This window comes from Veillonella sp. S13053-19, assembly GCF_002959835.1.
Classification (GTDB): Bacteria; Bacillota; Negativicutes; order Veillonellales; family Veillonellaceae; genus Veillonella; species Veillonella rogosae.
The window spans coordinates 1-115,343 of sequence record NZ_PPDA01000012.1 but is presented as its reverse complement, the minus strand read 5'-3'; the positions used below and the strand labels follow the sequence as shown (position 1 = coordinate 115,343).

115 protein-coding genes, 7 tRNA genes and 2 pseudogenes (1 of these 124 running past the window's edge) are annotated in these 115,343 nt (G+C 38.3%); 18 read left to right on the top strand and 106 right to left on the bottom strand.

Going from position 1 to position 115,343, the window contains the following annotated elements; genetic code table 11:
* Positions 1 to 5,854 carry the 5' portion of an ESPR-type extended signal peptide-containing protein gene (locus VEHSUH06_RS07960; RefSeq protein WP_158251720.1) on the bottom strand. Its footprint begins 4,871 nt before the window's first position, so the window shows 5,854 of its 10,725 coding nt (coding positions 1-5,854); the start codon lies at positions 5,852 to 5,854; the stop codon falls past the left edge of the window.
* 849 nt (positions 5,855 to 6,703) lie between these two features.
* Positions 6,704 to 8,857, bottom strand: coding sequence for an ATP-dependent Clp protease ATP-binding subunit (locus VEHSUH06_RS07955; protein ID WP_105098445.1), 2,154 nt, complete (start codon positions 8,855 to 8,857; stop codon positions 6,704 to 6,706).
* A 339-nt stretch (positions 8,858 to 9,196) separates the two neighbouring features.
* Here VEHSUH06_RS07955 and VEHSUH06_RS10800 point away from each other — a divergent pair, with 339 nt between their 5' ends.
* Together VEHSUH06_RS10800 and VEHSUH06_RS07950 are read left to right on the top strand one after the other, a co-directional pair.
* Complete coding sequence (locus tag VEHSUH06_RS10800) at positions 9,197 to 9,358, top strand: hypothetical protein (RefSeq protein WP_199179776.1); 162 nt, start codon at positions 9,197 to 9,199, stop codon at positions 9,356 to 9,358.
* Positions 9,355 to 9,774 (top strand): type II toxin-antitoxin system death-on-curing family toxin, encoded by a 420-nt coding sequence (locus VEHSUH06_RS07950; RefSeq protein WP_105098444.1) that lies wholly within the window; start codon positions 9,355 to 9,357, stop codon positions 9,772 to 9,774. The genes VEHSUH06_RS10800 and VEHSUH06_RS07950 overlap by 4 nt, the downstream gene beginning before the upstream one ends.
* Before the next feature lie 279 nt (positions 9,775 to 10,053).
* On the opposite strand, the gene VEHSUH06_RS07940 is transcribed toward VEHSUH06_RS07950, so the two are convergent.
* From VEHSUH06_RS07940 to VEHSUH06_RS07760, 37 genes and pseudogenes are all read right to left on the bottom strand, one after another.
* Positions 10,054 to 12,522 (bottom strand): DEAD/DEAH box helicase family protein, encoded by a 2,469-nt coding sequence (locus tag VEHSUH06_RS07940; protein ID WP_199179774.1) that lies wholly within the window; start codon positions 12,520 to 12,522, stop codon positions 10,054 to 10,056.
* Between the two features lie 72 nt (positions 12,523 to 12,594).
* Positions 12,595 to 13,131 carry a type I restriction endonuclease gene (locus tag VEHSUH06_RS10795; protein ID WP_199179772.1) on the bottom strand — a complete coding sequence of 179 codons (537 nt, stop codon included), beginning with the start codon at positions 13,129 to 13,131 and terminating at the stop codon, positions 12,595 to 12,597.
* Between the two features lie 14 nt (positions 13,132 to 13,145).
* Positions 13,146 to 13,427 carry a type I restriction-modification system subunit M N-terminal domain-containing protein gene (locus tag VEHSUH06_RS07935; protein WP_105098443.1) on the bottom strand — a complete coding sequence of 94 codons (282 nt, stop codon included), beginning with the start codon at positions 13,425 to 13,427 and terminating at the stop codon, positions 13,146 to 13,148.
* A gap of 325 nt (positions 13,428 to 13,752) precedes the next feature.
* The gene (locus tag VEHSUH06_RS07930; RefSeq protein WP_105098442.1) at positions 13,753 to 14,100 is read right to left on the bottom strand and encodes a hypothetical protein; all 348 of its coding nucleotides are present in this window, start codon (positions 14,098 to 14,100) and stop codon (positions 13,753 to 13,755) included.
* 40 nt (positions 14,101 to 14,140) lie between these two features.
* A complete protein-coding gene (locus VEHSUH06_RS07925; RefSeq protein ID WP_146251411.1) occupies positions 14,141 to 14,887 on the bottom strand; it encodes a hypothetical protein in 747 nt (248 codons plus the stop codon).
* Between the two features lie 341 nt (positions 14,888 to 15,228).
* Entirely contained in the window at positions 15,229 to 16,794 is a 1,566-nt protein-coding gene (locus VEHSUH06_RS07920) for an IS1182 family transposase (RefSeq protein ID WP_233187913.1), read from the bottom strand.
* Between the two features lie 293 nt (positions 16,795 to 17,087).
* Positions 17,088 to 17,548: pseudogene (tnpA, locus tag VEHSUH06_RS07915) on the bottom strand (IS200/IS605 family transposase).
* A 199-nt stretch (positions 17,549 to 17,747) separates the two neighbouring features.
* Positions 17,748 to 18,251 carry a hypothetical protein gene (locus tag VEHSUH06_RS07910; RefSeq protein WP_105098439.1) on the bottom strand — a complete coding sequence of 168 codons (504 nt, stop codon included), beginning with the start codon at positions 18,249 to 18,251 and terminating at the stop codon, positions 17,748 to 17,750.
* On the bottom strand, positions 18,242 to 18,424 hold the full coding sequence (locus VEHSUH06_RS07905) for a hypothetical protein (protein WP_105098438.1): 183 nt from the start codon (positions 18,422 to 18,424) through the stop codon (positions 18,242 to 18,244). Before VEHSUH06_RS07905 ends, VEHSUH06_RS07910 begins: the two co-directional genes overlap by 10 nt.
* A 532-nt stretch (positions 18,425 to 18,956) precedes the next feature.
* Positions 18,957 to 19,691: a hypothetical protein gene (locus VEHSUH06_RS07900; protein WP_105098437.1), complete on the bottom strand. Its 735-nt coding sequence runs from the start codon at positions 19,689 to 19,691 to the stop codon at positions 18,957 to 18,959.
* Between the two features lie 442 nt (positions 19,692 to 20,133).
* A complete protein-coding gene (locus VEHSUH06_RS07890; RefSeq protein ID WP_105098436.1) occupies positions 20,134 to 21,195 on the bottom strand; it encodes an HpaII family restriction endonuclease in 1,062 nt (353 codons plus the stop codon).
* Entirely contained in the window at positions 21,176 to 22,291 is a 1,116-nt protein-coding gene (dcm, locus tag VEHSUH06_RS07885) for a DNA (cytosine-5-)-methyltransferase (RefSeq protein ID WP_105098435.1), read from the bottom strand. The genes VEHSUH06_RS07890 and dcm overlap by 20 nt, the downstream gene beginning before the upstream one ends.
* Positions 22,292 to 22,444: 153 nt before the next feature.
* Positions 22,445 to 22,521, bottom strand: a tRNA-Arg gene (locus VEHSUH06_RS07880).
* Positions 22,522 to 22,618: 97 nt separating this feature from the next.
* Positions 22,619 to 22,692 (bottom strand) — tRNA-Gly (locus VEHSUH06_RS07875).
* A 10-nt stretch (positions 22,693 to 22,702) separates the two neighbouring features.
* Positions 22,703 to 22,779: transfer RNA gene (locus VEHSUH06_RS07870), tRNA-Pro, on the bottom strand.
* 263 nt (positions 22,780 to 23,042) lie between these two features.
* Complete coding sequence (locus tag VEHSUH06_RS07865) at positions 23,043 to 24,248, bottom strand: NADP-dependent malic enzyme (RefSeq protein ID WP_105098434.1); 1,206 nt, start codon at positions 24,246 to 24,248, stop codon at positions 23,043 to 23,045.
* Between the two features lie 268 nt (positions 24,249 to 24,516).
* The gene (gene speD / locus VEHSUH06_RS07860; RefSeq protein WP_105098433.1) at positions 24,517 to 25,299 is read right to left on the bottom strand and encodes an adenosylmethionine decarboxylase; all 783 of its coding nucleotides are present in this window, start codon (positions 25,297 to 25,299) and stop codon (positions 24,517 to 24,519) included.
* Between the two features lie 76 nt (positions 25,300 to 25,375).
* Positions 25,376 to 25,873: a metallophosphoesterase gene (locus VEHSUH06_RS07855; protein WP_105081511.1), complete on the bottom strand. Its 498-nt coding sequence runs from the start codon at positions 25,871 to 25,873 to the stop codon at positions 25,376 to 25,378.
* A 65-nt stretch (positions 25,874 to 25,938) separates the two neighbouring features.
* The gene (locus tag VEHSUH06_RS07850; protein WP_105098432.1) at positions 25,939 to 26,514 is read right to left on the bottom strand and encodes an XTP/dITP diphosphatase; all 576 of its coding nucleotides are present in this window, start codon (positions 26,512 to 26,514) and stop codon (positions 25,939 to 25,941) included.
* Position 26,515: 1 nt separating this feature from the next.
* Entirely contained in the window at positions 26,516 to 27,271 is a 756-nt protein-coding gene (gene rph / locus VEHSUH06_RS07845) for a ribonuclease PH (RefSeq protein WP_105098431.1), read from the bottom strand.
* A gap of 169 nt (positions 27,272 to 27,440) precedes the next feature.
* Positions 27,441 to 28,871 carry a histone deacetylase gene (locus VEHSUH06_RS07840; protein ID WP_105098430.1) on the bottom strand — a complete coding sequence of 477 codons (1,431 nt, stop codon included), beginning with the start codon at positions 28,869 to 28,871 and terminating at the stop codon, positions 27,441 to 27,443.
* Positions 28,861 to 30,591 (bottom strand): hydantoinase/oxoprolinase family protein, encoded by a 1,731-nt coding sequence (locus tag VEHSUH06_RS07835; RefSeq protein WP_105098429.1) that lies wholly within the window; start codon positions 30,589 to 30,591, stop codon positions 28,861 to 28,863. The genes VEHSUH06_RS07840 and VEHSUH06_RS07835 overlap by 11 nt, the downstream gene beginning before the upstream one ends.
* A 64-nt stretch (positions 30,592 to 30,655) precedes the next feature.
* On the bottom strand, positions 30,656 to 31,306 hold the full coding sequence (locus tag VEHSUH06_RS07830) for a coenzyme F420-0:L-glutamate ligase (protein ID WP_009352036.1): 651 nt from the start codon (positions 31,304 to 31,306) through the stop codon (positions 30,656 to 30,658).
* 12 nt (positions 31,307 to 31,318) lie between these two features.
* On the bottom strand, positions 31,319 to 31,858 hold the full coding sequence (locus VEHSUH06_RS07825; RefSeq protein WP_105098428.1) for a hypothetical protein: 540 nt from the start codon (positions 31,856 to 31,858) through the stop codon (positions 31,319 to 31,321).
* A 12-nt stretch (positions 31,859 to 31,870) separates the two neighbouring features.
* Positions 31,871 to 32,674, bottom strand: coding sequence for a glutamate racemase (gene murI / locus VEHSUH06_RS07820; RefSeq protein WP_105081507.1), 804 nt, complete (start codon positions 32,672 to 32,674; stop codon positions 31,871 to 31,873).
* Entirely contained in the window at positions 32,667 to 33,086 is a 420-nt protein-coding gene (locus VEHSUH06_RS07815; RefSeq protein ID WP_009352011.1) for a thioesterase family protein, read from the bottom strand. The genes murI and VEHSUH06_RS07815 overlap by 8 nt, the downstream gene beginning before the upstream one ends.
* 116 nt (positions 33,087 to 33,202) lie before the next feature.
* The gene (locus VEHSUH06_RS07810; protein WP_054748693.1) at positions 33,203 to 33,547 is read right to left on the bottom strand and encodes a YkvA family protein; all 345 of its coding nucleotides are present in this window, start codon (positions 33,545 to 33,547) and stop codon (positions 33,203 to 33,205) included.
* Positions 33,548 to 33,566: 19 nt separating this feature from the next.
* Positions 33,567 to 34,418: a hypothetical protein gene (locus tag VEHSUH06_RS07805; protein ID WP_009352007.1), complete on the bottom strand. Its 852-nt coding sequence runs from the start codon at positions 34,416 to 34,418 to the stop codon at positions 33,567 to 33,569.
* 137 nt (positions 34,419 to 34,555) lie between these two features.
* The gene (locus VEHSUH06_RS07800; protein ID WP_009352137.1) at positions 34,556 to 35,323 is read right to left on the bottom strand and encodes an SDR family NAD(P)-dependent oxidoreductase; all 768 of its coding nucleotides are present in this window, start codon (positions 35,321 to 35,323) and stop codon (positions 34,556 to 34,558) included.
* Between the two features lie 11 nt (positions 35,324 to 35,334).
* The gene (locus VEHSUH06_RS07795) at positions 35,335 to 36,129 is read right to left on the bottom strand and encodes a TSUP family transporter (RefSeq protein ID WP_105081505.1); all 795 of its coding nucleotides are present in this window, start codon (positions 36,127 to 36,129) and stop codon (positions 35,335 to 35,337) included.
* A gap of 65 nt (positions 36,130 to 36,194) precedes the next feature.
* On the bottom strand, positions 36,195 to 36,491 hold the full coding sequence (locus VEHSUH06_RS07790; RefSeq protein WP_004693609.1) for a YerC/YecD family TrpR-related protein: 297 nt from the start codon (positions 36,489 to 36,491) through the stop codon (positions 36,195 to 36,197).
* A gap of 9 nt (positions 36,492 to 36,500) precedes the next feature.
* On the bottom strand, positions 36,501 to 37,154 hold the full coding sequence (locus VEHSUH06_RS07785) for a methionine ABC transporter permease (RefSeq protein ID WP_054748701.1): 654 nt from the start codon (positions 37,152 to 37,154) through the stop codon (positions 36,501 to 36,503).
* A complete protein-coding gene (locus VEHSUH06_RS07780) occupies positions 37,135 to 38,181 on the bottom strand; it encodes a methionine ABC transporter ATP-binding protein (RefSeq protein ID WP_105098452.1) in 1,047 nt (348 codons plus the stop codon). The genes VEHSUH06_RS07785 and VEHSUH06_RS07780 overlap by 20 nt, the downstream gene beginning before the upstream one ends.
* Before the next feature lie 57 nt (positions 38,182 to 38,238).
* A complete protein-coding gene (locus VEHSUH06_RS07775) occupies positions 38,239 to 39,096 on the bottom strand; it encodes an aminotransferase class IV (protein WP_105081504.1) in 858 nt (285 codons plus the stop codon).
* A gap of 181 nt (positions 39,097 to 39,277) precedes the next feature.
* The gene (locus VEHSUH06_RS07770) at positions 39,278 to 40,399 is read right to left on the bottom strand and encodes an acyltransferase (RefSeq protein ID WP_105098427.1); all 1,122 of its coding nucleotides are present in this window, start codon (positions 40,397 to 40,399) and stop codon (positions 39,278 to 39,280) included.
* A gap of 10 nt (positions 40,400 to 40,409) precedes the next feature.
* Entirely contained in the window at positions 40,410 to 42,227 is a 1,818-nt protein-coding gene (locus VEHSUH06_RS07765; protein ID WP_105098426.1) for a DUF4127 family protein, read from the bottom strand.
* Between the two features lie 143 nt (positions 42,228 to 42,370).
* Complete coding sequence (locus VEHSUH06_RS07760; protein ID WP_105098425.1) at positions 42,371 to 42,997, bottom strand: trimeric intracellular cation channel family protein; 627 nt, start codon at positions 42,995 to 42,997, stop codon at positions 42,371 to 42,373.
* 83 nt (positions 42,998 to 43,080) lie between these two features.
* Here VEHSUH06_RS07760 and tadA point away from each other — a divergent pair, with 83 nt between their 5' ends.
* Together tadA and VEHSUH06_RS07750 are read left to right on the top strand one after the other, a co-directional pair.
* A complete protein-coding gene (gene tadA / locus VEHSUH06_RS07755; RefSeq protein ID WP_199179778.1) occupies positions 43,081 to 43,626 on the top strand; it encodes a tRNA adenosine(34) deaminase TadA in 546 nt (181 codons plus the stop codon).
* Positions 43,580 to 43,670 (top strand) — tRNA-Ser (locus VEHSUH06_RS07750). Before tadA ends, VEHSUH06_RS07750 begins: the two co-directional genes overlap by 47 nt.
* 207 nt (positions 43,671 to 43,877) lie before the next feature.
* Here VEHSUH06_RS07750 and VEHSUH06_RS07745 read toward each other — a convergent pair.
* The 5 genes from VEHSUH06_RS07745 to VEHSUH06_RS07725 all read right to left on the bottom strand — a co-directional run bounded on the left by VEHSUH06_RS07745 (position 43,878) and on the right by VEHSUH06_RS07725 (position 46,416).
* The gene (locus VEHSUH06_RS07745; RefSeq protein ID WP_146251409.1) at positions 43,878 to 44,300 is read right to left on the bottom strand and encodes a hypothetical protein; all 423 of its coding nucleotides are present in this window, start codon (positions 44,298 to 44,300) and stop codon (positions 43,878 to 43,880) included.
* Positions 44,301 to 44,329: 29 nt separating this feature from the next.
* Positions 44,330 to 44,560 carry a hypothetical protein gene (locus VEHSUH06_RS07740; RefSeq protein WP_105098423.1) on the bottom strand — a complete coding sequence of 77 codons (231 nt, stop codon included), beginning with the start codon at positions 44,558 to 44,560 and terminating at the stop codon, positions 44,330 to 44,332.
* Positions 44,544 to 44,765, bottom strand: coding sequence for a hypothetical protein (locus VEHSUH06_RS07735; protein ID WP_105098422.1), 222 nt, complete (start codon positions 44,763 to 44,765; stop codon positions 44,544 to 44,546). Before VEHSUH06_RS07735 ends, VEHSUH06_RS07740 begins: the two co-directional genes overlap by 17 nt.
* Positions 44,766 to 45,076: 311 nt before the next feature.
* Positions 45,077 to 45,907, bottom strand: a complete 831-nt coding sequence (locus VEHSUH06_RS07730; RefSeq protein ID WP_105098421.1) for a hypothetical protein — start codon at positions 45,905 to 45,907, stop codon at positions 45,077 to 45,079.
* An 11-nt stretch (positions 45,908 to 45,918) separates the two neighbouring features.
* Entirely contained in the window at positions 45,919 to 46,416 is a 498-nt protein-coding gene (locus tag VEHSUH06_RS07725; protein WP_105098420.1) for a hypothetical protein, read from the bottom strand.
* Between the two features lie 170 nt (positions 46,417 to 46,586).
* On the opposite strand from VEHSUH06_RS07725, the gene VEHSUH06_RS07720 reads away from it, so the two are divergent.
* On the top strand, positions 46,587 to 46,727 hold the full coding sequence (locus tag VEHSUH06_RS07720; RefSeq protein ID WP_105098419.1) for an antA/AntB antirepressor family protein: 141 nt from the start codon (positions 46,587 to 46,589) through the stop codon (positions 46,725 to 46,727).
* 326 nt (positions 46,728 to 47,053) lie between these two features.
* Here VEHSUH06_RS07720 and VEHSUH06_RS07715 read toward each other — a convergent pair whose 3' ends face one another.
* The 7 genes from VEHSUH06_RS07715 to VEHSUH06_RS07695 all read right to left on the bottom strand — a co-directional run bounded on the left by VEHSUH06_RS07715 (position 47,054) and on the right by VEHSUH06_RS07695 (position 49,848).
* Positions 47,054 to 47,293 carry a hypothetical protein gene (locus VEHSUH06_RS07715; protein ID WP_105098418.1) on the bottom strand — a complete coding sequence of 80 codons (240 nt, stop codon included), beginning with the start codon at positions 47,291 to 47,293 and terminating at the stop codon, positions 47,054 to 47,056.
* A gap of 2 nt (positions 47,294 to 47,295) precedes the next feature.
* Positions 47,296 to 47,469: a hypothetical protein gene (locus tag VEHSUH06_RS10720; protein ID WP_158251719.1), complete on the bottom strand. Its 174-nt coding sequence runs from the start codon at positions 47,467 to 47,469 to the stop codon at positions 47,296 to 47,298.
* Positions 47,470 to 47,472: 3 nt separating this feature from the next.
* Entirely contained in the window at positions 47,473 to 47,646 is a 174-nt protein-coding gene (locus VEHSUH06_RS10715) for a hypothetical protein (RefSeq protein WP_158251718.1), read from the bottom strand.
* Positions 47,647 to 47,875: 229 nt separating this feature from the next.
* Complete coding sequence (locus VEHSUH06_RS07710; protein ID WP_105098417.1) at positions 47,876 to 48,472, bottom strand: primase-like DNA-binding domain-containing protein; 597 nt, start codon at positions 48,470 to 48,472, stop codon at positions 47,876 to 47,878.
* Positions 48,459 to 49,238 (bottom strand): DUF5906 domain-containing protein, encoded by a 780-nt coding sequence (locus VEHSUH06_RS07705; protein WP_105098416.1) that lies wholly within the window; start codon positions 49,236 to 49,238, stop codon positions 48,459 to 48,461. Before VEHSUH06_RS07705 ends, VEHSUH06_RS07710 begins: the two co-directional genes overlap by 14 nt.
* Before the next feature lie 61 nt (positions 49,239 to 49,299).
* On the bottom strand, positions 49,300 to 49,539 hold the full coding sequence (locus VEHSUH06_RS07700) for a hypothetical protein (protein ID WP_105098415.1): 240 nt from the start codon (positions 49,537 to 49,539) through the stop codon (positions 49,300 to 49,302).
* 96 nt (positions 49,540 to 49,635) lie between these two features.
* Positions 49,636 to 49,848, bottom strand: coding sequence for a helix-turn-helix transcriptional regulator (locus VEHSUH06_RS07695; RefSeq protein ID WP_105098414.1), 213 nt, complete (start codon positions 49,846 to 49,848; stop codon positions 49,636 to 49,638).
* 131 nt (positions 49,849 to 49,979) lie between these two features.
* Here VEHSUH06_RS07695 and VEHSUH06_RS07690 point away from each other — a divergent pair, with 131 nt between their 5' ends.
* The 3 genes from VEHSUH06_RS07690 (at position 49,980) to VEHSUH06_RS07680 (ending at position 53,051) form a co-directional block, all read left to right on the top strand.
* On the top strand, positions 49,980 to 50,405 hold the full coding sequence (locus tag VEHSUH06_RS07690; RefSeq protein ID WP_105098413.1) for a helix-turn-helix domain-containing protein: 426 nt from the start codon (positions 49,980 to 49,982) through the stop codon (positions 50,403 to 50,405).
* A gap of 14 nt (positions 50,406 to 50,419) precedes the next feature.
* Positions 50,420 to 51,577 carry a site-specific integrase gene (locus VEHSUH06_RS07685; RefSeq protein ID WP_105098412.1) on the top strand — a complete coding sequence of 386 codons (1,158 nt, stop codon included), beginning with the start codon at positions 50,420 to 50,422 and terminating at the stop codon, positions 51,575 to 51,577.
* A 289-nt stretch (positions 51,578 to 51,866) separates the two neighbouring features.
* Positions 51,867 to 53,051 carry an MFS transporter gene (locus VEHSUH06_RS07680; protein WP_105098411.1) on the top strand — a complete coding sequence of 395 codons (1,185 nt, stop codon included), beginning with the start codon at positions 51,867 to 51,869 and terminating at the stop codon, positions 53,049 to 53,051.
* A gap of 1,424 nt (positions 53,052 to 54,475) precedes the next feature.
* Here the strand turns inward: VEHSUH06_RS07680 and VEHSUH06_RS07660 are convergent.
* From VEHSUH06_RS07660 to VEHSUH06_RS07645, 4 genes are all read right to left on the bottom strand, one after another.
* Positions 54,476 to 55,723, bottom strand: coding sequence for a serine dehydratase subunit alpha family protein (locus VEHSUH06_RS07660; RefSeq protein WP_105098407.1), 1,248 nt, complete (start codon positions 55,721 to 55,723; stop codon positions 54,476 to 54,478).
* A 1-nt stretch (position 55,724) separates the two neighbouring features.
* Positions 55,725 to 56,096: a RidA family protein gene (locus VEHSUH06_RS07655; RefSeq protein ID WP_009352096.1), complete on the bottom strand. Its 372-nt coding sequence runs from the start codon at positions 56,094 to 56,096 to the stop codon at positions 55,725 to 55,727.
* Between the two features lie 115 nt (positions 56,097 to 56,211).
* A complete protein-coding gene (locus VEHSUH06_RS07650; RefSeq protein ID WP_009352056.1) occupies positions 56,212 to 57,003 on the bottom strand; it encodes a hypothetical protein in 792 nt (263 codons plus the stop codon).
* 1 nt (position 57,004) lies between these two features.
* On the bottom strand, positions 57,005 to 57,949 hold the full coding sequence (locus VEHSUH06_RS07645) for a hypothetical protein (RefSeq protein WP_105098406.1): 945 nt from the start codon (positions 57,947 to 57,949) through the stop codon (positions 57,005 to 57,007).
* A gap of 210 nt (positions 57,950 to 58,159) precedes the next feature.
* Here VEHSUH06_RS07645 and menA point away from each other — a divergent pair, with 210 nt between their 5' ends.
* Together menA and VEHSUH06_RS07635 are read left to right on the top strand one after the other, a co-directional pair.
* The gene (menA, locus tag VEHSUH06_RS07640; RefSeq protein WP_009352196.1) at positions 58,160 to 59,056 is read left to right on the top strand and encodes a 1,4-dihydroxy-2-naphthoate octaprenyltransferase; all 897 of its coding nucleotides are present in this window, start codon (positions 58,160 to 58,162) and stop codon (positions 59,054 to 59,056) included.
* Positions 59,057 to 59,274: 218 nt separating this feature from the next.
* On the top strand, positions 59,275 to 60,096 hold the full coding sequence (locus tag VEHSUH06_RS07635) for a MetQ/NlpA family ABC transporter substrate-binding protein (protein WP_105098405.1): 822 nt from the start codon (positions 59,275 to 59,277) through the stop codon (positions 60,094 to 60,096).
* Positions 60,097 to 60,205: 109 nt separating this feature from the next.
* Here VEHSUH06_RS07635 and VEHSUH06_RS07630 read toward each other — a convergent pair whose 3' ends face one another.
* From VEHSUH06_RS07630 to VEHSUH06_RS07615, 4 genes are read right to left on the bottom strand one after another with little or no spacing between them, the layout of a single operon-like run.
* Positions 60,206 to 60,601, bottom strand: coding sequence for a cytidine deaminase (locus tag VEHSUH06_RS07630; RefSeq protein ID WP_105098404.1), 396 nt, complete (start codon positions 60,599 to 60,601; stop codon positions 60,206 to 60,208).
* Positions 60,602 to 60,611: 10 nt separating this feature from the next.
* The gene (locus VEHSUH06_RS07625) at positions 60,612 to 61,913 is read right to left on the bottom strand and encodes a pyrimidine-nucleoside phosphorylase (protein ID WP_105098403.1); all 1,302 of its coding nucleotides are present in this window, start codon (positions 61,911 to 61,913) and stop codon (positions 60,612 to 60,614) included.
* Positions 61,914 to 61,966: 53 nt separating this feature from the next.
* Complete coding sequence (gene deoC, locus VEHSUH06_RS07620; RefSeq protein ID WP_105098402.1) at positions 61,967 to 62,629, bottom strand: deoxyribose-phosphate aldolase; 663 nt, start codon at positions 62,627 to 62,629, stop codon at positions 61,967 to 61,969.
* A 14-nt stretch (positions 62,630 to 62,643) separates the two neighbouring features.
* Positions 62,644 to 63,273 carry a 3'-5' exonuclease gene (locus VEHSUH06_RS07615; protein WP_105098401.1) on the bottom strand — a complete coding sequence of 210 codons (630 nt, stop codon included), beginning with the start codon at positions 63,271 to 63,273 and terminating at the stop codon, positions 62,644 to 62,646.
* A 188-nt stretch (positions 63,274 to 63,461) separates the two neighbouring features.
* Between VEHSUH06_RS07615 and pyrF the strand changes: the two genes are divergently transcribed.
* Complete coding sequence (pyrF, locus tag VEHSUH06_RS07610) at positions 63,462 to 64,181, top strand: orotidine-5'-phosphate decarboxylase (RefSeq protein WP_105098400.1); 720 nt, start codon at positions 63,462 to 63,464, stop codon at positions 64,179 to 64,181.
* On the top strand, positions 64,178 to 64,765 hold the full coding sequence (pyrE, locus tag VEHSUH06_RS07605) for an orotate phosphoribosyltransferase (RefSeq protein WP_105098399.1): 588 nt from the start codon (positions 64,178 to 64,180) through the stop codon (positions 64,763 to 64,765). The genes pyrF and pyrE overlap by 4 nt, the downstream gene beginning before the upstream one ends.
* Before the next feature lie 185 nt (positions 64,766 to 64,950).
* Here the strand turns inward: pyrE and VEHSUH06_RS07600 are convergent, their stop codons facing one another.
* The 13 genes from VEHSUH06_RS07600 to VEHSUH06_RS07540 all read right to left on the bottom strand — a co-directional run bounded on the left by VEHSUH06_RS07600 (position 64,951) and on the right by VEHSUH06_RS07540 (position 77,269).
* Positions 64,951 to 65,379: a hypothetical protein gene (locus VEHSUH06_RS07600; protein WP_105098398.1), complete on the bottom strand. Its 429-nt coding sequence runs from the start codon at positions 65,377 to 65,379 to the stop codon at positions 64,951 to 64,953.
* A 180-nt stretch (positions 65,380 to 65,559) separates the two neighbouring features.
* Positions 65,560 to 65,910, bottom strand: a complete 351-nt coding sequence (locus VEHSUH06_RS07595) for a transcriptional regulator (RefSeq protein WP_105098397.1) — start codon at positions 65,908 to 65,910, stop codon at positions 65,560 to 65,562.
* A gap of 9 nt (positions 65,911 to 65,919) precedes the next feature.
* A complete protein-coding gene (locus VEHSUH06_RS07590; protein WP_105098396.1) occupies positions 65,920 to 66,495 on the bottom strand; it encodes a DUF1700 domain-containing protein in 576 nt (191 codons plus the stop codon).
* Positions 66,482 to 66,811 (bottom strand): PadR family transcriptional regulator, encoded by a 330-nt coding sequence (locus tag VEHSUH06_RS07585; RefSeq protein ID WP_105098395.1) that lies wholly within the window; start codon positions 66,809 to 66,811, stop codon positions 66,482 to 66,484. The genes VEHSUH06_RS07590 and VEHSUH06_RS07585 overlap by 14 nt, the downstream gene beginning before the upstream one ends.
* 338 nt (positions 66,812 to 67,149) lie before the next feature.
* Entirely contained in the window at positions 67,150 to 68,247 is a 1,098-nt protein-coding gene (locus VEHSUH06_RS07580) for a S1C family serine protease (protein WP_105098394.1), read from the bottom strand.
* A 434-nt stretch (positions 68,248 to 68,681) separates the two neighbouring features.
* Positions 68,682 to 69,371, bottom strand: a complete 690-nt coding sequence (locus VEHSUH06_RS07575; protein ID WP_105081491.1) for a response regulator transcription factor — start codon at positions 69,369 to 69,371, stop codon at positions 68,682 to 68,684.
* Entirely contained in the window at positions 69,368 to 70,630 is a 1,263-nt protein-coding gene (locus VEHSUH06_RS07570) for a sensor histidine kinase KdpD (protein WP_233187912.1), read from the bottom strand. The genes VEHSUH06_RS07575 and VEHSUH06_RS07570 overlap by 4 nt, the downstream gene beginning before the upstream one ends.
* Before the next feature lie 480 nt (positions 70,631 to 71,110).
* Entirely contained in the window at positions 71,111 to 72,463 is a 1,353-nt protein-coding gene (locus tag VEHSUH06_RS07565) for a pyruvate carboxylase subunit B (protein ID WP_009352176.1), read from the bottom strand.
* Positions 72,464 to 73,005: 542 nt separating this feature from the next.
* A complete protein-coding gene (locus tag VEHSUH06_RS07560; RefSeq protein WP_054748767.1) occupies positions 73,006 to 73,332 on the bottom strand; it encodes a hypothetical protein in 327 nt (108 codons plus the stop codon).
* On the bottom strand, positions 73,319 to 74,491 hold the full coding sequence (locus VEHSUH06_RS07555) for a glycosyltransferase family 9 protein (protein ID WP_105098392.1): 1,173 nt from the start codon (positions 74,489 to 74,491) through the stop codon (positions 73,319 to 73,321). The genes VEHSUH06_RS07560 and VEHSUH06_RS07555 overlap by 14 nt, the downstream gene beginning before the upstream one ends.
* A gap of 68 nt (positions 74,492 to 74,559) precedes the next feature.
* Positions 74,560 to 75,507 carry a hypothetical protein gene (locus VEHSUH06_RS07550; protein ID WP_105081489.1) on the bottom strand — a complete coding sequence of 316 codons (948 nt, stop codon included), beginning with the start codon at positions 75,505 to 75,507 and terminating at the stop codon, positions 74,560 to 74,562.
* 8 nt (positions 75,508 to 75,515) lie between these two features.
* Positions 75,516 to 76,454 carry a phosphodiester glycosidase family protein gene (locus tag VEHSUH06_RS07545; RefSeq protein WP_105098391.1) on the bottom strand — a complete coding sequence of 313 codons (939 nt, stop codon included), beginning with the start codon at positions 76,452 to 76,454 and terminating at the stop codon, positions 75,516 to 75,518.
* An 11-nt stretch (positions 76,455 to 76,465) separates the two neighbouring features.
* Positions 76,466 to 77,269: a polysaccharide deacetylase family protein gene (locus VEHSUH06_RS07540; RefSeq protein WP_105098390.1), complete on the bottom strand. Its 804-nt coding sequence runs from the start codon at positions 77,267 to 77,269 to the stop codon at positions 76,466 to 76,468.
* Positions 77,270 to 77,509: 240 nt separating this feature from the next.
* Between VEHSUH06_RS07540 and VEHSUH06_RS07535 the strand changes: the two genes are divergently transcribed.
* Positions 77,510 to 78,301: a carbon-nitrogen family hydrolase gene (locus VEHSUH06_RS07535; protein WP_105098389.1), complete on the top strand. Its 792-nt coding sequence runs from the start codon at positions 77,510 to 77,512 to the stop codon at positions 78,299 to 78,301.
* A 93-nt stretch (positions 78,302 to 78,394) separates the two neighbouring features.
* Here the strand turns inward: VEHSUH06_RS07535 and VEHSUH06_RS07530 are convergent, their stop codons facing one another.
* From VEHSUH06_RS07530 to VEHSUH06_RS07495, 9 genes are all read right to left on the bottom strand, one after another.
* Complete coding sequence (locus tag VEHSUH06_RS07530; RefSeq protein WP_233187911.1) at positions 78,395 to 79,216, bottom strand: hypothetical protein; 822 nt, start codon at positions 79,214 to 79,216, stop codon at positions 78,395 to 78,397.
* Complete coding sequence (locus VEHSUH06_RS10855) at positions 79,201 to 79,479, bottom strand: hypothetical protein (RefSeq protein ID WP_233187910.1); 279 nt, start codon at positions 79,477 to 79,479, stop codon at positions 79,201 to 79,203. The genes VEHSUH06_RS07530 and VEHSUH06_RS10855 overlap by 16 nt, the downstream gene beginning before the upstream one ends.
* A 68-nt stretch (positions 79,480 to 79,547) precedes the next feature.
* Positions 79,548 to 79,760, bottom strand: a complete 213-nt coding sequence (locus VEHSUH06_RS07525) for a hypothetical protein (protein ID WP_054748772.1) — start codon at positions 79,758 to 79,760, stop codon at positions 79,548 to 79,550.
* 10 nt (positions 79,761 to 79,770) lie between these two features.
* Entirely contained in the window at positions 79,771 to 80,037 is a 267-nt protein-coding gene (locus VEHSUH06_RS07520) for a type II toxin-antitoxin system RelE/ParE family toxin (RefSeq protein WP_054748787.1), read from the bottom strand.
* Complete coding sequence (relB, locus tag VEHSUH06_RS07515; RefSeq protein WP_009352129.1) at positions 80,027 to 80,248, bottom strand: type II toxin-antitoxin system RelB family antitoxin; 222 nt, start codon at positions 80,246 to 80,248, stop codon at positions 80,027 to 80,029. Before relB ends, VEHSUH06_RS07520 begins: the two co-directional genes overlap by 11 nt.
* A gap of 384 nt (positions 80,249 to 80,632) precedes the next feature.
* Positions 80,633 to 81,376 carry a phosphate ABC transporter ATP-binding protein gene (locus VEHSUH06_RS07510; RefSeq protein WP_054748775.1) on the bottom strand — a complete coding sequence of 248 codons (744 nt, stop codon included), beginning with the start codon at positions 81,374 to 81,376 and terminating at the stop codon, positions 80,633 to 80,635.
* Positions 81,376 to 82,194, bottom strand: coding sequence for a PstA family ABC transporter permease (locus tag VEHSUH06_RS07505; protein WP_105098388.1), 819 nt, complete (start codon positions 82,192 to 82,194; stop codon positions 81,376 to 81,378). Before VEHSUH06_RS07505 ends, VEHSUH06_RS07510 begins: the two co-directional genes overlap by 1 nt.
* On the bottom strand, positions 82,181 to 83,062 hold the full coding sequence (pstC, locus tag VEHSUH06_RS07500; protein WP_158251717.1) for a phosphate ABC transporter permease subunit PstC: 882 nt from the start codon (positions 83,060 to 83,062) through the stop codon (positions 82,181 to 82,183). The genes VEHSUH06_RS07505 and pstC overlap by 14 nt, the downstream gene beginning before the upstream one ends.
* 57 nt (positions 83,063 to 83,119) lie before the next feature.
* On the bottom strand, positions 83,120 to 84,010 hold the full coding sequence (locus VEHSUH06_RS07495) for a phosphate ABC transporter substrate-binding protein (RefSeq protein WP_105098386.1): 891 nt from the start codon (positions 84,008 to 84,010) through the stop codon (positions 83,120 to 83,122).
* A gap of 312 nt (positions 84,011 to 84,322) precedes the next feature.
* Here VEHSUH06_RS07495 and VEHSUH06_RS07490 point away from each other — a divergent pair, with 312 nt between their 5' ends.
* On the top strand, positions 84,323 to 85,693 hold the full coding sequence (locus tag VEHSUH06_RS07490) for an MFS transporter (protein WP_105098385.1): 1,371 nt from the start codon (positions 84,323 to 84,325) through the stop codon (positions 85,691 to 85,693).
* Positions 85,694 to 85,769: 76 nt separating this feature from the next.
* Here the strand turns inward: VEHSUH06_RS07490 and VEHSUH06_RS07485 are convergent, their stop codons facing one another.
* The 7 genes from VEHSUH06_RS07485 to VEHSUH06_RS07455 all read right to left on the bottom strand — a co-directional run bounded on the left by VEHSUH06_RS07485 (position 85,770) and on the right by VEHSUH06_RS07455 (position 89,841).
* Positions 85,770 to 86,624 (bottom strand): IS3 family transposase, encoded by an 855-nt coding sequence (locus VEHSUH06_RS07485; RefSeq protein WP_233187914.1) that lies wholly within the window; start codon positions 86,622 to 86,624, stop codon positions 85,770 to 85,772.
* On the bottom strand, positions 86,588 to 87,157 hold the full coding sequence (locus tag VEHSUH06_RS07480) for a transposase (RefSeq protein WP_233187909.1): 570 nt from the start codon (positions 87,155 to 87,157) through the stop codon (positions 86,588 to 86,590). Before VEHSUH06_RS07480 ends, VEHSUH06_RS07485 begins: the two co-directional genes overlap by 37 nt.
* Before the next feature lie 104 nt (positions 87,158 to 87,261).
* Complete coding sequence (locus tag VEHSUH06_RS07475; protein ID WP_105098383.1) at positions 87,262 to 87,891, bottom strand: DUF4178 domain-containing protein; 630 nt, start codon at positions 87,889 to 87,891, stop codon at positions 87,262 to 87,264.
* Positions 87,892 to 88,032: 141 nt separating this feature from the next.
* Positions 88,033 to 89,490: a hypothetical protein gene (locus VEHSUH06_RS07470; RefSeq protein ID WP_105098382.1), complete on the bottom strand. Its 1,458-nt coding sequence runs from the start codon at positions 89,488 to 89,490 to the stop codon at positions 88,033 to 88,035.
* A gap of 80 nt (positions 89,491 to 89,570) precedes the next feature.
* A tRNA-Leu gene (locus VEHSUH06_RS07465) sits at positions 89,571 to 89,656 on the bottom strand.
* Between the two features lie 12 nt (positions 89,657 to 89,668).
* Positions 89,669 to 89,744: transfer RNA gene (locus tag VEHSUH06_RS07460), tRNA-Phe, on the bottom strand.
* A 21-nt stretch (positions 89,745 to 89,765) separates the two neighbouring features.
* A tRNA-Asp gene (locus tag VEHSUH06_RS07455) sits at positions 89,766 to 89,841 on the bottom strand.
* A 286-nt stretch (positions 89,842 to 90,127) separates the two neighbouring features.
* Between VEHSUH06_RS07455 and VEHSUH06_RS07450 the strand changes: the two genes are divergently transcribed.
* Positions 90,128 to 90,769, top strand: coding sequence for a hypothetical protein (locus VEHSUH06_RS07450; protein WP_105098381.1), 642 nt, complete (start codon positions 90,128 to 90,130; stop codon positions 90,767 to 90,769).
* Positions 90,770 to 90,936: 167 nt separating this feature from the next.
* Here VEHSUH06_RS07450 and VEHSUH06_RS07445 read toward each other — a convergent pair whose 3' ends face one another.
* The 18 genes from VEHSUH06_RS07445 to VEHSUH06_RS07360 form a co-directional block, all read right to left on the bottom strand.
* The gene (locus VEHSUH06_RS07445; protein ID WP_105098380.1) at positions 90,937 to 91,314 is read right to left on the bottom strand and encodes a PaaI family thioesterase; all 378 of its coding nucleotides are present in this window, start codon (positions 91,312 to 91,314) and stop codon (positions 90,937 to 90,939) included.
* The gene (menC, locus tag VEHSUH06_RS07440; protein ID WP_105098379.1) at positions 91,311 to 92,462 is read right to left on the bottom strand and encodes an o-succinylbenzoate synthase; all 1,152 of its coding nucleotides are present in this window, start codon (positions 92,460 to 92,462) and stop codon (positions 91,311 to 91,313) included. Before menC ends, VEHSUH06_RS07445 begins: the two co-directional genes overlap by 4 nt.
* A gap of 7 nt (positions 92,463 to 92,469) precedes the next feature.
* Entirely contained in the window at positions 92,470 to 93,858 is a 1,389-nt protein-coding gene (menE, locus tag VEHSUH06_RS07435) for an o-succinylbenzoate--CoA ligase (protein WP_105098378.1), read from the bottom strand.
* 173 nt (positions 93,859 to 94,031) lie between these two features.
* Positions 94,032 to 94,874, bottom strand: a complete 843-nt coding sequence (gene menB, locus VEHSUH06_RS07430) for a 1,4-dihydroxy-2-naphthoyl-CoA synthase (RefSeq protein ID WP_077708117.1) — start codon at positions 94,872 to 94,874, stop codon at positions 94,032 to 94,034.
* 4 nt (positions 94,875 to 94,878) lie between these two features.
* Positions 94,879 to 95,739 (bottom strand): 2-succinyl-6-hydroxy-2,4-cyclohexadiene-1-carboxylate synthase, encoded by an 861-nt coding sequence (gene menH / locus VEHSUH06_RS07425; protein WP_105098377.1) that lies wholly within the window; start codon positions 95,737 to 95,739, stop codon positions 94,879 to 94,881.
* Positions 95,736 to 97,502, bottom strand: a complete 1,767-nt coding sequence (gene menD, locus VEHSUH06_RS07420) for a 2-succinyl-5-enolpyruvyl-6-hydroxy-3-cyclohexene-1-carboxylic-acid synthase (protein ID WP_105098376.1) — start codon at positions 97,500 to 97,502, stop codon at positions 95,736 to 95,738. The genes menH and menD overlap by 4 nt, the downstream gene beginning before the upstream one ends.
* A gap of 40 nt (positions 97,503 to 97,542) precedes the next feature.
* On the bottom strand, positions 97,543 to 98,685 hold the full coding sequence (locus VEHSUH06_RS07415; protein ID WP_105098375.1) for an isochorismate synthase: 1,143 nt from the start codon (positions 98,683 to 98,685) through the stop codon (positions 97,543 to 97,545).
* Positions 98,686 to 99,002: 317 nt separating this feature from the next.
* Entirely contained in the window at positions 99,003 to 100,265 is a 1,263-nt protein-coding gene (gene purD, locus VEHSUH06_RS07410; protein ID WP_105098374.1) for a phosphoribosylamine--glycine ligase, read from the bottom strand.
* A gap of 131 nt (positions 100,266 to 100,396) precedes the next feature.
* On the bottom strand, positions 100,397 to 101,926 hold the full coding sequence (gene purH, locus VEHSUH06_RS07405) for a bifunctional phosphoribosylaminoimidazolecarboxamide formyltransferase/IMP cyclohydrolase (RefSeq protein WP_105098373.1): 1,530 nt from the start codon (positions 101,924 to 101,926) through the stop codon (positions 100,397 to 100,399).
* Positions 101,927 to 101,950: 24 nt separating this feature from the next.
* Positions 101,951 to 102,568, bottom strand: a complete 618-nt coding sequence (gene purN / locus VEHSUH06_RS07400) for a phosphoribosylglycinamide formyltransferase (protein WP_105098372.1) — start codon at positions 102,566 to 102,568, stop codon at positions 101,951 to 101,953.
* A complete protein-coding gene (purM, locus tag VEHSUH06_RS07395; RefSeq protein ID WP_105098371.1) occupies positions 102,561 to 103,622 on the bottom strand; it encodes a phosphoribosylformylglycinamidine cyclo-ligase in 1,062 nt (353 codons plus the stop codon). Before purM ends, purN begins: the two co-directional genes overlap by 8 nt.
* Complete coding sequence (purF, locus tag VEHSUH06_RS07390; RefSeq protein ID WP_105098370.1) at positions 103,609 to 105,027, bottom strand: amidophosphoribosyltransferase; 1,419 nt, start codon at positions 105,025 to 105,027, stop codon at positions 103,609 to 103,611. Before purF ends, purM begins: the two co-directional genes overlap by 14 nt.
* Before the next feature lie 9 nt (positions 105,028 to 105,036).
* The gene (purC, locus tag VEHSUH06_RS07385; protein WP_105090187.1) at positions 105,037 to 105,765 is read right to left on the bottom strand and encodes a phosphoribosylaminoimidazolesuccinocarboxamide synthase; all 729 of its coding nucleotides are present in this window, start codon (positions 105,763 to 105,765) and stop codon (positions 105,037 to 105,039) included.
* Positions 105,766 to 105,822: 57 nt separating this feature from the next.
* Complete coding sequence (gene purE / locus VEHSUH06_RS07380; protein WP_105098369.1) at positions 105,823 to 106,314, bottom strand: 5-(carboxyamino)imidazole ribonucleotide mutase; 492 nt, start codon at positions 106,312 to 106,314, stop codon at positions 105,823 to 105,825.
* Between the two features lie 432 nt (positions 106,315 to 106,746).
* Positions 106,747 to 107,187, bottom strand: coding sequence for a hypothetical protein (locus tag VEHSUH06_RS07375; RefSeq protein WP_105098368.1), 441 nt, complete (start codon positions 107,185 to 107,187; stop codon positions 106,747 to 106,749).
* An 11-nt stretch (positions 107,188 to 107,198) separates the two neighbouring features.
* Positions 107,199 to 107,645 (bottom strand): YbjN domain-containing protein, encoded by a 447-nt coding sequence (locus VEHSUH06_RS07370; protein WP_009351861.1) that lies wholly within the window; start codon positions 107,643 to 107,645, stop codon positions 107,199 to 107,201.
* Between the two features lie 26 nt (positions 107,646 to 107,671).
* Positions 107,672 to 108,247 carry a xanthine phosphoribosyltransferase gene (locus VEHSUH06_RS07365; protein ID WP_009352017.1) on the bottom strand — a complete coding sequence of 192 codons (576 nt, stop codon included), beginning with the start codon at positions 108,245 to 108,247 and terminating at the stop codon, positions 107,672 to 107,674.
* Between the two features lie 242 nt (positions 108,248 to 108,489).
* Positions 108,490 to 109,395 carry a LysR family transcriptional regulator gene (locus VEHSUH06_RS07360; RefSeq protein ID WP_105081467.1) on the bottom strand — a complete coding sequence of 302 codons (906 nt, stop codon included), beginning with the start codon at positions 109,393 to 109,395 and terminating at the stop codon, positions 108,490 to 108,492.
* A gap of 268 nt (positions 109,396 to 109,663) precedes the next feature.
* Between VEHSUH06_RS07360 and VEHSUH06_RS07355 the strand changes: the two genes are divergently transcribed.
* The 3 genes and pseudogenes from VEHSUH06_RS07355 to VEHSUH06_RS07345 form a co-directional block, all read left to right on the top strand.
* Positions 109,664 to 113,404, top strand: a complete 3,741-nt coding sequence (locus VEHSUH06_RS07355) for a phosphoribosylformylglycinamidine synthase (protein WP_105098367.1) — start codon at positions 109,664 to 109,666, stop codon at positions 113,402 to 113,404.
* Between the two features lie 163 nt (positions 113,405 to 113,567).
* Positions 113,568 to 114,803 (top strand): FprA family A-type flavoprotein, encoded by a 1,236-nt coding sequence (locus VEHSUH06_RS07350; protein ID WP_105098366.1) that lies wholly within the window; start codon positions 113,568 to 113,570, stop codon positions 114,801 to 114,803.
* Positions 114,804 to 115,085: 282 nt separating this feature from the next.
* Positions 115,086 to 115,343, top strand: a pseudogene (locus VEHSUH06_RS07345) (IS256 family transposase); the annotation flags it as partial.

Below are 115,343 nucleotides of genomic sequence, written 5' to 3'. Positions count from 1 at the left end.
CAGCAGAATCTGCAGCAGTTGCATCGGCGATACCTTTAAGCTCTTTACCGCCTGCATTAATACCATCTGTTTTATCGATAGTAATACCACCAACTGTTACTTTATCGAAGGATACAGTTTTAGCAGTACCAATAGTAATATTGCGGCCTGTATTTGTAATGGCAATATTATCACCATTAATGAAGTCTACAGTATCGCCACCAGTTACCTCTGTTGTGGCACCTGTATTTGTCGTAATCTTCCAAGTACCACCAGCTTTAACAGCATCTTCCATTTGCTTTTTATTAACAGCAGATGTATTGGTTGTGCCAGCTGCTACATTTTTAATTTCTGTGTTGCCTGCATCAATACCGGAGCCTTCTACCTTAACAGTATTTGTACCATCGGTAGCAGTCAAACCATTTGGTGTTACCATTGTTATATTCGTACCATCAGTTGTAGATAAGCCGCCTTTTGTAAGTGCTGTTGTATTGCCTGCAGCATCCTTAGCAGTCACACCGTCTTTTGTAGTCACAGTGGATACACCAGCGTTATCTTTAATTTCAGATTTCGTTGGTGCCAATGTTTGTGTATTACCCGCTGCATCAGCAATCGTAGTAGTACCACCAGTTACAGTTGTTGTGTTACCGGCTGCATCTGTGTACGTAGCAGATGTTAAACCGGTTAAGGCTTTAGCCAATTTAAGGTTTAATGTACCTGTTGTCGCATCACCTAATACAGCAATGTTGCCGTCTGTAAGATCCGCTGCAGTTGTAGATGCACCACCTTTAATGTTAAGTTGTTCACCATGTTTACGGCTCACAACAGTAGTATCATCACCGCCGAACTCGTGAGTTGCATCACCTGTGGCTTTAGTAATAGCATCATCCATTTGCTTTTTATTAACAGCAGATGTATTGGTTGTGCCAGCTGCTACATTCTTAATTTCTGTGTTACCTGCATCAATACCAGAGCCTTCTACCTTAACAGTATGTGTACCATCCGTAGCAGTAACGCCAGTAGGTGCTACTATTGTAGTATTGGTACCATCTTTAGTAGATAAGCCACCTTTAGTAAGTGCTGTGGTATTACCTGCAGCATCTGTTGTAGTAACACCATCTTTTGTAGTCACAGTGGATACACCAGCGTTATCTTTAATTTCAGATTTTGTTGGTGCCAATGTTTGCGTATTACCCGCTGCATCAGCAATTGTAGTAGAACCACCTGTCACAGTCGTTGTGTTACCTGCAGCATCGGTGTACGTAGCAGATGTTAAACCAGTTAATACTTTGGCCAATCTAACATTCAACGTACCAGCACCATCGGATACAACGCCAATATTACCAGTTGTTAAGTCAGCTGGTGTTGTTACTCCACCTTTAATAGATAATACTTCACCGTGTTTACGAACAGAGGTTGTGCCTGTATCACCATCAAACTTGTGTTCTGCATCAGCTAATGCTTGTGCATTATTAGTATTTGCTTTTGTAACAGCTTCGTTAATCGCTTTCGCTACATTTTGTGTGGTCGCTACGCCATCTTTACCGGCTGTAGTACCTTGTGTAGATCCTGCAGCACCTACGTTACCAGTGGCATCATCAAGAACTAGCTTGCCTTCTTCTACATTGACAGTATATGTTTTTACACCGCCTGCAGTAGCATCAGATACTGTTGCTAAACCAGTTCCAGCAACCTTAACGGCATCTTGGGCAGCATTGACTGCTACCGCTTTCACAGCATTTTCAGATACGGCTACTTCATAGGTTTCATTCTTAGCGGTACCAGTTTGGCCTGTTACCGTTGCTAAGTTGTTATCGCCAGTCAATGTTTTAGCTACTACTTTTTCAGTAGAAGTTGCTGCTGTTTGTGCATTAGCAATAGCTGTATCCATTTGACCTTTGCTTACTGCAGAATCTGCAGCGGTTGCATCGGCAATGCCTTTAATTTCTTTACCACCGGCATTAATACCATCTGTTTTATCGATAGTAATACCACCAACTGTTACTTTATCGAAAGATACGGTTTTAGCAGTACCAATCGTAATATTGCGACCTGTATTGGTAATGGCAATATTATCGCCATTAATGAAGTCTACAGTATCCCCACCAGTTACCTCTGTTGTAGCACCTGTATTAGTTGTAACCTTCCAAGTACCACCAGCTTTAACAGCATCTTCCATTTGCTTTTTATTAACAGCAGATGTGTTTGTTGTGCCAGCTGCTACATTCTTAATTTCTGTGTTACCTGCATCAATACCAGTACCTTCTACCTTAACAGTATTTGTACCATCAGTAGCAGTCATACCATTTGGTGTTACTGTTGTTGTATTCGTACCATCTGTTGTAGATAAACCGCCTTTTGTAAGCGCTGTTGTATTGCCTGCTCCATCAGTAATGGTAGAGGAGGCACCTGTTACAGTTTGTGTATTACCTGCACCGTCAGTGTAAGTAGCAGATGTTAAACCTGTTAAGGCTTTAGCCAATTTAACATTTAATGTACCAGCGCCATCAGATACAACGCCAATATTACCAGTTGTTAAGTCAGCTGGTGTAGTCACACCACCTTTAACAGATAATACTTCACCATGTTTACGAACAGAGGTTGTGCCTGTATCACCATCAAACTTGTGTTCTGCATCAGCTAGTGCTTGTGCATTATTAGCATTTGCTTTTGTGACAGCATCATTAATCGCTTTCGCTACATTTTGTGTTGTGGCTACGCCATCTTTACCTGCTGTAGTACCTTGTGTCGATCCAGCAGCACCGATGTTACCAGTTGTATCATCAAGAACTAGTTTACCTTCTTCTACATTGACAGTGTATGTTTTTACACCCGCTGCAGTAGCATCAGATACTGTTGCTAAGCCAGTTCCAGCCACCTTAACAGCATCTTGTGCAGCATTAACCGCCACGGCTTTCACAGCATTTTCAGATACGGCTACTTCATAAGTTTCATTCTTAGCGGTACCAGTTTGGCCTGTTACAGTGGCTAAGTTGTTATCACCAGTTAATGTTTTTGCCACTACTTTTTCAGTAGAGCTTGCTGCTGTTTGTGCATTCGCAATAGCGGTCTCCATTTGACTTTTGCTTACAGCAGAATCTGCAGCAGTTGCATCGGCAATGCCTTTAATTTCTTTACCGCCAGCATTAATACCGTTTGTTTTATCGATAGTAATACCACCAAGTGTTACTTTATCGAAGGATACATTTTTCGCAGTACTAATAGTAATATTGCGGCCTGTATTTGTAATAGCTACATTATCACCATTAATGAAGTTTACAGTTTCCCCACCTGCTACAGCAGTATTATTACTACCATTAGTAGACACATTCCATGTTGCCGCAGTTTTAGCAAGATCTTTAATATGAGTTTCACCAGCTGTAGATAAATTAGATAGATCTTTATTAGCTGCATTTGCCGCTTGAGTAACAGCATCTTTAAGTTTTTGTGTGGATGCTACAGATACATTTGCGCCACTAGCTGATGTACTAATCAAAGCATCGCTACCACTTTCACCATTAATATTAAACCTAATACCAGTCGCGGAGTTTAAGGCTTGACCAGTAGTAGAACCAGATTGAGCTGCTAATGTAATTGTGTTTTTCCCTAATTCACTAGTAGAATCCGCTACAGTTTTAATCGCTGCATCCATTTGGCTTTTATTAACAGCATCAGTACCGCCTACACCTTGACTCACGCCAGAAATAACTTTATTACCAGCATTAATACCAGTAGATGTTACAGATGGACCACCTGAAATTGTTAATCCACTAGTATCTAAAGTACTATTTCCAGTTTTAATACTTTTACCAGAAACCTCACCAGTAGTACCATTTAAAACAATCTGATTAGTACCAGAACCTACTGTTACAGAATCGGCTGTAAGCTGACTAGTCGTGCCCACAGTAATTGTTGTACCTGTTTGTGTCAATGCAATATTCTTACCATTTTGCAACGTAACATTAGTACCACCAGCAACCTTTTGAGCTGCCCCTGTATTAACTGCTAAATTCCATGCAGAACCTTCTTTAGCCTTATTAATAGCAGTTGCTACATTTTGAGCCGTTGCCAATCCATCAGCACCAGATAGAGATGCCGTTCCTGATGCATCACTTTGGATGGTACCTTTTGTAGTATTAATATTAACCGTATTACCAGCCATAGAAGTAGTAATATAAGATCCACTAGAGCCCTTAACATTAAAATCTACATTGTTATTATTTAATGATTGACTAGAACGAGTACCACTATCCGCACCTAATGAAATAGTACGTTTTACAGCTGCTTCAGAATCATTGATAGATTTTTTAGTCGCTGCATTTAAATCATAAGTAACTTGGCCATTAGTTCCTACTGTAACTACTGTGGATGTGCCATCAGAAAAATTAAGTCCATCGGATAATTTAACACTATTAGCAGTACCACCATTAGCTTTGTAAGTAATTTTTTGATCCGCATTGGCTTGATTGATTGCTTCTGCTACATTTTTAGCATCAGCCATACCAACACTTGCACTTGCAGTACCGTTTGAAACGGTAATATCTTTTTTGACGCCCTTAACAGTTATACCTTGGTTCGCTGCAGTTGTTGTTATATATGTTGTATCACCAGTAACAGCTAGCTTACTATTTGCTAAATTAACATCGCCACTGGAACTGTTATCGCCAGTAAAAGCTAGATTAACACTCTTAAGTTGAGCTACGTTAACAGCATCTGTATCCTTTGTACCAGCTGCAAGACCTGTCATTTGACGTGTATTAGTACCATCGCCAACAGAAACAGCACCCCAAGTACTTGTCAACGTATTTCCTGTTAACCCAGCATATTTATTTGTACGATTTGCATTAGCATTATATCCAGCTACACCCGAAGCCGTATCTGCTTTAGAATATGTACCTAATGCAACACCTCTTTCTACAGTAGCTTCTGAACCGCCACCAATTGCTATTGCATACTCTTGGCTCGCAACGGAGCTCATACCAATAGCAGTAGCAAATGTAGCTGAAGCTGTACTTTGTGGACCTAATGCTGTTGCAGATGCCCCTGTAGCCTTACTTGTTTTACCTAATGCTACAGCATTAAGTAAACTAGCTTCTGCGTCTTGCCCAATGGCAATTGTATCACCATTTTTCGCTTTTGCACTTTTACCTAATGCAATGGAATCTCCACCAGTGGCTTGCGATGATGAACCTATAGACACCGCATCACCACCAGTTGCTTGAGATGATGTACCTATAGATACCGCATCGCCACTACTTGCAACAGTATTTTTACCTATTGCGACAGAAGTATCTCCACTAGATGTAGCGGACTCGCCTAAGGCCACAGAACTAGTCCCACCAGATTCAGAGTTAAATCCTCCCGCAAAGGAGTTAGCCCCTGTAGCTTTAGCATTAGCACCAACAGCTACAGCTATTTGACCTGAGGCAGCTGCTCGTTCGCCTAACGCCATTCCATGAATTGCCGAGACATTAGCTTGATAGCCAATGGCAATCCCATAGTCTTGGCTTGAAGTTGCTTCACGCCCCACGGACACATTATATGAACCCTTAGCCCAAGATCTAGTGCCTAGTGCAAGTGCCGAATTTCCCTCAGCATAAGATCCAGTACCTACTGCAACAGATGGGTTAACCACGCCACCAACGGTAGTACCTTTTGCTTGGCTACCATAGCCTATCGCTACTGACCCTTGTGTACCCGTACCCGTATCATTGATAGCTTGTACATTTGTAATGCTAACTGTTTGCATCGCTAAAGTAGCCAAAATACTCGCTACAATAATTTTCTTTTTCCCTGTTGTATTTTTAGCAATTTCTGATACGACTACATAACATTGTTTACTTTTAGACCAAATAACCTTAAAGATCTTATTCATCATAATCTCCTTTAATATTTAACACTCTCAAATACATGATTTTTCTCAGTATTATATACTTTCATCTTTATGACAATTTCCTCAATATTAAGTATCATATTTTTGAACCTGACTTCATAATTCTATCATGTTATCTCTTTTACTCTCAACTACTTTTTATGATTATAAAAATTTTTATTCATCTTCCAAGAGATTTTGACGCTTTACAAAACCACCATTTTATTAATATTTTATTATTATCAATGTGTTTTTACACAAGTAATTATGTATTTTAATTCACCATTACTCTAATTATCTTTATTCTGTTATTTTATTTTTGCTTTATATTCTCATTTATCGGTTCATCTTATCTTTATAATTTATCATTTTTTAACTTTTACAAACCAATACGATATACTTTTTATATTTAAGAGAACTTAACAGCACTTTACTTAAATCTAGGTGTAAAAAAAAAGACATTTTATATTACATAAAAAGTCTTTTTTGTATATTAAATAAATAATAATACAAACTCATAGGAGTGTATTTCTATATTTATTGAGTATAAAATATGGTTCATCAAGAAAATATAAAAACATCATACAATAAATTTTACAACTTTATTATTACGATTTTTCATATTAATAGATGAAACAAATCTAAGTTAAGATTATGATTGTCATTTCTTTGGTGATTATGCCAGCGACGGCAGATTCCAATTGTGTCATAAACATTTATACATACTCCTATATAAAGTACATATATAGCTAGGTATGCAAAAACGGGTATCGATACTATGATCGATACCCGTTTTAAGTATTAGCGTGCTTATTTGTCAAATGATTAGTCTGACACGTATGGTTCTACGCTTTATTTGTCAGTCTCACCTTGATCTTTACTATCATCAGAATCTACTTTTTCCGTAATGACAATGTGACCATCTTTTACATCAGCAAGTAGGTGCTTTACATCGATGTTATCTAAGTAGAAGTCAGTAACATTATCGCGGATTTCAGTTTCTACAACGCGGCGTAATGGACGAGCGCCCATAGCTTTGTCATAGCCTTGTTCCATCAATAAGTCTTTAGCTGCTTCAGTTACATCTAACGTAATACCTTTCTTAGCCAATGTTTTGTTTACTTGAGCCAACATTAAGTCTACAATTTTTTTCAAATTCTCTTTACTTAAGTGATTGAATTCAATAACAGCGTTAAAGCGGTTCAAGAATTCTGGGCGGAAGTATGGTGCAATACGTTCCATGATGTCAGTTTTACTTTCATCTTGAGCATCCGCACCAAAGCCAAAGCCTGCATTAGATGTAGCAATGATAACAGTGTTTTTGAAGTTTACTGTATTACCTTGACCATCTGTTAAGCGACCGTCATCCAATACTTGTAAAAGCAATGTAATAACTTGAGGATCTGCTTTTTCGATTTCATCGAAAAGAACGATGGAATATGGATTACGACGAACGCGTTCAGTCAATGTGTTGGAGTTATCTTCATAACCAACATAACCTGCTGTAGCACCAATCAATTTGGATACAGCTGTGCGATCGCTATACTCGGACATGTCGAGGCGGATGATAGCATCTTTATTACCGAACATGTCGATAGCCAATTGTTTAGCCAATTCAGTTTTCCCTACACCAGTAGGACCTACGAATAAGAAGCTACCAATTGGACGGTTACCTTCGTCAAAGCCTGCACGGTTACGACGGATTGCTCGAGATACAGCCTCAACAGCTTTATCTTGGCCGATTACATGTGCTTCCAAACGAGATTTCATATCTTTCAAGCGTTCAATATCAGATGCACCCATTTGAGATACAGGGATACCTGTCATTCTTTCAACAGCTTCTGCTACATCGTTCACTTGAGCTACTACTTTTTGATTTTCTGTATGGTTATCAAGCTCTGCTTGTAATTTTTGAATACGCATTTTTTCGTTGATAGCGGATTCATAATCTTCTTTTTGCGCATATTCCTCTTGTTTTGCTTTTGCATCCGCAATGTCTGCTTCTAATGTTTTAATATCTGTTACAGGATGTTGAGATGCCAAGTGCGCTGCAGTTACGTCGATCAAGTCGATTGCTTTATCTGGCAAACTGCGTTGAGGAATGTATTGTACGGAATAATCTACCGCTGCTTTCAACACAGCATCAGGTAATTCAATATTATGATGCGCTTCGTATAATGGACGAATACCTTGCAAGATTTTGAAAGTATCCTCTGCAGATGGTGCGTTTACTTTTACTTCATTGAAACGACGAGCCAATGCAGCATTTTTCATAATTGTATTACGGTATTCATCTTGTGTTGTAGCACCGATTACGGATAATTCACCACGAGAAAGCGCAGGTTTCAAGATATCTGCTAAACCTTTGGATCCTTGACCATCACCAGTGGAACCAGCACCTAAGATTTGGTGGATTTCGTCGAAGAACAAGATGATATTGCCAGCGGCTTTTACCTCTTTAATAAGGTTTTGAATGTTTTCTTCGAAAGAACCACGGTATTGAGTGCCTGCTTCTAAGCCAGAAATATCGATGGAGATGATTTCTTTATTTTTAATAGCAGCTGGTACATCGCCATTTACAATAGCTTGTGCCAAGCCTTCTACTACAGCAGTTTTACCTACACCAGCATCACCTACGAGTACTGGATTATTTTTAGTACGACGTGCTAAGATTTCTGCTGTTTCTTGAATTTCTTTATTACGACCAATTACAGGATCGAGTTTGCCGTCACGAGCTTGTTGAGTTAAGTTTGTACCTAACTTGGCAAGGATACCATCTTGTTTCATTTTACCTTGTTGTGCAGCTTGAGCAGCTTGCATTTCTTCATTAGAAGGTAAACGACCAGTTTGACGATAGAAAGCAAACTCTTCTGGAGTCACTTCACGACCATTAATTTTATAACGACGGTTTTCTGTGGAATAACCACCCATGTTACCCATCAATTGATTAAACAAATCATTCATGCTGCTAAATTCATTACCAAAATTATTAAAGTTGTTGTTCATATATATTACCCCCTCATACATCATTGAGTTTAACTATTTGACTAATACTATTTTTACTGGGTTTCTTAACCCTGTGACATAATAATAACCCGATAAAGTCAAAAAGTCAATAAGTCAAAAAGAAAATTTTTGATTATTTTTTGACTTTTTATTTGAACAATATATTTTGAAGGCAAAAATATAGATAAATACTGGCTTTATAGAAGATCATAAAATTTGAACTTTTGAGTATTTGTTATAAATCGTATTGTTTATATTAATTTATTACCTATATAATAGATATAAAAGTCGAATATATAGTAAATATAAAAATCAAAATACAGTAAAGGAGTTCAATCTATGATGCCAAAAGATCCAAAAATTGCCAATAACCAAACAAACCACGAATCCCCCATCCTAACCAGCAATACTAACAAAGAACTAAATAAGAAGATAAAAGACATCTCACTACAAGTATTAAAGCGTAATTATGAACTATATAAAGCATTGGAGAACAAATGAGTACAGCTGACATTCAGTTTACGGTACAAGATATCTATGAACTCCATATTCAACTAGAGGAAACCTTTATTCTCTCCTCCGGCATACGAGACGAAAATCTTTTAGCGTCAGCTGTAAATACTCCATTTCAAACCTTTATGGGAAACGACTTATATCCATCTATCTATGATAAAGCAGCACAATTATGTTATGGTATCGCCAATAATCATCCCTTTACAGACGGTAATAAACGAACTGCACTCCACAGTATGTATGTGTATTTAATCAGTAATGGATATGATATTACCGCTACACAACAAGAAGTGGAAAAATTAATTATTGATGTAGCTGCAGGAAAAATGCATAATACAGAATTATCAAAATGGCTACAACATAATACAATTGAAATAGAGCAATTATCGCTCTCGCATAAATAAAAAAGCAGATAGCTCATTACGAGCTATCCGCTTTTTTATTTGGTGATCCAGGAGGGATTCGAACCCCCGACCCACGGCTTAGAAGGCCGTACTAAAATCGCTCAACCACGCTGTTAATCGACATTGACACACTAATGATAGCATATATAATTGCGTAATTTAGTTATTTTTTCTATACCATCGCATCAGTATTTGTCCTTATCAAAACACCACCTAAATAACTTTACTGTTGATTTAGGTGGTGTTCTTTATTGATATGATACTAAAACTAATAAGTTTCTAGTTAAAAGATTCTCGTTTCCATTCTTCCAACTGCTCACGTAAACTACCTACTATTTCCATTTTTATTTCTAAAAGGCTACGTCCTTCAGGTACTTTAATAGATGCTAGTAGATCATTATAATCAGGAATCACCTCATCATTAGGATTATAGCGCTTAAATACACTAAGAAGTATATTTATATCTAATCCACGAGGCTCTGCATATTGTTGGATTTTCTTTACAAGTATACTTTCTTTCCACTCAGAAAAAGCTTCTTCAATATCCTTATTTGCAGGAATAAGACCAGGGACTAAAGTTTCATCTACAAATTGGAGCAATAAATTCGCAGCTTTAGCTTCACCTAACGCTTCTAGTTGGGCAATTTGTTCATGAAGTAAACGAAGTGTTTCATCGTCAACACATTGTACACTACCTTCTGTATGTACTCTATTTCCAATTAACTTCATAACTGTGGCTGCGGTTATTAATTCAGTGCCCTCAAGTTTAATATCACCTTGCATTGGATTAATAGAACCGCCATCAGTTTCTTCAGCCGGGAATAAATTCCTGTATGCACCAGCATATCTCTGCCACTCGGCTAGAGTAATACCAAAGGCATCATCATCCCATTCGAAAACATAATACTGTTTGACTCTATTAAGTTGAGCTGCCGCAGCACGATAGGCCTTCCCTATGATAGCTTTATAATCCTCATCATTTTTATATATTTTCCAATCTGCTGGATTTGGAAATACCGACTTCAGCTCAGAAACAGCACTTGCAAATTTAGCTACAGCTACATCATATTCATCAACAATCGCTTTAGAGTTTTCACCGCCACTACTATATAATGCTAATGCTCTATGAACGTTATCCTCTGTAATTCTAGGATATTGGAAATTAATAATAGAACCGAACTCTTTATCTTTCCCATATATACGATTAGTACGAGAGTAAGCCTGAATAAGACCTTGTAACTCAAGACTTCTATCGACATATAATGCATTAAGATATTTAGAGTCATATCCAGTAAGCATTTGGTCTGCAACAATGACTAAATCAATATTATGAGAATTCCGAGCAGAACCATCTTGTGCAGCTCGAGTTATCAAATCTGCAAAATAAGCATTAACTCCATATTTTGGATCATTTACGTCAAAATGTACTTCTGTAAATGCTTCATAATCCTCAAACATTTCAGCATATGCAGCTCTGTCATTGCCAGATGGATCATTCTCATCACCCATACTAAACGTCATAGCAACATTGAAGTTAATCTCACGCTCTGCGATTTGTTTTTTAAATTCGTGATAATAGTCAACAACACGTTTCTTCAATCCTGCTGTTAATATAGCATTAAAGAATCGATTTTTAGAGGTATGGTCCCAGTCATCTAAAATCCTTGTTACTACACGCTTAATGTGTTCCGGATTATTATAGTTTAATACGTCTAACTTCTTAGCTGCTAATTCAATCTGAAGCTCACTTAAATTACTAAACTTCTTCTTAATATCATCTTTAGTTTCTTTTGGATTCTCTTGTTCATAGGCATCCATTACTTGAATTTTCAATGTCGGATAACTAGTAAATTCACCAGTATTTACATAATCTATATTGAATCCTAATACATTACCATCATTAATTGCCTCATTGATAGTATATTGGTGCAATAATGGGCCAAATAGCTTCTCAGTAGTATTTATTAGCTCAGACTGCTCATTTATACGCCCATTAATTTGATTCTCTTCAAACAACGGTGTACCTGTAAAGCCATAAAAAAAAGCATTATCTTTAAAGTAGTCCTTAATTAAATGCATCATATCACCCATCGTAGTTCCATGTGCTTCATCAATAATAAATACATACTTTTTATCTTTAAGAGATGTATCTTTACTATCTACTAATTCTTTAACAAGATTAGCCATCTTATAGGTAGTTGTTACAACTATACCTCTTTGATCATTCTTAAGACTTTTCCCCAAGGCATATGTATAGGCTGTACCATCCACTTCAACAGGTTCATATGCAGCATAAGCCTTAAAAGACTCCGCCGTATGACTATCAAGTTCACGGCGATCCACCATAAATATAACCTTATCAAAGCCTATTCGAGTTGATAAAAATAAGGCTGTCTTAGAGCTGGTAATTGTCTTCCCAGAACCAGTTGTATGCCAAACAAAGCCACCATGCTTAATTCTATCTTTATTATCAGCACCTAAAGTCGCCAATTCTACCGCTTGTAACGCATATACTTGATATGGGCGCATCAACATATGTCTTCTATTTTCAGGATTTACGGACTCATCAATTACCAAATAGTCACCTACCATTTGATGGGCCATAGGAATCATTAAGAAGTTTTGTATGATTTTCTTCCAGTCATTGATAGATACATTATTTTTATCCGCCCAATGGAATACAAAGCTTGGATTAAAATCTTTTAATGATTTTGGTGTGGCAAAATAACGTGTTTCTATTTCTGACATACATACCATCATTTGAGAAAACGCTAGAAAATTATATTGATATTCACCATCCTCATAGTATCGTTTAAACTGTCAAAAAGCATAATCTAAACTTTTATCACTACGTTTTTGCTCGATATTAATTAATGGTAAGCCATTAATTAATAAAATAAGGTCAAATCTATTTTCACCTTTACTACCATTTTTAGGAGATGTAACTTCCCTTGCAATCTTATAAGAAGAGTCTCCACCAGCGACTTCAGCCTTTTTAAAAATAGTAAGTGTTACTTGTTTACGCGTCACATCTGGATGAGGATCACGATATATTCCATCAATCTTTCCCTTAGAATCTTCCATAGCTAAAATCTTAGCTGCTTCATAAGAGTTTGCTATTTGATTAACCTGTTGCATTACTTGAGCAAATTCATTATCTGTTAAAGGTACATTTTCTAATTGGTCTGCATTTAATCGATTTAACTCTTGTCGCCAATTATTAATCAAATCTTGCACCGTAACAAGATGAGTATTACCATTTAATTCCTCAGGAGCTTCCCATTTATATCGTGGTAACTCTTGAACAACCTTTTCCTGGAAAGCTTTCTCTAAATAATCTTTTTTCTTGTTCCCCATAACACACTCTCCTTTTAAACAAACATCTCATTTAGATAAGCTTGTTTAAGATTTTTAAGTTTATCAAGCTTACGCTGATACTCGTTGTAAAGCTTTTCATAATGCTCTAGAAGCTCTGCTTCTGTTAAGTCATGCAGCATTTCTGTAGCACGGACTTGATCTAAAGTCTTATCACGCAAAAACTTATAAAACATAAGCCCCAACATATAATCCATATATTGGCTAGCATTCATAGAGCCACGTAATTCATTGGCTCCGTCCCATAAGCGTTTTTTTATTTCATCCGATGTAATCACGTGTATACCCACTCCTACTTTTGTTTACTCGACTATATAATTTCTTTTGTTTATATTTTACCATTATATTTCAACTAAGCCGATATAAAGCTCCCCCTCTATATTATTACCTATTCCCCTTTTTATAAGGATGATTTTATAGGTCTCCCTCTTTATAGCCTATACCCAAAAAGGTAGTAGCAGACTACTCCTGCTACTACCTAATAAACATGCTAAATTCCTTAAATATAATGATTTACTACACTTACACTTGATAAATGTTAGACAAATCTATAGTCAAGATTAAAAATATTATTTAATTATCAATTCTCGTAAACTAATAATATCAGCGGTGTCTACATATACGATTCATGAATTGACTATATAGCTCAAATCCATTATTTTTATCGATTTCTTCAGTAAGTGGTTGAATAAATTTATTTAAATCATAATTCGCATCAGCCACTCCATCGATAGAATTAAACTGTTCCATAAAAGCACTATAAAATTCTCTAGCAGCTTCCTTATAATCAAATTGAGATTGATTTGTAACTGTATCACTATTATTATCAACACTATCCGCATCTATAGTACTATTCGTATTCTCTGCATTTTTATGATGCTTAGAGTTCATTAAAATATAAATAACAAATAAAATTGCCAATAATAATAAAACAACTAATAATAGTCCCACGATTTTCCCCTATCTATAAATATAACAACTTCTAAATAAGCTAATCTAGAATTAGATGCCTAAACACTAAAGATGAAGCTAATAATCGTGATATGTTGATTTCGATAGATGTATTAGCATCAATCATTCTGCCATCATCAATACCGCACAAATAAGCCATATGTTGGACCCAAGCCTCACTACCAATTTCTTTGTACTCTTCTTGTGTTTCCTGATGATCTATTAGGACCTCTATCGCTTCACGATCACCACTTAAGGCATTCTTATATATAATAGCTGAAAAAATATCACCTTCAAATTTATCTTTTAAAGCATGCCCTAGATGACGTACAATATCTCGACTCTCATCACGCCGACTAGGATAATAATAAATATCAGAAACCGTTCTAAAACTCCTTGGTGGAGGGCACGTTAAATCAAAATTCTCTCTAAAAGCACGATCAGACCTCCAATTTTCCCAGGCAGCATTTTCAAAATCATAATCATCTTTAATATAGGAGTTAATATTCAGCAAATAAGAAGCGACTGCCTTATCATATTCACCAAGCAAATAAAAAGCCTTTCCTAATGCATAATATACATTACCAATACTCCACTCATCGTACTTCTGTGAAATCGCTGGAAACCAATCATTATATACATCATGGCTAGCATATTCTGGAGCTTCACCATATTTCTGATGATTAGAATAAAAAAGCTTCAATTCTTTTTGATATAATTGGACAGCCCCATAAAAATCCTCATTACGTTTCAACTCTAACGCTTGGTAACAATACATAAAACCCATCCTTTATAGAAAATATCTCTCTTAAATATATTCTCCATATTTCTTCATCATTATATCATAAAACTATGATTTTGTTGTAAACTATCAATTGACTAGTTTATGCGCCAATTAAATCCCCATTAGTAATTAAATAGACTTATTATCAACAATATCAAACACATATCTTTATTAACCAAAAGGGGCTATAACAGAATGCGGTTTCATCGAATTCTAGTTGCAGTCCCTTTAAAATATAAGAAACACCAAGAAAATTAGATTTGTAAAATCGTATGTTTTCTTGGTGTTTCTTGTTTTTAGGCACACTTAAATAGGCCTTTAGGCCTATTTAAAAATTTCTTGGTTTAAGAAGTTTGTTTTGTAGTAAATAATGTTGTATTAACTCGACCTGCTTGTATTCTGTTATGTAATTTTGCTAGATTGAATCCCATGGACAATAGATATAACATCTTATGCACGTTTCCACTGCCACGGTGTAAAAATCGTCTAAATCCAAGATTTTGTTTTAACACACCAAATGCACCTTCTACTTGAATGGAACGGTTCATTCGTAATTGAATGCCTGTATCACTGAGTAATCTATCTTGGTTCTCTGCCAGTACGGCATCATACGCAGGTGTAATCTCAATTCTTTTTACTGGATTTTCTGTCGTTGGTTTCACATACCGTTGGCATTCCTTTTTGTATCCACATCGGTTACAAGACTCACAAATATATACCTTTCGCTCAGATACAAATCCTGTTTTGTTTTCCTCCTTACGCGTGAAGGCATATTTTAATTTACGTCCTTTTGCACATGTAAATGCATCTTCTTCAGGTATATACTCCATATTACGAGCTTTGCTAATATCCTTGGTCCAAGTTCTAGTTTTCGCTTTTTCGTAATATTGAGGCTTTATACAAGATAGGTAATGGTTGTTCTTTAACCAAGTTAAATTCTCATGGCTATCATAACCAGCATCAGCTACCACATATGTGAATCGGCGGCGATGAATCTCTTCTAATTGCTGTGCAAATGGAATTAATGTATTAGTATCGTTTAGCTTAGGGAATACACCAACTCCCATAATATATTCAGAATGAACAGCTAATTGTACATTGTAGGCAGGTTTAAGCTGTCCATTACGCATATGGTCTTCCTTCATACGCATAAAGGTAGCATCATGATCTGTTTTAGAATAACTATTGCGTTCACCCATAATATACAACTGCTGTTCGTATTCTTTTCGCTTGTCATATAAAGCTTCTGCTCGCTCGTACAATCGTTGTAATGGTATTTTATGCTTACCTTTTCCTTGTACGAGTTCCATATGTTGTACTTCAATTTCTTTAGCGAGGAAGGTATATATACATTCATCATTCATACAATGGGTATCTAGCCCCAATTCATTCCAGATATCTTGCTTTAATATAGCTAATTTAGATGGTAATGTATCTAGTCTTTTTTGCACTGCTTTTCGCCAGACAAATGTGTACTTGTTGGCATTAGCCTCTAGTTTAGTTCCATCAATAAAGACTTCATTAAATGTTAAGGTATCATGTCTGTTAATAGCTTCCATCAACTGTGAAAACAGATTCATTAAGATATCTAGTGTACAACGGGCAAAAAATCGTTGGAATGTCATATGACTTGGGTTTGAATAGCCTTGAAGAAGCCACATATAATTAATATTTTCTTCGCATTGTTGTTGTATCATACGTGTAGAATACACGCCGTTGGACATAGCATAGACAAAAATTTTGAACAGAATATGCGGTGGAACTTTAGATTTTCTCCCTTTAGGAGAATACAAATGCTGTAACTCTTCTTTATAGTCTAATTCCTCCAATACAGCATCAAGTAACCGCACAGGCGCTGTTTCTTTTATCAAAATGCCATAATCCAATGGTAAAACTAGTTGGCGAGGCATTACTAGTTTGGTATAATTAGATTCATTGGTATGGTTTTTCTTCATAACTTAATTATACCAATGAAGAGGGCCCTTCGGGGCCTTTTTTTCTTAGAAATATAGAAAAAAAGCTGTTAGTTGATCATATAAAATCAACTAACAGCTTTTCTAGTGTTAAGGGGCTGTTTTGTTACAGCCCCTGCTCACGGGCTATAAGCCCGTAGTACTAGGCCAGCCTCTAAAGGCGCTGGCTTTTACTACGTTCAAGCCACATAGCCATTGACTCGTAACGCTCCCCTTAAAAGGGATATGTATTACTTGCTACCCTTAAAAGGGTCCTCATATTCTTTTACACTAAGTTTATCTTTCATTTGGTCATGTAACGCTTGCTCACGTATATATTTTTTACGGTAACTTCATTTAAACCTACCGTGCTTACATCATATCCCTCGGGCAAAAAGTGTCTATTTCCAAATTTTTACTTTAAGTTTACGTGTTTATCAAACATCATTAGTGCACTTTTACCCTTTAGATATCCCATAAAAGATGAAACTGATATTTTAGGTGAGATTAATACTAGCATATGCACATGATTTACCATAAGCTCCCCCTCTATAATCTTGACGCCCTTATATTCGCACAAACGTCTCAGTATTTCACGTAAACTATTTCTGTATTGATTATATATAACTTTACGTCTATACTTAAGTGTAAATACTATGTGGTATTTGCATAACCATTTTGTGTGCGCAAGGCTCTGTGTCTTTGTTGCCATATAAAATCACCTTTCTTTTGCATATAATGCGGCTTGAATACCTACATTATACTTAAGCAAGGTGATTTTTTTGTATAACTTTCGTTGCCGCACCCGCATAGCGGGTAGTTTAATGATTCGCGACTACGTCGCGAACCAGTCTAAAGACAATAAAACAAAATGGATGCCCCCTGTAAAATACAGGGAAGCATCCATGTGTTTAGGCTAGTAAATAATATGTGTCCAGGAAGTTCCATTCTGAAGTATAAACAGGTACACATGCTAAATCCTCGTTAAATAAATCGACTACATTGCCCGGGCCATATTGTACAACTCTGGACCAGATCACGTCTTTTAAAGCATTAGAATGGTTATCGGTATGAAAACCTTCGTTCGCTAAATATCGACATGCCTTATCGTAGTACTCGGATTTAATATAGTCATGTTGCATTTGTAGGAAGCCGTTACAATCGTTGTTAGCTAGACTTTTCCATTGATCGATGAAAGCATCGCTATTATTATCGTATTGATTTAAGCTATATACATAGTCAGCATAAAATCCACCTTGATTGATGCCCCATTCAATGAATGCATCGACACTACCGGCTGCGCTTGCCAACTGATACGCACCGTAACTAATACCGCCTAAATCACCAACCCCAGAGGATACACATCCAGGATTACCGTTAGATTCGTAAGATGCACTTAAATCGCCTAATGCCATTTGTCTTCTCCTTTTCTTAAAATAGCGGCTCCACCAATGAAGCCGACTAGACCGGAAGCTATATTCGTAGAAAGTTCTATTCTGTCGTACAATATCGACATAATTAACGCTATAACGAGCCCGCCGACAGTCAGAATTTGGACGATAGCTTGAAGTTTATCGTTATTAATCATGTAAACCTCGTATTATAAAAGGAGCCCCTAAGAGAGCTCCTTTATTTAAACTATTTAATTCTGTCTCGAAGGGCTTCGAGTTTATCGCTTAATGTATCGATACGAGAGTGACTCAATTTAGCAGATTCTTCTACTATTGAGATTCTACGATCAAGTGCTCGGCGATCTTCTCTCGAAACCTCGATTCGATCGATATTATGGCATAATTAGGCCGGCATTATTGCCAGTCTTTTTTTATTAAGTATCCTTTATTTAACTGCTTTTAGGTCATTTTTAAAAAAGTGTCTCATGGGGAAATCGTGGGGAAACCATCGGGAAATTTTAGTGAAACATATACGATATTTAGCGAACATATACGAACACTAAAAAAGCTAGAAGATTAGGTAGCTACTGCATTTGTTCAGTATTTACGCTTCTTCTAGCTTTAGCTTGAATATTGGTGGAGATGAGGGGACTACGCCTTATTAATATAGCATATATTTATATTAATAGGATGTGTACTCGTCGAGGGGACACTGAAGGGGAAAATAAATTATACTCCTTTTGCCATAGCTTTTTTAGCTTTTTCCATAAACCTCACTTCAATATCCAAAGCTGCTATTAGGTCACATATAAATTGGTAAGCGTCTTTACTATTATTAATATCTTCAAATTTATCAGAGCCACCAACTACACCTTGAATCATTAAAACAGGAGTGTCGTCATCCTCATAAAGTATTTGATAGTTAAATCGTCTATTCTGTAAATTACAATAAGTAACAAGTCCACTATAGTATGGACCAGATGACTTATCTAACCCAATGAATACTAAAGCAACAAGTGCATATTCTTCTTCAAACAAATTTAAAAACTTTTTGTCAAGTCCGTTTCTAGGAGACACGGCAAATACAAAAAGACCAATTTTGCCATTAGGACATTCCCTATGAAAACTTAAAGAATTCTCGCCTAAACGCATAGATTCTTCGCCATCGCTCTGTTTTGCTTGCTCTGAATAAGTATCTCTTAATATTTGCATATACTCATCAAATAATTCTTTTGAGTCAACATTAGAGTCAATATTAGAATTTACATTAGCGTTAACAGCCTCGCCAGAATTTTTTTTACTAGAAGTCGAAGTATTTTTAGTTATATTTTTTTTGCTAGAAGTCGAAGTTGTTTCTATATCATTATTGGGATTATCTGTTTTTTCTCGCTCACTATGCTCAAAAAACTTAAAGATATAATATATTATAGCAACAAAAATAATAAATCCAATAAAAGCACCCATAAAACAAACTCCTTTTTAAACCAAAACACAAATTCATATTTTCTTCATGATAACACAATGAAGACAAAAAGAAAAGCTCCGGCTATGATATGTTCCCCCTTTACTGGACAACCAGTAAAGGGGGGACATATCACAACCTGTGTTTTCTTGGTGTTTCTTATATTTTAAAGGGGCTGCAACTAGAATGCGGTAAAACCGCATTCTGTTACAGCCCCTTTTATTAAGATGATAGATTTTATTTTTTCTTCAAGAGCGCTTATGTTTATACTTTTTACGTATTTCATCTCTAAGAACAGTACAAAGGGATCGGTTTCTTATAAAATTTTGCACATCCGACTGATTCCATTCCAACAATCAAGAAATATCTATAGAGCCAAGATAAACTTCTTCATCTTAAATCAAATCAGGAGCACTATTTTTTACATAATCAATAATAGTAAATTTACTTATATCTAATTTGTAAATTCAATGTAAAGTAAACTTCATCGTTCTCTTCATATAAATTCAACATATTATATCTGCGAGAACTAGGACTATCTAATTTGGTTTGATTAAACAAATACTGTTCCACTTGATTCTTAAAATAAATCAAATCTAAAACATATACTTCTGAATCACTTGCGACAACTATAATTCCACCATCAACAGTATTATATCCATTCCATGGACTACCAGGAAACATCCCAAAACTAATAGCAAATAAAAAATCACTTAATTTTTTACGAGCAAAAACTGTATTTCCATAAACTGATTCAAATAGCATATATAAATTTTTTATTCCAGTAATATATGAAGATAACAATACTTGTCCGAGTATATGGGGCAGGTCACTATCAATTAAACGCAAATTATTATCAAAAATAGAACTTTTTACATTATTAAATTGAATCTCACCACCTAACTCTATAATACGCTGAATTCTATCTACTAATTTTGTAGAGGAATTAATAGAATTAATTTCATTAATTCTATCTTTGGGAAAATTCAAGATTTTATAGCAAAAATCTGTATGACTACTAGCATTTAAAATAGTAGCTGGAGACCCTAATTGAGATTTCACACTATAAGATAATTTAACCCTTTGACCAGTTTGTATATCTATATTTTTAAGAGCTATATCACTCTTCACATCCGATTTAGCCTTAAACTTTGTATCTAATTGATGCTCTTCCAACCAGTTTTGAACAAAGTTAATATTAAAAGCACCAGGCCCCATTTCCGCATTTACAATCTCATGATATAGATATCTCCGTAATTCACAAATTTGATCAATAGAAATACGCGTACATTCATCACCCAATATTATAGGTGTGACAAAACTATCATCAATCAAAAAAATAACTTCGCCATCCTTACGTTCAGATATAATTTCATCAACTATATAAATACATTCATCAATAATATTTAAATCTGAATCAACAATTTTCAAATTTCTATTCTCCAATAGATAAAGTATTGCATATAATTCAGACCACTCACCCTTATTAAGTCCCATAAATTTCATCTAACCTCATAGCCATATATTCTGCCATACTCTCTATAACAGGAATACAAACAGAATTTCCAAACAATTTATATCGTTGAGTATTACTAATTGTTTCGGGTAATTGAAACTCATCCCTTCCATCATTCATAAAGGCATAGTTAACAAAACCCTGTAATTTTCCCCACTCGTTTGGGGTCATGTATCGTATACCTTCACTATTTAATTTTCCTTTTTTCCCTGGTACCCCTTCAAGACCATCATACTCTTTCTTATATTGCCTTATTAGATTACGTTCTTTACCAGAACCACCTGTTGCCATTATTGTATTTGCAATTGGATTCTCTAGATCATTTACTATAATATAACCAAATCCAGCTTTATTGGCAGCATGTCTTTCCTTATGTTTATTTAATGTATTTAATGCCTGTGCTGATAAATAATATTTAGCTTCAACATCTTTTTCAATTAAATCATTCAGATCTTTATACAAATTTAAACTTCTAGATTCTGGTAAATCTGGAAATTTATACCCAACTGGCAAATCAGCTTTATAAAACCCCATAATAAATACACGAGCACGTTTCTGAGGAATTCCAAAATTATAAGGTGTCCTCACTATTTTTTCAGGAGATGTTCTATACTCTTTCCCTAATAAAGTCTCATTGATATCGACCCCCACAACATGATATCCCAACTCATCCAATGTTTTCATAATTACGTTAAATGTACGACCTTTATCATGTTTTAATAAACCTTCTACATTTTCCAGCATGAAAGCTTTGGGTTTTGATATACTAAGAATCTTAGCAATATCAAAGAATAATGTTCCTCGAGTTTCATCTTCAAAACCACTTTTTAATCCAGCTATAGAAAAAGCTTGACAAGGAAATCCTCCTAATAAAACATCATAGGAAGTACTTGACACTATTTTCTTAAAATCATCACTAGTCACATCATTATATGGATTTTCGCCATACAATGATTGGTAAGCTACACAAGCATATTTATCAATTTCAGCTGATAAAATATTTTTAAACCTCCCTGTTAATTCATACCCCCTCCTAATACCACCAATACCAGCAAATAAATCTATTGTTTTAAATATCTTTTTCATAAAATAAATCTAATCCTTATGTAATTTATAGTATTCTTTCTGCAGAAAATATAACTAATTCTTACATATATTTTATTACAATAAATCATCTTATTCTAGCAAAACAAAAAACAAAAATGACCTCTCAGTTTAGAGAAGTCATTTTTATTTCTTTGGTGATCCAGGAGGGATTCGAACCCCCGACCCACGGCTTAGAAGGCCGTTGCTCTATCCAACTGAGCTACTGAACCATGTGGATTACCTATATATGTAATTATCTATTATAGTATAAATTATGTAGTATATATCGTCAATATGACGTTTTACCCTAAAAAAGGCAAAAAAAAATGGAGCGGGTGAAGGGAATCGAACCCTCGCGACCAGCTTGGAAGGCTGGGGCTCTACCATTGAGCTACACCCGCAAATAAAAAATGGTCGGAGCAGCAGGATTCGAACCTGCGACCCCCTGGTCCCAAGCCAGGTGCGCTACCAAACTGCGCTATGCCCCGTCATTAATTACTTTGCTATTATAGCAAACCCGGTAGTTGATGTCAACCACTACTCTTGCTGAGTTTTCTACTCTTTCGAGTATCGCTCTGCAACGAAAATAATTATATCATTGATACAAAATAGTGACAAGTACTTTTTTACAACTTCATTAATTTTTTAAATTTTATTCATCTATATGCAAAACATGCACCCCTTTCGAGGTGCATGTCATATTGTTCTATAGTTATTTTATGGTTATGCCAATGCTTTTACAGCAAATAGATTAACCTTCATAGCTACCGTCTTCTACTACGCCAGGGTTTTTAGCGATACCTTGTTTTACAGCAACTTCAGCAACTGCTTTAGCAACAGCTGGAGCTACGCGAGGATCGAATACGGATGGCATTACGTTTTCTTCGTTCAATTCGCTATCAGGAATCAAGTTAGCCAATGCATCAGCTGCAGCTAATTTCATTTCATCAGTGATTTGAGCCGCACGTACGTCGATAGCACCGCGGAATACGCCAGGGAATACTGCTACGTTGTTGATTTGGTTAGGAGCGTCAGAACGACCTGTACCAGCAACGCGGATACCAGCAGCTTTCATATCTGCATATGTAGCTTCTGGGTTAGGGTTAGCCATTGCGAATACGATTGCATCGTCAGCCAAGTTTTCCAAGATTTCTTTAGTGAAAGCACCTGCTGCAGATACACCAAGAAGAATGTCAGCGCCTTTAGCATTTTCAGCCAAGTCACCATGTTTTTCTTCAAGTTTAAGCAAGTCGATTAATTCAGATTGCAAGGAGTCAAGGCGTTTATAATCTTTGTGCAATACGCCAGAGGATACTAACAATGTAATATCACGAGCGCCTGCAAGGTATAACAAGCGAGCAATGTTTGCACCAGCTGCACCAGCACCGTTTACGATGATTTTAGCAGTCGCTAAATCTTTTTTAACTAAACGAAGAGCGCCTTTTACACCAGCTAAACATGCGATTGCAGTACCGTGTTGGTCATCATGGAATACAGGGATTTCCAATTCTTCTTTCAAACGATTTTCGATATCGTAGCATTTAGGAGAAGAAATGTCTTCCAAATTAATACCAGCAAAGTTTTTTTGCAACAATTTTACAGTGTTGATCAAAGTATCAGCATCTTTAGTATCTACAACCAATGGAATGCAGTCTACATCGCCGAATTTTTTGAACAATAAGGATTTACCTTCCATTACAGGCAATGCTGCTGCAGCGCCGATATCGCCAAGGCCAAGTACACGAGTACCGTCGGAAACTACGGCAACCATGTTGGAACGGCATGTTAATTCGAAGGATTCAGCTTCATTATCTTTAATACGCAAGCATGGCTCTGCTACACCTGGGGTATACGCTACAGACAAGTCATGTGCGTCTTTCAATTCATATTTAGTCCCTACATTGAGGAAACCTTTCAATTCACGTTTTTTCTGTACTGCTAATTCACGTACGTCCATAATAATTCTCCTTTGTGGAAACAATCGGACTCTTTAGAGTCGGTAATTAATACCATAAACTAATTGTATTATACAAAATCATAAATAACAACACAAGTTTTTTCGATATAATTATCGATTTTTTTAGATTTAAATAGTATTAATTTCTGTTATTAAAAACCGTGATAAACAAAGAAAAAGTAGATAAGCTAGACAAGGCTTATCTACTTTATAGTTATATTCGTATTATGCGATATGTTCCAACATATACACAACATACGTATTTTATTTACGCTTTTACAGATGGCAAATTACGACCATAGAATATTTCCATCATTTCTTGTTTTAATTGCTGTTTAATTTGCTTAATTTCACGTTCGCTCAATTCAGCTTCAGTAATACCAAAGAGATAGTTATCCAAATCAAACTCTTTTAACATCATTTTTGTGTGGAAAATATTTTCTTGGTATACGTTTACATCGATCATGTTGTACATGTTACGAGTTTTCGAGTTAATGTAGTTTTGAATGGAGTTGATGCGATGATCGATATAGATTTTCTTACCAGATACATCACGAGTAAAGCCGCGTACATGGTAGTCCAATGTAAGGATATCGGAATCAAAGCTTTGAATCAAATAGTTAAGTGCTTTAAGGGGAGAAATCTGACCGCATGTAGACACTTCAATGTCGGCACGGAATGTACTAATCCCTTTGTGCGGATGGCTTTCAGGGTAAGTATGTACAGTAAGGTGAGATTTATCAAGATGCATGACTACATCTTCCTTTTCAATTTCCTCTTCAGAAATCAAAATCGTAACAGACGCACCTTGAGGGTCGTAGTCTTGTTTCGCTACGTTAAGGATGTTAGCCCCGATAATACGGCTTACTTCCGTCAAAATAGCTGTTAAACGATCTGCATTGTATACTTCATCAATGTACTGAATGTATTGTTTTTTCTCTTCTTCCGTACGAGTATAACAAATATCATAAATATTAAAACTCAACGTCTTTGTGAGATTATTAAAACCATATAATTTCATTTTAGGCTTTGCTTTAACTGGTGTATCCATGATATGTCATAACCCTTTCCATGCATAGACTTACTATTTCTTTTGAAAGATTCAAAACGAAGCTTTCACCATATAACTAAACAAGATCTTGTTTATACACAAACTCTACATCAAACTGCCCATTATCGTAGGTAACGATGGCAAAGGTACCACCAGAACGGTCTCGAGGCAAGGAAATACTGCCAGGATTGACGAACACCGCATCACCAGAACGAACCTCACCATGATGATGGCTGTGGCCAGCCACGATGAGACGCGCCCCCATTGAGGTGCCTAAATGAGTCAGTTCTTGTATTCGATTATAATATGATACCTTATCTCCATGACACATGTAAATATAGGTATCCTCTAGAGGAATCAACTGTTCTCGCGGCTCAAGTGGTTGTACTCGGTCATTATTGCCGCGCACTGCATAAACAGGCACATTCGTATGCTCCTGCATATAGCGCGCATCATCACCCAAATCACCAGCGTGAAGCCACATGTCAATATCTTGATCAGCCGTAGCCTCCAAGACGAGGTCAATATCCTCTAGATACCCATGGGTATCACTTAAAATACCAATTCGTTTCATTTTATAAATTCTCTAATACTATTATATTACATATTATATGAACTATATCATATAGTTCAAAAATATCAAAGTTTACTAATTAATTCACGTAATGCGCGACCACGGTGACTTATGGTTTCCTTCTCTTCGATGGTAAGCTCCGCCATTGCTTTCTCGAACTGAGGCACATGGAAATACGGATCATAGCCAAAGCCATTATCACCTTTTGGCTCGTCTTGAACGAGTCCATCACAATAACCTTCAGCGGTTACTTCACGACCATCAGGATATACGAGTGCTAAGGCACATACATAATGAGCTGTACGGTCAGCTTTTCCTTGTAACTCTTGAATTAGTTTTTCGTTGTTAGCATTATCATCACCATGATGACCTGCATAACGAGCAGAATAGACACCTGGAGCACCATCAAGAGCATCTACAGTAATGCCAGAATCGTCCGCAAGGCATGGACGATTTGTAGCTTTTGCGTAGTAGCGAGCCTTTAAAAGCGCATTCTCCATAAAGGTTGTACCTGTTTCCTCAGGTTCCTCAATGGTAACAACCTCTTTTACAGGTATACAATCGATAGATAAATGAGAGAAAGCCTCGGAAAATTCACGAATTTTCCCTTTATTGCCTGTAGCTAATACGATTTGTTCCACCTTACACCTCCGGAGCTGTAGGATATACCTTACCTACTTTATCTGCTGTTGAGCCAAGTGCTTCCCGTTGTTTTGCCATGAGCTCATCTGTAGCAGCCTCTGCTAAATCAAGTAATGCATTGAGCTCATCACGGTTAAAGGTACCATGTTCACCTGTACCTTGTACCTCAACCATATCACCAGAGCCTGTACGCACCACGTTCATATCAACGATAGCTGCACTATCCTCTTCGTAGCAAAGATCCGTAATAGGCCCTTCTGGACCAATACCTACGGAAATAGCTGCACAGAAGTCAGTAATCGGGAATTTACCTGCGCCACCAAAGGTGAAGTCCACCGCATCAACGAGGGCTACAAAGGCACCTGTAATAGATGCTGTACGCGTGCCGCCATCGGCTTGAATTACATCGCAGTCGATCGTAATAGAACGTTCACCTAATGCTTCAAGGTCTACAACAGCGCGCAATGCACGACCGATAAGGCGTTGAATTTCTACGGTACGACCCGTTTGTTTACCCTTTGCAGCTTCACGGCTTACGCGAGTTTGCGTAGAACGTGGCAACAAGGAGTATTCGGCTGTTACCCAGCCTCGGCCGGAACCTTTTAGCCAGCGCGGCACAGAATCCTCAACTGTGGCAGTACAGATAACCTTTGTCTTGCCGCACTCAATGAGTACAGAACCTTCTGCATACTCTGTAAAATTCCGTGTTATTTTAATAGGTCGCAATTGACCTGCTGTTCTATTATCGCTGCGCATAGGAACCTCACCATTCTAAAACTAAACATTAGAACGCCCCTTACATAAAGGGGCGTTATTTCTTCTATTATATCATAATTTTTCTATTTTTTAGCACTATAAAGCATATTGTAATGTAATACCATAGTGCCGTAACATCGCTCATATGTTAACACAACTAATACTAGCACTATAGTTCATATTGTCCTTCACCAAGAGGATCTACCACAACATAACGACTTGCCCCGCCCTCTGCTTTAGCTCTTTTAGCCTCTACAATCGCATCTTGCCGTGTTTCGTCGTCCCCTTGCCAAGGGATGAACATAGCATATACACTTTGTGGCCCATAAGGTCCATATTGGCCCCGTGAAAGCACGCTATGCCAGCCTACCTTATCTTCGTACATGCGCACCTTTTCAAGGCGCTCCTCTTGTACGCCTGTTTCATCATAATACACATTATAGTTATTAGACCAAACATCTCCCGCACCTAGGCGCTCATCTTCGGCCATCTTATGGCGATTAGCCCATTGCACCTTCCATTTAGCAATGAGGTCATCTATATAGGTAGTTACATTTTGACTTTGCTTATATTTAACAGGATCAAAGGCAGGTTCTACGACCTGGCTGTAATCAAGGCCTGCCATAGATAAAATAATACCTGTATTTACATAAGGTAACGCTTCCTGTACTGAGTAACCACCTTCTAAGACAGCTATATCAGCTTGCAATAAATCTACAAGCTCGGCATAGCCTTTTGCGGTAACCTGCATATTCGCCAAAGGATCGCTAAAGTGATTATCTTGTCCCGCTGAATTGATGACGATATCCGGCTTAAATTCCTCTAATATAGGTAATACTAATTCGCGCATAACCTTCATCAACCCTTCGTCACCAGTGCCAGGTGGCAATGGAATATCTATATTGCCTCCGATAGCTTGAGGTCCACCAAACTCATCCATAAAGCCAGTGCCTGGATATAGCGTGCGACCATCTTGATGGAAACTAATATATAGAGTATCGGGATCGTGGTAGAACACATCTTGAGAACCATCGCCATGATGTACATCTGTATCCACCACAGCAACACGTTTTATACCATAGGTTTGGCGCATATGTTGAATCATAACAGCTTCAATATTTATGGTACAGAAACCACGAATACCATGTACCATAGCCATCGCATGATGTCCTGGAGGTCTAACTAGGGCAAAGGCACGGTCTACCTCTCCGCGCATAACAGCATCAGCAGCCGCAATAGCGCCTCCTGCAGATACACGATGTGCTTCCGTTACCCAAGACTCTAAGTCAGGAGCACCTACATGAACACGCTCTATCGTATCCCAATCGGCTACGATAGGATTATATTCTCTAATAATTGGGATGTCTAATAGACCTTCCTCTACAATTTGATCTCGCGTATAGAGTAATCGTTCTTGTCGCTCAGGATGCGTTTCTGAAATCTTCCAGTCAAAGGCAGGGAAAAAGACTAGACCTAAACTATGATTTGATACAATTTTGTCCGGATTTAACGTGTCGCCTGTCTTTGTATTGGTAATCTTATTTATACCAACATTTCTGAGTCCATGGCGCTCACGATAGGATAGTCCCTTATTCCACATAGTGTTTCACCCCCGCTGCTAATTGTACTTTTACAGTGATTAATCGTTCCATAGACTGCCAACCCTCTACAACAGGGAAATCTTCAATGCTAATAACCTCAACCTCTTGCGTTTTATCTAGACCCATGCGCAATGCCTCTTCACCGAGAGCCTCTTTTGCACGCTCTACTACTTGTTCAGCTCGCTTTAAGGTACAGGTTTGCTGCTTAACACCTAACTCAGGAATGACAAGCAAACGACGTTTTGTATCGACGTGAACGGTAAGTTCAATAGTAGATAATGCTAATGCTGCACCAATAGCATTTGCTACAGCTGCATTTTCTGGAATGGTAACAGGTAAATTCAAATACTCGCCTATACTTGGCCCCAAGCTAGGCGCTGTACCGCCCACTACGACGATTTGAGCAGGCACAAAAACATCGGGATTTACAATATCCGCAACTACATAGATAGGTCGTTTATTTTCTGCCTGTACCACCTCATCGATGCCATGTTGAATTGTTTCTAATGCCTTTTCAATAATAAGCTGTGCTACATCTAGAGCTGACACATTATGAATCCATTGCTTTTCAGAATTATGGTTCCCCAATGCATCTTCACATTCACCGTGTTTCCAATTAGCCTGTAACAGATGGGCTAACTGTTGTAAGGATTGTGTAGCAAGTTCAGCATCTCCATAACTTGCATGTCCTAATACGATGAGAGCATCTCCTAAGGTAGGTTCAGGGCCACCTAAAGCCGATGATGGACCTACACGTTCAGGCCCTACCGCGATTTCACCATCTACTATGCGAACTACCGACTCACCGCCGATACCGACGGAGGTAACTGCAAAGGATCGCACTGCGCTTGGATATTCACGAATGGATACGCCATTCTTCGTCATCAATGGTTTCCCCTGTTTCCAAAGGGAAATATCTGTTGTAGTTCCCCCAATATCTAGGGCCACTGTATGCGTATTACCTATAGTACCGAGAGCAGATAAACCAAGCACAGTGGCAGCCGGCCCCGTAAAAGCAGTTTCTACAGGTCGACTTACCATGTGCTCCATAGGAAGAGAGCCCCCATCGGCCTTTAATATATGAAGTGGAGCCTTAATATTTCGTGCACTCAGTGCATCTTCCACGTTTTTCTTAAATACTGTAAATACGGGCGTTACAGCGCTATTAAAGTAAGCACTAATAGTACGACGAGGAAAGTTCAAGGATCCGCTTAATAAACTACCATTAGATAGGGTACTATACGTTTCTTGTAATGTTTCTGTTATAGATAATTCCTCTTGAGGATTGCGGACACCAAATTTTGCAGATACAGCCGCCAAATCTGTACCACTTCGTTCTTGTACCATACGAGCTATACCACGTACGCCATCGGTAGAGGTACGCTCTACAACGATACCTCTGTGGTCTGTGTAGCCTTGAAGATATATAGGGCTCACAGGAAATATGTCGTCTACATTACGACCCGGCCCTGTTACTACATACAGATCTACAACCTGCTCCTTTACTTCTACAATGGTATTTGTCACAACAGTAGTAGATAAGGTTACTTGTTCAATCTTCGATATATCACAACTATCTAGAACTGCATCTAAGGCCTCACCTATCCCCTGCATCAGATTATCCTTTGTAGTCCGTCTTTTAGCAGTTGATACTACGCGATGACCGTCAATAATTACGGCATCGGTAAAAGTACCACCTACGTCTAAACCTAATAACATACAACCTCCTAATTACAATATAAAAAGGCTGTACCCATCTCTATGTGATGAGTACAGCCTTCTGTTATTTACCAGATACAGATGCGTAATTTTTGATGATAACAATTGGAGTCATTTGGCTATCATTACCAAATGGATTATCGATCAATAATTGTGCAATTTTCTTAGCATCAATGCCACGGCTTGTACCTAAGATAGCGGAGCGTTTTAAGTCATTAACGTCAGCTACTACAGCGCCATAGCAACCTGTGCGAGATACGATTTTCTCAGCTACTTTATCAGGGTTTTTAGGGCCATGTACGATATGTTTATCGAATGGAGGCATAGTGCCTGTTACATCATCAGCCAAAGATGCTGCACGAGCAATAGCATAGAACACGCCTGGTTTACGGAAAATCTTAGCAATAGCACCTAAAATAAATGCGCCTAACACCTTCCATTTACCATCTACATCCATAGCCGCTTGCATACCGTAAATGGACGCCATGGAGCCATCTGGATGGATAAAACGATTAATTAAACGAGCTTGCCAGCATACGTCTAGTTCTTCTGGACGAGTGAAATTACCTTGTGTAATAGCCACTACAGATTCAGCTACACATACGATATCTTCTGGTCCAATATTATGACCACCATATTCAACGATAGCATCTACGATGTCATCATTATCTGTAAGAATACGTGTTGGTACACATACTAACTCTAATTCTGCCATTGAAATGCCTCCTTATTGGCCTAATGCGGCCTCTACTTCTTCTGGGGTCAAACGAATACGTTGTTTATCAATGTGGTAATCTTCACGACCAACCACTTGGTAGTAAATGTCGATATTCATATAAGGGAAGCCCTTAATATCTTCTCGAATATTGCCACTTTTACCTGTTAACGTAACATATACACGGATAGTGCCACCTTTACGTGGTTTAATGATAACAGCTTCAAAATAGCCATCGTGACGTGGGCGGTTAATATCCATAGCCCATGCATCTACTTTCACAGAATCAAATTGTTCCTCAGGCAATAATGGACGTGGGAATAAGTCCATAATCGTACCATTTTGACGACCTTTATTTACGAAAGGAACATCACAGAACAATGTAATAGATTCAAAGTTTCGATCGGATACTTGGAAATTAGTTGCTCGTTTTGGCAACAAAATAACCTTTTCATCACCTTGTTTCAATACGAACAAACGGAATAATAAATACAGTACTGCAATAGCCACAATGATGGATACTACTACAGTTAGGATGTTATAAAACCACATAGGGCATCTCCTTTATAGTGTAATATGTTCAATGGTACGACGATTTGTATCGAGGAAGGACGCACTTAATGTGTCGCCAAGCTCAATATCTTTTGTGAAATACAGTTTCACCGTACCAAGGTTTTCTTGAGGGTTATAGAGGTTCTTATGCTCTAAAATACGACAAACAAGATTGCTCGTTTCATAAGCAGGATCTACAAACTGGATCCGACCAGCAGTTAATTCCTCTAATAAAGGTTTAACAAATGGGAAATGAGTACAGCCCAAAACAACTACGTCAATTTCACGAGATAGCAAAGGCTCTACATACTCTTCACACACATCACGAACGAAAAAGTCATCTAAATGACCTTGCTCAATGAGACCTGCCAGTTCAGGACAAGGTTGTTCCCACACCAGCACTTCAGGATCAACTTCTAACGCGACATGCTTATGAATATGGCTGTTTACAGTAGCCACAGTAGCCATAATACCAATAGTATTACTTTTACTTTCACTAATAGCGGTTTTAACGCCTTGAGAAACCCCAATAACTGGAACGGATACGCGTTCACGTACCTCATCAAGGGCAACAACGGTGAAAGTATTACAAGCAATAACCATCAATTTAACAGGCTGCTTCTCAAGCGCCTCTGCAATACGGCATGCTAAAAACGTAATTTCATCATCACTGCGATTGCCTACAGGATTGTTGGCATTATCACCGATATAGATAAAATCTTCATTTGGAAATTGTTCTTGTAATACCTTTAATACTGATAGTCCGCCTACACCAGAGTCAAATACACCGATAGGCAATTGTTGTACATTATTCATTAGGCATCTCCTCAACAGCTGCTAACATAGGCTGATAAAAAGTATCGTCTAATCGCACAATCTTTCCTGTTGATTTCGACATAAAAGCGTTCTTAGTTTCTCCCGTCGCCAGAAGCGCACCATCACTAGCACGTTTCATACGATAACGGAAAACCATTTGAGCACGCGTCATTTTAACCAAGTACGTTTCAATGTGAAGTTCATCATCAAAATTCGCTGGTTCTTTATAATTGCAAGATACGTTCATAATAGGAAATACAATATCCTCATTCATCATATCCCACAAGGTTACACCGATTTGACGAAGGAATTCAATACGTGCCATTTCAAACCATCTAAAGTGATTACTATGGTGCGCAATCCCCATCATATCAGTTTCGTAAAATCGTACATTTACTGAAGCAATATGCATAAATCTAGTCCTTTTTAAATAGTATACAATTTTCATTGTATATCTATTACTTTAGGGTGTCAAATAATTAAAGGCAGTTCAATCACTGTGGATCAAACTGCCTTAAATGGTAAAAGTTAGCGACTACTACCAAATGGGAAGAATTTTTTTGCCTCTTCTTGATGACTCGTTTTAATGTAACGATTCGCAATCTTAAAGGCTATTCCGAGTACCGCCACATCATCTAACCAACCTAATACGGCAATCGTATCCGGTACAACATCAACAGGCAATACGAGATACCCTAAGGCACCTGCAATGACTGCTTTTACATATTTTGGAGTATCTTTATCTCGTAAACAGAGGAATAAGGTTACCGCTTGTTGTACAAAGGCAAGTTTCTTACCATATCGGCCAAGAAAGCCTACAAATCTTGATTCGTTAAAATACTTACCGTATTTAATAATTTTTAAGGGATTCATCGTAATAATCCTTCAGCGCTTATTTGCGCAAACTACCAATTTTATCTTTCGCTGTGCTAACAGTGTTTGCAGCCGCATCTTTTGCTGTTTCTACAGCATCGGAAGCTTTAGTTTTTACTGTGTCTACTGCTACTTGCGCAGAAGCTTTAGCTACTTCTACGCCACCTTTAGCCAATTCTTTTGCTATGTCAATATTTTCTTTTGCAACATCAATTTTCTCTTTAGCTGCATCAGATACTTTAGCTACCACTTCTGCTGCATTATCATGAAGTTGATATTTTGTTTCGTTATTCCATTTATCGATAGCAGGTGTTACTTTTTCTTCGTAAACTTGTTTCAAAGTTTCTTTAGCAAGACCTGTTTCGTTAGCAATACCTGCCCATACATCGCGTTGACCTTGTGTGAAAGGAATGCTAGCGCCTGCATCACGAACGATTTCAGATGCAATAGCTTTACCGCTTTCAAGGAATTCAGCAACCATTGGTTTGTAGCGTTCGATATCAGAAGGCATACCATCTTGAATCCAAATATGAGCAATTTTACCAATAGCATATGTTAAGCCAATCGCTACAGGAACGCGAACTGCTTTCAAAGGAATAAGAAGGGAAATAGCCGCTGTACCTACAGCTGTGCTAAGACCGCCAACTAAACCTACTGCAGCACCAGATTGTAATTCCACATCATAAAGATGAGCAATACGAGTTACCATGTACGTAGCATTGGCGCACAAAGCAACACTGCTGAATTTAGGGGATAAAGCCAATGCTGCTGCACGACCTGCACCCCAGAAAATAAATTGTTCAACTTGATAGTCACGATCTTGAGAACCATCCATAAGTGGCTCAAGTGTTACGCCATTATATTCTGCCATAAGTATTCTCCTTTGTTGTGAACCAACTATAGGTCATATTATTAGTATTATTATACCATTCTATTGCTAGAAGTGAAATGAATTTTTCTAATTATCTATAGATTTAAAAAATAAAATAACTTCCAATATTTTCTATCTTACCAACTAGTGAGACCACCATCGATAGTCCAAGCTGCACCCGTTACAAAGGACGCTTTATTGCTCAATAAAAATACAATTACCTCTCCGATTTCATGCGGCTTGCCAATACGGCCTAATGGATAGTGTTGCCCCATTTCAGCCTTCGCAGTAGCCTTATCTTGATGAGTATTAGCAATCTGTTTATCTACTAAGGATGTATCTACATCACCAGGACATACGCAGTTAACGCGAACACCATGCGGTGCCATCTCAAGGGATAAAGATTTTGTAAAGCTCACTACCGCACCTTTAGATGCACCGTATACGGAACAGGCGACATTACCTTGTAAACCGGCATCACTAGCTACCGTTACGATGCTACCTTTTGCAGAGCGCAAATAAGGAAGCGCCGCTTGGCACAAGAAAACTGTACCTTTTACATTAGTACCAAACATTTCATCAAAAGCGGCCTCTGTTACATCCGCTAACAACTCTTCCTCATAGTAGCCAGCCGCTGTTACGAGAGCAGATACACCGCCAAATACATCAACTGTTTCTTTTACAATGCGCTGACAATCTTCAAGTTTAGATACATCACCTTGAATGTACTGTACCTTTGAAGAATAGCGGCGCAACTTAGTCTTAGCTTTTTGACCAGATTTTTCGTTTCGGCCATTGATGACTACGCACCAACCTTCTTTCAGTAAAAGCTTGGCCGTAGCAAAGCCAATACCCGATGTACCACCACTGATCAATGCCACTTGTACATCACTTTTATGAGGCATACTTTGTCCTCCTATAACGTTGAAACATAGTCATACACTAATTTCAACAACATTACCGTCGTTACCGACAAGAATACTACACGCACTAAAGACGAGCCCTTTGCAATAGCTAAATGAGAGCCTAAATATGCACCTATGATTTGTCCCGCCCCTGTGGCAAGACCATATTTAATATTGACATGCCCTAAATATAAGAATACCAATAAAGACGCTACATTACTAGTAAAGTTTAATACTTTCGCATTAGCTGATGCATGTAAAAAATCAAAACCTGTAAAGATAAAGCCCATTATCAAAAATGTTCCTGTACCAGGTCCAATGAAACCATCATAGGCACCAATACCAAGAGCAAAGGCCATACAAATATATAGAGCTTTACCCACTACTGCAGAAGTGCGGTTCACCTCTCCCCAATCCTTTTTGAAAACCACAAAAAGGGTTACACAAACGAGCAAGATGATAATAATGGGCTTTACATATAATGGCGGTAACGATACAACCGCTAATGTACCAATCATAGAGCCAATAAAGGTAAAGGGCAATAGTTTACGAACTAAAGAAAAATCAACCATGTGATTTCTCAAGAACGTAATCGATGCACTACCAGCGCCAAAAATACTGGATAATTTATTACTGCCCAAGGCCATACTAGGCGGAAGATTTGTTAATAACATAGCTGGTACAGAAATGAGTCCACCGCCGCCCACAATGGAGTCAACAAATCCTGCGAAAGCCCCTGCTACGGCGAGCAAAATAAGTATAAGGATATCAAATGGTAAACCTGTTACCTCAACGAGCCACTCCATATAAACCTCCTACAGATAGCACATCAACGGTCGCCAAAGGGCCACCGTTGTCATGCTAGTTTATATTATTTTGCACCTAGACGATCTAGTGCTAATGTATAGCCATCAGCACCATAGACTAGGCATCGCTTTACACGGCTAATCGTTGCCGTACTCGCACCTGTTTCTTCTACGATTTTTTCATAGCTATCCCCTGCGCGCAACATTTTTGCTACTTGCAAGCGTTGAGATAAAGCTTTTAATTCATTAATCGTACAAATATCTTCGAAAAATGCGTAGCATTCCTCTGTATTTTCAAGTGTTAAAATAGCGGTGAATAACTCATCGTTTTGTTGACTTCTCAATTTTTCATTGATGCTCATAGGATCCTCCTACTTCTTATTCATCGCTTTAGACCAAGCATCACCAATCATTTGTACAACTTGTACCAAAATAATCAAGATGATGATGGTAGCAATCATAATGTCTGCTTGGAAACGTTGATAACCATATCGGATAGCAATGTCACCGAGACCACCGCCGCCAATAGCACCAGCCATTGCAGAGTAACCGATAAGGTTAACGATAAGAACCGTTACATTGTCAATAATCGTAGGCAATGCTTCTGGTAATAATACTTTCCAAATAATTTGGAGCGGGCTTGCACCCATGGATTGAGCCGCCTCAATAACACCATAGTTGATATCTTTAATAGATGTTTCTACAAGGCGAGCTAAGAATGGAATGGCTGCAATTGTCAAAGGCACACAAGCTGCAGTAGTACCGATAGATGTACCTACTACCATACGTGTAAAGGGAATGATAGCAACCATCAAAATAATGAAAGGTACTGAACGCGTCGCATTTACGATGGCGCCCAACACTTTATTAAGAGCTACATTTTCTAAGATGTGACCTTTAGACGTTACCACCAAAACGACACCAAGAGGAATACCAAGTAACATTGCCATTACCGTAGAGATGATGGTCATTTGCAATGTATCAAGGGTACCAGTTATGAGTAGATTAATGATTTGCTCTGACATAACCGATCACCTCGCTTTCAATTGGTAATGTTTTGATGTAGTCTAAGCCCTCTTGCGCATTTTCTGGGTCACCATTCAAGATAACGATAAGGCGACCAACGCATGTATTTTGGATATAGTCAATGCCACCAAAGAGGATACTTACATCGAGGTTAAAGCGTCGTACGAGACCTGCCACTACAGGTTCATCTGTAGATTGGCCTGTGAATTTAAGGCGTACTAATGGAGCAGTACCTGCAATCCATTGGTCATGCAATTCTAAATGTTCTAACGCTTCTGGTGGTAAGTTGTCACTCACAACAGAGCTAATGAATTCTTTTGTGGTATTTTCACGAGGATGTGTAAATACCTCAACAGTGCTACCTTCTTCAAGGATAACGCCGCCTTCAATAACTGCCACACGGTCACAGATTTCACGAATAACGTGCATCTCATGTGTAATGAGGACGATAGTAAGACCCATTTTTTCATTGATGTCTTTTAACAATTTTAAAATGGAATCTGTTGTTTGTGGATCGAGAGCAGATGTAGCTTCGTCACAAAGGAGAACCTTTGGATTTGAGGCTAAGGCACGAGCGATACCAACACGTTGTTTTTGACCACCAGACAACTGAGACGGATAATTGTTCATACGGTCGCTAAGGCCTACAATTTCAAGGATTGGCTCAATACGCTCTTTAATTTCAGCCTTGCTCATTCCTTGTAATTCTAAAGGGAACGCCACATTGTCATAGACTGTGCGAGAGGACAATAGATTGAAATGTTGGAAAATCATACCAATATTTTTGCGAGCTTTACGCAATTCAGCTTCTCCAAGTGTAGTTAAGTCTGTACCATTTACGATAACAGAGCCAGATGTAGGTGCTTCGAGCATGTTAATGCATCGAATCAATGTAGATTTACCAGCCCCAGATTGACCGATAATACCAAAGATTTCGCCTTCTTTAACATCGAGGCTAATATCTTTCAAGGCTTCCACACGATTAGCGCCTTCATAGACTTTACTAATGTGTTTTAATTGTATCAAAATAAGTTCCTTTCTTAAGGTAAAAGTTTTTACCATTTAATGAAATCAGCTTACCTATTAAGGCAAACCTTCTTCCATCAATTTTTCTAATGCTTCCCGTAGACGAAGTGTCACATGACCTGGTTTACCACCAGATACAGGATTTTTGTCTAGCTTGATAATCGGGATGACACCACCAATTGTATCGGTAAAGAATAGTTCGTCCGCATCATCAACAAAGGCGCGGTCGAATTCTTTTTCGATGAGAGTAATACCTAAAGACGGTGCAACGCGTGTCACAATCATTTGACGAGTAATGCCCTTCAAAATGTGATTATCTGCTGGATGCGTATACAAGATACCATCTTTTACAGCAAACACATTAGAAGTAGCGCCTTCTGTACAAATGCCATCGCGGAATAACATGGCAGTATAAGCAAATTTCTTTTCTGCTTTTGTTTGTGCCAGGATATTTGGAATCAAGTTTGTCGTTTTAATATCTACTTTGTCCCAACGCTCATCAGGTAATGCAATAGCTTTTACGCCTTCACCTAATTTATTGACTTCATCTAAATTTAAAGTACGGATAGACATGAGCATTTGTGGTTCTAATTTAGAGCGATCGTATGCATGACGACGCGGTGCAACACCACGAGAGATTTGTAAATAAATATACCCCTCTTTGATTTCACTTTGCTCAATTAAAATCTCGTGCAACTCAGTCAAATCATCAGGAGTCATTTTTACAGGAATATCCATTTCACGCATAGAGCGATATAAACGATCTTGGTGGTAAGACAATGCGAAGCAACGGCCTTTTACGACGCGCACAACTTCGTATACAGAGTCACCAAATAAATAGCCACGGTCATCAATGCTGATAACTTTGGCACCTGGTTCAACAAATTCACCGTTAAAATATGTTAATTCTTGCATAGGAGCACCTCTTTTTCTATTTCGTTACTCTATCAAGTAGTAATCATGGACTTATTATAACACAATTACTTTTAAATTTTCACACTTTACTTTGTGAAAGATATGATTTAGATATATAAAAATCCGCTAGGATACCATAGTTAAAAACTATATCCTAGCGGATGTATTTCTAATTATATAATTAGTTTCCTAATATAAACCTACGCAACGGTTTAGGCACATAATTCAACGCTACTGTAGTCAAGTACGACAATCCTAGGGCCATAACATACATAGCAAGGACATTGACCACTGTATAGAGGAGATTATATTTAGCCATCACGCCAGAGATGATCAACAACCAAAATGGATGAACTAAATAGATGCCATAGGACTTATCCCCTATCTCAGACCAAATCGATTCCAGGGTTACATTCATAGGCAATGTTTGGAATAAGAACAAGCTAAACATCGTGCCCAGACCCGTGTACAGAACGCCCATCGGACTCATTTGATGTACTGTATAAATAGCTTCTAGTACAGTGTAATGCCATACGTCCATAACATAGTAGTAAGACCCAAGCATCAAAAGTACCGAACCTACTGCACTAGCACCTAATAGATACCGATAACGCCACATATAGTCACATACTGTTTCATATCGTTCAGCACATACGGCACCTAAGAGGAATATCCACACATAGTGGATTACCCAATAGTTGAGTCGCATATCAAAGAGATATTTCAGTACAAGCTGATTGCTGAGGTTCTCCACCACCCAACGGCCGAGCATATACGACGATACATAGTCGATGCCGACTTGTATGACAAATAGTAAGACCATCCAGAACACAGGTCGTTTTAAGATGACTTTCACCATAGCACGCCACAGGGGCATCATCACGTAGAACCACAGCAAGATAACCATAAAATACAGATGATACATAGATGTACCAAAGAGTAAGTTAACCGCCAATGGCCCGGGATGTAGATTGCCTAGGTTATGCGCCGTCAGCCCCGTATAGAGCAAGTAAAATATGGACCACGCAATATATGGAAATAGCACCACCTGAATGCGGCGGTGCATAAATTCCTTATATGAGAATGGTCCCTCTACAGAGGTATGATAGAACAATCCAAATGCAGAGAGGAAGAAAAACGCAGGCACCCCAAAGCGCGATAGAATTTCTAAGACGCTAATAAGTTCCAAATTTACAAAAGGGTTTTGCAATGCGTAAGAGCCAACATGAATGCCGATAACACCGAGCATACAAAGGCCACGCATATAAGTAATTTCCGGTAAAAATGCTTTTTTCATAGCCATTCCCTATTCATTATTGACCAGGTACAACGGCAGGTGTCGGTACAATGCGTGGACCTAGAGATGTAGTAGCTGGTTGTTTAACTACTGGAGCAGCAGATGCTGTTGTTTTAGGAGCTTCAGCTTTTGCTGGTTGTGCAGGTGCAGCTTGGCCATTAGCTTCTGCCGCCGCTTTTGCAGCTGCTTCTGCTTTAGCTTTAGCTTCTGCTTCAGCTTTAATACGCGCTTCTTCTTCGCGTTTCAAGCGCAATTCTTTTTCAAGAGGTACCACTGGTTTGTCATAAACAGTGATATCTGTTTCAAACAGACGGCCCCATGGGAATGTAGCTTTTACTGTACGAGGATCTACTTTCAAGTATTTTTCAGCGAAATCTTGAATACGTTCACCTAAGTAGCTTTCAAGGCGTTCGTTCAACTCGCCAGAGTAACGTACATTATCTGTACGGATGGAGTCTTGCATACGGTAAATATCTTTACGGATATTCGCTTGGTACGCCCAGTTATCCAAATATTGTTGAGTCAACATTTTGCGGTGACCTTCTGGGCTCATAGTTTTGAGCAATACCCCTTGCGCAATGGCGTAGCCTACCGTATTACTTGCGGTATTCCAACCATTGTACGCACCGATTTTGTATAACATATCGCGTTTATACATAGCAGATACTAATGTATTGTCCGCACCATTGTTATAAGCAATATCTGCAACGCTTACGTTTACACCAGAATCAACAGCTTGTTGAATTCGATCTACGAAAGCATTTGTAGAATTAGAAATCATCGGGAAGTTCTCGAAGCTTTCAGATTCACCAGTGCTTGTAGTAAGTGGTGTATTTACTGCTAACAACACAGTTGGTTTACCTTGTGTCACCATAGTGCCACCTACGGCCTCAACGTGTTGAGCAATTGTTTTATCAATCGTTTGGTCTTCGTAACCTGGCAATGTTTTACCGCCACCACCGAGTGGGTAAATTACAGAAAATGTAGGTTTTTCTGTACTTTCATCTGTACGAGAACGAGCCATCAACAAGAGCCCAAGTTGGTCGGCACCAGGGAAGCTACCATATTTCTCAACAGGAATATCCTTGGAGTATTTACTTAAGTAACGACCTTCTAATGCAGATTGGGACAATTGAGATGTATCATCATGGCCCAATGCAAAGTAATCGAATACACCGCTACGAGTTTCGTCGATCAACTCTTTGTTGATTTTCATATTCTTTTGACGGCGATCAAACCAGTCTTGTAAGTACTCAACAGGAACAGAGGCTTGAAGGCTCATCAATTTTTGAGTTTCCTCTTGTGTTAAGGAGCCAGAGTCTAATTTATCTTGCAATGCTGCAATTTGGAAGATAGTAGGACCGTATTCCGCATAGTAAGCTGGTTCAGTGCCGCCGCCACTAGCACGTGGAGAACGCATTACAGTGCCAAAACCATAAATACGCACGTTTTTATGACGTGCTTTTAAGCCTTCAATACGTTTTAAACGACTTTCTAAAGTGCTAAGTGGAATGTTATGTTTACGAGAGTCTACAAGACCACCATAAATAAGAGTATCTGTGCTCAATACCATAACATCTGCACGGCCTGCATTTTGTTCAACCCAAGCCATAATTTGGTCAGCTTGACCTTGGTATGTTTTACCAGAAATCAAGTTTTGAGGTGGTGTCAACACAGTCATCCCCGCTTCACGCGCTGTATCAACTGTATATTGCAAGCTTACAGGGCGATCATCTTGAGGGACATATAATACGGTTTCCGCATCAATATTGATGGATGTACCGGTAGCAATAGCTGTTGCCATTAATGCTACTTTCAACCATTTATTCGTCATGAATCAAATCTCCTTCTGTGTACGCGAGTACTCCCGACTCGCAAAATTAACTGTTATATAATACTCTCTTTTTCTGACACTTTTATGAAATGCTCAATAGAATAATTATATCACTTGCACAATAATTCGCAAACATTGAGGAATTATCGCACCTTTGGCAAGCTCCAGTTATATTTAATCGCTAGTAATCGAATCACTAGTACGACGGTAAAAGCTCCGTATACGGCCTCTCCAGCCCAACTAGAAATAACCATTAAATAGTAAACGATACCGCCAATGATACTTGGAAGTGCGTACACATCTTCTTTCAGAACGGACGGAATCCGTTGTGCCAACATGTCACGGATAATACCGCCCCCAACGGCAGTAATTGTCCCTAGTAATACAATGAAAATCGGCAACTCAGGATAGAGTTTAAATCCAGCAGAGGCGCCGGTTACTGTAAAGGACGCCAAACCTAATGCATCAGCTAACAAATATCCTGCTCGACTGCGAGGCCCCATCGCATGTTTACGATAGCGGCTATTATACATAATAAACACGATGATAGTGACAGAAATAACCACTGTCACATATACAACATTGCGCAATGAGTTAGGCGGAAAATATCCGAGCAAAATATCCCGCACAATACCACCGCCAATGGCCGTAGCCAACGCCAATACAGCCATACCAAAAATATCCATTTTTCGTGCTACCCCAACGAGCGCGCCAGAGATAGCAAAGGCAATGGTGCCAATCATATCAAACATATACCATATAATATCCATAATACCCTCACACAATCTATTCGCATTACTGCGTACACTATGATAGACTTTATGTAAGATATTATACATTAAGAGGTATGAGAATGACAAAAGACATTACACCTATAGAGATAGAAAACATGGATGAGCGTACTCGAGATGAGTATTTCATGGCCATTGCTATGGAAGAGGCACGCAAGGCTTATAGCCTTGGAGAGATTCCCATTGGCGCCATTTTAGTAAAAGATAATACAGTCGTGTCACGCCACCATAATCGTCGTGAATTAGATCATGATGCAACAGCTCATGCAGAGGTCCTCGTAATCCGCGAAGCATGCGATGTTCTCAAGCGCTGGCGGTTGACTGGTTGTACCCTGTATGTTACGATAGAGCCGTGTCCGATGTGCGCTGGAGCCATTATTAACAGTCGTATAGACCGTGTTGTATATGGTGCTAGTGATTACAAAGGAGGCGCCGTAGAATCGCTATTCAATGTGCTCTCTCATCCAGGATTAAATCACGAACCTGAACTGGCATCAGGTGTGCTAGGTGATGAATGTAGCCAAATTATGAAAGACTTCTTTAAGGAGCGCCGTAAAGCACGGAGGAGTACCCAAGAGGCTGAAGGGTCCGCACTCGAAATGCGGTAGGTCGGGCAACCGGCGCGGGGGTTCAAATCCCTCCTCCTCTGCCATTCTTTTAAATGATAATGATAGAGATATAATAGATAAACCTAGATACACATAATACAGATGTTATCTAGGTTTTCTTATATTATTGAGTGAATTTTATGTATCAATCATTCTCTATTATATGGTGGTATTTGCCCCATTTATTGCCCCATGACATTTTACACAATCATATAATCATCTCTTACACCTTGCTATATTAGTAGGGTGTTTTATTTTACTGCACTTTTCAGCATGCTAGGTAAACACCTATCAATATCGCTGCAAGTCATAGCAATTTCTGCAGCTACTTTATTAAGTAATGAAGCCCTGCCTTGAATTTCGCCATTTATATAACGAATTAGGCTCTTTATTGCTCTTTCATTAATTGGCAGATCATATATACATATACAGCATGCAGAATAAATAATATTAATCATGGTATAAGCCTCTCTTTTTTTCTCTCTCCTAACTAATAAATCAGATATATCTGTCTTTTTATTCTTACCGCCAGGAGTAGCTTTTATTTGAAAAGTATTAGGATTGTAAAGATTCATACCATTTAACTCATCTAATAACATTCTACGGCGCTCACTAATTAAAGCGTATTCTTTTAATCTACTTATAATTTGTTTTTTTATATCTACATCTACCAAAACACAACTCACTATATGCCGCCTTTACATCAAATCATGAAATTATCTTTGATATTATTTTCTTCGCAATATTTCTCATGCAGTGCTATAACCTCTTTACGCGCTCTATCTTGCTCTACTTTACAGTTTGATATACAGCGCTTTAATAATCCCGTTGGTATAGTGGCCAAGAATTTAGATCGTTCTATTTCCTTTAACGCCTTACTCTTGAGAGCAGCCTTTTGTTTTACTTTTTGAGTTAGTTTATTCAGCAAATCCATTTACAAGCTCCTCTAACATTTCTATTTTCTTTTGTTGCTCATCTAATCTGATGGCCCCTAAGATAGTATTACAAGCTAAAATAATAGTATTAGCCTGTTTAGTATCCATCTCCCCATTAGCTACTAGGTTACTAATACGAGATAGTGTCTTTTTTACATCTCTAGGCGTAGATAAGCGTAAAGAGATCTTTTTAATTTTACTCATCTTTAACTATCCTCTTTTACTGTATCTATAATTACTGTTGCCTGGTTGAAGTAAAAAGCAGCCCCTTCTTTTGAAGTGTCCATATAATCTAATGCCGCTTGTAATGTATCAAAGATAACAGGCTTTATATTGGCCGCAGTACTACATATTACTTTGTAACCTTTCCCATCATCACAGGGAGATATTAAAAAGACACCTTGCGATTTTTTACCTTAATTTCTTTAGCCATTAATAATAATCTGTCTAATTTATTCACTCTATCACCTACTTATATTAAGAAAGAGAGCGATAATATTCGCTCTCTTTTATTTCTATTTTGCTTTATGTACGTAGATACCTTTAGTTTTATTTTCTAATACAAAGGCGTCATATGCAATACGCCCCTCTACTAGATTACCACTAATACCAGGTGGATCCTGATGGATTTTATAATCTTCAAGTTTTACTGGGGCAACCGTTGCGGACGGGTGAACCAAAACAAAATTAACGTCCTCAGGTAGTCTAATTTTAGGTACTTTGATAATCGTAGCACCGTCTAACATACCAATAACGCCCAATTTCCGCATATCCTGGCCTACATCTGTAGCCATGACAATAGAGGCGTTCTTTTTCATGATTGTATATGTATCAGGAGTTACCAATAAAACACGGTTTGTTTCTGGTACTTCAGCAGTATCAAGTACTTCAGTAGCTTTTAAAATAGCGTCATATACATTTTTATCTGTTAATGCGCCTGTTTCAGTAGTACCTGCACCTGCTACAACCTTACCATATACATAAGTATCAACTTCAGGAATTACTACTTCTCTAAGTTGACGGGCAAGCGCTGCGGCTGCTTGTAATGCTGCTTTTGTTTCATCTACATCTAATTTATCAAGAGCGAATGTAAAAGACCGGTCTTTTTTCAATGTAAATTCTTCTGTTGTAGCGTCTAAGCCTTGAATTTGACCGTATCGGCTATGGTTTGCGCCTGTACCCGCACGATCATAATCATTCATAGCGCTTGTTGTAACTTTGTATACTTTGACGCTATGCGCGCCTGTAAATTCAAAGTCATTGTTTGTTATTACTTGCCGTTTTGACTCTGCCTTAAATTGCTCATCTACATAGGGCAAAAATTGAGTTGCTAGTTCAATAGCCATATTTAACCTTTCTATTTAAGGCCAAAAGCATTGCGTAATTCATCATTTCCCATAGATTGAAAACTACATGATAAGCCACTTCCAAAACCACTACCGGCCTTTTGATTATCTTTAATTGCCCATGTTGATTTACTGGCCCATTCTTTGATGTGTTCGCCAATAGGTACACTGTTACCGCTATCATCGGTATAAATTACACTCCCTTTATCGTCTACACTTGTATTATTAATAAATAATCGTGCAAGCTCCGTAGGGTTAATGCCGTTGGCCTTTTCTAATTCTTGAATGATAGTTTTATTAACCTGTTCCGCTTTTAACGCTGTAGCTTTGGCCTCATTATCAGCCTTTAAACCTTGTAATTCAGCCCTTACCGTTACCAGTTCTTTTTGTAACGTTTCCACCATGTCGTTATCGCTATTATAGCGCTTACGCTCACGTTCTAGGCGTTCTTTTACAATGTTATCTACTTCAGCTTGCGTAAACAGTTTTTCTTTGTTTTTTTCAGTCATTTTAATTACTCCTATTTTTCCTGTTAGTGCAGTAAATAATATATAAGTCATTTGGAGGATCGCCATATTATACGGCCAAAACTTATATACCATAGCCTAAAGGCTATTACCTCAAATACACTTTCTCGCGATATTTTTCTCATGTTATATTGGAGGCCTAACATAATGAAATGGGTAACGGAACAGAATATAAAGATTGGTTCCCTCGAATGTGTGAGTATGGGTTCGAAGTTGGTATAGATTTCAACCCGCTCAAAAAAGAGCGAGTTCAAAATGAATACAATCGAGAGGGTAAGCGTGATTTCTTTTAAATAAAAAAGCATGAGAACAAACAAGCCTAAGCCTATCTATTCCCATGCCATGAAAAGCGTTCAATCACGCATGTGATTGCGGTACTCCTGTATTTGATTGTCTTAATTATACCATATTTTACTAAAAACCAATAGGGGGGGGGATATTTCTATTAAGCTATATGTTCCCTATGCTCACGGTCTTCTTTTTGATACAAAATAAATCTGTTTTCGGCCTTGATGATCTATTTTTTCTTTATATTTTAGGGTTCTATCAGCCCTCAATAAATTAATGATAGGATTGAGGCGGATATATTCCGCCTCGTTGCTGCATGAGAAATGTATCTTCATATCTGCCTCCTACTTACTACGGCCGTAACAACTAAGTGCTTATTATTAAAAATATGCTCACAAGTAACTGTAATATCCAACATATTACCGAATTCATCTTGAATGATATTAAATTCTGTTTTAGTCAAGGCTAACAAAGTCACTTTATCAGTATGTCTATTTACTACTAATTTAATCTTATCAAGATATTCATTTTTTAGACCTGGTATTTCTTCATGACGATCTAATACATTCATTGCTACTCTCCCCAATCATAAATACTTGCTTTTAAACCTTCCTTAAAGGCTGCTAATGTTATAGTAGCTACAACATCATATATATCAATTTCTTTATTATTAAATCTATCAATACATCTAAGGCCTAGCTCTTGTAATTCAATGTTTGATTTTAAATATTGAATTTCTTTAGTCATTTTTTACTCCTCATCTAAAGGTTTGATCTCACATTCAACATGAGTAATTTGTTGTCCTTTAACCTCATCAAATATACATTTATTAAAGGTAATAACAGCCTGGATAGTATTATCAATACAAATAGCTACCCGCTCTAATGTGTTTTCTTGTATCACAATATTTCTTGTATTTTCCATATATGCTCCTTTTGTAACTGATTTGCAACTAGTAATATAGCAGCATAAACTCAGTATTCATGCCTTTGTAACAAGATAACAGGTTAATACGCAAAACTTTATAAGATATTTAATGAACTTATATAAAATATCCTATTAATATAAAAATACCTGTTACAACTGTTACAACATACTATAAACATTGATATTACCTTTATTTATGATGTAACTAGATAAATTGATTTACTAGTTACACAATAGTTACACTTTCAATTTTTTGATATGCACGCTTGCCACGCAATACTCCCATGCCAATTTGAATACTTTCATATCCTAATCTACCTAATTCACGCCCAAACGTATTATTTGCCAATGGTTTATATCCATTTTCCTTACACCACTCTTTATAGAGATTATAGACTTGTACGGTAGTTAAATCTGATATAGCTTTAATACCTGCTAACTCCTCAAAACTACTACCCGTATCAATACGCCAACCGCTTTCATTCATTTCACTAACAAATAGCGCCACGGGGTTCGTATCAGTCATATGCTTTTTAGTTGCTGCTTGTACTAATTCTGGTATATGGATCCCATTTATAATATTAGGTACCTCTTTTAATACTCTATTCAGCAGCACTGATAAACCACCACTTTTAACAATTTCTTGCACTATATTAGGTACTGCCGCAGCCGTTCCCCTAATACGCTGCGTAAATGGTATAACAATAAGTCTATCGGCCATGCCTTGCGATGTATCTGTAATGCGTGGTACTGAGTTAGCTGAAAATAATAATTTCTGTGTTACTACAAAGGCAAACATAAGGCCAAATTTAGGGGTTAGCATGTACTGGCTCACCACTAACAACCTTTTTAAGTACTGCGCTTTCTAACAATGCACTTGCCTCTATATCATCACCTAAATTAACCATTTTCCCATAAAGACTACCAATATACCTATCATCGCCAAATTTAACTAAGCCTAGAATACTGATATTCTCACGGCCGTAAAATGGCTTTAATAAATTAAGAAAAGTACTCTTACCGTTGCCGCCCTCACCAAACAAAATAAAGAATTTTTGTAGATGATTGTCAGGCCATAAACCATATGCGATGATCTGATAAATAAATGTATGCATTTCTCTATCATCACCAAATAGATTTTTCATGAATGTATCTAATACATCATTTTCCAAGGCTTCAGGATCATACTTAACAGGTATGTAATTTCTTAATATCGTACCAGGCGTTTTCTGTAATGCTTTACCAGTCCTTATATTAACAAGGCAATTCAAACACCCTACTATATGAGGATCAGTAATATAACAATCGCTAATTATACTTTTGATGTACTCCCATACCTCTTTACGTGCATTGGTTTTTAATTCTTTATCTTCAAGAATAGTAAGTCTATTACATTCGGATTTACTAAATGGTTCATAATTATTATTTTTAGGATTAAAGAAATATATATCTACATCATCAGGCGGCGCACCATCTAACAAATTTTCATTAATAATACGTTTTAAATGATATTTTTTAATTAAATAGTCCCCCATTTTATTATGTAAAAACTTTTTACCGTCATAAAACGATGATTTTTTAACACTCAAAAAAGCCGTCCCCCCTTTATGTTCCCTTATCAATTTGATATAATAATAGAAAGGTATTTTACTATACCTCTTTAGTTAAATATTGGTTATGAGTAGACTTGAAAAAGTCATCAAAATCATCTAATTTAACTAACTTACATTTAGGCCCAATATCAACGAATGATTTTTTGTATTTAGCGGTACGTTTCATTCGTTGAATTAGCCTATACACTTGCATGCGGCTTAAATCATAAGCCTTGCCAATATTCTTATACTGTATGTATCGTTGATTTATTGGCGTTACACTATCAACAATCTTCATATATTAGCCTTTCCACGCTGCCTATTATGGCGGCGTTTTTCTTTTACCTTAATACAACGCTTTGAGATGATTATATGAGGTTTGATTTGCGTCATATTAAATATTAAATAACTCTGTAAAACTAATAGGTTCATTTAATTCAGTCTCAAGTACAGTATGGATCGTTTTCATCTCTTCACGTGTAAATGGAGCCTTTCCATTCTCTTTGCGCCCATATGACTCGCCAGTTATTCCGATATGTCTACCTAGAACCTTTTGAGATAGGCCACATCGATTACGATAACCAACTAATTTATTGAACTCTTTCAAAGTTCTACCTCCTTTCATCTTTAAACAATATTAAACTCCTCACCTATAGATTAAACGAAATTAATCTCAATGTCAATATTAAAAGTTTGATTTTGTTTAATTTTGTGTTATGCTAAGTTTGAGGTGATTATATGAACGATAATAACAATAAAGATAACGTAAATTTTGGCGATACTGTAAAGGGAATACGCCTTTCAAAAGGTCTTTCAATGGCTCAATTTGCTAATCTAATTGGTGTATCAAAAGGAACTGTATCATTATGGGAGGCTAACAAAGTAACACCACATCCCGCACAACAAAAAAAAATTGAAGATATACGATCTTCAATAATTACAGCGCCTACACATGAACTATTCTTTAAATTAGCTGATATGACGCCACAAGCAAGATATGACTATATAACAAATGAAGTTCTTACATTAGTACAACTTTTAGGAGTTAAAAAACGAGCTCAACTAATATCATTTCTTGTTAGTGGCTTACCTTTTGAGGCTCAATTTAACCTGTTATTAGATATGACAAAGGATATGAACCCTTTAGAGATACCGCACGAATAGAAAAGGCGGTTATTATGTGGATAGAAGAAAGAGCCACAAACACAGGAATAAAATACATATATTATGAACGCTATAATTGCCCTATAACAGGCAAATTAAAGCGTGTTAGCATTTCTTTAAACGGGAATAGCCCTACATATAAAAAGCAAGCCTCTAAGCTGCTACATGAAAAGATAGCGCAAGTATTAGACGGCTATGAGCAAGACAAATATATAACGCTGCATGAGGTGGCGTATTTATGGCTAGATCATACTAGGCCTACTGTAAAACTAGCCACTCACGTAAACCATAATACCCACGTTAAAAAGATTTTTAAGTATATCCCTACTGATATACCAATCATCAAGGTAACGCCTATTATGATTGAGGAGCTAGCAAATAAAGTATATTATGTAGAAAATCGTAGTTATCACTATAGCAAGTCATTAATGACAACGGTTAGGGCAATTTTTCGTTATGCTAAGCGTAGAGGCCTAGTAAAAGACATTCAGGACATAGAGGACATCAAAATAATAAAAAAGCCTTTCAGCCGCGATGAGGTGGCTAAAAAGCAAAATAAATTTCTTGATAATATGGAGTTAAAAGAGGTTCTAAGGCAATTAAACGATATAAGCCCTAGAATATCCCTATTGGTAGAATTTATAAGTCTTACAGGTCTAAGAATTGGCGAATTACTGGCCTTACGTTATTGCGACTATGACAAAGAAAAAGCCACTATTAATATTAATGGTACATTACAGTATCATTGTAATAATAGCAGCGAAATAAAGCGCGGAACGCCTAAAAACATTTATTCTGTTAGAGATGTAAAGCTATGCAATAGGGCCGTTCGCATAATAGAACGGATCACAACAGAAAACAAGCGACGTTCTTTATGGTTCAATGGCTATCATGAACAAGGCTATATTTTCACTGCTAAGCGTGGCAACCCTTATGACATGCAATACATCAATAAAATATTAAAACGTGTATCTTTAGGCGATAAACACATCACCACGCATATATTTAGACATACTCATATTAGTATCTTATCAGAATTAGGCGTGCCGCTAAAAGCAATAATGCAGCGTGTAGGACATAATGATCCTGCTACTACATTAAGCATATATACTCATGTAACACAGGCAATGAATGAGGACGTTATAAACAAGCTAAATGCTAGAAATGGCTAGGCTTGCCCCATAACTTGCCCCATAGAGATATTGAAAATCAAACAATGCAAGTATTTATGCGCTTTTTAGGTTCTACTCCCTAATTCTCTGCCAACTAAACTATATAAAGCGCTAACCATTGTTAGCGCTTTTTTGTATTTATAGGTCTCTATTTTGCATTTTTTTATAGCTTTATGTTACCTATACATATAATTTGTCTATATTTATCAGCACTTTGGTAATTTTATGAGTTATAATATAAGCAGATAATAATGTATTAATCATCAAATAAAACCAAGGGGCCACTACTATGAAAAAATATTACCCTTATCTCATTACAGTGAGTCACATGATTAATGACTCCTGTCAAAGTGTGTTGCCTGCCCTCTTACCTTTGTTCATTTATACATATGGGCTCAGCTTAGAACAAGCAGGTTTCCTCATTTTAGCTAACACAGCATTATCTTCATTATTACAACCTTTATTAGGCTATATTTCAGACAAGATCAACCAACCTCGGCTTATCGCCTTTGGCGTTCTATTATCGGCTTGTAGTACAGGCGTGATGGGTTTTGTCAGTTCCTATGAAAGCCTCCTTATTTGCGCTACTTTAGCTGGTGTAGGGTCTTCTATCTTCCATCCAGAAGGTGCGAAGATTATGAATCGCCTCGGTGGTGGCAAAAAAGGTAAAGCCATGGGCACCTTCGCTATCGGTGGCAGCTCTGGTTTTGCCATAGGCCCACTATTTGCAGGGACTATCGCCTATACTATAGGACCGCACGGATTGGCGGCTTTTACTGTAGTCGGTCTCCTTATCGCAACAGTTCTATTTGTACTTATGCCACGCATTGTAGCCCATGCACGTACCATCGACCAAGCAGTAGCTACCGAAAATCCAACGATAGCGGCAAAACCGCTTAAGAACTACTGGAAATACTTTGGCATCTTGTTCATTATTATCTTAAGCCAATCGGTAAACTTCCGCGTTATCAATGCGTTTATTCCGATTTTCTGGACTCGCGAGCTCGGTACAAGCCCAGAACAAGGCAGTTTTGCCTTAACTGTATTCTTTAGTATCGGAATCTTCATGACCTATATTGGTGGTCTATTGGGCGATAAATATGGTCCTATCAAGATTATCAGACTATCCCTATTAGTTTGGTTACCTGCTATGTTCCTATTAACAGAGGTGCCAACCTTCTCGCCACTCATCATGATGCCTGTAGCATACTTGCTACTACTCATGATTGGTGCTGCTAAAGCGATTAGCTACAGCCCAGTAATCGTACTAGGCCAAACCTACCTCGCTAAAAGTATCGGCTTTGCATCGGGCATCACCCTCGGCGTAAGCCAAACCATCGGCGGTGTCATCGCACCTGTAGTAGGTAACCTTGCAGATACCTACTCTCTACCAGTCGCTATGATGACACTCGTGCCATTCCTCGTGATGGGCCTTGGGGCATCATTGATACTTAAAGATCCTAAAAAATTATAATAGACAAGAACTACAAAAAGGGCTGTAAAATAGCCCTTTTTGTTTTATACATATGCGATCCACATTAAATCAATGTAATTTATTATTTTTAATAGTTTTACGTGGCATAACTAATACAACCATATTAATTGAATGTACAATAATACTTTTTATTTCTCCAGGAAGTAATATAGAACCTAAGAGAAGAAAATTAATCCCTAGATACCATTTCGGATTCGTAATACCAATATCAACCAAACGCTTAATACCAATATATTGTGTACCCATATTACAAACTATTAATACAAGTACAAATAATATGGTACCTAACATAGAGTTTATATAAGGTTCATTAAATAAATACCTAACCTGCGGTAACACTACAAGGACAATACTCTCTATAATGAGACTATAGAAGAAAAACCACTTCCTATTTAATGCAGAATAATCCGTTCTCCAGAAGTTCCCACATGTAATAAAATTATAAGAACATAAAAGAACTACTGAACCAAAATATATCACGAAAAACATTAAAACCGTCATTATTTACCTCATACAAGATTATAAAACCGAGTAGCTTACTCACTTTTACCGGGTGTGAAGTAAAGCAAAAGCTGGACTAGCATCATAAGTGACATTAAATCAGGAATATACTTAGATAGTATAAGACCCGATATAAATACAACAGGATAAAATAAAGGGGAGCACCATTTCAAATCAGCAATTCTTCGCATTCCACACAAAAAGAATTGAGATACGCATATAGCACCTATTACACATACTATGATAGCGTAGAAAAGATCACTACTGTCATATGTGCTAACCTTCAAAAGATAAGTTAAAAAGACACTGAACAATATGCCTATAAAGGTCATAATGTAGGTCTTCAAAAAGTCACCACGGCCCATAGGGATTCTATAATTCCAACCACTGATATGATAGAATCTACCAATCATCATTAATATAACAGATATAGTAATAATAAAGTCCCACATATGATTAATTAAAAACACTAAGTCACCTACTTTATTTCTTTAAGGGTTGTTTACTTCTAATGTATGCAACGGTCATGAAACTTACAAACATTATTGAAAGATTTATAATTCTATAATCATTTCTATATTGAATATCGTGTATCAGGAAAATTTCAACTAAAGATGTAGCAATTAATATTAGTGGTGCTATATAAAATAGGAATTTACTATTTATTTTGATTGGCCCTAACACCGTATTTATAGCCATAATAATAAAAATAATTGTAAATATTCCTAGTCCCATTAACGTTGCACCTATAATCCACTCAATATTTCATACATTGTAATCTATATGTTTATTTAATTTATATATCCTATGAATAAAAAAAATATAATCAACATTATAATATCATAGTATACAAGTTAATATACAAAAAAGCCCCCTTACGGGGGCTTATATAATTAGCTAAATTAGTGTTTTAGCATTTCATTCAAGATAACTACGTCCGTTTCTTTCATACCTTGGGCCACAGTAGCGATACTGCGAATGGTTTCGTCAACGGAGTATGCTACAAGGCCATCGCCTTTTTGGTAGTTCTTATTAAGGCGTGCTTGTTTATATCCCATAAAGGCGCCATCAAGAGAGATTGCAATTTTACCTGCGCAGGATGGTTTTGCACCATCACATACGATACCAGATAGACTTGCAAGACCATTTACAAGGGTATTCTCGATGATATCCTTGCTATCACCTTTCAAGAAGGCAATGCCTGCTACACTTACAACACCAGCAGATACAACGCCGCAGTATGCGGACAATTTACCAATGCCAGATTTAACGTACAGTGTTAACAGGTTAGCAAAGACTAGCGCTCGATAAAGTTCATCATCACTTTTACCAAATTCCTCGGCAGTCGTAATAATTGGTACAGATACGGTTAAACCTTGGTTACCAGAGCCAGAGCAGATAACTACAGGCAATGGGCACCCGCTCATACGCGCATCTGAGCCAGCTGCTGCACGAGCTTTACATTTTGTTTCAAGCGATGGATTTTCATCGTCCAAGAGTAATAATTGGCCAATGTTAGCACCGTAATCGTTAGATAAACCTTCCTTGGAAATTGCAGTATTATACTCAACTTGTTGTTTAATTTGAGGAAGGATACCGGAAATATCGCCAGTTAAGGCAAATTCATAAATGCTATCAAAAGTCATAGCATATTCAGTGTTCGCTGCTTTTTTAATTTCATTAACTGTTTCAGAAATAATCTCACCATCTACAGCAACATAAGTTACATTCGTGTGATCATTTTCAATACGAACTATAGCCGTATGTTCATCTGTTTCGGCGGTAATCTCAATATATAGATTATCTACGCCTTCAGCGAGCGAAACGGTACAGAAATTGGCATCAAGCAACGTGCCAAGCCATTTACGATCTTCGTCTGCAGCAGATTCCAATACCTCTAACTCACGCTCCGGATGACCTACGATAGCACCCAAAGTGATGGCGGCCGTAAGACCTTTACGACCACCAGAATTAGGGATTACTACAGATTTGACGTTCTTAATAATATTCGCGCTGCATCGAGCATGAATATGGTTAGGAAACTCATCTAAGACAGAGACTGCCTTCGCAGCCGCATAAGCCAATGCAATTGGCTCAGTGCAACCGAAGGCAGGACGCATCTCTGACTGTAGCAAAGAAATATAATCCATCTTATACTTCCGCAATAATTTCCACTTCTACTAAAGCACCCAATGGAAGGTCTTTTACTGCTACGCAAGAACGAGCTGGTTTAGAAGTGAAATATTTAGCATACACTTCGTTAAATGCTTTAAAGTCAGCAATATCAGCCAAAAAACAAGTTGTTTTAATAACTTCGGAGAAGTCAGAACCTACTTCAGCCAATACAGCATCAATGTTTTTGCATACTTGTTCAGTTTGCTCTGCGATACCGCCTGCAACAATGGAACCAGTTTTAGGATCGAGTGGAATTTGACCAGAAGCGAATAATAAACCGCCTACTACTTTAGCTTGAGAGTAAGGACCTACTGCTGCTGGTGCTTTGTCTGTGAAAATTGTTTTCATGATAATTCTCCTTTATAAATATAATTAAAAATAAATATAACTAGTTTCAAAGGCGAGACTCACTTTCGTAGCTCGCTATATATGCCATACGCTGTAAAAGTACGTATATAATAAATTATTTAACAGATTTGAATGCGTTGTCAAATATCGGTTTGAAATAATCACGTTGTACGTCAGTTGTTAACCCAACATATAACACCGGTTTACCTGGCTTCAACACGAATGCAGCATTTGCATAGAGTGGAGTTTGTACAGATCCATCAGAATATAACATGCGAGAACTTGCTGCATAAGTTTGATATTTTGCACCCGCTATAGGATGTACTTGTTCCGCATCTTCTACGGTAATAGTTTTAAGTACCTTAGGCATAATCGTTCCTTTATTAGCATCAAGGCTTGGCACATTAATCGGCCCATTTAAAGGAACTACAGTCGTTGTAGTTGGAATTTTCTTATTAATAGTACCTAGTATGAGTTGTTCTGTAACAGGATCAACTTGACCTTTATCAAGCGCCGCCATAGCAGCTATAAACATAGGATCATTAGCCTCTTTACCCGCAAATTGCTGCGCTACTTGTTTTACATCTACCGCTACTAGAAATGCATCCTTTTGACCAGTTTTATCTGCACCTTGTAATTGGTACATATCAAAATTAGTACCTAAGTTCTTTATAAATTCTTTAATTTGTGCGTTTACAGGATTTGCACTAGACGGATCTGCTTTTTCTTGATTGGTAATAAAAGATGTGATAAAGCTAGGAGTATTTGCTTTGGATGCAGAAACAACATTAACATTGTTAGGCACTACCATAGCACCCCCAATAGTTTGTACATCCTTAGCTAAACCTACACCAGATACAGTTCCCAAAAGACAGGTAGCACAAGCCAATACTTTCAAAGATTTCATATTATTTACCTCCCTTAAGAGATTGTGTTTGATACATATGGTTCAATTCATTAGTCCAATAATCATAACTAGAATCATCAGAGTATAAGAATTGTAAGGATAATCCCTTATCAGCAGGAATTGCGTAACCAATCAAAGCAAAGCTATTTCTAAAGCCATCAAAGCCTAGTGCACCGCGTACATCACCAGTTACGGCTGTACCATAACGAGTTTGAACAGGTTTATAAGCCACATGCGTTGCATCTACGCTCAATTGTTTTGCCATAAAGCCAGTAAATGTAGAAATTGCTTCCTTATCTCTAGCGGATGTTTTCTTATCAGCAGCTAGTAATTTATCAAATGTATTATTTATATGACTTGGAATACTGTCATTAATAGCTTTAACAGCTTTAGCTAATTTTGCCCCCTCTACAGTATCACCAGGTAAACTAGCTAGTTGTTGTTGAGCATTCTCTTTAGAGTAAACACTAACATGTTTAGAGATGGAGTTTTTTAATTTAGCCTTATCCGCTTCAGAGCCCTTTTCTAAAATCGTTTTATCTATGCCAATCGTTTGATCAAGACCTGATTTAGCATAATCAATCACTAAAAGGGATGCTACATGATGACCTTGTTTGTCAGACCCTTGTAATTGATAGTAGGAAAAACCATCAACAACATCGCCCTTGATAGGTTCAAAAGATAGGTCGTAGTGCATTTTTAAAACAGTATTAATAGAATCAATAGACTCTTTATTCACAATACGAATCATTTGGCTTTGCTCATTATTACGTAGCTTTGCATCTGTAGGAACATACATAACTTCTACAGCTTTCACCGCAGGAGAAGTACTGCCATACATACCATAACCTAAATCTACCGTATCAGCACATGCCACTGCACCCATGCCGACTGTTAGACATGTAGCACAAGCCAATGTCATAACTTTTTTATTGAGAGCTCTCATAAGACACCTCACGTTTTTAACAATACAATATTCGTATAGACTAAAATAATAATCTATACTGCATATATTTATTATTATACTATATCGACATTTATAATTTATAGTATAATTTACAACCTTTCCTTTCTGCTATACAATACATAAATAGACATGTGAACATGATACATGCATGAGAAATAGAAAGGAGTGCACACTAGGTGTGCTTTAATTATGATACAAGAACTAATTCCGCTCACAAGACCGCGCACATTAGCAGCCGCATTGGGGCCTACCATTTTAGGTGCTTCATTTAGTTATTATGCATTTGGTGCAGCTCGTGGCACCGGCCTCGCTATTTTCCATACAATACTTATTTTCTTAGCTGTTGTAACGGCTCAAATTGTAGCAAATTTATGGAACGAATATAAAGACTTCAAATCCGGTCTCGATGCGGGGCAAAAGGTCGGTAACGCCGGCTCCATTACTCGTGGTGCCATAACACCAGAGCTCATCGTAACAATGATCAAAGTACTCATGGTGGTGCCAATCATCATTGGCGCTTATTTATCCGCTACTATCACATGGTATTACGTTCCAGCCGGCTTCGTATGTATTCTTATCAGTTTCCTCTACTCCGGTGGTCCGAAACCAATTTCTCGTACGCCCTTTGGGGAAATCTCCTCTGGCATCGCCATGGGCCTTGCCATCGTACTTATTACGGGATACGCTTGGACTCGTGAGCTGTCTCTAGCACTATTAATTCCTGCTATTCCATCTACATTGCTAGTTGGCTCCATTATGCTTACCAATAATATTCGAGATATTCGCAATGATGAAAGCCACGGTCGTCGTACATTACCTATCGTACTTGGTCGTGAACGAGCTCTCAGCTTGATGAGCATTATGTACATCTTTAATTTTATTTGGATTGTGGCGTGGATCATCGTAGGACATATGACATGGTTTTCTTTATTAGCCTTTCTCGCTATACCACTAGCTTTCAAAACAGTACATACCTTAAGTACTAAAACAGATGAGTTCCAACTAGACAAAGCTATGGGGACCACAGCTGGGGCCGCTATGATTTACCAACTCATGTGGTCCATCGGACTCATTATAGGCAAATAAACTATCTACTTGACCGCAAGCAAAATAGATTCATAACTACATACAACGAAAGAGATTTCCAGAGTATTACCATTTAAATGTAATATTTCTGGAAATCTTTTTGTCCATAGCTTTTAGTTATGGAGAACCTATACTAACTCCTTCTTGATAGATAGGGAATAATTTAGTACTATAGATTTAATATTTTATATACAATGATTGTAAAAGGAGTGTGTCTAATGAGAAAATTTTTAGCATTAGCGGCTACTGTAATCCTCGGCGGTGCTTTATTGATCGCAGGTTGCGGTAACGACAACAACAAACAAGCTGCTAGCGACGGCAAACAAGTTATTAAAATCGGTGCTACTGCAGTACCTCACGCAGAAATCTTGGAACAAGTTAAACCTATCTTAGCAAAAGAGGGTATTGAATTGAAAATCACTGAATTCACTGATTACAATACACCAAACCTTGCTTTAGGCGACAAAGAAATCGATGCTAACTTCTTCCAACATGTACCTTACATGGATGAATTCGCAAAATCTCATAAATTAAACTTAGTATCTGCTGGTGGCGTTCACCTTGAGCCAATGGGCTTATATTCCCGTCAAATCAAAGATTTGAAAGATCTTCCTAAAGGCGCTAAAATCGCTATCCCTAATGACCCTACAAACGGCGGTCGTGCATTGTTATTATTACAAAAACAAGGTCTTATCACTTTGAAAGACTCTAGCAACATCTTGTCTACAGTTCAAGATATCACTTCTAATCCAAACGACTACCAATTCGTAGAATTAGAAGCAGCTCAAGTACCTCGTTCTCTTGACGATGTAGCGTTAGCAGCTATTAATACAAACTATGCATTAAATGCAGATCTTAACCCTAGTAAAGACGCTTTAGCTATCGAATCTAAGGATTCCCCTTACGTAAATATCGTAACTGTACTTAAAGGCAATGAAAGCGATCCTAAGATCAAAAAATTGATGGAAGCACTTCATACCCCTGAAATCAAAAAATTCATCGAAGAAAAATACAAAGGTGCAGTTGTTCCTGCTTTCTAATGTATACAACAAAAGAGACCACATAAGTGGTCTCTTTTTTATTGTCTCAAGTTATAGTCCTAACTTGCCGTCTTTACTTATAATCTTAGCTTGTTGTCTTAACTTGAAACTACATACTATGTGCACCAAATCTAAGAGGTAATAGTTCATCTAATTCAACTACTGTATAATCCCCTTTTAGATTTGCCATAATGATATAAGGTATTTCAAATTCAGAAATAACTTGACGACATGCACCACATGGCGAACAAGGACCTTCTGTATCGGCTACTACCGCAATTGCTTTAAATTTTGTATGACCTTCCGATACAGCCTTAAAAATAGCAGTACGTTCAGCGCAGTTAGTAAGGCCATAGGACGCATTTTCTATATTGCAACCTTCATAGATAGCGCCACCTTCACAGAGAAGGGCTGCACCTACACCGAAATGGGAATAGGGGCTATAGGTTTTCTCACGCGCTACTATAGCATGGTCAATAAGATTTTTAATTTCTTGTTCCGTCATATGGATCTCCTTATTCCACCATATCAAGAATCGTATCTACCACCACTGGTGCTGTTTTACCAAAAATAATTGCCTCTAAGTATGTTTTAGCCGCATTTACGAGCAAACTTTCATGAGAAGCATATAAGGTAGCTATACTTTCACCAGCCCTAACAGCATCACCTGTTTTCTTGTGCATTACTATGCCTGCACTATAATCGATAGGACCATCTTTTACAGTGCGACCTGCGCCAAGCATAACAGATGCAATGCCACATTGCTCAGTATTCATATGTGTAATATACCCATCTTGAGGGGCTGTTACATCATAGGTGAATTTTCCAATGGCTAATAAGCTTTCATTATTAATAACGTGAATATTCCCGCCTTGCGCCTCAATCATGAGACGTAAGCGTTCAAGGGCTTCACCTGAGTCGAGCGCATCTTGTACACGACTAAGAGCCGTTTCATAATCGCATATATGGCTCAGCACGAGCATATGTGCTGCCATAATAAGACATTCATGCGTTAAATCCTGTGGTCCATGACCTTTCAAGGTATCGATAACCTCTCGGATTTCCAAGGCATTGCCGATGGCATGACCAAGAGGTCGATCCATATCGGTTAAAACAGCCTTGACGGAGCGGCCATTTTCGTTACCAATATCCACCATGGCTTTAGCTAATGCACGAGCATCATCTAAGGTCTTCATAAAAGCACCACTACCTACCTTAACATCAAGGAGGATTGCCTGTGCACCAGAGGCTAACTTCTTACTCATTACGGAGGACGCAATGAGTGGAATGCTATCTACGGTACCTGTTACATCCCGCAAGGCATATAATTTTTTATCCGCTGGAGCGAGTCCTTCAGATTGACCGATAACGGCAAGGCCAATTCTATTAACTTGATTGATGAAATCCTCTTGTTCTAAAGATACTTTTAAGTTGGGAATGGACTCCATCTTGTCGATAGTGCCGCCCGTATGCCCTAACCCACGACCAGACATTTTGGCCACCTTACCGCCACAAGCGGCTACAAGGGGGCCAATGATGAGCGTCGTCTTATCCCCTACGCCGCCTGTGCTATGTTTATCTACAGTTATGCCATCAATACTAGACAAATCTACCATATGTCCAGATTGAGCCATAGCCAATGTCAAAGTACCTAATTCACGTGCGCTCATGCCATTAAACACAATGGTCATCAATAGTGCACTCACTTGATAATCAGGGATATCTCCTTTTACATAGCCATCGATGACAAAATGAATTTCTTCATCTGTTAAGGGTACATTAGCTCTTTTCTTCAGAATAATGTCATACATGCGCATAGTTACACCGCCATTCTAAGAAACCACCTAAGCATTGCCTAGGTGGTTTTCTATTATACTTCTTCGTCTAAGTGATCTTTTAATAGCTCAACCGCTGCACTAGCGCCAATACGGCTGCAACCTTCTGCAATATAAGCTTTCATATCTGTAATGGATCGAATGCCGCCAGCAGCCTTAATTTGTACATTAGGACCGATATGTTTCTTGAATAGACGAATGTCTTCAAGGCTAGCGCCACCGCTACCAAAACCAGTAGAAGTTTTAATGTAATCTGCCCCACCATTGGTGATACATTTACAGAGGGCCACCTTTTCAGAATCAGTAAGATAACAAGTTTCGATAATAACCTTTAAGATTTTATCGCCACAAGCCTCTTTAAGGGCCGCTATTTCATTCGTTACAGCCTCAAAATCGCCTTGCTTTACATCGCCAAGATTTATTACCATATCGATTTCAGAGGCTCCTTCTTCAATGGCTTGTTTCGTTTCAGCTACCTTCACCTCTGTCGTTTCATATCCTAAAGGGAACCCGATAACGGTACATATGTTAAGTTTCGGATACGCTTCATGAGCGGATGCCACAAAATCTGGTGGAATACAAACGGATGCCGTTTTATATGTTACACCAGCATCACAAACTTCTTTAATATCATCCCATGTAGCGGTTGGCCGCAATAATGTATGATCCACATAAGCCAATAATTCTTTACCTAACATAGTACCTCTCCTAACTAAAAGAACGACATTTGCTCTGGTTCTGGCTCTTTATGTAAAGCCTCTTGAGCAGAGCGATTTTTTTCATCAATAAATGGTTCTAATGGTACACCTGTAACCTTCAGCAAATCTGGCAAACTGTTAACACCTTTTACCTTAGCAGCCTCCAACACAATCTTTGCACATGTCTCCGCATCATCTAGCGCATAGTGATGTTTAAATTCAACTCCCATATACGCTGCCATAGTATTCAACTTATGATTGACTAAATCTGGCCATACTGCACGTGAAAGTTTCACTGTACATGCATAATCGAGTTCTGGCCAAGGGATTTTATAATAATCTAACGTAGCACGCAATACGTTCATATCAAATTTCGCATTGTGAGCTACCATGATATTCCCTTTTAAATGGTTTTCATAAATGGCATTCCACAATTGATCAAAGGTCTTTTCATGGAGAACATCCTTTGGCTGAATGCCATGAATTTCAATACACTCATCATCAAAGCTCATAAACGGAGGTTTGATGAGGCTATAGACCTTTTTGGTAATTTGTCCATCCTTTACGGTAATAACCGCCAAGGAGCACGCACTATTTTTAAATTTATTTGCTGTTTCAAAGTCTAATGCAACAAAATCTAACATAGGACTCCTTTCAAAATCTATATATAAGAATTATATTCATTTACTCTCCTTATTATAGCATGAAATAGACTATAATCTACCGCTTAAAGGTAACCAATAATCACCTCTTTTATACCAATTTTAATTGACAGATAGGCCCTCAGTATGTGAAAATTATTTAGATATATATGTAGTATGGAGGTTGCAACATGGCAGATGACAGATTAATCGTTGCCCTTGACGTATCCACGATGGATGCTGTGAAAGAAATCGTATTATCCCTCGGTGATTCGGTTAGCTTTTACAAGGTCGGAATGGAGCTATTCTACGCCGAAGGAGCAAAAACAATTCGCTTTTTACAAGAGCAAAACAAACAAATATTTCTTGATTTGAAATTGCACGACATTCCAAACACCGTAGCCCATGGAGTTTCTTCCTTAACACGTCTCGGCGCTAGTTTAATCACTTTGCATGGTCAAGGTGGCCCTGTCATGATGAAAGCTGCTGTAGAGGCAGCTCGTGAAAGCGGTAAAACATTAGGCGTTGAGCGACCAAAATTATTGGCTATCACTGCTCTAACTAGTTTCGACGATGAATCTTGGACTGCTATCGGTGGCCAACTACCTATTTCCGACCAAGTAATTCGCCTTGCTAAGCTCGCTAAAGATTGCGGTATGGATGGTGTTGTATGCTCCGCCTTAGAAGCTAAAATGATTCGCGAAGCATGTGGTGATGATTTCCTCATCGTAACACCTGGTATTCGTCCTTCCTTTGCAACAACAGACGACCAAAAACGTATTGCTACACCTGCTAGCGCATTACAAGACGGCGCATCTCGCCTCGTTATCGGCCGCCCTATTACACAAGCTGAAAATCCTCGTGAAGCGGTTCGTTTAATTATTGAAGAAATGGAGAAGGTATCCAAATGATGACAGAACAAGAAGTAAAACAATTACTGATCGACACTCAAGCTATTTTAGAAGGTCACTTCCTTTTGACATCTGGTCTCCACAGCCCAATGTACGTTGAAAAATTCAACGTATTGCAACATCCAAAATATACAGAAGCACTTTGTAAAGAATTAGCTGAACGCTTCCGCGATCAAAACGTTGAGCTTGTTATCGGCCCTATGACTGGTGGCATCTTACTAGCTCACGAAGTTGGTAAAGCACTTGATACACGTGCAATCTTTACAGAACGCGAAAAAGGCGTTATGACTTTACGTCGCGGTTTCAAAATTGAACCTGGTACACGTGTACTTATCGTAGAAGATATCGTAACAACTGGCGGTTCCGTACAAGAAGTAGTTAACGTAGTTAACCAATCTGGCGGCGAAATCGTTGGTGTAGGCCTACTCGTTAACCGTTCAGGTGGTAAAGCAGAATTTGGCGTACCACAAGAAAAAGTACAAGCTTTGCTTAACCTCGAAGTTCCTACATATAAACAGGAAGAATGCCCTCTTTGTAAAGATGGCGTAGCTATGACAGAACGCGGTTCTAAACATATTAAATAAAATACACACAAAAAGAGCTCCTTCACTGAGGAGCTCTTTTTGCTTGTGTGTAGTTATTGTGTGTAAGAGAGAGATTCTGATACGAATGTATCACGTAGAGTGTGTAGCTCTACGGTGGCCATGAATGCACTTTCATGACCACGGTCTCTATTATCTCATAAGAGAAGTAAACTCATAAAATATGGTTAGTTTTGTGTAGTTTGTGGTGCACCTTGATTATTTTGTTGTTGTGGTGCATTACCATTATGTCGATCACCATGAGGAGGCTGACCTTGTGGTGGCACTTGATGATTATTACATTGTTGTCTCATATGATGGTTTTGACCTTCTGGTCTCATAGATTGATCGTTATCTTTTCGATGCATATTATCAACGTGATGATTCATTGGCATATGCTCCATTCGATCTTGTCTATGCATTTGGTTATTTTGATTTTCTAGTAGCATATCACATTTTTTATCTTGGAAATTATTTGCATCATCATGATTTCGTTCTACTAACAAGTTCATCTTGATTGGCTCATTATTATTTTGTACGTCATTAGTAGAAGCAAATGTTACACCGCCAATCCCATATACTGCGGTTAATACTGTAGCAATTAAAAGTTTTTTCATATTTTCACCTTTACCTAATATTCAAATACGATTAAAACAACTATATCCTCAGATAGATCTAACTCTATATCTATTAATATCTTAAAATATACGGCCCAATCTATATTAATAGTTTTATATATTTTATTAAGCTTGTGTATCACCATTAGGTGCTTATTCTGAAGCATTACCAGTAGGTTGCTAACCTTGAGATGGTTGGCCTTGTGGAGGCATTTGACCATTTTGATTCATATACTGACCATTATTTCGTCCCATACCATCTTGAGGCATCATTTGGTTTTGACAATTTTGGTACATATGTTGACCATTATTTGGCCCCATACCATTTTGAGGCATCATTTGATTATTTCCATCCCTCATATGTTGGTCCATATGCATATTAGAACCATCATGTCTATGTGGTTTTCTAAACTGTTGTTCATTGGTTTTCATCCATTCACCAAAATTTGGTAGATCATTTACAGCAAAGGATGTACCTACCCCTACAGCACTGATTACAGTTAGAATGGCAGCAATTATAATTCGTCTCATAGGTCCTCCTTAATCTACATTGCTGAAATAACGTTCGCGTACACCACGAAGTTCAATACCAATAAAGATACATGTAAGGCCCCCAAAGAGACCTACACCACCAAGCGCTACTAATGTTACTAAAGATAATGCTGGGAATGCTGTTACATTCTCAAATGGTTGCCAAGAGCTACCTAATAAATAAAGGATAGCCGGTGTAATAATAAATGTTAAAACACCTACAATATATGACAACGCACTACCAATAGCTAGTAATGTTTTGGATGCTTTTTTAGCCATACCAGGTAACTGCGGTAGTAAACGTTCTTTATAATCATCAAATCTTGCATAGATTGCTTGCATATTAACGGATTTACTTTCAGTACCATCTTTGCCTAATGTATCTGTAATAATACCCGCATCTACATAAGATGCATAGATTTCTTCTGGTGTTCCCAAAGATTTAATGATTTCACTATCTGTAAGACCTTTTTCATAGCCTACGGAAAAATGCTCTTCATACACCTCAATAATACTCTCTACATCGGCTACGCGTGCTTTTTTGAAAATATTACGCAGTGCTTCTAAAAAACTATTTTTGTTCATTATAGTCTACTCCTTTCAATAGGATATTGATAACACCAGAAAACTCATCCCATTCTTGGCGCATCTGATTGTATGCTGCACGGCCGTCTGCCGTAATGTGATAGTATTTTCGAGATGGTCCTGTTGTGGACTCCTTCAAATACGTTTCAACATACTTTTCTTTTTTCAATCTATTAAATAATGGATATATAGTTCCTTCCGAAATTTCAATATACTCCGAAATGGTGCTTACGATTTCATATCCATAGCGATCACTTTGTGTTAATAGTGCTAGCACAAGCATATCCATAACACCTTTTTTTAATTGAACTTGCATAGTTCCTCCCTTTAGGTTGTGCCTACCTGCCAATGTGAAAGCTCTCTTACGGTCACTATCATGTACTGACAAATACATAATATCACAAGGTACCTTTGAATGCAAGGTACCTTGTTAAAAATATATTTTACATAGCCAAAGCTTTGAATTCTATCGCTAATACACATAGATAAAGTCTAGGTTTATATAGATAAAAATATTTTCAAAATTTATGCTAATTTCAAGTTATTTATATTGAAATATATCTCAATTATCATCGTATATCAAAAAATCCTCATCCAACGGATGAGGATTTTTCATTGATTTTAGAATAATCTATTTACTCTAACATCAGTTATTTATTTTGAAGTTGCTTGGCCTAATTTAACTTGTGTGCTTTTCATTTTTCCATTATGAGTATAAGATACTAAAATTGTATCGCCAGGACTCTTAGCATCAATTCTCTCTTTTAATTCAAGTAATGTAGTAATATCTTTGCCATCAATTTGAGCAATCGTATCACCTTCTACTAATCCAGCTTGTGCTGCAGGGCCTGTCGAGTCTAATTGTACAATAAGAAGTCCTTCCCCTTCATAACTTACATTATTGCGTGCTGCTGTTTGACGATCTACAGCCCATACACCGATATACGGGCGAATGACCTTACCATTTTTAATAATAGAATCAACGATAGTCATAGCAGAGTTAATTGGAATGGCAAAGCCCATACCTTCAATACCCTCTTTGGAAATTTTAGAGCTATTAATACCAATCAATTCACCATCCGCATTGATGAGGGCACCACCGGAATTGCCAGGATTGATGGCTGCATCCGTTTGAATCAACGGGAACCGTTGCCCTTGTTCATCAATAGTACGTGCTAAAGCACTGATAACACCAGATGTAACAGAGCCTTTAAATTCAAGGCCTAAAGGGTTACCAATAGCGATAGCAGGCTCACCTACCTGTACAGAATCGGAGTCACCGATTTTGATTGGCTTAATATCTTTGGGAGGTTTAATCTTAACAACGGCTAAGTCCGTTTGTGAATCGGTGCCAATAACGGTGCCTGTTACAGTAGAGCCATCAGATAGAGATACGGTAACTTCACCATTTTTAGCACCCGCTACAACGTGATTATTCGTTACAATATGTCCTTCATTATCTATGAGCACACCAGATCCAACACCTTCTCCAGCATAGATGGTACGGTTAAAGATATCCTTTTGGAACACTTGTGTAGTAATACCAACTACCGCTGGACCAGATTCTTTAACAGCCTGCACTACATAGGTATTACGTGTTTCAGTAATTGGTTTAGATTGTTTTGTTTGTTCCCTTACTGTTGTTTGCTGTGTATGACTAGGACTACCAAAGAAATAGTATCCACCGCTCACACCAATACCCAAGGCAAGAGCACAAGCAATGACAGTTTTCTTATATTTTGAAAATTCCATGTAAATCTCCTTCTTAAAATCAATTTTATAAAATCAATTTTGATGAAACCATTATAGTACTCATTCTTTTACAATGCAAGAAAACAATTTATTACAATTATTATAAAAACATAAAGGGCATTCGCTAGCCGTCGCTAGGAATGCCCTTTATGCATATAGTTTGAGAGTGTAAGGACTGTTGAGAGAGAGAGTATATATGACCCAGAAAAGTTTGAGAGAGAACTTATTAAGAGAGAGAAGTTTAGTTTGTACTTTTCCGGAATCAAACTTCAGCCTTACTAGAATTAGTATACATTGTATATCTAAATTATCAAAGTAACATTATAAAATATTGTTAAAACTTTGATTATATCTATATAATAATCCTCTATAAATTCATATTTAATCAACAGCCACGAATAACGTGAATATAATATGAATATCCTTATCAATTATCAAACAAATTTATAACCTACACCCCAAACTGTAATAATATGCTTACTATCGGATGGATTATCCTCAATTTCTTCACGCAAACGATTGATATGTACCGCTACCGTAGCATAATCACCATAGGAATCAAGTCCCCATACGCGAGAGTACAATTCTTCTTTGCTAAATACAATATCGCGATTGCGCATCAAGAATTCTAATAATTGGAATTCTTTCTTTTTAAGATGAACTTCTCTTTCATTCACCCATACTTTCATCATCTTAGGATCAAGACGAATTTCACCAGATTGAATCGCATTAGTTTCCATTGCATCGCGCTCTGTTAAACGCTTATATTGCGCCAACATAGCTTTGATCTTTGCAATCAATACAGATGGAGAGAATGGTTTTTCAATATAGTCATCAGCACCTACGCCTAAACCACGGATTTTATCGATATCGTCAAGACGAGCCGTTACCATAACGATTGGCACGCGAACTTTGTCACGAATTTGACGGCAAACTTCAAAGCCATCCATTTCTGGCAACATAACATCAAGGATGATAAGGTCTACAGGCGTATTCAAAGCTGCTTCGATACCATCTGTACCATTAGTCATAATAGTTACATCATAACCTGCCACCATTAAATAATCACGTTCAATATTGGCAATATCCAAATCGTCTTCAATAATTAAGATATGTTCACTCATGATTCTTCTCCTTGCTTAGGAAATTCTAATATAATACGTAGACCATGTGGTCTTACATTTTCAATCACAACTCGGCCTTCAAAGATTTCCATAATTCGACGAATAATCGATAATCCTAGACCACTACCTTCTTGAGGGTTCGTACGAGACGAATCGACACGGTAGAACGGGCGCATCAGACGCTCAAGAGATTCTTGTGGCACCCCTGGACCATCATCACTGATGACACAGTATACAAAATCATCATCACTAGTTACATCGATAATACAATGCCCTAGATCAGCCATTTTATATTTAGCACTGTTGTTCAACACATTTTGTAACACCCGTTGTAACAACTGCGGATTTGCATTGATGAACGCAGCTTCCGTAGCTATTCGAGCCTTAATTTCAAGACCTCTCGATTGATACGGCGCAATATGATCCTCTACAAAATCACGCACATACTGACCTAATTCAATTCGCTCAGATGGACGAGATTCTTTTTTGTAGTTCAATGTAGTAATGAGGAATAGCTCCTCTAACATCGAGTCTAAATCATTGGCACGCTTCAGAATGATACCCATGTATCGTTTTTGTTGCTCTTCCGTTGGTGCAATACCATCACGAACACCTTCTGCATAAGCTTTAATTGCAGTCAATGGCGTTCGTATATCATGGGAGATACCAGCGAGCAATTCTTTTTGCTGCTCTTGTTCCATTTCGATCTGACGATTTGCCAGCTCTAATGATTTCGTCATGTTCTTAACGTGAATCATGATAAACCGTGTAACAAATCGGTTGATTGCAAAGAATGTAACAATAAAGAGCAATATAGAAACTATAATAATATAGAAGGACACAGATTCCATCAAGCTATCACTACCATGGGTAGCACGCTTAATAGCAATATGATATACGTAGGCATGACGCCCATCGTATTTTCGCATTTCATAAACAAAGGTATTATTGGACTGATATACAATGCCCTGTAATTCAGGATTTACATCGATAAGACCAACGATAGCAGATGCACTATAGATTTGTGGATTACCATAGCTATACACCATGTTCCCTTGATCTAGTACCTCTACATATACCTCCTTTGGATCGAGTAGACTATAGCTAGGTTTAACCAAGCTATCTATTAAATTGTTTTCTAACCCATAAAAGGTAATTGTTTCAGTAATTCGACTGACACTTTTAAACTGTTGTTCCTGCTCAATACGCAAATAGTAACCGGCATTAGCCAAGATGCGCAAACCTGTAAAATATAGCAAAAATAAGATTATTGCTATTAAAATAGGTACAACAAAGAGCACAACATTGGATATCCAAATCCGTATTTGTAAATTCACAGGGTTACCTCAATATCATAAATAGTAGATACTTCTTATAGTTTACGCTATTTTTAATAGTTAAAGCAAGTAAAATAGCCAAAAGTGCAATATAATTTTCACGCTTCATTCATCGTCAGTTTATAATTAACAGATTATACAAGGGTTCTTCGACCCTTTTAGTATCTAATATTTTTTACATAGTATATTTTTTCACACGTATCCGGGTATCTTGTATCATTCAAAATCTTAGTATTTACTTATATTAAGAACTTGAGAATTAAGTATAGTTAATAGAAGCTCATCTATACTTTTTTATAAAAAATCTAAATTATAAAATATAAAACAACTATTGAAATTCTTCACTTTATAATTTTAGACAAAAAAAAGAGGATTCCTAAGAATCCTCTTTTAGAGTTTGGATTAACGACGGTTAGCTTCGAAGAAGTTAATAGCAACTTCTGGGAACATAGCGTAAGTCAATACGTCTTCGTCAGTGATACCATTGTAGCCTTTTGTAGCTAAATCTTGACGGTAACCTTCCAATTCAGGTTCGATAAGATCTGCTGGACGGCAAGTGATAGGTTGTTCATCACCGATGATAGTTTGACGAATTTCGTCAGAAATTGTACCAGGCAACGCACCGTATTTACCGCGTACAAGGTCTTTAACTTCGTTAGGAACCATTTTGTAACGGTCGCCCATCATAACGTTCATCATAGCCATTGTACCAACGATTTGGGATGTTGGAGTTACCAATGGAGGGTAACCCAAGTCTTCACGAACGCGTGGCATTTCATCCATAACGTCGAAGAAGCGATCGCCCATACCCATTTCGTTCAATTGGTTTTGAGTATTGGACAACATACCGCCAGGAATTTGGTAACGACGAACAGCTGGGATTACATCGCTAGCTGGTTTCAAGTTGAATTCTTCAGCGATTTGTTGTTTTACTTTACGGAAGTGGTCAACTAATGGAATGTATTTATCAAGGTCAAGACCAAGATCCCATTCAGTACCTTTGAACATTTCGATCATAGTTTCAGTAGCTGGTTGGCTAGTTGCATGAGCGAATGGAGAGATAGCAGTATCGATGATATCTACGCCAGCTTTAGCAGCTTCCCAGTATGTAGTGCTTGCAAGACCGCAAGTGAAATGGCTGTGCAAGTCGATTGGCAATTCACCAAAACGTTTTTTGAATGTGGAAACCAAGTCATATGCATCAGCAGGTCCTAACAAACCGGACATATCTTTGATACAAAGGGAATCAGTACCCATTTCTACCAATGTTTCAGCTACTTTCAAGAAGCTTTCAGTTGTATGAACTGGGGAGATTGTGTATACCATAGCGGATTGAACGTGTGCACCTGCTTTTTTGGAGTACTTAATAGCAGCTTCCATGTTGCGAGGGTCATTCAATGCGTCGAAGATACGAATACGGTCAATACCATTTTTTACAGCTGCATTACAGAATGCTTCTACTACATCATCAGAGTAGTGTTTGTAGCCCAATAAGTTTTGGCCACGAAGTAACATTTGTAATGGAGTGTTTTTCAAATTAGATTTCAATTTACGAAGGCGTTCCCATGGATCTTCATTCAAGAAACGAAGACAGCTATCATAAGTAGCGCCGCCCCAACATTCAAGAGCTTCATAACCAATTTCATCTAAAAGGCCAAGCACTGGTTCCATTTGTTCATAACGCATGCGTGTTGCCAAAATAGATTGATGACCGTCACGAAGAACGGTTTCGCAGATTCTTAATTTTTTAGCCATGTTAATCCTCCAAATCGAAATAGTCTGTGCATGTAAATTTATACATGAAACAAACAACTATCTCATACCTATTTTTTTACGATTTTTTTGATGTCTGCTCACACAAGCCAAACACTCTATAAATCGTTAAGACATACTTATATTAGACTACTTATAAAATTCTTTGTCAACAACTATATTATGCTATTTACTCATAAATTCATGTGTCTAAAGATGATTTTTTCGTGATAGTAATCACACAAAACTACAAAAGAGCTAGCTTTTAGCGTGTATGTTTAATCAAATCAATTTCTCTGTAATTGCTCTTTTTAATGAGAAACCAAAAATTATACCGTAATAATTTTTAGTTATTATTAAAAAGGCTCCAAAGCATATCGGTATTTATAAATGTAGTAATTCGATAAACATCGGTACGCTTATAAGCTCATCATTTTTATTGATAATACAACCCGTTCTTATAATTACATAAATATGCAAAAGAACCTATCCATTTATGGACAGGTTCTTTTATTTTTAACTATTAGTAAATGCCATTATACAGCTTACTTTTCAGGTTTAACCTTTTTAGGCGCCGTTTCAAGAACGATATTCTTACCTTCTCGCTTCACTTGAATAGAGAAAGCACCTTCACCTTCTTTGAAGTACTCCATCTTGATGTCTAGAAGCATTTTACCAATCATAGTCTCCACTTTTTCAGTTAAGAACTCACGATAGAAAGCATCTTCCTTTTGCTTTGGACTTTGATGTACTACAGGCTTTTTAGCTGCCCGTTCCATATCAAGCATAGTATCTTCAAAGTTTTCTGTATCTTTAAAGTTTTTCAACATATCCGCATCGGATAAGCCTTTTTGAATTTTAAACTTTGCCATTTCTATCTCCTATCAATTCGAAAATTGCCTTTTTAACACGAACTGGCTCAATACCAGACATACAATATTGATCAGACTTAGGACACCGTCGTTTACGACAACCTAAGCAATCTAATTCATCATTTACAAGCACCTTAAAGGTCCCCGTTAGTGGTCCCCATAATTTAGGATCTGTAGGTCCAAAGAGAGCCACTACAGGCTTATTAAGAGCTAATGCAATATGTAAGGAGCCCGTGTCAGCCGTAACTACTACGTCACAGCTTTCAATTAAGGCACCTACCTCTTGAAGTGTCGTCTTTCCTAGCATATTCAGCATAATCTGATCAATGCCCTCAGCGGCCAAAGAATCCATCAAAGGTTTGTATTGTGTAGCCTCTTTAGGCCCGCCTAAGCAAACAAAATTAGCTCTATATTGCAGTGATTTAATAAGGGAATACCATTTTTCTTGAGGCCATTCTTTCGTCGCCCAAGACGTACCTAAGACCAATCCCACACGTAGAGGTTTTTCTACTTCACCACGATTTAAAGAAGTATGATTATCAATCGTTTTCCACTGTTCTTCTGCCCAGGTATGTAACTTCGATGGTACATAGAAATCCATATGATACATCTTATTAGCACTAACGTTATTTAATGTTTCAGGTTCCAGAAGATTATCAACAGTTTTAAGAGGTGTATCTAAATCAGCCTGTTTAGCAACAGCCTCTTTTAAAAGTTGTGCCACCTCAACATAACGCTTGATAACATGATCTGTACTTGGCTTTGATTTATAGTTTGTAAATAGCCAATTCAGCTCTTTTGTACCACCAAGTCCTAAGCGAATAGGCGCACCAGAAGCCAATAGAACAAGACCGGTTATCAGTCGCCCTTGTACATCAACGGCTACATCAAATTTGTAGGGCTCTAATTTAGCCTTCAGCTCCCACCACATGCGCCACATTGTCGGGATATGCAGTTTTTTAGAATGTGCCTCGTATTCATCCCGTTCCCAGGGGATGATTCCATCTACATAGGGATTACTGTCTAGCAGCTCCACCATGCTAGGCGTTACAATCCAGTGTAACTTGGCATCTGGATACTGTTCTTTGATCCAGCGCGCCGCAGGGGTAGCATGCAAGATATCCCCAATGTAACTAAGGCGTACAAATAATATATTCATAGATATCCTTATGGTACATATAACATAGGAATAAAGCCTTTATAATGAAGCATTATAAAGGCTTTTTCTTAAGATTTCTTTTTACTATCACTAGTGTTAGATGATTTAGAAGACGTATCATCTTCTGTCACCTTTTTAGTTTCTTCACTACCATTCTTGATGATGTCTTTTACGTCAGACAATTTTAATTCATTGAAAGTAGTAGGATGATTGTATTTGTAAACTGGTTTGAAACCTACACCTAATTTGCCAGTGTAAACAGTCAATGCATTATTGTCCTCATCAACACGAGCAATGTAGATTGTCTTATCTGTATCAACACCAATTAAGCGGAAACGTCCTGGTGGGTTGATAACACGCCAGCCACCTTCGATACCATTAAACATAAAGATATCGCCAGTTTTAACATTATCGTAGAAGAAGTTATCTTCATCGTAGAAAACGCCGATATGACCGATATCAGTAGCCTGCATATACACGCGACGCGTATCGTAGTTAGCATCTGTACGATAAATACGATATACATGCTCTTGAACTTTTACCTTCATATATACTACGTTTGTCGCTTCAGAGTATGCAGCATCTACGATTTTACTACCTTTTGGTAAATCTTCAAGCTTGGTATCCACTTCATGCTCTGGATCATCTGCATTGAGACGAGCCATAACGACATCGCGAGAGTCATATAAGCCCATGATGGCATAGTTACGGTCTGGCATCCAGTTGAAGTAACTAATCGAACGCCCTTTCAAATCTATCGTTGTAGGCTTACTTTCATTAGCCTTGTAGATTTTCAAAGAGTTTTCTGTAACAACCGCCATAAATTGACGGTCGTAGGATACATATTTAGTACCTTCCTTTACATCCGGGAAGTTTTTAGTATCATCTTTTGACGCACCTGCTACATTAAATTCCGTAGTCGGCGCAAACATATATTGATCAAGGTATAGGTATACCCCACCTTGCAGAAGAATACCTACCGCAAAGGCGCTCAGTACACGCGTAAAAGGTTTCATTTGTCCTCCTATTTCACGATAAACGCCGTTGGGATCATGCGTTCCCCTAACAAATCGGCCGGTTTGTTCACCACTTTACCATTGAGGTATAAGGTAGAACTAGAACCACCATCTAAATTCGCTGCAATGTAGCAGCCTTTTTCAAAGAGAATATCTTGTACGTCACGCAAGGTAGCACCAATGGAGTACCCTGGTTGACGGCCATCGATTACGAGGAATAATACTGTACCATCTTTCTTTTGACCGATAGCAGTACGTGGGCCTACGCCCCAGCCACCATCACCTTCAGTGATCATTTTCTTACCGTCTACAATAAGAGGTGGGCCAAAGGTAATACCTTCCATGGCTTTCATATCAGATAGTTGAGTTTTATCGTAGTTACCAGCGATAAGGTTACCAGATTTAGAGAAACCTACGAAGTCTACTGCTTCATCAGGACCTACATCCTTACCGATAACATATTCTCCATCATGCAAGATAAAGCCATATGGCAAACGACCTGTACCAGTACCATTAGGATCGTGGAAACCACCGCCGTTAATAGCAGCTACCGCATTATTCATTTTAGCAATATTACTTGTAGTATCGCCTTTTTCTTGAATATTAGCAGCTGTACCGACTTCAATACGACGAGGATCTGGAATTTCAAGAATATAGCCTACATAACGAGCAGACTGAATTTTTTCAAGGTTTAAACTCTTATCTTCACGAGCATTAAACTTGAACAAATCTTGGCTTTTAACAACACCAACAGTGCCCAAAATAGATTGCAATTCATCTTCACTAAATAGCCATGTAATGTAATGAGGATGGCGAGATTGCAATATGGCACCAATAACGGCGCGCTTTACATTATTAAATGGTCCAAAGAGCACCACGAATGGTGAGGTTACAACGGTAAATAAGAACACCATGATGATGAACTTTACCCAATTCTTTTTGAACAATGTATTTCTCCTTATAAATCAGTGAAATGTTCGGTGCTAATGCGTTCTTCAAAATGTTTGATATCAACAGCATTACCAATCCAAACACGCAAAATGTTATATGGATTATCACCTGTATGAGCCCAGCCAGATTTCATGGCCATGCTCATTTTAATGCCTGCTTTCTTAGTAGCTGCATCGGTGAATTCATTTTTATCTCCATAAGGATAGCAGAACCAAGGATTATCCTTGATACCTACTTCTTTTGCAAGAGCTTCTTGAGCCTTCGTAATATTTTCTATTTGCTTAGCTTCAGACAATTGTCCCATTTCGATATGTTGGAACCCGTGATTAGAAATGGTGATACCATTCTTATGCATTTCACGAATTTGATCCCAAGTTAACCGAGTGCCTACATCGCCAGGATTGATAAATACAGTAGCTGCAAAACCATACTCTTTCATAAGTGGATATACGATAGAATACGTATCTGCATATCCGTCATCGAAGGTTAATACAACTGGTTTTTCAGGTACTGCTGCACCATTTACGACATAGTCATATAGTTGATCCATCGTTAGTGGATTATAGCCATTATCTTTGAGGAACTTCATTTGTTCTCTGAATAAATCCTCACGAATAACCGCATCATTATCTTTATCGTCGCCGATTTTATGATACATAAGAACAGGAATGCCCGATGGATGTACCATCTTAACTTCTTTTACTGGTGGCGCTGAACTAGTAGGCTCTGTTTTTTGTGAAAGCAATCCACAACCTGCCACCAGCATTGCCAAGGCCACAACCAATAGTGTTACTAACGGAATCCGTTTCATAGGTCCTCCTCTATCAGAACACAATTATATACAGAATATTATAACATTTCTATGAAGAATAGTAAAAACTCCACCCCATATACGTATAGCTAAAATAGATGATTTATAACCTAAAGAGATATATCCTCTAAAACACCTTTAACGATACTTTATGTTGTAATCTAGAATGGAATGCTTTAATATTCTAATTATAATACAAATCATAAAAATTATATGCTTCTAATCGATAAAGGATTTGCCATGAAAAAACGCTTAACCCTCTTACAAATGGACGTTCACGTAAATGACGTAGAATACAACTACAATCGCGTTCAAGAGTTACTCACTCAATCACTTACAGAAAATCCTGATATTATTGTTTTACCTGAAACTTGGAATACAGGTTTTCACCCATCAGATGATTTAATTACGATTGCCGACAGAAATGGGGAAAGAACAAAATCTTTGCTCACCGCCTTTGCAAAAGAGCATAACGTGAATATCGTCGGCGGCTCCGTTGCTGTGGCAAAAGATGATTTGGTATTCAATACATCCTATGCTTACAACCGTGAAGGTACCCTCGTAGGTGAATATTCCAAAATGCACGGCTTTAGCCCTGCTAAAGAAGACAAATACTTTGCTAGCGGTACTCATACGACACATTTCAAGCTAGACGGAATACCTTGCAGTACTGTCATCTGTTATGACATCCGTTTTCCTGAGCTAGTGAGAATGGCTGCATTACCAGGTACTGAACTCTTATTCGTACCCGCCCAATGGCCTACGATGCGTCTACGTCACTGGCAAGTACTAAACGAAGTACGAGCAATTGAAAATCAATTATTCCTTTGCGCAGTCAACGGATGCGGTACTATTGGTCGCGTTCAAAGCACAGGTCACTCCGCCGTTTATGACCCGTGGGGCACGAACCTCCTCGAAATGGATACGAACGAAGGCATTGCTTCCGTAGATATCGACCTTACCGTAGTCGAAGACATTCGCAACAAAATTAATATCTTTAGGGACCGTAAACCAGAACTCTACAACCTATAACATAAAGGCACATTGTTATTGAATTTCTCCTTATATTAGGAAAAGTATTCATTTAACAATGTGCCTTTAGTTTTGTTTTGTTTTGTTTTGTTTTTATTGTACTGTATGGAGGAAATAAATTACTCTAGTTTGTTCTGGATTAACGGCCATCCCTGCGACAGTAAATGAGTTATACAAATAATCAAATTTAAAGATGTAAAATGTATATCCCGCTTCAAATGGTCGGTTTACTTCCTTATAGGAATAGTAACCTAAATATTTTTTCTGTAAAGCCTTATTTTCATCATTGGATAACACTTTATCAGAACTTAATTGACTAGTATCTTGCTCTAATCCCATAAACATTTGATTGTTCATTTGGTTAGCGAGTTCATGATCAACTTTTTGCTTAATATTCTCATTGCTTAACGCCACTTTATATTGATACATATTGTTGTATGTATTCGTTACTTCAATCCATTCTTCTGGCAATATAGTAGACAGATATTTTCTATAATTCGTCTTAACATTTTCGTACGGTTTGATAGAAACACGTTCTGCCTCACCCTTAGTAATAACAACCTTAGCGTGATTTTCTGCATCTTGAATATAAGGCTTTAGTTCTGATGGTTTGCCTGTAAAAGAAACTTGGATGTAACGACCATCTTCAATTGCCTTAGGTGGTTTTAAATGAATATCAACCTGCTTAGCAAATGATGGTATTTTCTTTGGAAAACCTGACAAATCATTCACTTTGTCTACATCTATATGATTGTAATATTCCTTGTCATTAACAGGATATTTAATGCTTTCCCTAAAATTAATAGCATCTACAATTTGTTTTTCAATTTCTTCTCGTGTATAGGGATTTTTAATAAAGTCTCGTTGTGGCGTACTTCTTATTCTTCTATTATGTTCCTCTATATGAGCGTGCATACGCGATTCCTCATCTCGCTGCTGTAATATTTGTTCGTTATATGTTTTTTAGCAAGAGACATAACAGCATAAGATAATTCTGTTTCACCCGTTACTTTACTTTCCATATAAGGCATAACCTCTAAAGATTGGGTTCTATTAACTTGAGTAGCGTTTGTGCCCAAAGGTGTTCCTACAGATGGAGTGGATAACCGCTCAGCATTTGTTATTCCTATGTTCGCAACCAATGCGGTCACAACAAGTATAAATCCTTTTAACTTCATTCATATCTCCATTAAATAAACTATATAAAAAAGAGTTGCTGCACATATTATATAGCTACTTAGGTAATTTAAAACTCAATAAGCTTCCACATATCTTCTGGAACTTGCTCTAGAGGTTTGTTCTTAGCCATAGCTTCCTTTAGGATATCAATGGTGTCTTGTACTTCTTGTTTATCCTTTGTATTTGGATCGTGGAGAACGACACGGTTCAACGAGTCTTGTCCAAATTGTTTTAAGTATTCTTTTTCTACTTGATTAAGTTCACGACGTAAGTATTTCATGGTATATCCTCTATTTGTAAATATCTTTTCGATGCCCCACTTCTAATGCTAAAATAACGCATCTATGGTCATTAATATCAGCAATAACTCTATAATTACCAATACGATAACGCCAAAGTCCTGTTTTATTATCAGTCAATGATTTTCCTGAATATCTAGGATTTTCAACATTATCTAAATGCTTGATAAGCCAATTAAAAAGATAGCGTTGCGTTGATCTATCTAATTTAGAAAATTGCTTATCAAACCGTTTAGAAAACTCAAGTTTATAAGCCATATTTTGCACGCATTTCCGCTACAGAATAAGTAACAGGATCTTGCTCGTATTCTGCTAATGCTTTTTGACCTACCTTAAGATCAAATTCGTCTTCAATCTTTTCTAGTAAGGCCTTCTTAAAGAGGGTAGAAAGTGTTTCATCCATAAACTCAGCATAAGTTTTAAATAACTCTTCTTCTTGTTCATTTAGACGGACTGAAATATTTGCCATATAAAAGGACCTCCTTATGTAATACATTGTATTACATAAGGAGGTCTTAGTCTATATTTTAAACTCGCAACCTCCGTTATTTTAATAAAATTTTATATTTACAATATTAATAATTTACATTGCTTATTAGATTGTAAAAAACAAGGTAGATCGTATATTACATACAAAAAAGGCATACCGCCCTTCTCTCGTCTCTCAGCGGTACGCCTTCTTATGTATATAGTTACTCTCGAACTATATCAGATGTAAGTCTGGCTAAACTCTCTCACAGTCCCTTAACGACACGCCAGTATGTCACCTATAATATACATTTTTAAACGAAATATGTCAACAGTTTATAGAAATTTTATCTTTAATTTTTACAAAAATATAAAATTCTCAAGATTATCCGCCAAAAGCCAAGTAATCACGAGTTAATTCTTGTTGTGGATCAGAGAATATTTGCTCTGTAGGTCCCCACTCTACCACTCGGCCCTCATTCATAAAGACAGTGTAGTCTGCAATGCGTCTAGCTTGTTGTAAATTATGAGTAACAATGACAATCGTTTGTTTTGCTTTTAACTCTGTTAGCAATGCCTCAATATGCAAGCTGTTTTTTATATCAAGGGCAGAGCACGGCTCATCAAAGAGCATTACTCGAGGATCTACGGTCAAGCTTCGCGCAATACACAGGCGCTGTTGTTGACCGCCAGATAAAGAACTTGCCAAGCGCTTCATATCGCCATTAATTTCGCTATATAATCCAGCCTGCTCTAAACATTGTATCGCTTTAGCCTTTCTGTCTGCAGAGGATAACTCTTTATAATAATTTAGAGCAAATACCATATTATCTTCAATGGTACCAGGAAATACGGTCGGTTGTTGTCCGATAAGACCGATTTGGCGACGTAACATTTGCGGATCCATTGAGTCTACAGATAGGCCATCGTAAATAATTTGTCCATTAGTGACTTTTTTCGGTGCCTGTAAGCTACCGTTAAGCGTAGCTAACAATGTACTTTTACCACAACCAGACGGCCCAATAACAGCCGTAATAGCATGTTCTGTAATAGGCAAGGTTATGTGTTGCAAAATAGGATGCTCATCAATGGACACCTCTATATCTTTAATATCTAATATGATGCTCATCAAGACCGCCCTCCTATGTAGCGACAAATGATATTAATACAAAGCAATATAACCATCAATACAAAGGCTGTAGCATAGGCTAAATCTACTGAATAACCTTCGTTGACCAAAATGTACAAATGATATGGCAAGGCCATAAATGGATCCGTTATATTCGGTATAGCCCTAGTATATAATACGGCACCAGTATACATAATCGGTGCAGTGGCCCCCATCGCATAGGCCGCTCCAAGGGCTATAGCGCTCAATCCGTCACGCATGGCACTCGGTATGACCATATGCATCCATATATAACTTGGTGAAAGTCCCATATTGAGAGCCGCCTCATAAGTTTCACGAGGAAACTCGTGGAATACTTTCACAAGGCGCAACGTAATAAAAGGTATAACCATTACCGTTAACGTAATCGACGCAGATAATAAGCTTTTATCAATACCTAAATATAAAATCAGTACACTATAACCGAACAAACCAATCAATACAGATGGTAATCCAGACATACAGCGTAGAGTGAATAAAAAACATTCTGATTTCCAACGAGAAATATTGCCATATACCATGTAAAGAGCACAAGGAATACTTACAATAGCCGCCATAGAAGCCGTTAATAAGCCCTCTAAAATACTACCGATTATGGCAGGGAATATGCCCCCTTCTACACCGAGAGGCATGCCCGCTGGGTAGAGCCAGAGGAAATCAACAGTTATTAATGGCCCCCCATGATACACAATATAACTACACGCAGCGATGAGTATTGCCATAACTAGGATTAGACTGCCATAAGCCCAAGTAGCTAATGCAAGATTAGATAACTTCATGATGACCGTCCTTTCTAGTTTTCCAAGAATACATATAGACTAGAATATTAGTCAGTATCAAGATAAGAAGCAATACTAAAGCCGCTACATATAAACCGCTATAATGTAAGCTATTGTACTCTACACTACCCATTTCAAGAGCAATAAGAGATGGAATTGGCTCCGCTTTACCCAGCAAATTAGGCAGAATTGGCGCATTACCGACAACCATCATAACTGCCATAGTTTCTCCCATTGCACGGGAAAAGGCTAGAACGGAACTAAGGATAATAGAACCTTTAGCACTAGGTAATACGATAGCTTTCATCGTATGCCACGGCGATATGCCTAACCCCAAAGCCGCTTCTTCATAGCGCTGGCGATAAGTTTCGATAGATTCCGTACAGTGAGTCACAATATAAGGCAAAACCATAAAGGCTAATACGAGACTAGCCGATAAAATAGACTCACCGGTAGACAAAGAAAACATCGATTGAATGGCCGGAACCACTACGGCAAGACCGATAAAACCAACAATAACAGAAGGTATACCGGCAATCATATCTATAGTAGATAAACAAAATTGGCGAATACGTGGTGATACACCTAGACTCAAACCTACAGAGGTACCAATCCCCAAGGGCAATGCCCATATCAAAGATAACAGAGATACATAGAGGCTAGCAGAAATAATATAGGCCAGACCTAATACAGGACTTTGTGCCATAGGCTTCCAGACTGTACCGGTTACAATATCCGTCCAAGACATATGTATCAAAGCGGGCCACGCCTCTATCGCCATATAAAGCACGAGCCCTATATATAAGGCGAGAACAGATACCGCCATAATCGGTACTATACCAGATGTAAAACGATCCGATAAATGCATAGACTCTCCTTTCATAAGAAAAAAGCAAGGCCTCAGCCTTGCTTTTATTCTATCTGATTAGTTTACAGGAACAAAGCCCATTTTATGAATAACTTTACGACCTTCTTCAGACTTCAAGTATTTTGTGAAAGCGTCTGCTACGCCGCCCATATTACCTTTACCTACGATAAGAAGTGGACGTTGAATCATGTAAGAACCATCAGTAATCGTTTCATCTGTTGGTGCTACACCATTGACTTTGAAAGCAACGATTTGGCCTTTGTTTTGACCTAACATGCCATAAGATGCGTAACCAATAGCATATGGATTTTCTTTAACTTTAGTTACAAGAGCACCCATAGATGGAGCTTGAATAGCATCTTTAGTCACCTCTACAGAACCCATAATTTTTTGTTGGAACACTTCATGAGCACCGCCACCAAGGTCACGTGTTACTACGATGATTTCTTGATTAGGCAAGGAAGGATCTACTTGATTCCAAGTTTTATACTCGCCTGAGAAGATTTTAATAATTTCTTCTTTAGTAAGATTATCTTTTATAGCATATAAAGGGTTTTCAGGATTTACAGCAATTGTTAAGGCATCAATACCTACTTTAATTTCATTGTAATCTTTGATTTTTGCTTTTTCGCTGTCTTTTACTTCTCGTGCCACTAAACCGAAGTCCGCAGTGCCATCAATAACAGCCTTGATACCCGTACCAGAACCACCAGAAGATACATAGATAGTAATATCTTTATCTGGCAAAGAGCTATCTGCATGATTCCAAGTTTTATTTTTCTCTGTGAAATCTGTAGCGATTTTAGAAATAACTGGTGCCAATGTGGAGGAACCATTATATGTTAATTGTGTATTTTGTGCATTTTGGTTGGAACCACAACCTGCAGAAATAAGCATTGCTGCGCCAACACAAGCAGCAAGAATTGCACGTTTAGTAAAGCCTTTCATATACAATCTCCTTAATATAAGTAATAGAATAATGATTATTTAATAACAGTATAATTATAACAAAACAAATCTATTGATTACAATACAACTCCAACACTATAGACTACTATATTTATTCAGTTCCAAAATGCTCATCATACTGAAAGTTATTTTTATACTATATACATTTTACTATAATATAACCATCTTATAAATTATTTTTATAACATTAACACTTACTTTTGTGTTATAAATCATTTACATAATTTCTATAGAAATGTTAGTATTATCAATGCAACAGGATTTAGTTATTAATAAAGAAAGGTAATAACTATGTTTTCATTTCTACAACCTAAAGAGGCAAAATCATCTGTACCACAAAGTATGATTATGAATCTATATTATAAATACAGATTTCAATCTCTACTTGGTATTTTTATTGGTTATGCGGCGTACTATATCGTTCGTAACAACTTTGCCTTATCAACTCATTTCTTATCAGATATTCTCCACATGAGCAAAACAGAAATCGGTTTGCTATCTAGTGGTATGCTTATCGCCTACGGTTTAAGTAAAGGCTTTATGAGTAGTCTTGCAGACAAAGCAAGTCCTGCAAAATTTATGGCTTTCGGTCTTATTTGCTGTGCAATTATCAACATTTTTATGAGCTTTGCCGACAGCCTCGCCTTCTTCTTAGTACTAGTAGTTCTTAATGGTTTCTTCCAAGGTTTTGGTGTAGGCCCATCCTTCATTACTCTAGCGAAATGGTATCCAAAACAAGAACGCGGCCGTTATGGTGCAATTTGGAATATCTCACACAATCTTGGTGGCGGTATCGTAGCGCCAATCGTTACGGCTGCACTATATTTCACAACTACAGATCATTGGCAATTAGGTAGCTATGGTATCCCTGCAATCATTGCCATAGTTGTAGCTATCGCTATTTTCTTCTTAATCAAAGAAAGCCCTGAGCGTGAAGGTTTACCACCTACAAGCGAAATCATTGCGGATACGGCTCATAAAGCACATAGAAGCTCTGAGGCACCTCATATGAATACACGAGAAATTTTTGTAAAATATGTATTGAAAAACAAAAATGCTTGGTACGTATCATTAGTAGATACCTTCGTGTATATGATTCGTTTTGGTATGCTTACTTGGCTTCCAATCTATCTATTACAAGTAAAAGGATTCTCCAAAGCAGAGATGTCTATCGCATTCTTATTCTTTGAATGGGCGGCTATACCTTCTACAATTTTTGCAGGTTATATTTCCGATAAATTCTTTAAAGGTTATCGTATGCCACCAGCAATTATCGCCGTAAGCATTATCTTCTTCTGTATCTTCGGCTATTGGCAAAGCGAATCCCTCTTATGGGTTACATTCTTCGCTGCTATTGTGGGTTGCTTAATCTATATTCCTCAATTCCTAGCCTCTGTTCAAACCATGGATATTGTACCTCCATTTGCTGTAGGCTCAGCCGTTGGTCTTCGCGGTTTCATGAGCTACATTGTAGGTGCCAACCTCGGTACAACACTATTCGGTGTATTAGCTGACAAATTTGGTTGGAACGCAGGTTTCTATCTCTTATTGGTAGCATGTATTCTTTGTGTTACATTCTGTGTACTAGCTCACTTTGGTGCAAAAGAATTAGATGCTAAAGAAGCAGAACTAGAACAACTTCAACTAGCTGAAGCTAACTAATAACAACAAAATCCTAAGCAAACTAAAAAGGTAGTAACATTGATATGTACCCATTTTCCTGGACACATATTATTTACTAGCCTAAACACATGGATGCTTCTCTGTATTTCACAGGGGGCATCCATTTTGTTTTTGCTTGAATCCTTTTGTTATTGTAATAGTTAATGTATTCTTCTATCGCTGCTGCAAAAGCATTAAAAGATGAATATTCTCTCTCAAAACCATAATATATTTCCGTTTTCAATCTACCAAAAAAGGTTTCCATCACAGAGTTATCATAACAATTTCCTTTTCGAGACATAGATTGAATAATACCATGCTCTTTGAGTGTTCTCCTAAAGTACTTATGTTGGTATTGCCATCCTTGATCAGAATGGAGGATTAATCCTGAAAGATTAGTAAACTTCTTGAATGCCTTCTCTAACATACGAGAAATTTGTTCTAAGTTAGGACTTAATGCTAAGTCATAAGCAACAATCTCATTCGTATTCATATCTAAAATAGGCGACAAATAGCATTTTCCCCATGAGAAATTAAATTGAGACACATCAGTAGTCCATTTTTGTAATGGTGCAGTTGTACTAAAATCTCTATTGACGATATTTTCTGCTACCTTACCGACTTTCCCTTTGTAAGAGTGGTACTTTTCTTTCGGTCGCTTTCCTGCGAGCCCCATAATATGCATAAGTCTTTGCACTCGTTTATGATTGACTACAAAGCCTCGATTAAGAAGCTCTTGATATACACGGCGTACACCATACCGGCCTTTATGTTCTGTAAAAATCTTTTGAATTTCATCTTTTAGCTCTGTATTTCTTTTATCTACAAGATCTACTTTAGTAAGTTCAAAATAATAGGTAGATTTGGACATTGGCATAGCTTTCAAAAGATGTTTTAGTTGATAGCCTTGTTGGCGGAGCGTTTTGATAATCGCTGCTTTTTCGCCTTGAGTCGCGCAGCCTCTTTTTCTTCTCTCAAGGCAATCTCTTTTTTTATGACTTCATTTTCAGCTTTAATATAAGCAATTTCAGCTCGTAAGCGAATGAGTTCCTCATATTCACTCTCTTTGAGCTCTCGAGGTGAGATAGTCTTAGGTACTTTCATTTTGCAATCCTTTGGTGATCGTCCTTTAGGTTTATTAATAAGACCATTGTATCCCAAAGTTTTGTATTTATGAACCCATTGATACAGTTGGCCAGTATTAATTCCAGCCCTAATAGATACAGAGCGGATAGATTCTCCAAATAATACTTGGCATACTAACTCATATTTCTTCTCTGGAGACCAACATCGCTTATCTGGATTATGCTTATTGATTTCTGGGCCATTAAACTCTTCCTGTTTAGCCCATTTTATTATTTGTTCGTGAAAAGTATGAGTCAATACTCCAGTTGGCGTCTCTGGCCATTCACCTTGATTAAATAATTCAATTGCTTTTCTTTTAAATTCATAACTATATCTCATGAAAATACCCCCTTTACTGGTTGTCCAGTAAAGGGGGTACATATCACATTGATATGTGTTACTACCTTTTGTTTTGGTATAGCGTGTCCCTGATTTTCTAGATGCTATCTTTTAAAGAGGACAAAAGCCACAATGATACCAATGATTATATTCCCACCTACTATATAAGGCCAGGTAAGGAAATCATGCATACCATTCAATATTTGTATGTCAAATCTTGGCATAAAAATTAGTATATTTGCCAAAATCCAAACGATAGGTCCTACGAACCTCATTATCTTAACCGTATCCATTCTATCTTTAATAGTGTCGGTTATCTCTACATCCTGTTCCACAGATACGTATTCTTTATTAATGTAAAAGCCTTTTGAATACTCCGTTTCAAAAGCCCATGCTTCAACAGAAAACGTAGCAGTACCCTCAACATTTTCATACTCTTTACATTTAGCAGTATCTGTAGTCCCTACGTCCACCTCACCCCAAGTGCCCGTTACCATCTTATAACTACTATCTACGGGTTTCATATCTACGGGCTGTGCTTTACCACACAACTTGGAAAACTGGTACGCATCTCGCTTCTTATCCCAACGAAGCCAAAATGCTGCGTTATTACTATGTTTAACTAGCTTATACTCATACCATATATGCCCATGAGTATCAATATAGCGTATCTTACCTAGGATCGTATATAAATCACTTCGGATACGCAGCGTTTCGCCATAATTAAATTCCATACTCTTCTCTCATATATAAACTTACACACATACATGTATTATTAATTACTATGATTGTACACATAACATAAGAATCTGCCAATACAGATATAACAAAAAGGTAGTACCATATATATGATACTACCTTTTTGTTCATTATAATCAACCTTGTTGTAAGAAATAAATTATATAGTTTTTATCAGGACTGACCGCAGCACCTAAAGAATATGGATGATTCCGACTTCCACCAAAATCAAATACATACAATACATAATTATCCGGTATTTCTATCGAATCTTCATTAAATGACAATCTATGCAAGTACTGTTTCTGAAATTTTCGATTCTCCTCCTCTGTATAGGTTGGATAGACTTTACCTTTAGACAATGTATTTCTATTTTGTTCACTAGATTTTAATTTATCTCGCTCTGTTTCTACTCTTTTACGAGTCTCAAAATATCTATTATACTTCGAATTCCTATCTTCATCTGCAATCTGTACCTTATTAAATTCTGCTAGTACTTGATTTTCTAACTCATATATTTCATCTACAGATTTATCAATAGGATTATCTGATTGGTCTTGTATAAATTTCCCCATCGGCACGGTTGTATTCTTTACAATCAGTATCTCCCTTGGAATTAATGCAAACAGAGAATCTGCATAGGCCATATTTGAATCAATATATCGTTTAACATACACATTAGATATATCAGATTTTGAAACAACTACTTTAGAGTTAGAAATAGCTTCTTCAATATATGGTTTTAATTGTTCCGGTGTACCGCCAAATGCAAGTTGTACATAAGCCCTACCTTGTAAAAAACTGGGATTACCATGCATATGAATATTTTTAGCAAAACTTGGTATTTTCTTTGGAAATCCTGATGCAGTAGAAATTTCTTTGTAATCCTTTGGATTATTAATAGGATACTGAATCAATGCTATAGGTTTAAAAAAGCTTTCCAAAGATTCTCTAATCTCAGCTTTAGTTCTAGCCGTATATAGGTCGTGTCCTTTCCCCTTATTATTATCTAAATATTCTCGAAGTTCCTTTTCATTTGCTTCATCCCGATCAGCACGAGTTCGATAATCTTTAGTATTAACAGGATTAGTTAGCTTAATTTCTCCTTTTCCATTCTTTTTCATATAGGGGCTCACAATACGTAAGGGTTTATTTCTGCCTCCAATAAAATAACCTTGATTACGTGTTGATTCAGTATTATAATTTTTGATCTCTTTCAGCGCTTTTTCATCCTTATCATTGTAAAGTGGATCAAACATTTTGTATTCACTTCCAAAATCGGGATTTCCTGATATTTTTAATCGTTTAGAACCGTGCTCCGTCTCCATCCGCTCTAATATAATTTCATCGCCAATTGAAAGTGCCTTCGTATCTATCGATTTATCTTTTATAACAGCTTTAAAAGCACCAGGAATAACCTCAACAAAATCTACTTTTACTGGGCCTTTTGTTTGTACAAACTGTTTTAACTTTGTATTATTTTTTTGTTCAATACTTATATTTTGATTCTGACTATCTACTACTTCTGCTGCAAAACCAGACTGATTATATAATGCTAGTGAAAGCATCATCAGTACAAAATATTTCTTATTCATTTCTCTCTCCCATATACACGCACAACTTTTAAGACGATAGCAAAAAGGACCTACAGTAGACTGTAGGTCCTTATATATTTTGGTGCGGTTGGAGGGACTTGAACCCTCACGAGCGTACGCTCACCACCCCCTCAAGATGGCGTGTCTGCCATTCCACCACAACCGCATGGAATACAAATGGTGCCTCAGGACAGAATCGAACTGTCGACACACGGATTTTCAGTCCGTTGCTCTACCAACTGAGCTACCGAGGCATGATTTTTTGTAAAAAAAAATGGCGACCCCGATCAGATTTGAACTGACGATCTTCGCCGTGACAGGGCGACATGTTAACCGCTACACCACGGGGCCGCGTATCAACTCTCGTTGACTACTTGTACATGATACCATGGATTTTAGACCAATGCAACTATTTTTTTGAACTTTTTTATGAATATTCTATTAAAAACATGGGTTATAACGGATAGTGCCTATTTTATGACTTTTACAACGGAAAATATCAGCTAAATTACTTCTATACATCTTTTATCTCCATCTTTCATCAGTTTTCTGTAAACGTGCAAATTATCACACTATACTTTACTAGATATGCTACAATATGTATATATTCGCTATCAAAAATTACGATACAAAGTAAATGAAAGGATTCACCGTGAATAAAAGTAGCTCTAAAGGCGTCATTATCGCCCTCATCATCGCTGTTGTAGGCGCATTAGCTGCCGCATGGTATTTCTTATGGTATGTCCCACATACACCAGCTTATACATTAAAAATCATTCATCAAGCCGTTCAGGAGAAAAATGCAGATGAAGTTTTGCGTCATGTAGATGTGAAATCCATCGTAAAAAACATCGTAGACCGTGAAGGGAATAAATATATTGATACATCTAATCCATTTGGCAAAGCTGCAGTAGCCGCTACCAAAACATTTGGCCCTGCCCTCATCGAAGATGTAATGAGAAAATATATTGAAGATCCAGATAGTTTTAAATCAGAACCTCCTACGGATAACAACCAAACAGCAAACCAAAACGACGATAATAAATCTATGGTAGACCGCCTTGTAGAAGGCCGCCTCTTTAAAGAACATGATGTAGAGATTAAAAACCTCAAAACAGAGGACAACGGCGAAACTGCAACGGTTACAGCAACCATCCAAAATAATAAAAAGAATATGACTAAAGACATAAAGATTTTAATGCGTCATCTAGGTGACGGTACATGGGTTATTTACGATATTCCAGATATGGAGGACTTATATACTATCACTCGTAAGTAGGCAGTTAAGTAGTTAAGTACTTACTTAGTTAGTTACTTAATTAATTAACTAAGTAAGCAAGAGACAATTTATGTGTTCAAAGTAAACTTTAAAAAGACAGCATATACAACTGTATATGCTGTCCTTTTTATTTAAAATATGAAAACACATGTTCCCAACAACGTACATTAACGATCAAAATCTACTATCGCTAAGGTCACTGTTACTTGCGAGATGAGTCGATCCACATCATCCATCATATCAAAGCGCCATACATGGGAGGTCTTCCCTTTTACAAGTAAGGTGCCATGAGCCGTTAAGGCCCCTTCACATCGTACAGGGCGCAAGTGGTTGGCCGTAACGGATTGACCGACGCCAAATTTATCCGGTCCAATGAGTTCGTTACTCATCATGCCGGAAATGATTTCAGCAAATGCCAAGGTGGCACCACCGTTTAGATAGCCTTGAGGCTGTTTGTGGAATTCTCCTAAGTTCATTTTTGCAATGCATGTAGTATCGCTCGTCATACGAGGTGCTTCAATTTGTAAGGATTCTATTAAATTCATAGTGTTCGTTTCTCCACACAATACGCTTCTAGTCTATCATCAAAGATGGTTACACCTAGTCCATCTCCATCAGGAACGTGCATAACGCCATCCTTAAAGGTTAAATCTGGATAGATGAGATCTCGTTCAAAATATCTATTAGAATCAGATAGGTCTCCTGCCATATAGGAATCACCTAGAGCTGCTAGTTGAGCGTGCAACATTTTAGAAATGCCCGACTCTACCATGCTACCCACCCAATACGGAATATGACATTCTCTACAAAGATTAATAGCTGCCTTAGTAGGTACGAGACCACCCATACGGCCTACTTTTATGTTAAGTACATCAATCAGTCCATACTCAATAGCATAGGATAAATCGTCATAGCCCAAGATGGACTCATCTAAACAGATAGGCGTTTCAATATGCCAATCATCGTTATTAAGCCGTTCCCACTTCCACTCCTTATAGGATTGAAGCGTTGTTATAGCAAAAGGCTCTTCTATACAAGCTAGCTTCAAATCATTAAATTGACGGACCTTATCAATATCATCATAAGAATAGCTTTGATTCGCATCGGCTGCCAAGACTAAATTGGGGTAATGCTTACGTACTAAGGCAGCTCGGTCATAGCCATCTGTAGGATTCACCTTTAACTTGATGCGCTTACAACCATTCGCCACATGAGCTTCTACAGAATCTAGCAATTGTTCCATCGGTACATCACCGATAACAACACCGCTTTCAATGGTATCTTGTAAGGGTTGCCCCATAATATAAGAAACAGAGTTCACACCCAGTCTCTCACAATGAAGGTTAATCAATGCATTTTCTAAGGCAGCAATGGTCATAGGCATATGATCTCGATTTAGCCAAAACTGTAGCTGACGCACATAGGTCATGAGCGGCTTAGGCCGCATCATACGCAAATTAAAGATATAATCATCTACTAGTTTTTGCCAACACGTATCCACCGTCTCTGCTGTATAAAAGGGATCTGTAAAAGCCACGCATTCCCCATAACCTACATATCCTTGTTGGTCCTCGATGCGAATGACGATAGTCTCTCGTTCTTTTACTTCACCTTTGGCAGTTTTAAAGTTAAACTGTAACGGCAATTTAAGGCGATATGTAGTTATACTTTTAAAGTTTAAAATATCATTCATAGGCGCCTCAATCTTCTAAACGCAGTTCATTGCGCACGATTTTACCTGTGCCATTACGAGGCAATGCAGGCAAGATTTTTACGTATTTAGGAACTTTATATTTTGCCAGGGACTTAGTCATAAAGGATAGAATTGCATCTGCAGTCATGCTTTCACCATCGTGAAAAGCCACAAAGAGCGCTGGTACTTGTCCCCATTTAGGATCAGGCACAGGTACAACGGCACATTCCTTCACTGATGGCAATGTGTAGACTAAATCCTCTAATTCCTTAGGATAAATATTTTCTCCACCAGAAATGATGAGGTCCTTACGACGATTCAAAATATATACGAACCCATCTTCATCGACATAACCGATATCATCGGTATTAAGGTCACTATCGATAGGTTCCTTGTCAATATATCCAGTCATAACCATAGGGCCTGTTAAGTGAATCTCACCTACCCCGTCTGCATCAGGTTTATCAATACGAACCTGCATCCCTGGTAATGGTTTTCCTACGGAATCTCGTTTATGAGGGTAATCCAATACGGAGAAAGTCACGCTTTGACTAAAGGTTTCCGTCATGCCATAGGTCTTGTAAATTGGTAAGGATTTCTTTTCACAAGCATCGATGAGTGCCATAGGAATGAACTCACCACCGAGCAAGATAACACGCAACTTATGATGTGTAATACTTGGCTCTAATTGAGTTAAAATAGTAGGCACAAGAGACATCATATTAATGTTCTCAGACTCTATGAGCTTGAGAACTTGAGCTTCATCATATTTAGGCAATATAGTAACAGCCGTACCATTATAAAGGGATCGTAGCAAGATAGATAGACCACTTACATGGAATAGAGGCAATATCATAAGCCAATTATCTTGTTCAGTTTTACCTAGTACCTCTTTAGACGCTTGTACATGAGCCCTAATTTGCCCCCATCGGAGAGGAACAGACTTAAACTGCCCCGTAGTGGCACTCGTATTCATGATGATCGCTATATCTCTATCTTCAAAGGTCCAGTCAAAAGTATCGTCTGCCTCTTCATCTGATAGAATACGTTCTAGCGATTCAAAAACAATAGTAGAAATGGAATTAGGCAATTGCTCTCGACGCTCAACGCTATGCAGTACAGTAGTAACATCTAACTGAGCTAATTGGTTTTTTATTTCCTTAGGCTTAAGATGTACGTTTAGTAGTAGCAACTCTTTATGCACGACCATAGTTGCCAATACATAGATTGCCATCGTCACGGAGTTATCCGATAAAATAGCTATGCGAGAGGCTCCTAACAGCTCTAGTTTACGAGCTACATGGACTACGCCACGGTATATATCGTTATAGGTATATTCGTTTATACATATGCGATTAGGATAGTGCTCAGCGCCATAACGTAACCAGTCCATCATCTCACCTCATATCTAAGCCTGATTTCTAATTACCAGTAAATAACAATTTACCAGCAAATAACAATCGAAATATCAATACCAAAGAGATATTACAAGAAAGGCGCCTCATATAGAGGCGCCCTTATTATTTTAAAATTAGTTAGTCCTCAACCTAGGACTAGTAACTCTCCCTATTAAGGGAATTTAGGGAATTGTTTGAAGTTCGGTTTACGTTTTTCTTTGAACGCATCACGGCCTTCTTTTGCTTCATCGATTGTGTAGTACATCAATGTAGCGTCGCCTGCAAATTGTTGTAAACCTGCAAGACCATCTGTATCAGCATTGAAGGAACCTTTTAACATGCGCAATGCCATTGGGGACAATTCAAGGATTTCGCTACACCATTGAACTGTTTCTTCTTCCAATTTGTCGAATGGTACAACAGTATTAACCATGCCCATTTCATAGGCTTGAGCAGCCGTGTATTGACGGCACAAGAACCATACTTCGCGAGCACGTTTGTGACCGATCATGCGCGCCAAGTAACCTGCACCATAACCAGCATCAAAGGAACCTACACGAGGACCTGTTTGACCGAATTTAGCGTTTTCAGAAGCGATGGTAAGGTCACATACGATGTGCAACACATGACCGCCACCGATAGCATAACCATTAACCATAGCGATAACAGGTTTAGGAATAACGCGAATCAAACGTTGTAAATCAAGAACGTTCAAGCGAGGTACATTATCTTCACCAACATAACCACCGTGACCGCGTACGCTTTGGTCGCCACCAGAGCAGAATGCTTCTTTATCTTCACCTTTGCCGTGGTTAGCACCAGTCAATACGATTACGCCTACCTCGTTATCTTCACGAGCTACTGTGAAAGCATCGATTAACTCCATAACTGTTTTAGGACGGAACGCGTTGCGCACCTCTGGACGGTTAATAGTAATTTTTGCAATGCCATTATATGTTTCGTAAATTACATCTTCATAATTACGATCCAATACTTTCCAATCAAATTTGCTCATGGACTTAACCTTTCTTCTGTAAAAAATCTAACACCACTTGCTCGAATACTTGCGGTTTTTCTATATGCACATTATGTCCCGCCCCTTCGACGATGACATGCTTAAAGTTTGGCAACTTGCCAAATATATCTCTTCCTATTGTAGTATATTTTGTATCTAATGCGCCACTCACATATAAGCCTTCAACAGAGAATTTTTCTAATTTATCCCCCACATACGGCATGACACCTTGACCTGAGCCACGCAAGGTACAGGCTAAGGCGTACGTACTATTATTGGAACGACGTAGATAGATTAATTCCTCTACGCACTCTGAAAGTTGTTTTTGACTTTCAAAAATAGGAGCCTCCGCCCAACGTGTAGCAAACCAAGCGCCATCATGGTCTTCGATGCGAACTGCTAGGTCTTCATCGGCCTTACGACGCTCTGCTCGCTCATCATCAGATGCGATACCTACAGAGCCACTTTCAAGGATGAGCCCTTTGATTTCACTTTCATATTCCAAGGCATAAGAAAGCGCGATGCGGGCCCCCATGGAGTAGCCCATGAGGTAATATCTATCACCAACCATATGATAAATAACGGTATGCAAATCCTCTATCATTTGAGGGATCGTATACGCCTTATCTTCATCAGGAATATCGGAATCCCCATGTCCAATCAAGTCGATACGGATAACCCGATAGCCAGGAAGATTAATAGCATCCCAAGTATAGCTCGATTCAGAGAAGCCATGGAAACACACAATAGGTTCTCCATCGCCAACTACAGTCAAGCCGTAGCGGTATTCACCCAAATCAAAGTACATGCGTTGAGCTGGATTACACAAAGCATTATCTACAATACTGCAAAAATACTGACTCATAGTAATGCCTCCATATCAACTGAAACTTTTGTATATTTCTTATGTAACTGTCGACTATATTCCCGATTTGTAGGGATTTCAATGATATGAACGCCTGTTTCTGAGCTAACATTAGCTAGCACAGCACTCAATTCATCAGGGCTCGTGATTTTAGTATACCCACAGCCATAAAGTTTGGCCGCTCCACTATAATCTAAGCCTTGCGATGTAGAGAACAAGTAATCAAAATACTTCGTTCCCTTTTGCGGTAAGTATTCAAAAATGCCGCCTCCATCGTTATTATGCAAAATAATCGTCAAATTGAGATCATGCGTTTTGGCTACTGCCAATCCATTTACATCATGGAAGAAAGACAAGTCACCAGTTACAAGATATGTAGGCAGTCCATTTGTGGCAAGACCTAAAGCAGTAGAAATAGTACCATCAATACCATTTACACCGCGGTTGCCATACAGTACGGCGGTAGACTCACCGCTAAACCAGAAGTAATCAAAGTCTCGAATACTCATACTATTGGCCACAAGTACTTGTGCATTATCAGAAATATGTTGCTGTAAGTCGCGTATCGTGCGACCTTCAAAACAACTTGGTTCCTCTATTGCTGTACCTAGTTGCTGTTTTCCTGCTGTTTCTAAATGCTGCCATTTACCAAGATATTCTGGGGAGTCATTGTTTACACCATACAGATTGGTAAATACATCAATACTTGCTTGCATGTGCATAGTGCTTTTACCCGTTGGATTCATAGAGTCCATGGTAGGATTAACCTCAATGTATTCTACATTATCCCAAGTCGCCACCATCTGTTGCACTCGTTTAGACACAACAATTTGTCCGAACTGAATTACACAATCAGGCTTTAGTATAGGCCATAGCTCTTTATCAGCTAAAAATGCATCATATGTAGAAATAATAACCTTACTAGTATCGATACATTCCTTGTCACTATGACTTCCGACTGAATTATAACATCGCCTTACATTAGACAATGGATCTGCCAAGATAGGTGCTTGTAGCATTGTAGCAAAAGAAAGAATACTATTAGCTTCTACAACATCGATCTGTGGTCCAGCTAATATAAGAATGTTCTTATATTTTGCTAGGAAGCTATCATTCTTACTGCTACTAGTATTGTTTACATGACTTCTACCACTTGTATTATCATAATTACAGGCACTACTATAATGTGGCTTAACTACGTTAAAGGGACTACGTCCCGCTTCAAAATGTTTATTGTCCAGTTCAGGTACCAAAGGCTCAAAGAGAGGCACATTGATATGTACTGGTCCTTTTTTTGTATCCATAGCTTTCATATACGCTTTACGCGCTACTTGGCGTGGATATGTATAGTAATGATCATCTTGAGGCACTGCTAATTCTTCGTAGTAGTTTACAGCGGCTCCAAAAACTTTCTGTTGGTCTACTGTTTGCGGAGCCCCTACGTGTAACAACGTGTGTGGCCTATCAGCAGATAGTACGATGAGAGGCACACCACTATATTGAGCCTCTAAAATAGCAGGCAAATAATGAGCCACTGCCGAACCAGAGGTACAAACGAGTACGGTTGGTTCCTTATGAGCCTTTGCAATACCAAGAGCCATAAAACTAGCAGAGCGCTCATCTATATTCATATATGTTTCAAATCCTTCATGCTCAGTAAAAAGCATAGCCATCGTCGTAGAACGAGAGCCAGGGCTAAACACGGCATGACGGACGCCGAGTTGGTAGAATTCATCTACCAAGGCAGCAATATATTCGTTCATTATATTCCCTTTCAACAACCCCTAAGGGTTTGGAAATGTATTATAGCGCCTCCAAAATGGTGCGCATTTTATTATTGGTTTCTGCGTATTCTTCATCTGCATCAGAGTCGGCAACAACACCACACCCTGCATAGGCATACAGTACATGATCCATGATGAGAGCGGATCGGATAGCAACGACTATGATGCCATCCCCCATATCTTTCATAAAGCCAAATGGAGCTGCGTACATGCCGCGCTCATGGGTTTCGTACGTTTGTAGCAGTGCCAGTGCCTTTTTTCGAGGTTCCCCTCCGAGAGCAGGTGTAGGATGTAACAATCTCGCCCACTCTACGAGGGACTTTGTACTATCCTTTGCAGTAATAATAGTACGCAAATGATAGAGATGCGCTAGCTCCATAATACCCGTTTCACCGATGGTCACCTCTGGAGTAACAGTTTTCATAGTATGTACAATGCGATCACGGACAATATTATGTTCAAAGAGGTTTTTCTTATCTGTTAGTAGTTGTTCCTTAGTCCATGCATTTGGCCCATGTTTAGGCGCCGTGCCAGCTAAGGCATAACTGAGAATTTCACTGCCACGATGACGCACTAGAATTTCTGGAGATGCACCCACAAAGGTACGTCCATCCTTTTCGTAACCAAAGATAAAACAATTAGGATTGTTATCTACTAGATTAGCTAAAATACTAGCCACATTATATGGTGTATCACTGGTAAACTCCACTTCACGAGAGGATACTACCTTAGTCATTTCACCACTGCCGATACCCTCAGCAATAGCTTTCATAAGGCTATCCCAAGCAGCCTTATCATCACTGGTTTCCTTGAAGTTATGGCGTACGCGAGGCACCTCAAAATCCTCGATGGGTACGCTTTCACCAGCATGAAGATAAAAAGATTCCCCATTTTCTACGATGTAATAATGGGTGAACGCAATCATTTCATGTCCCATGCCAGACCATTTAGGATCTTTCGAGGTCTCAAAAAAAGTATCCCCATAAAATACGTAGGCGTAATTATGGCGGTCCTCATCATCTTTGACCGTCGCCAGACGTTTAGCGCCTACAACGATACGGTCACTCTGACGATCCACCCAAAAAACGCGTTCTTCATTGGGGAAATTCAGCCAAAAGGCCACCGGACTATTCAGTTCTAACGGTTCTTTGTTATATTTCATAGTTGTACGTCGCTATACGAAAAATAGACTATAGTAAAAACACCTAACGTGTAGAAGGTTTCGTCTACACGTTAGGCGTCATCCATAAGTTTCCAAATTTTGAGATGAGCCTAACGCCATCACACGTCGATGGGCCCTCTTTATATCTAATTTATTATATCATAGGTAACCGTTAAAAGGTAGAAAATAAAACCTCTACAACACATGTAATATGCATGAGTGTAGAGGTTTTTCTTTGTTCAAAACGTTTTTTTGCTGTATTTAAAACACTGTTACTGTATTTGAAATGCTATTGCTGTATCCAAAATACTTTTTCTTTATTTGAAAGCTTTCGCTCCAATATCTGTACGGTATTGCATACCTTCGAAGTCAATATGTGCTATCCGTTCATAAGCTCTATCGAGCGCCGTTCTAAGGTCTTTACCAAGACCTACTACGCCAAGAACTCGACCGCCATTTGTGACATATTCGTCTCCCATAAGTTTTGTACCAGAGTGGAATACGATGGTTGTATCATGTTGTTTAATATCACCATGAATCACATCACCCTTGGAGGATGTTTCAGGGTACCCTTTAGAGGCAAGAATAACACAAGCCGCTGAGGAGTCTTTCCATTTCACCATATCAGCTGTTAATGTGCCTGTGGCACAGGCCATCATAATTTGACCTAAGTCACTATCGAGTAATGGCAATACTACTTGTGTTTCAGGATCGCCAAAGCGTGCATTAAATTCTACAACCTTAGGGCCTTGAGGTGTAATCATAAGACCTGCATAGAGACAGCCCACATAAAGCATTCCCTCTTTCTCCATGGCGGCTACCATAGGTTCTAAAATTGTCTTCATCGCCTCATCTCGTAATGCATCAGTAAGCACTGGCGCTGGTGCATAAGTACCCATGCCACCAGTATTAGGACCTTTATCACCATCAAAAATCCGTTTATGGTCTTGAGATGCAATCATAGGAACTACTGTTTTGCCATCTACAAAGGCAAGTAAACTCGCCTCTTCACCTTCCATGAATTCTTCAATAACTACGGTACTACCGGCCTCGCCAAAGCGGTTGCCACTAAGCATATCTTCTACAGCCGCATTCGCTTCATCAATAGTCATAGCCACTACAACGCCCTTGCCAGCTGCTAATCCATCAGCTTTCACTACAATAGGAGCTCCAGTTTGACGGATAAATTCTTTGGCTTCATCTACCTTGTGAAATACACCATAGGCGGCAGTTGGGATTTTGTATTTTTTCATCAAATCTTTGGCGAACACTTTGGAGCCTTCCAGTTGAGCAGCTGCTTTAGATGGACCAAAGACAGGAATACCCGCTTTATTCAATACATCAGCCAAGCCTGCCACAAGAGGTGCCTCAGGACCAACAACGACTAAATCAACTTGATTGTCCTTTAAAAAACTAATCAAATGATCGCTTTGTTGCCAGTCGATACCGACTAGCTCGGCACAATCTGACATGGCCGCACTACCAGGAATAGCATATACCTTTGTTACGCTAGGGCTGATGGACAAGCGCCATGCTAATGCATGTTCGCGGCCGCCGTTACCGATTACACATACTTTCATAAGTCCTCCACCGACGCCTAAACGCCATCAATACATCATTTATGTAAGCACCTATATCCTCTATAATCATCATTACACATCAATGATTACGAGCTAGTACTCGACTGTAACCCTCAATCAGGCTAAACAAATTAATGTTTAAAATGACGAATACTTGTAAATACCATAGCTATGCCCGCGTCGTCGGCAGCCTTGATAGATTCTTCGTCTCGAATAGAGCCACCTGGTTGAATAATGGCTGCAATACCATGCTTTGCCGCCGTTTCTACAGTATCCCCAAAGGGGAAGAACGCATCAGATGCTAATACAGCGCCTTTAGCAGCTTCACCAGCTTGTTCAAGAGCAATTTTTGCAGAACCAACGCGGTTCATTTGCCCCGCACCAACACCGAGTGTACGTTTTTCGTTAGAAATCAAAATGGCATTGGATTTTACGTGTTTTACGAGCTTCCACGCAAATTCAAGAGCTTTCCATTGTTCCTCTGTTGGCTGTACCTTTGTAACCACTTTATAGTTAGCGCGGTCTTCTTGGATATCATCCTCTGTTTGCACTAATAGACCACCAGAAACCTTTTTCACTGTTACTTGTCCAGACTCAGGCTTAGATAACTCGATGAGGCGAATGTTTTTCTTTCCTTCAAGGATGTGTAATGCTTCTTTTGTGAAAGCAGGTGCCATAATGACTTCTAAGAAAATTTTGCTCATTTCTTCTGCAGTAGCTGCATCTACTTCACGGTTTAAAGCAACGATACCGCCAAAGGCGGATACGGAGTCTGCTTCGTAAGCATTTACATAAGCATCATGCAAGGTAGTTGCTGTAGCTGCACCACAAGGATTTGTATGCTTAATGATACATGCTGCAGGATCTGTAAACTCCCACACCATATTCCAAGCCGCTTCCATATCTACGATATTATTATAGGAAAGCTCTTTACCATGGAGTTGTTTCAAGGCCCCCATGCCATGAGCTTTGCCAATTTCTTTATAGAATGCTGCTTTTTGATGCGGATTTTCACCATACCGAAGGTCAGTTACCTTTTCATAAGCACTTAAATATTCAGGCGGTGTAGGACCTTCGTTTAAGACACCACTCATATAGTTAGCAATCGCTACATCATACGCTGCAGTATGAGCAAAGGCTTCCTTTGCAAGACCAAAACGATATGCTTTAGACAATTCACCATGTTCTTTAAACATCGTTAAGATTTCATCATAATGGTTTGGATTTACAACGATGCTCACGTACGCATGATTTTTTGCAGCAGAGCGCACCATGGTAGGGCCACCGATATCAATATTTTCAATAGCTTCCTCTAAGGATACATTTGGTTTGGCAATGGTTTCACGGAACGGATAGAGATTGACTACTACTAGGTCAATAGGCTTAATACCATGATCAGCCATAGCTTGTTGATGCTCTGCATTATCACGGATAGCCAAAATACCACCATGAACCTTTGGATGTAAGGTCTTAACGCGGCCATCCATCATTTCAGGAAAACCGGTCAAGGATTCAACCGCTTTGGCTGCAATGCCTGCATCGGTTATGGCTTTAAGGGTCCCACCTGTGGAATAAATGGTTACACCTAATTCAACTAAACCTTTTGCAAAGTCTACAATACCTGTTTTATCTGAAACACTAAGTAATGCATTTTTAATCATGTAACCTCTCCATTTGCTTTCTCATCAATCTTCAATATTAACAACTCGCCCTTTTATGCTGAGCTTGTCTTCACAAAACAGCCGTAAAGCCTCTTTATACGTTTTATGTTCGATAGGTAATAATCTATCACTTAAGGTGTCCTCTGTATCATCGGGTAATACAGGAACCGTATTCTGCATAATGATAGGCCCCGTATCCATTCCCGCATCAACAAAGTGTACCGTACACCCTGTAATTTTTACGCCTCCGTCAATGGCTTGTTGATGACCATGAAGGCCTGGAAATGATGGTAACAGAGCAGGATGAATATTTAATATACGATGTTCATATCGCTCTATCAAAGGAGTACCTACAATACGCATATAGCCTGCCAAGACGATACCATCAACCTTATAAGGCTCTAAAGCATCTAGTTGAGCTTGTTCGAAGCTAGCTTTAGAATCATAGTCGCTACGTTCCATAACAATAAGTGGAATATTCCAAGATTTAGAGCGTTCCACAATTCCGGCTGTACCGTGGTCTGTAATGATTACAACAAATTCACCATTAATATAGCCTTCTTGCATGGCCTTATACAGAGCTTCCCCATTAGAGCCACGACCACTGGCAAAGAGGGCTAATCTCTTTTTAGAATTACACATCGAACTCAGCCCCTTTAAGGACAACAGGACCATCACCACTCACAATGCGGCCAATTTCGTATACTGCTTCACCACGGCTAGCGAGGTTTTCTTTAACCTTTTCTACATCCTTTTGATCAACGATAACAATCATACCAATGCCCATATTGAACGTACGGTACATTTCAGGCCAGGCAACATTGCCCCATTTTTGTAGTTTTGTAAATACAGGAAGTCGTGGCCATGTAGTGACATCTACCTCTGCAGTAACGCCTTTTGGCAATACACGAGGAATGTTTTCGTAGAAACCACCGCCGGTAATATGAACCATGCCTTTTACAAGCTGTTGTTCAATCAATGGCAATACAGCTTTAGGATATAAACGAGTAGGCGTCAATAATTCTTCGCCTAAGGTTTTCCCAAATTCAGGGACGTCTGTATCAATAGATAATTGTTTATGATCGAATACAATTTTACGAACTAAGGAGAAGCCATTAGAATGTACACCAGATGATGGCAGACCTAAAATTACGTCGCCAGCTTTGATACTTTCACCAGTAATCAATTTAGGACGATCAACGATACCAACGGCAAAACCAGCCACATCGTAATCATCGTTATCGTAGAATCCAGCCATTTCAGCAGTTTCCCCGCCTAGCAAAGCGCAACCAGATTCTTCACAAGCCTCAGCCACACCGCGTACGATGTCTGCTACTTTCACAGGATCCAACTTGCCTACTGCAATATAGTCTAGGAAAAATAGAGGCGTCGCCCCTTGCACAAGAATATCGTTAACACTCATAGCTACGCAGTCTTGACCAATGGTATCATGTTTATCCATCATGATAGCAAGGCGCAATTTAGTACCGACTCCATCCGTACCAGATACGAGCATAGGCTCAGACATAGCATGACCAGCTAAGGAGTAGAGTCCCCCAAAACCACCTAAATTACCTACAACACCAGGGGTATAGGTGCGTTTTACAGATTCTTTCATCAATTCGACGGCACGATTGCCTGCATCGATATCAACACCTGCATCGCGATAGGTTAAACTAGTTTTATTCGAGCACATATTTGACCCCTTCCTCTTGGTCCGCAGGAACCGCTACGCTATAATCCCCATTAAAGCAGGCAAAGCACAAATCATTTGATGCTACATTAGATATAGCGCGGCATAAACCTTCACGAGACAAGTAATGCAATTTATCAGCATGAATATAATCTTTAATTTCATCTACTGTATGGGTAGACGCTATAAGCTCTTTTCGTACAGATGTATCAATACCATAGTGACAAGAATACTCAATTGTTGGAGAACTTACACACATATAGACCTCTTTAGCGCCTGCTTCCTTTAGCATTTTAACGATAATACCACTCGTAGTACCGCGTACGATAGAATCATCGATAAGAACAACTCGTTTGCCCCCTACAATGTGAGGCAATGCATTAAGCTTCATGCGAACAGCCAATTCTCGTTCCTCTTGATTTGGCTTGATAAAGGTACGACCACTATAACGGTTTTTAACAAGACCTTCTGCAAAAGGAATACCTGATGCACGGGCATACCCTAGTGCAGCTGTTGTACCTGAGTCAGGAATAGACATGACAATATCTGCATCATATTTAGTTTCGTTATATAATTCACGACCCATATTAAGACGAGATTGATATACTGATTGACCATCGATATGGCTATCGCCACGAGCAAAATAGATATATTCAAAAACACAAAGCTTTTTGTCGATTTTTTCTGGTTCTGCATAAACGGTGCTACGCACACCAGAGTCATCGATGATTACCATTTCACCTGGATCTATATGGCGAATGAACTCAGCCTTAATCGCATCAAAAGCACAGCTTTCACTAGAAAGAACATAGCCATTAGCCGTTTTACCTAAACAAAGAGGTCTAAAGCCTTGGGGATCACGCACACCCACCAAGGAGTCGTTTGTAGTAATAACGAGAGAGAAGGCCCCTTCAATTTGACGGGCTGCATCAGCAATGCGTTCCACCTGTGTTTCAGCCTTAGAGCGAGCAATGAGGTTTACAATAACCTCGGAATCCATAGTCGTTTGAAAAATAGACCCATCTGCTTCCAGGCGTTTACGAAGGGCTAAAGCGTTCGTTAAATTGCCGTTATGGGCCACTGCAATCTGACCACCTTGATAATGAATCACTAAAGGTTGAATATTACGTGGATTATTGGACCCTGTTGTGGAGTACCGCACATGGCCAGTCCCCATATGGCTAGGCAAAGATGGTAATTCCTTGATAGCCTCAGTCAACAAGCCCATGCCCTTTTTTAGTTCTACATCATGACCATCTGTAACGGCAATGCCCGCACTTTCTTGACCACGGTGTTGGAGCGCAAAGAGGCCCCAATATACATAGCGTGCTACATCAACGGTTCTATCATAAACGCCGAATACACCACACTCTTCATGCCATTTATCAAAAACAGGATCGTAGTTCATTGTGCCCCCTTAGGCGCGTTCGCCAGTAAGACGGAATAACATTTCTTTGTACGCTTCTTCGATATTACCAAGGTCTCGACGGAAACGGTCTTTGTCGAGTTTTTCACCTGTTGTAGCATCCCAGAAACGACATGTATCAGGAGAGATTTCATCGCCTAATAATACTTCACCATTATGTGTACCAAATTCTAATTTAAAATCTACAAGGGTTACATTTTTGGTAGCCAAGAATTTTTTCAAAATATCATTTACTTTTAAAGTGATAGTAGAGATTACATCAAGTTGTTCTTGAGTAGCCCAGCCAAGTGCTGTGATTTGGGATTCATTAGCAAACGGGTCACCTAATTCATCATTTTTGTAGCAGAATTCGAGGATTGGATGTTTAAGAGGAGTACCTTCTTCAATACCAAAGCGTTTAGCCATAGAACCAGCTGCAATGTTACGAACGATAACTTCTAAAGGAATGATATCCAACGTAAGTACTGTTTGATTACGATCATCTTCGCGACGAACAAAATGAGTAGGTACGCCTTCTTTCTTCAATAATTCAAAGAAGAAAGAAGAGATTTTATTGTTCAATACGCCTTTGCCAAGGATGGTATCATGTTTCTCTCCGTTAAATGCAGTAGCATCATCTTTGTAATGAACAATGTACTCGTCTTTGTTATCTGTTTGATATACTTGTTTTGCTTTACCTTCGTACAATAATGTTAATGTTTCCAAGTCGATGTTAGCCATGATATTTCTCCTTTTACTCTTTTCTATTCAAGAGCGTATAAATGATGATATAGACGATTATAGTTTAATGTCACCTTGTAATTCAGCATTGTCCGCTAATACTTTGTCAGCCATATCTTTGCGATATTGTTGATATTGTTCTTTTAGGTCTTTATTGAAAGCTGCTCCAATTTGGACTGCAAAAAGTGCTCCGTTTTTAGCACCGTCTACAGCCATGGTTGCTACAGGCATGCCAGATGGCATTTGAACGATAGCAAGCAAAGAGTCAATGCCCTTCAATGACGTTGCATTAAGAGGAATACCGATAACAGGCAATGTAGTGAAGCTAGCTACTACACCTGGTAAGTGGGCCGCTGCACCAGCACCAGCGATAAAAGCGATAGCCCCTTCATCTTCAAGTCGTGTAACAAAATCCTTTACAGCCTCTGGCGTACGATGTGCAGAAGCAATAACCATTTCATAAGGAATGTTAAATTCATCAAGTACGGCAGATGCCTTTTTCATTGTGTCTAGGTCAGACTTGCTGCCCATGATAATACCGACCTTCATAGATCCTCCTAATAAAAAAGCCCAGCCTAAATAGACTGGGAAAAATGCGCACAAATAGCCTCCGTAGACTTGCCTTGAGTTTGTTGATTTGCATAGTTCACGGTGCTACCTCCTTTTTGTACACAAATTGTAACACCTAACGTTTCCAAAATCAATATTATTTTCGAATAATTTTACATTAAATATTTTTATTATTCGATACATCCCGAACTTTATAAAGAATTTAGATTTTATTATATGGATGTATTTCAAAATAAATTTATAAACAGTAAAGCAAGTACTGCCTATTAATCTAAACTGAGTTTTGTCATGTTAGTCGCTTTTAATACGACTTATTGAATAACACAAAAAGAGGATAACCCATGTAATAACAGGTTATCCTCTTTTATATGTTTCCGAACATTAGACCACTTAATTTGTAGTTACTATTAATTAGTGAGTACCACTTTCAAAAGCAGCTTTTAATTCACCTACAGATTCAGGGATGTAATCTACGATAGAAGACATCAATGCATACATTAATGCAGGTTCAAACGCATCATCACCACACATGTATACGCAATCTAAATATAGACTGGAGTCTTGTTCATCAATATAAAGTTTATAGTTTTTGTAAGTCGCATTATCTCGATTGATTAACGCATTTAAGGCAGCCATGTTTTGTGCTGTTACCTTTTCAGGGCCCAACACTAACCGAATGACACTATAAATACTGTTATCAAGAATGACGAATAAAGGCATATCCCACAACGGAGATTTAATGTAAGAGCGATATACGACAGTGCCGTCCTCATCATCAAAATCCTTACGTTCAAAGGATGTAATTTCTTCTTCTTTCAAAAACTTATCAAATAATAATGCTTTAGGATTCATAACAACCTCTATTAAGCTAAACCAGCTACTTTAAGAATGCCTTTATGTACGGCATCTAAATGTGGTTGAACTACTTCAAGTAAAAGATTTACTACTACAGTAGGATCGAATTGTTCAGTCAAGGCAGGAACAGATACGTCCATGTAGATATTGTTATCTTCAGTGCTTACATAATATTTGGATACTTTGTAATCTTGGTTTAATGTGTTGAGCTCTTTCAATACAGCAGGAATTACTTTTTCATCAATCGATGTTGTTGTGATAGCTATACGTGCATAGGAGAATGCAGAATCATCCACAACGATGAATACAGGCAAGCTATGATTATGAACATCCAAACGGCCGTGGTACACAACAGTATGAAGGTCGTCTGTCATTTCTTCCTTTGTAAACCAAGAGTTGCCACCTTTATTCAGATCAGCAACAAGTAAGTCGAATTTTTCTGCTTTTTGATTCATAATTCCCTCTACAAATAATCAGACTATTAGTCTTCGATAAATACACAGCCATTGTCTTTAAATTCTTTAATGCGAACTAAAGACTCTACGCGGTAACCTGCATTTTCAAGGCGTTCACGACCAGGTTGGAAGGATTTTTCAATAGCAATGGCCATACCTACTACTGTATCGCCAGCATCTTGAACTAATTTAGCAAGGCCCATAGCCGCTTCACCAGATGCCAAGAAGTCATCGATAATCAATACTTTTTCACCAGCTGGCAAGAATTTTTTGGAGATAGTAATATCGTAGTTTTCTTCTTTTGTATAAGAGTACACAACACTATGATATACATCATCTACCATGAGGATAGATTTTTTCTTACGCGCAAATACCAATGGTACGTCAAGCTCAAGAGCAGCCATCAATGCCAACGCAATACCAGATGCTTCAATGGTAACAATACGTTGCACACCTGCATCACGGTAACGATCCGCGATTTCTTTACCGATAGCTTTAAACAATTGTGGATCGATTTGATGGTTCAAGAAGCCATCTACTTTTAGCACGCGATTATTGAGGACAATACCCTCTTCACGAATGCGCTTTTTTAATAATTCCATGTGCTTATACCTCCGCATAACTATCTTTAAATTTTAACGTAAACAACCCCTTAGGGTCAACCTATACATAGTAAAACTCTCATAATACAACACTTAAAAATCGGCAAAAAGTAAGTCTTACAGATATTATTCTCTGATTATCCAATTCAAAAGGTTTATAAAAATATAATATAGCATAGAATAACTTTGTCTAATATATAAAAAAGCACACTTTATGAAAATTCATAAAGTATGCTCTATTATTATAGAATTTTATCGCGGTTACTTTCACGATTTACAAGCAAGGATGTAAAGCGTGCAGCCCCTTCAGATTGAGGTACTAAACGAGAGCGCACAAGTACAATATCGCGAGTCGGCACAGGAATATCTGTATCGATACGAACGATAGTCCCTTCTTGCATCTTTTGTTGCACCACATGGTTAGGCAACATGGAAATCCCCATATTGATTTCCACAAGATCTAGCAATACATCGACACTACCAAGTTCAAAACGAGGTTTACGGCATGCACCATGCGTAACTTCATCGAAGAAGGTACGGCTCGCAGAACCTTTATGCAAGAGCAAAATAGGCTCATTAAGCAGGCGACCTTGATCAAAGAACCCTGCCCCTTTATAGTCAGGGCCACCAACAAATACATCTTGAATTGTAGCCAGTGTAGTGACCTCTAATTGAGGATTATCACGCAAGCCTTCATAATCATTAACCACCGCTAACTGAGCCTCTTTATTGAGTACCAACTCTACGCAATCAGGGGATGGACGATTAATGATATGCAATCCGATTTCACTTTCTTGCAATTGCCATTTATGGAAATAAGGCAATAAGAAATGGCGACATAAAGTATCTGTAGCAGCTAAATTCAAACTTTCATAAGCTTGGCTAACACGTTCTTGTAATTGAGTCACTCCATTATCAAGAATGGAGAATGCTTTAGCTACTGTATCAAACAATTCTTTACCTTCTGGCGTGAACCCTACAGATTTTGTAGTGCGCACGAAAAGAGGCATATTGAGCTCCCCTTCTAGTTGTTTAATACTTTGGCTGATGGCGGATTGGGATACGCCTAATTCTTTTGCGGCACGAGAAAAGGATAAATATAAGCCTACCCCTAAAAAGGTTCTATATAAATCTGCAGATACTGCCATTTTAGTCACCTCTGTTATATACTAATAGTAACGTCTTACTTTTAACTATACATATCATTTACTATATTATAACTATGAACTCTCAATATATGATGAATATGTAGAAAACTTCATGAATATTAGGTCTTATGACCTTCATGAATTTTTCATATTTATTAGTATTTCTAATCTTTTCATAAGTAAGATTATCTTTACTTATAAGTCTAGACCGACTATACTTAATTTGTCAATATCCCATAGGGAATTATATACATTACAGGAGGCTAAAATGGCTATACAACGATTATTCGTAACAAAACGAGAATCTTTCAACCAAGAAGCACAACGCATGTTACATACCTTACAACAGGAACTATCTATGCCTGTTACAGGTGTTACCATTTATGAACGATATGATATTGAAAATTTAGATGAAAAAGATTTAGAAGCTGCAAAAAACCTAATTTTCTCCGAACCTCCTGTGGATACAGTATTAGAAGAAATTCCAGCTTTGCAAGGTTTCGTATTTGCTGTTGAATATGTACCAGGTCAATATGATCAACGTGCCGACAGCGCAGAGCAGTGTATTTCCATGCTCACACTCACCTCTGGTCACATCGTTCGATGTGCTCGCGTATTTGCTATGGAAGGCACTTTCACAAAAGAACAAGAAAATGCCATCAAAGCGTACTACATTAATCCTGTTGATTCCCGTGAAGCAAGCCTTGAATTACCTAACACTTTGGCGCTCGATTTAGAGGATCCAAAACCAGTAGAAACAATTGATGGCTTTACGACAATGAGCGATGCAGAGTTAGAAGAGCTTATCAAAAATTATGGCCTCGCTATGACATTGGCAGACCTACAAATGATTCGACAACAGTATGCAGAGGTAGAACACCGGGATCCTACGATTACAGAAATTCGCCTCTTCGATACATATTGGTCCGACCACTGCCGCCATACCACATTTATGACAGAGTTAACAGATATCTCTATCGAAGCGAGTCGCTTCACAGGCCCAATTGAAGAAGCCCTCGAAGAATACATGGAAGGTCGTGCTGAGCTCTATACATCTAAGAAAAAAGCGCGTTCCCTCATGGACATGGCTACATTAGCCGTAAAAGAATTGCGCCATGCTGGTGATTTAACAAATCTCGATGAATCCGATGAAATCAATGCATGTACTATCATCGTTCCTGTTGATGTAGACGGAAAAACTGAAGAATGGTTGTTATTATTCAAAAATGAAACCCATAACCACCCTACTGAAATCGAACCATTCGGCGGTGCTGCTACTTGTTTAGGCGGCTGTATTCGCGATCCATTGAGCGGCCGCGCTTATGTATACCAAGCAATGCGCATCACTGGCTCTGGTGATCCACATACGAGCCTTGAAGATACATTAGAAGGTAAATTACCACAAAAGAAAATTACTCAAGAAGCAGCTCGTGGCTATTCCTCTTATGGCAACCAAATCGGTCTTGCTACAGGTGAAGTAAAAGAATATTACCATCCTGGCTACGTAGCAAAACGCATGGAAATCGGCGCCGTTATCGGTGCAGCTCCACGCAATCAAGTGCGCCGTGAAACACCTGTTGCAGGTGATGTTGTGGTATTATTAGGTGGCAAAACTGGTCGCGATGGCTGTGGTGGTGCTACTGGTTCCTCTAAAGAGCACACAGTAGAATCCCTTTCTACATGTGGTGCAGAGGTTCAAAAAGGCAACGCTCTTACAGAACGCAAAATCCAACGCCTCTTCCGTCGCGGTGAAGTAACTACCCTTATCAAACGTTGCAATGACTTTGGTGCTGGCGGTGTATCCGTTGCTATCGGTGAGTTAACAGATGGTGTAACTATTAACCTTGATTTAGTTCCTAAAAAATACGCTGGCCTCGATGGTACAGAACTTGCCATTTCTGAATCTCAAGAGCGCATGGCTTGTGTTATCGCCGCTTCTGATGTAGATACTTTCAAAGCTTATTGCGATGAAGAAAACTTAGAATGTACAGTTGTAGCAGATGTGACCGATACAAATCGCCTCATCATGAACTGGAATGGGGAAACAATCGTCGACATTAGCCGTGACTTCTTAAATACAAATGGCGCCAGCCAACAACAAGAGGTTATTGTAAAAGCTCCAGCAGATCGTTCTTACTTCTTACGCGGTTCTGCTAGTGCAGATAACTTCAAAGAAAAATGGCTTGCTGCTGTATCCGATTTAAACACCGCTTCCCAACAAGGCTTAGCAGAACGCTTTGACAGCACTGTGGGTGCTAATACTGTACTCATGCCATTTGGTGGCAAATTCCAGAAAACACCGACTCAAGGCATGGTAGCAAAGTTACCGGTTCTAAATGGTGAAACCACAACTGCTAGCATCATGACTCACGGCTTTGTACCTGAGTTATCCGACTGGAGCCCATACCATGGCGCACAATATGCTGTACTTTTATCTGTCGCTAAATTAGTAGCTCTCGGTGGTCGTCGTGAAGATGCATACTTAACATTACAAGAGTACTTTGAACGCCTTAACTCAAAAGAATCTTGGGGCAAACCTGTATCAGCCCTTCTCGGCGCTTATAAAGCACAAAAAGAACTTGAAATCGGTGCCATTGGTGGCAAAGATTCTATGAGTGGTACATTTATGGACCTTACAGTTCCTCCTACCCTTGTATCCTTTGCGGTTGGTACAGCTCATGTGGATAACATTGTGAGCCAAGATCTTAAAGGCGTAGACCATCGCCTCGTATTCTTCGATGTGCCTCGTATGTACGATGACACTCCAGATTGGGATCGTTTCAAAGAAAATTGCGATACCTTGCAAGAACAAATTGAAAAGGGTCGTGTTTACTCCGCGTATGTAGTTGACCAAGGCGGTATTCCTGAAGCAGTTACAAAAATGGTTCTCGGCAACAATATAGGCATTAAGTTTAATAAATATGCTGATCGTGCAATTTTCCAACCTGCTCTTGGTTCCTTCATTGTAGAGGTTGATATTACTGCAGTGAACCACCTCTTAGAATTACCTAATGTAAAAGTAATCGGTGTAACTCAAGCTACACCAATTATCGAGTTAGAAGATCAATCTGTATCCCTTAAAGAGGTGCAAACTGCATATGAAGCACCACTAAATGATATTTTCCCTATGCACGCACAAAATGGCGTTGGTGAAGCGGTGGCGTACATTCACGACCAACATACTAAACCACGCAGTGCATCCTTAGGCGCCAAACCTAAAGTGCTCATTCCTGTATTCCCAGGTACAAACTGTGAATTCGATTCAGCTCGTGCCTTTGAGCGAGCAGGTGCAGAAGCAGATATCGTTGTCATCCGCAATCAAACGCCAGAACAATTAAAAGAATCCATCGACGTAATCAAAGCTAAATTAGCAGAGTCTCAAATTCTTATGTTCCCAGGTGGTTTCAGTGCTGGTGATGAACCAGATGGTTCTGGTAAGTTTATGGCTACACTATTCCGCAATCCATACCTAGCAGAAGGTTTAGAAAATCTCTTGTATAAACAAGATGGTCTAGTTCTTGGTATCTGTAATGGTTTCCAAGCTCTTATCAAATTAGGTTTATTGCCTGGCGGTCACATTGAAACATTGACTGCAGATCATCCTACATTGACGTACAATACAATTGGTCGTCACTTATCTCGCATGGTCAATACCAAGGTAATCTCCACTAAATCCCCTTGGATGTGTGATGCTAAAGCAGGCGAGATCTACACTGTACCAATTTCTCACGGTGAAGGTCGCTTCATTGCTTCGCCTCAACAAGTATTGGAATTCAATAAAACTGGTCAAATCGCTACACAGTATGTAGACTTTGATGGTATCGCCTCCATGGATAGCCGCTTCAATCCAAATCAATCTGTAGCTGCTATCGAAGGTATTTATAGCCCAGATGGTCGCGTATTCGGCAAGATGGCTCATTCCGAACGCTGCGGTGCAGGTATTAGTAAAAATATTCCTGGTCAATTAGAAATGCCAATCTTTACATCTGGTGTAAAATACTTCAAGTAATTAGTTACCAGTCTTGTATGTGAAAGCCTACTCCTAGGAGTAGGCTTTTCCATATTGATTTTTTTCGCAAATATTAGTATTATAAGTTGATGACATATTTACAAAAATAATTTCATTTAAATCGATACATATATACGTAAGTGAGTTAAGAAAGGATTTTATTATGCATTGTGCTCAGAAAATGACCCATAATATCTACTGGATTGGTAGTAATGACTGGACTACTGAACGTTTCGAAAACTTATTCCCTATTCCAAATGGTGTTAGCTATAATAGCTATTTCATTGATGATGAAAAAACTTGTGTTGTTGACTCTGTAGATGCTGAAATTCGCGAAGAATACTTTGACAACTTAACTCATCTTTTAAATGGTCGCGATCTTGACTACATCATCGTAAATCACATGGAACCAGATCATTGCCAAACATTGTTGGAAACTTTAGAGCGCTATCCAAACTGTAAAATGGTTGGTAATGCTACAACATTCCGCATGTTCGAGCAATTCTACAATTCTCCAAAACCAGACCAATATTACACTGTAAAAGAAGGCGACGAAATTTGCTTAGGTAAACATACTCTTGTTTCCTACACTATGCCTATGGTTCACTGGCCAGAAGTAACTTGTACATATGAAAAATCTACAGGTACATTATTCTCTGCAGATGCTTTCGGTACATTCGGTACAGTTAACGGCAATATCTTTGCTGATCAAACTGATTTCATTGCTACATACGAAGATGAAGCTCGTCGTTACTACACAAATATAGTTGGTAAATACGGTCCTCAAGTACAAAATGCGATTCGTAAAGTTTCTGGTCTTGACATCAAGCGTATTGCTCCACTTCATGGTCCTATCTGGCGTACACCTGAAACTATCGATTATATCTTGAACAAATACTTGCACTGGTCCAGCTACACAGCTTGTAAAAAAGGTGTTGTTATTGCCTTCGGTTCTATGTATGGTAACACTCGTGCTATTGCACAACAATTGGCTAAGCAATTGTCCAAACGCGGCATTATAGATATCAAAATCTACGATGTTTCCAAAACTAATGCTTCCTACATCATCGCTGATGCTTGGAAATACACTAACTTGGTAACAATTGCACCTACATACAATTTGAACCTATACCTTACAATGGAAAACTTCATCCACGAGTTGAAAGCACTTAACTTCCAAAACCACAAGGTATCCATCATCGGTAACCACTCCTGGGCATCTGCGGCCATGAAAATCATGGTATCCCACTTCGAAAACGACTTCAAAGATATTGAAATCGTATCCGAACCACTTGATATCAAATCCTCTTTAAAAGAAGAAGATATTCCAAAAATCGAAAAAATGGCAGACGATATCAAAGCATCTATCGAAGCAACAGAAATTCAAAACGTATTATAATACGAATAATAAAGCCGCCTCTTGGGCGGCTTTTTCTTATATTTTAAAAGTCTTATGAAAGTGCAAGATTTCCCCTATTTTTCGGGTTATAGGACAAAACGTGTTGGTTTTATAGGGGATGGAGCCAGTAAATTACTGCTTCCATCGCCATTTTAAGTTCTTTTGATAAACTTAGAGGGTGGACAAAATGTGTTGGTAAAAAGTCCCAAACCCCTTGATTTTACTGGCTTCAATAAGGTTATATCTTCTTAGAAAATCGTGTTCTAAGTGGAGGGAATAATCATGCTGGTAAGATGTATAAATTGTGGATTTTCTTGTCAAAAATATGGGAAAACTAAAGCTGGATCACAACGATGGCATTGTAAGCAGTGTAACATCACCTTTACACAAACTATTGATAATACTACTAAATGTTTTCATCGATTTCTAAATTGGTTATTTAGTAAAGAAACACAACAGGACATGCCTGGGCAGGGCCGTACATTTCGTAGACAGATAGCTGATTTCTGGCAAATATGGCCTATGCCGCCCAAAATTGAA

What these genes read in the sequence shown, in the direction of transcription:
- VEHSUH06_RS07920 (WP_233187913.1), bottom strand. Translation starts at nt 16,794, where the DNA reads ATGCCTCGCCAACTAGTTTTACCATTGGATTATGGCATTTTGATAAAA.
- pyrE (WP_105098399.1), top strand. Translation starts at nt 64,178, where the DNA reads ATGATGACAGAACAAGAAGTAAAACAATTACTGATCGACACTCAAGCT.
- VEHSUH06_RS07635 (WP_105098405.1), top strand. Translation starts at nt 59,275, where the DNA reads ATGAGAAAATTTTTAGCATTAGCGGCTACTGTAATCCTCGGCGGTGCT.
- purN (WP_105098372.1), bottom strand. Translation starts at nt 102,568, where the DNA reads ATGTGTAATTCTAAAAAGAGATTAGCCCTCTTTGCCAGTGGTCGTGGC.
- VEHSUH06_RS07505 (WP_105098388.1), bottom strand. Translation starts at nt 82,194, where the DNA reads ATGAAGTTATCTAATCTTGCATTAGCTACTTGGGCTTATGGCAGTCTA.
- VEHSUH06_RS07955 (WP_105098445.1), bottom strand. Translation starts at nt 8,857, where the DNA reads ATGAACAACAACTTTAATAATTTTGGTAATGAATTTAGCAGCATGAAT.
- VEHSUH06_RS07480 (WP_233187909.1), bottom strand. Translation starts at nt 87,157, where the DNA reads ATGAGATATAGTTATGAATTTAAAAGAAAAGCAATTGAATTATTTAAT.
- VEHSUH06_RS07835 (WP_105098429.1), bottom strand. Translation starts at nt 30,591, where the DNA reads ATGTTATTAGGTTTAGACGTAGGTGGTACTTTTACCGATGCCGTAATT.
- VEHSUH06_RS07825 (WP_105098428.1), bottom strand. Translation starts at nt 31,858, where the DNA reads ATGTGGTTTTATAACATCCTAACTGTAGTAGTATCCATCATTGTGGCT.
- VEHSUH06_RS07725 (WP_105098420.1), bottom strand. Translation starts at nt 46,416, where the DNA reads ATGACTGAAAAAAACAAAGAAAAACTGTTTACGCAAGCTGAAGTAGAT.
- VEHSUH06_RS07555 (WP_105098392.1), bottom strand. Translation starts at nt 74,491, where the DNA reads ATGAATATATTATTTGTACGCCTTAGTTACATTGGGGATATCTTGCAT.
- VEHSUH06_RS07595 (WP_105098397.1), bottom strand. Translation starts at nt 65,910, where the DNA reads ATGAGACGAATTATAATTGCTGCCATTCTAACTGTAATCAGTGCTGTA.
- VEHSUH06_RS07690 (WP_105098413.1), top strand. Translation starts at nt 49,980, where the DNA reads ATGAACGATAATAACAATAAAGATAACGTAAATTTTGGCGATACTGTA.
- menD (WP_105098376.1), bottom strand. Translation starts at nt 97,502, where the DNA reads ATGAACGAATATATTGCTGCCTTGGTAGATGAATTCTACCAACTCGGC.
- VEHSUH06_RS07910 (WP_105098439.1), bottom strand. Translation starts at nt 18,251, where the DNA reads ATGGCATTAGGCGATTTAAGTGCATCTTACGAATCTAACGGTAATCCT.
- VEHSUH06_RS07810 (WP_054748693.1), bottom strand. Translation starts at nt 33,547, where the DNA reads ATGAATCCCTTAAAAATTATTAAATACGGTAAGTATTTTAACGAATCA.
- speD (WP_105098433.1), bottom strand. Translation starts at nt 25,299, where the DNA reads ATGGATACACCAGTTAAAGCAAAGCCTAAAATGAAATTATATGGTTTT.
- VEHSUH06_RS07370 (WP_009351861.1), bottom strand. Translation starts at nt 107,645, where the DNA reads ATGAATCAAAAAGCAGAAAAATTCGACTTACTTGTTGCTGATCTGAAT.
- VEHSUH06_RS07800 (WP_009352137.1), bottom strand. Translation starts at nt 35,323, where the DNA reads ATGCCTCATAAAAGTGATGTACAAGTGGCATTGATCAGTGGTGGTACA.
- tadA (WP_199179778.1), top strand. Translation starts at nt 43,081, where the DNA reads ATGACAAAAGACATTACACCTATAGAGATAGAAAACATGGATGAGCGT.
- VEHSUH06_RS07760 (WP_105098425.1), bottom strand. Translation starts at nt 42,997, where the DNA reads ATGGATATTATATGGTATATGTTTGATATGATTGGCACCATTGCCTTT.
- VEHSUH06_RS07350 (WP_105098366.1), top strand. Translation starts at nt 113,568, where the DNA reads ATGCATTGTGCTCAGAAAATGACCCATAATATCTACTGGATTGGTAGT.
- VEHSUH06_RS07520 (WP_054748787.1), bottom strand. Translation starts at nt 80,037, where the DNA reads ATGGCTTATAAACTTGAGTTTTCTAAACGGTTTGATAAGCAATTTTCT.
- VEHSUH06_RS10855 (WP_233187910.1), bottom strand. Translation starts at nt 79,479, where the DNA reads ATGAAGTTAAAAGGATTTATACTTGTTGTGACCGCATTGGTTGCGAAC.
- VEHSUH06_RS07475 (WP_105098383.1), bottom strand. Translation starts at nt 87,891, where the DNA reads ATGGAATTTAATTATGGCGAAACGCTGCGTATCCGAAGTGATTTATAT.
- menE (WP_105098378.1), bottom strand. Translation starts at nt 93,858, where the DNA reads ATGATGGACTGGTTACGTTATGGCGCTGAGCACTATCCTAATCGCATA.
- relB (WP_009352129.1), bottom strand. Translation starts at nt 80,248, where the DNA reads ATGGCAAATATTTCAGTCCGTCTAAATGAACAAGAAGAAGAGTTATTT.
- VEHSUH06_RS07510 (WP_054748775.1), bottom strand. Translation starts at nt 81,376, where the DNA reads ATGAGCATCATATTAGATATTAAAGATATAGAGGTGTCCATTGATGAG.
- VEHSUH06_RS07535 (WP_105098389.1), top strand. Translation starts at nt 77,510, where the DNA reads ATGAAAAAACGCTTAACCCTCTTACAAATGGACGTTCACGTAAATGAC.
- VEHSUH06_RS07650 (WP_009352056.1), bottom strand. Translation starts at nt 57,003, where the DNA reads ATGAAATCTTTGAAAGTATTGGCTTGTGCTACCTGTCTTTTGGGAACT.
- VEHSUH06_RS07715 (WP_105098418.1), bottom strand. Translation starts at nt 47,293, where the DNA reads ATGAATGTATTAGATCGTCATGAAGAAATACCAGGTCTAAAAAATGAA.
- VEHSUH06_RS07815 (WP_009352011.1), bottom strand. Translation starts at nt 33,086, where the DNA reads ATGCATATTGCTTCAGTAAATGTACGATTTTACGAAACTGATATGATG.
- murI (WP_105081507.1), bottom strand. Translation starts at nt 32,674, where the DNA reads ATGAATAATGTACAACAATTGCCTATCGGTGTATTTGACTCTGGTGTA.
- pyrF (WP_105098400.1), top strand. Translation starts at nt 63,462, where the DNA reads ATGGCAGATGACAGATTAATCGTTGCCCTTGACGTATCCACGATGGAT.
- VEHSUH06_RS07655 (WP_009352096.1), bottom strand. Translation starts at nt 56,096, where the DNA reads ATGAAAACAATTTTCACAGACAAAGCACCAGCAGCAGTAGGTCCTTAC.
- VEHSUH06_RS07720 (WP_105098419.1), top strand. Translation starts at nt 46,587, where the DNA reads ATGGGTAACGGAACAGAATATAAAGATTGGTTCCCTCGAATGTGTGAG.
- VEHSUH06_RS07375 (WP_105098368.1), bottom strand. Translation starts at nt 107,187, where the DNA reads ATGAATCCTAAAGCATTATTATTTGATAAGTTTTTGAAAGAAGAAGAA.
- VEHSUH06_RS07855 (WP_105081511.1), bottom strand. Translation starts at nt 25,873, where the DNA reads ATGAAACGAATTGGTATTTTAAGTGATACCCATGGGTATCTAGAGGAT.
- VEHSUH06_RS07785 (WP_054748701.1), bottom strand. Translation starts at nt 37,154, where the DNA reads ATGTCAGAGCAAATCATTAATCTACTCATAACTGGTACCCTTGATACA.
- VEHSUH06_RS07730 (WP_105098421.1), bottom strand. Translation starts at nt 45,907, where the DNA reads ATGGCTATTGAACTAGCAACTCAATTTTTGCCCTATGTAGATGAGCAA.
- VEHSUH06_RS10720 (WP_158251719.1), bottom strand. Translation starts at nt 47,469, where the DNA reads ATGACTAAAGAAATTCAATATTTAAAATCAAACATTGAATTACAAGAG.
- VEHSUH06_RS07765 (WP_105098426.1), bottom strand. Translation starts at nt 42,227, where the DNA reads ATGACGAATAAATGGTTGAAAGTAGCATTAATGGCAACAGCTATTGCT.
- VEHSUH06_RS07600 (WP_105098398.1), bottom strand. Translation starts at nt 65,379, where the DNA reads ATGAAAAAACTTTTAATTGCTACAGTATTAACCGCAGTATATGGGATT.
- VEHSUH06_RS07950 (WP_105098444.1), top strand. Translation starts at nt 9,355, where the DNA reads ATGAGTACAGCTGACATTCAGTTTACGGTACAAGATATCTATGAACTC.
- dcm (WP_105098435.1), bottom strand. Translation starts at nt 22,291, where the DNA reads ATGAAAAAGATATTTAAAACAATAGATTTATTTGCTGGTATTGGTGGT.
- purM (WP_105098371.1), bottom strand. Translation starts at nt 103,622, where the DNA reads ATGTGCTCGAATAAAACTAGTTTAACCTATCGCGATGCAGGTGTTGAT.
- VEHSUH06_RS07575 (WP_105081491.1), bottom strand. Translation starts at nt 69,371, where the DNA reads ATGAGTGAACATATCTTAATTATTGAAGACGATTTGGATATTGCCAAT.
- rph (WP_105098431.1), bottom strand. Translation starts at nt 27,271, where the DNA reads ATGCGCAGCGATAATAGAACAGCAGGTCAATTGCGACCTATTAAAATA.
- menA (WP_009352196.1), top strand. Translation starts at nt 58,160, where the DNA reads ATGATACAAGAACTAATTCCGCTCACAAGACCGCGCACATTAGCAGCC.
- VEHSUH06_RS07890 (WP_105098436.1), bottom strand. Translation starts at nt 21,195, where the DNA reads ATGAAATTTATGGGACTTAATAAGGGTGAGTGGTCTGAATTATATGCA.
- VEHSUH06_RS10800 (WP_199179776.1), top strand. Translation starts at nt 9,197, where the DNA reads ATGATGCCAAAAGATCCAAAAATTGCCAATAACCAAACAAACCACGAA.
- VEHSUH06_RS07905 (WP_105098438.1), bottom strand. Translation starts at nt 18,424, where the DNA reads ATGATTAATAACGATAAACTTCAAGCTATCGTCCAAATTCTGACTGTC.
- menC (WP_105098379.1), bottom strand. Translation starts at nt 92,462, where the DNA reads ATGAATGATATTTTAAACTTTAAAAGTATAACTACATATCGCCTTAAA.
- VEHSUH06_RS07445 (WP_105098380.1), bottom strand. Translation starts at nt 91,314, where the DNA reads ATGAATTTAATAGAATCCTTACAAATTGAAGCACCTCGTATGACGAGC.
- VEHSUH06_RS07925 (WP_146251411.1), bottom strand. Translation starts at nt 14,887, where the DNA reads ATGGGTTTTATGTATTGTTACCAAGCGTTAGAGTTGAAACGTAATGAG.
- VEHSUH06_RS07740 (WP_105098423.1), bottom strand. Translation starts at nt 44,560, where the DNA reads ATGGATTTGCTGAATAAACTAACTCAAAAAGTAAAACAAAAGGCTGCT.
- purD (WP_105098374.1), bottom strand. Translation starts at nt 100,265, where the DNA reads ATGAAAGTATGTGTAATCGGTAACGGCGGCCGCGAACATGCATTAGCA.
- VEHSUH06_RS07415 (WP_105098375.1), bottom strand. Translation starts at nt 98,685, where the DNA reads ATGAAATATAACAAAGAACCGTTAGAACTGAATAGTCCGGTGGCCTTT.
- VEHSUH06_RS07540 (WP_105098390.1), bottom strand. Translation starts at nt 77,269, where the DNA reads ATGAAACGGATTCCGTTAGTAACACTATTGGTTGTGGCCTTGGCAATG.
- VEHSUH06_RS07790 (WP_004693609.1), bottom strand. Translation starts at nt 36,491, where the DNA reads ATGAGCATCAATGAAAAATTGAGAAGTCAACAAAACGATGAGTTATTC.
- VEHSUH06_RS10715 (WP_158251718.1), bottom strand. Translation starts at nt 47,646, where the DNA reads ATGGAAAATACAAGAAATATTGTGATACAAGAAAACACATTAGAGCGG.
- VEHSUH06_RS07865 (WP_105098434.1), bottom strand. Translation starts at nt 24,248, where the DNA reads ATGGACGTACGTGAATTAGCAGTACAGAAAAAACGTGAATTGAAAGGT.
- purF (WP_105098370.1), bottom strand. Translation starts at nt 105,027, where the DNA reads ATGAACTACGATCCTGTTTTTGATAAATGGCATGAAGAGTGTGGTGTA.
- VEHSUH06_RS07615 (WP_105098401.1), bottom strand. Translation starts at nt 63,273, where the DNA reads ATGTTAGATTTTGTTGCATTAGACTTTGAAACAGCAAATAAATTTAAA.
- VEHSUH06_RS07590 (WP_105098396.1), bottom strand. Translation starts at nt 66,495, where the DNA reads ATGAACAAAAATAGTTTTTTAGAAGCACTGCGTAATATTTTCAAAAAA.
- VEHSUH06_RS07355 (WP_105098367.1), top strand. Translation starts at nt 109,664, where the DNA reads ATGGCTATACAACGATTATTCGTAACAAAACGAGAATCTTTCAACCAA.
- VEHSUH06_RS07660 (WP_105098407.1), bottom strand. Translation starts at nt 55,723, where the DNA reads ATGGATTATATTTCTTTGCTACAGTCAGAGATGCGTCCTGCCTTCGGT.
- VEHSUH06_RS07550 (WP_105081489.1), bottom strand. Translation starts at nt 75,507, where the DNA reads ATGAAACCTTTTACGCGTGTACTGAGCGCCTTTGCGGTAGGTATTCTT.
- VEHSUH06_RS10795 (WP_199179772.1), bottom strand. Translation starts at nt 13,131, where the DNA reads ATGGGGAACAAGAAAAAAGATTATTTAGAGAAAGCTTTCCAGGAAAAG.
- pstC (WP_158251717.1), bottom strand. Translation starts at nt 83,062, where the DNA reads ATGCATTTATCGGATCGTTTTACATCTGGTATAGTACCGATTATGGCG.
- VEHSUH06_RS07805 (WP_009352007.1), bottom strand. Translation starts at nt 34,418, where the DNA reads ATGGCAGAATATAATGGCGTAACACTTGAGCCACTTATGGATGGTTCT.
- VEHSUH06_RS07530 (WP_233187911.1), bottom strand. Translation starts at nt 79,216, where the DNA reads ATGCACGCTCATATAGAGGAACATAATAGAAGAATAAGAAGTACGCCA.
- VEHSUH06_RS07900 (WP_105098437.1), bottom strand. Translation starts at nt 19,691, where the DNA reads ATGGGTGCTTTTATTGGATTTATTATTTTTGTTGCTATAATATATTAT.
- VEHSUH06_RS07685 (WP_105098412.1), top strand. Translation starts at nt 50,420, where the DNA reads ATGTGGATAGAAGAAAGAGCCACAAACACAGGAATAAAATACATATAT.
- purC (WP_105090187.1), bottom strand. Translation starts at nt 105,765, where the DNA reads ATGGCTAACATCGACTTGGAAACATTAACATTATTGTACGAAGGTAAA.
- VEHSUH06_RS07625 (WP_105098403.1), bottom strand. Translation starts at nt 61,913, where the DNA reads ATGCGCATGTATGACATTATTCTGAAGAAAAGAGCTAATGTACCCTTA.
- VEHSUH06_RS07940 (WP_199179774.1), bottom strand. Translation starts at nt 12,522, where the DNA reads ATGTCAGAAATAGAAACACGTTATTTTGCCACACCAAAATCATTAAAA.
- VEHSUH06_RS07735 (WP_105098422.1), bottom strand. Translation starts at nt 44,765, where the DNA reads ATGAGTAAAATTAAAAAGATCTCTTTACGCTTATCTACGCCTAGAGAT.
- VEHSUH06_RS07630 (WP_105098404.1), bottom strand. Translation starts at nt 60,601, where the DNA reads ATGACGGAACAAGAAATTAAAAATCTTATTGACCATGCTATAGTAGCG.
- VEHSUH06_RS07560 (WP_054748767.1), bottom strand. Translation starts at nt 73,332, where the DNA reads ATGGCAAAGTTTAAAATTCAAAAAGGCTTATCCGATGCGGATATGTTG.
- VEHSUH06_RS07585 (WP_105098395.1), bottom strand. Translation starts at nt 66,811, where the DNA reads ATGCAAGTTCAATTAAAAAAAGGTGTTATGGATATGCTTGTGCTAGCA.
- purE (WP_105098369.1), bottom strand. Translation starts at nt 106,314, where the DNA reads ATGAAGGTCGGTATTATCATGGGCAGCAAGTCTGACCTAGACACAATG.
- VEHSUH06_RS07710 (WP_105098417.1), bottom strand. Translation starts at nt 48,472, where the DNA reads ATGCTAACCCCTAAATTTGGCCTTATGTTTGCCTTTGTAGTAACACAG.
- VEHSUH06_RS07680 (WP_105098411.1), top strand. Translation starts at nt 51,867, where the DNA reads ATGAAAAAATATTACCCTTATCTCATTACAGTGAGTCACATGATTAAT.
- VEHSUH06_RS07495 (WP_105098386.1), bottom strand. Translation starts at nt 84,010, where the DNA reads ATGAAAGGCTTTACTAAACGTGCAATTCTTGCTGCTTGTGTTGGCGCA.
- VEHSUH06_RS07580 (WP_105098394.1), bottom strand. Translation starts at nt 68,247, where the DNA reads ATGGAATTTTCAAAATATAAGAAAACTGTCATTGCTTGTGCTCTTGCC.
- VEHSUH06_RS07470 (WP_105098382.1), bottom strand. Translation starts at nt 89,490, where the DNA reads ATGAATAAGAAATATTTTGTACTGATGATGCTTTCACTAGCATTATAT.
- VEHSUH06_RS07770 (WP_105098427.1), bottom strand. Translation starts at nt 40,399, where the DNA reads ATGGCTATGAAAAAAGCATTTTTACCGGAAATTACTTATATGCGTGGC.
- VEHSUH06_RS07840 (WP_105098430.1), bottom strand. Translation starts at nt 28,871, where the DNA reads ATGTGGAATAAGGGACTATCCTATCGTGAGCGCCATGGACTCAGAAAT.
- deoC (WP_105098402.1), bottom strand. Translation starts at nt 62,629, where the DNA reads ATGTTAGGTAAAGAATTATTGGCTTATGTGGATCATACATTATTGCGG.
- VEHSUH06_RS07700 (WP_105098415.1), bottom strand. Translation starts at nt 49,539, where the DNA reads ATGAAGATTGTTGATAGTGTAACGCCAATAAATCAACGATACATACAG.
- VEHSUH06_RS07360 (WP_105081467.1), bottom strand. Translation starts at nt 109,395, where the DNA reads ATGGCAGTATCTGCAGATTTATATAGAACCTTTTTAGGGGTAGGCTTA.
- VEHSUH06_RS07795 (WP_105081505.1), bottom strand. Translation starts at nt 36,129, where the DNA reads ATGGAGTGGCTCGTTGAGGTAACAGGTTTACCATTTGATATCCTTATA.
- VEHSUH06_RS07525 (WP_054748772.1), bottom strand. Translation starts at nt 79,760, where the DNA reads ATGAAATACTTACGTCGTGAACTTAATCAAGTAGAAAAAGAATACTTA.
- VEHSUH06_RS07775 (WP_105081504.1), bottom strand. Translation starts at nt 39,096, where the DNA reads ATGCAAGAATTAACATATTTTAACGGTGAATTTGTTGAACCAGGTGCC.
- menB (WP_077708117.1), bottom strand. Translation starts at nt 94,874, where the DNA reads ATGAGCAAATTTGATTGGAAAGTATTGGATCGTAATTATGAAGATGTA.
- VEHSUH06_RS07830 (WP_009352036.1), bottom strand. Translation starts at nt 31,306, where the DNA reads ATGGCAGAATTAGAGTTAGTATGTGTACCAACACGTATTCTTACAGAT.
- menH (WP_105098377.1), bottom strand. Translation starts at nt 95,739, where the DNA reads ATGAGTCAGTATTTTTGCAGTATTGTAGATAATGCTTTGTGTAATCCA.
- VEHSUH06_RS07365 (WP_009352017.1), bottom strand. Translation starts at nt 108,247, where the DNA reads ATGGAATTATTAAAAAAGCGCATTCGTGAAGAGGGTATTGTCCTCAAT.
- VEHSUH06_RS07450 (WP_105098381.1), top strand. Translation starts at nt 90,128, where the DNA reads ATGAAAGGATTCACCGTGAATAAAAGTAGCTCTAAAGGCGTCATTATC.
- VEHSUH06_RS07565 (WP_009352176.1), bottom strand. Translation starts at nt 72,463, where the DNA reads ATGGCTAAAAAATTAAGAATCTGCGAAACCGTTCTTCGTGACGGTCAT.
- VEHSUH06_RS07490 (WP_105098385.1), top strand. Translation starts at nt 84,323, where the DNA reads ATGTTTTCATTTCTACAACCTAAAGAGGCAAAATCATCTGTACCACAA.
- VEHSUH06_RS07645 (WP_105098406.1), bottom strand. Translation starts at nt 57,949, where the DNA reads ATGAGAGCTCTCAATAAAAAAGTTATGACATTGGCTTGTGCTACATGT.
- purH (WP_105098373.1), bottom strand. Translation starts at nt 101,926, where the DNA reads ATGATTAAAAATGCATTACTTAGTGTTTCAGATAAAACAGGTATTGTA.